We start from the raw sequence: 115343 nt of genomic DNA, 5'->3' as shown, positions 1-115343 counted from the left end.
CCAGCAGCACCGCCAGGGCGAGCCGGACGGTGGCCGTCTTGCCCTCGATGACCTGCTCGATGTTGGCCACGATGGCCTCGCTGGCGGCGCGGAACTCGTCGTGCGGCAGCAGACCGCCCACCTCGTCCCAGGTCTGTTGTGTCACGGGCCTCCTCCTCGTCGCCGGACGGCAGCTCTGTATAGAGCACCTGGACCCGCCGTTGGGTTCGCGACGCCGAGCCTCTTCTGCCGCAAAAATCTCACTGGTCTCTCAGGCTAACCATGTTTCTCGTTGTCGCCGACCCCCGCAGGCCGTCGGCCGGTTACGCCCGGAATATTCGCCGGACCGGGGGACGTGTGGCCGGCTCGCACACGGGTAGCCCGGTCCCGGTTCCTGTGCCAAGGGCGGCGGGGAGGTGGGCCGGTGCGGCGGGATCGGAACATCTACGGCGACACCGGTGACGGCGGGGTCCGGCTGGGCGGCGGGGCGGCCCGCTGGCACCTGTACGACGACCACGTGCACCTCACGCCCCACCACACCGCCTGCCGGGCGGCGATCCCGGGCGGTACGGGCGGTGGAGGCGGCCCGACGCCACCGCGACGTCGAGCCCCGAATACTGCAAGGAGGCGGTGATCTTCAACGCCAAGCAGTGCTGGGGGTTCGTCACCGACACCGAGCGGTTCGCCCGGCCCGATCCGTACCCGCCGGCGTGACCCCGCCGCACCGCGCCGTCCCACCTGCCGGCAACGGGCGCGAGGCGCGGCCGGCCGGCGGGGTACACTGCCGGTCATGGCCGGAGTCTTCCTGCTTCTTACCGAGCCGTGCTGATGCGCTGAGCGCGCGACAGCACGGCGGCCCCTCCTGCGCGAGGGGCTTTTTTGTGCCCGCAGCAGACCTCCCATATCCGACATGACCCGCGCCGAGGAGACACGCCATGAGTGAGGCAGCCGCACCGGCGACCGACATCCCCCCGTTCCGGTACACCGCCGCCCTGGCCGAGGAGATCGAGCACCGCTGGCAGGACGCCTGGCAGCGGGAGGGCACCTTCCACGCGCCGAACCCGGCCGGTCCGCTGGCCGACCCGGACCACCCGCGGGCGGGCGCCGAGAAGCTGTACGTGCTGGACATGTTCCCCTACCCCTCCGGTGCCGGCCTGCACGTCGGCCACCCGCTGGGCTACATCGGCACCGACTGCTACGCCCGCTACCAGCGGATGGCCGGGCGCAACGTGCTGCACGCGATGGGCTTCGACGCGTTCGGCCTGCCCGCCGAGCAGTACGCGGTGCAGACCGGCACCCACCCCCGCACCACGACCGTGGCCAACATCGAGCGGTACAAGGCGCAGCTGCGCCGGCTGGGCCTGGGCCACGACGAGCGGCGGTCCGTGGCGACCATCGACACCGACTTCTACCGCTGGACCCAGTGGATCTTCCTGCAGGTCTTCAACTCCTGGTACGACGCCGACGCGCGCCGGGCCCGCCCGATCGCCGAGCTGATCGCCGAGTTCGAGGGGGGCACCCGTCCCACCCCGGACGGCAGGCCGTGGTCCGAGCTGACCGTGGGCGAGCGGCGGAAGATCGTCGATGACCACCGGCTGGCGTACGTCTCGGAGGCGCCGGTGAACTGGTGCCCGGGCCTGGGCACGGTGCTGGCCAACGAGGAGGTCACCGCCGACGGCCGCTCCGAGCGGGGCAACTTCCCGGTCTTCAAGCGGAACCTGAAGCAGTGGATGATGCGGATCACCGCGTACGGGGACCGGCTGCTGGAGGACCTGGACACGCTGGACTGGCCCGAGCCGATCAAGCTGCAGCAGCGCAACTGGATCGGCCGGTCCACCGGCGCGCACATCGACTTCCCGACCGAGCGCGGCCCGGTCCGCGTGTTCACGACCCGGCCGGACACCGTCTTCGGCGCCACCTACATGGTGCTGGCCCCCGAGCACGAGATGGTCGACGTGCTGGTGCCGGCCGCGTGGCCGGCCGGGACGAAGGACGCCTGGACCGGCGGGCACGCCAGCCCGCGGGCCGCCGTCGAGGCGTACCGGAAGGCCGCCGCGGCCAAGACGGACGTGGAGCGGCAGGCGGAGACCAAGGAGAAGACCGGCGTCTTCGTCGGCGCCTGGGCGACCAACCCGGTCACCGGCGGGCAGGTCCCGATCTTCATCGCCGACTACGTGCTGGCCGGCTACGGCACCGGCGCGATCATGGCGGTGCCGGCCCAGGACGAGCGCGACTGGGAGTTCGCCGAGGTCTTCGACCTGCCGATCGTGCGCACCGTGCAGCCGGCGGAGGGCTTCGCCGGCAAGGCGTGGACCGGTGACGGCCCGGCGATCAACAGCGCCGCCCCCGACCGCGGCCTGGACCTGAACGGCCTGGGGGTGGCCGACGCCAAGGCGCGGATCATCGAGTGGCTGGAGGCCACCGGGCACGGCGCCGGCGCGGTCACCTGGCGGCTGCGGGACTGGCTGTTCTCCCGGCAGCGCTACTGGGGCGAGCCCTTCCCGATCGTCTACGACGAGACCGGGGCGCCGATCGCGCTGCCCGAGTCGATGCTGCCGGTCGAGCTGCCCGAGGTCGACGACTTCTCCCCGAAGACGTTCGACCCGGAGGACGCCGACAGCAACCCGGAGACCCCGCTGTCCCGGCGGCGCGACTGGGTGGAGGTGGAGCTGGACCTGGGTGACGGGCCGAAGCGCTACACCCGGGAGACCAACGTGATGCCGCAGTGGGCCGGCTCCTGCTGGTACGAGCTGCGCTACCTGGACCCGACCGACTCGCGGCGCTTCGCCGAGCCGGAGAACGAGGCGTACTGGATGGGGCCGCGCGGCGCGGGCGACTGCGGCGGCACCGACCTGTACGTCGGCGGCGCCGAGCACGCCGTGCTGCACCTGCTGTACGCGCGCTTCTGGCACAAGGTGCTGTACGACCTGGGCCACGTCTCGTCCTTCGAGCCGTTCCGCCGGCTGTTCAACCAGGGCTACATCCAGGCGTACGCGTTCACCGACCCGCGCGGCGCCTACGTGCCGGCCGAGGAGGTCGTCGAGGTCGACGGCCGCTACTTCCACGGCGAGACGGAGGTCAAGCGCGAGTACGGCAAGATGGGCAAGTCCCTGAAGAACGTCGTCACCCCGGACGACATGTGCGCGGCGTACGGCGCGGACACCTTCCGGGTGTACGAGATGTCGATGGGCCCGCTGGAGGTGTCCCGCCCGTGGGAGACCCGGGCGGTGGTCGGTTCCTACCGGTTCCTGCAGCGGGTCTGGCGCGCGGTGGTCGACGAGCAGACCGGCGCGGTGCGGGTCACCGACGCGCCGGCCGACGAGGCCACCCGGCGGCTGCTGCACAAGGTGATCGACGGGGTCCGCGGCGACATGGAGGCGATCCGGTTCAACACGGCCATCGCCAAGCTGATCGAGCTGACCAACGGGCTGACCCGGCTGGCGGAGACCCCGCGCGAGGTGGCCGAGCCGCTGGTGCTGATGGTGGCGCCGTTCGCCCCGCACGTCGCCGAGGAGCTGTGGCGGCGGCTGGGCCACGACACCTCGCTGGCGTACGCGGACTTCCCGGCCGCCGACCCGGCGCTGCTGGTCGCCGAGACGGTGACGTACCCGGTGCAGGTCAACGGCAAGGTCCGGGGCCGGGTCGAGGTGGCCGCCGACGCGTCCGAGGACGACGTCCGCGCGGCCGCGCTGGAGGCCGTGGCCGGCGCGCTGGCCGGCAAGGAGCCGCGCAAGGTCATCGTGGTGCAGGGCCGGATGGTCTCGGTCGTCGCCTGACCCGTGGGGTCCATCGGAGGCGCGTCCCGCGTTCGGGGCGCGCCTCCGGCGTGTTCCACGGTCAACCGGTCCGGAGCGCCGTCTCGACCGTCGGGCGGTGCCGGAGCAGCCAGTCGTGCCAGCCGCGTACCGCGTCGACCGCGCCCGCCGAGCGGAGCCGGCGCATGCCGGGCTCGTCCCGGTCGGCGCCGGCGTCGATGCCCCGCCACGTGCCGTCGAGCTGGTCGAGCATGACGGCGACCAGCTCGCCCCGGGGCAGGGCCACCCCGGGGGCCGCCGCCTCGTAGGCGTCGCACAGCAGCCGGCAGCGCCGGGCCAGCTCGGCCGGGTCGGCGTCGCCGCCCAGCGCGGCCCAGTGCCAGCCGGCGAAGGCCACGTCCTCGATCCGCCGGCCCGGCCCGGCCAGGTCCCAGTCCAGGAACGCCACCGGAAGCGGCCCGGCCGGCGCGTCCCGGTAGACGGTGTTCTTCGGCGACAGGTCGCGGTGGCAGACCGTCTCCGCGTCGCCGGCCAGCGGGCTGCCGGCGCAGGCGTCGTGCAGCGCCCGGATCAGCTCGGCCAGCCGGGTCAGCGCGGCGTCGGAGAAGAAGGATGCGTCCTCCCGGTCCCGCCAGGGCACCAGCCCGTCGAGGTGGGTCAGCACCTGCCGGCCCTGCTCGTCCACCCCGAGGTACGCGGGCGCGAGCCCGGGCGCCGTGGCGGCCAGGCGGCGCAGCAGGGCGGCCACGAAGTCGGCTCGGGCCGGGGGAGTGCGGCGCACCGTGTCGCCGATCCGGACCACGGCGGTGACGAAGCCCCCGGGCAGCCGTTCCTCGCCCACGGTCAGCTCAGCTCGGGCCGAGCCGGCGCTGCCGCTCCGCGCGCCACCAGCGGTGGATGATGAGCACGCTGGCGATCAGGCCGAGGCTGGCCGGGGCGGCGGCGTACCAGTTGATCGAGCCGGGGGAGCTGACCGCCGCGCCGATGGCCGCGTAGCCGATCGCGGTGGGGGCCGCGGCGATCACGCTGCCGGCCAGGAACGGCAGCGCCCGCGCCCCGGTGGTGCCGTAGCCGTAGCTGACCAGCCCGAACCCGGCGATCGGCAGCAGCCGGACGGTCATCACGCCGAACACGCTCTGCCGGGCGAACCAGCCGTCCAGCCGGGCCAGCCGGCCACGGACCCGCTCGGCGACGAACTGTCGGCCCAGCAGGCGGCCGACCGCGAAGCCGACGGCCGCCGCGAGCAATGCCGCGCCGAGGGCGTAGGCGGCACCCTGCACCGGGCCGAAGATCGCCCCGGCGGCCAGCGTGACGAAGGTACGCGGGACCAGTGCCACGAGCAGCAGCGCGCCGCCCACCACGGCGGCGACCGGCGCGTACCCGCCGAGGGAGTGGGCCAGCCGGGGCAGGTCGCCCGGGTCCGGGCGGGGGACCAGCAGCAGCGTGACGCCGCACCCGGCCAGCAGCAGGAGCAGCACTGCGAACCGGCGCGCCGACGGCTGCCGGAGCAACCGGACGAACCGGCTGGTTCGTCGCCGCCACGGTCGGGCGGCCCCGATCATGCCCTCGCGGCGGCGGCCACCGCGGCGCGGCGCTCGGACCGGAGCCGGTCGGCCCAGGTGTCGTCGAGCGGGGGGAGCTGGTGGACGCCGGTGGCCCAGCGCAGCAGCAGGTCGGCCAGGTGGGGGTTGCGGGCCAGCGCCGGGCCGTGCGAATAGGTGCCGAGCAGCTTGCCGCGCCAGGCGCCCTCGGTGGTGCCGTCGTTGCCGACCCCGGCGGTCACCCGGGCCAGCGGCGAGACGCCGGGGCCGAGGTGGGTCCGCCCGCCGTGGTTCTCGAACCCGGTCAGGTAGGGGATGCCGAGGCGCGGGTCGACCTCGCCGGCCAGCTCGCCGACCGCCCGGGTGGGACCCCGGTCGGAGGAGAGGTCCAGCAGCTCCAGCCCGGTGCAGCGGGTGCCCTTGGCGAAGAAGGAGGTGCCCAGCAGCTGGTAGCCGGCGCAGACGCCGAACACCACCGAGCCCTGCGCCACCGCCCGGTGCAGGCCGCCGTCGGCGATGAGCCGCTGCGCGCCCAGCGCCTGCGGGCCGTCCTCGCCGCCGCCGATGAGGTAGATGTCGGCGGTGGCGGGCAGCCGCTGGTCGGAGCGGACCTCCAGCACCTCGACCGGCATGCCGCGCAGCTGGGCCCGGCGGGCCAGGATCAGCGCGTTGCCCCGGTCGCCGTAGGTGGACAGCAGGTCGGGATAGATCCAGACGATGCGCAGGCTCTCAGTTGACACGGTCCAGCTCCGCTCGGATGTCCTGGAAGGCGGTGTAGTTGGCGATGACCTCCAGCCGGCCCGGCGGCACCGCCCGGACCGCGTCGTCGAAGGTCCGGACGTGCTGGAACGGCACGCCGTTGACGTCGAGCCGGACCGCCAGGTCGTACGCCCGGTCGCCGGTGATCAGCACCTGCCGGCCGCCCAGCGGCGAGAAGTCGACGTCGAAGAGCCAGGAGGTGTCCATCCCGTCGGGGTCGCGGGCGTTGATGGAGAGCAGTGTCGGCGCGACGTCGGCCATGTCGAACGCCTCCAGCCAGCTGGCCGGGTTCTTGGCGAGCAGCAGCCGGATGTTGCGCCCGTCCCGGTCGACCTGGGCGTAGCGGCCGGCCACCGAGGTGACCACCCCGAGCCGGGAGACCGCGTCCACGGGGCGTACGCCGAACTCGGCGGCGACCGCCAGGGCGGTGGCCGCGTTGCCGAGGTTGACCTTGCCGGGTAGCTGGAGCTGCACCTTGTGCCAGGCGCCGGTGGGGTCGAGCACGCCGTCGTCCTCGACGGTCCACTGCGGCTGGGGGCGGCGCAGCGGGCAGCCGGTGCACCACCACTGCTCGCCGGAGCGCTGGATGGTGGAGCCGCACTCGGGGCACACCCAGGAGTCGTCGTGCCAGCGCTGGCCGGCGCTGAACCAGGTGACGTGCGGCGGGACGTGGCCCTGTGCCGGGTCGGCCGGCGGGGTGGCGGCCCACACGACCATCGGGTCGTCGGCGTTGGCGACCACCCGCACGTCGGTGTGCCGGACCAGCGCGGCGCGCCAGAGCTGCGCCATCATGGCGACCTCCTTGGCCCGGTCGAGCTGGTCGCGGGAGAGGTTGAGCAGCGCCACGACGTGCGGCTCGGTGGCCTCCAGCACCTGGGCGAGGTAGTGCTCGTCCACCTCCAGCACCGCGTAGGGGGTGCTGCCGGCCTTGGCCAGCGCCGAGGTGTGCCCGGTGGGCATGTTGGCGCCGAAGGAGTTGGTGGCGACCCGGCCCAGCACGCCGACGGCGGCGGTGGTGAGCCGCGTGGTGGTGGTCTTGCCGTTGGTGCCGGACACCAGGGCGATGGCCCGCCCGGCCGAGAGGTGGGCGAGCAGGTCCGGGTCGATCTTGAGGCCGATCCACCCGCCGATGACCGAGCCGTCGCCACGGCCCGCGGCCCGCGACAGCGCCGCGGCGGTCCGCGACACGGAGCTGGCCACCTTTGCCCGCAGGGGCATCTTCGCGTCCGTCACCCGAGCGAGGTTACCGGACCACCGGGCCCCCCAGATCGCCGCCGACGGCGATCCGTTCGGCCGGGGACGTCCGGCGGACGGCCACCGGGTGCTCCGCCGGACGGAGTCGATCAATGTCGGGAAGCGGACCGCCCTCGGGGCGCGCCGCGCCCCTCCACTCCGCCCCACCCCCGTTGACGTGCTGTTTTGCGCGCGCAAACGACGCGCCACGCGGGCGTTTCTGGTTGCGGGTGGAGGGAAGTGGAGTAGAGTGGGGCGCGATGGTGAGGCCGGGAGGGCCACACCGGCCCGGGGGGTCAGCGGCGCCGCGAACGCCGCTCAGGGCGAGGGGGTTGGGCCGATGTTCCTCGGCACCCACACTCCGCGCCTGGACGACAAAGGCCGGTTGATCCTTCCGGCGAAGTTCCGGGACGAGCTGGCGGGGGGTGTCGTGATCACCAAAGGGCAGGAGCGCTGCCTCTACGTCTTCCCGATGCCCGAGTTCCAGCGGATCGCCGACCAGTTGCGCGCGCAGCCGATGACGAGCAAGGCGGCCCGGGCCTACAGCCGGGTCTTCTTCGCCAGCGCGCACGACGAGGTGCCGGACAAGCAGGGACGGGTCACCATCCCCGGGCACCTCCGGTCGTACGCCGCGCTCGACCGCGACCTGGTCGTGATCGGCGCGAGCACCCGGGTGGAGATCTGGGACAGGGCGGCCTGGGAGGCCTACCTCGCGGAGAGCGAAGACGACTTCGCCGACATCGAGGAGGGGGTGCTGCCCGGCGGTCTGTAGGGCGTGACGGCGCCCGACGTACTGCGAGATCTCCACCCGCTTTCGAGTTCCTGGCACCCCTTCCCCGGTGCCAGGCGCACGATCCGATACGGAGGGCCGCGGCCTCCGGCGGGCGGGAGCGGATGGGGATCTGGCGGTATGGCGAGGCGCCGTGACGACGACGGACGCAGGGACGGAAGCGGGTTTCAACCAGTGGGGGTCGAGATGGGGGAGCTACGCGGCACGCACGTGCCGGTGCTGCTCGAGCGGTGTCTCGAGTTGCTGGCCCCCGCGCTGGGCCGGCCCGGCCGCACCGTGCACGTCGACGCCACGCTCGGCCTGGCCGGGCACGCCGAGGCGGTGCTCGAGGCGCACCCGGACACGGTGCTGATCGGCCTGGACCGGGACACCGAGGCCCTCGCCCACGCGCGGGTCCGGCTGGCCCGGTTCGCCGACCGGATCCACCTGGAGCACGCCGTCTACGACGAGTTGCCCGACGTGCTCGACCGGCTGGGCTACCCGGCGATCGACGGGATCCTGTTCGACCTCGGCGTCTCGTCCCTGCAACTGGACGCGCCCGACCGCGGGTTCGCGTACGCGCAGGACGCGCCGCTGGACATGCGGATGGACCAGACCCGGGGGGTGACCGCCGAGGAGGTGGTCAACACCTACTCCCACCCGGACCTGGCCCGGGTGCTGCGGGTGTACGGCGAGGAGAAGTTCGCCGGGCGGATCGCCTCGGCGATCATCCGGGAGCGCGAGCGGGCGCCGATCACCTCGTCGGCGCGGCTGGCCGAGCTGGTCCGGGAGAGCATTCCGGCACCAGCCCGACGAACCGGGGGACACCCGGCAAAGAGAACGTTTCAGGCTTTACGGATCGAGGTAAACAGGGAACTGGCAGCGCTGGAGACGGCGCTGCCGGCCGCTCTGGACAAGCTCACCGTGGGCGGCCGCATGGTGGTCCTGTCCTACCACTCGCTGGAGGACCGGCTCACCAAGCAGGCGCTCGCCGACCGGGTCCGCAGCAAGGGCCCGGTCGACCTCCCGGTCGAACTGCCCGGGTCGGGTCCGACGTTCCGGCTGCTGAGCCGGGGCGCGGAGCTGCCCGGGGAGGCCGAGGTCGCGGCGAACCCGCGTGCCGCCTCGGTGCGGCTGCGGGCCGCGGAACGGCTCGACCCGGAGGCGGCCCGGCAGGGGCGTACCGACCGCGAACGGTACCGCCGCCGGGTGAAGGCGATGCACCAACCGGGGACGGGGTCACCGGGGTCCGGAACGGACCCCCGGTCGGCGCCGGGGGACGGGAACGGGACGGACGAAGAGGGGGAGGGGACATGAACGTCAACCAGCGCGACGGCCGGGACACCGGCATCGGGCAGCGCGCACCGCGGTCGGGGGGCCGGACCGCGGCGCAGCGTGCCCCGCGCACCACGTCGACGGTGGCGGCCGACCGGCCCGACCGCCGGGGGGAGACTCGCGCCCGGGGGGCGCGCGAGTTCCCCACCCAGGGCAGCGCCGCGCTGCGGCCGGCCGAGCGCACGAAGGCCACCGGCACGACCTCGCCGCGGCTGCGGGTCGCCCCGCCGCCGCCGGTCCGCGTGCCGCGGGCGCCGTTCGTCGGGCTGATCCTGGTGCTCGTGGTCGGCGGGGTGCTCGGCATCCTGGCGGTCAACACCAAGATCAACGAGAACGCCTTCAAGCTGGAGAAGCTTCAGCAGCAGCAGGCCAAGCTCGACGTCGACCAGCAGCAGCTGGAGAAGGAGATCGCCGACCAGAAGGCGCCCGGCAACCTGACCGCCAACGCCCGCAAGCTGGGCCTTGTCGACTCCGACGAGCTGGCCTACATCCGGCTGCCGGACGGGAAGGTGATCGGCGTCCCGCACCCGGTGGAGGGCGCGCCGGCGATCACCAGCCAGCAGGGCAACGGAGGCTGAGCAGTGCCGCCGAGATCGGATGAACCGCGCCGGGACGCCACGGGCTCCCGGCGCGGCTCGTCGCGGGGCGCGGAGCACCGGGAGCCGGGCGTCAACGGCATCTCCGACGCCCGGGCGTACACCCCGCGCGGCCGGACCATCCGGGAGGGTGGCGGCGCGGCCCGCACCGGTGGTGGCGCCGAGCAACGGCGTACCCCGCGCAGCAGCCGCTCCGGCGACCCGTTCCGCCCGGCGTTGCAGGTGCTCGACGGCGGCCGGACCGGGGCGACCCGCGCCGGCCGCCGGGAGACCGCGGCCGGTGGCCGGGCCGGTGTGGTGCGGACCGTCTCCGGCCGGCCGGTGCACGAGCCGTTCGACGACGACGACCTGCCGGCGCCGCGGCGCCGGTCCGGGCCCCGGCGTCCCGCGCGACCGGCCGCCGCCCGGCGGCCGGTCCGCAAGCCGCGCCGCCCGCCCAAGCTCGCCGACCCGCGTCGCCGGCTGCGGCTCGGCACCCTGCTCGTGCTCGCGCTCTTCACCACCATCGGCATCCGGCTGGTCTACCTCCAGACCGTCAGCACCCCGGCGTACGCCGACGGCGGGCTCGCCAGCCGGCTCGCCGTGGTGGAGCTGCCGGCCCCGCGCGGGGCGATCTACGACCGCACGGGCGCCCCGCTGGCGCACAGCGTCGAGGCGCGGTACGTCTTCGCCGACCCCACCCAGGTCAAGGACCGGGCCGCCACCGCCCGGCTGCTGTCCCCGCTGCTGGGCGTGCCCGCCTCGGAGCTGGCCGGGAAGATGAAGCCCCGCAAGCTGCCCGGTGGCGGCTGGTCGCAGTTCGAATACCTGGCGCGCGGCGTCGACATCGACCGGGCCAAGCAGATCGTGGCGTTGGACCTGGCCGGCATCGGCGTGCACCGCGACGAGCGGCGCGAGGTGCCCGGTGGCGATCTGGCCGCCAACCTGCTCGGCTTCGTCAGCCAGGACATGAACGGCCTCGAAGGGCTCGAGGCGAAGTACGACGACGTCCTCGAGGGCAAGCCCGGCAGGAAGCGGTACGAGGTGGGGCAGGGCGACCTCGCCGCGCCGATCCCGGGCGGCTACAGCCAGACCACCCCGGCCCAGCCGGGCAGCTCGCTGGAGCTCACGATCGATCGCGACGTCCAGTTCCGGACGCAGCGGATCCTGTCCGAGGGGATGGCGCAGACCCGCAACAGCGTCGGCGCCGCGGTGGTCATGGAGGTCGGCACCGGCGACGTGCTGGCCCAGGCGAGCTTCCCCACCTACAACGCCGCCGATCCGACCAAGGTCAATTCCCCGTCCGACCGCGAGGACGCGGCCACCAGCTTCATCGTCGACCCGGGCTCGATCCACAAGGCGATCACCTACGGCGCGGCCCTCCAGGAGGGCGTGATCACCCCGGACACCACCTTTCCGGTGGCCAACAGCATCAACAGGGGCGGCGTGCCCTTCACGGACACCCACCCGGCCAACGGGCGGACCATGAGCATCCCGGGCATGCTCGCCTTCTCCTCCAACGTCGCGACCATCGAGATCGCCGACCGGCTGGGCAAGGACCGCCTGATCGACTACCAGAAGCGGTTCGGGCTGGGGCAGCCCACCGGCGAGGGCATGCCCGGGGAGGCCTCCGGCCGGTTGCTCCCCGCCGGCGAGTGGAGCGGCTCGTCGTACGGGTCGGTGCCGATCGGGCACAGCGTGGACGCCACCCCGTTGCAGATGGCCGCCGCGTACGCCGCCATCGCCAACGGCGGCACCTACGTCCAGCCGCACCTGATCAAGAACGTGATCGGCCCGGACGGTAGGAAGAAGCCCGGCGCCGCCCCGGTCACCCGCTCGGTGCTCAGCCCGGCCAACGCGGCCGCGCTGCGCCGGATGCTGGAGGCGGTCACCACGGTCGACGGCCCGGACGGGCGGGCCACCGGCCTGGCCGCCGCGGTGCCCGGCTACCGGGTGGCCGGCAAGACCGGCACCGGCCTGCGCTACGAGGGCGGCAAGCGCCAGCCCGGCGAGGTGGCCTCGTTCATCGGGATGGCCCCGGCGGAGAATCCCCGGTACGTGGTGGCGGTCTTCGTCTGGAGCCCGGGCGGTGAGGGCGGTCAGGTGGCCGCGCCGGCCTTCCGGGAGATGATGTCCTTCACTCTCCGGCACTACCGGGTGCCGCCCTCGGCGACCAACAAGTCCCCGAAGTTCGAGGTCTTTCCGCACTGAGCCGGGAGGGCGGGACATCATCGGTGAGTGGCGACGAACCACCGGGGCGGCTGTGCGGTCGGAACCGGACGACCGGGTAGGGTCTGACGCCGTGCCCGGCAATCCACGTCCCGCGACCGTGAATCCCGTCCGGCTCGGCGACCTCGCCGCACGGCTGGCCGTCGCGCCGCCGGAGGGGGCCGCCGAGGTGGCCGTCACCGGGGTGACCCACGCCAGCCAGGAGGTCCGCCCCGGCGACCTGTACGCGGCCCTGCCCGGCGCCCGCCGGCACGGCGCGGAGTTCGCCGCCGGCGCGGCCGCGGCGGGCGCGGTGGCCCTGCTGACCGACCCGGCCGGTGTCGCGCTGGCCGCCGGCGCGGGCCTGCCCGTGCTGGTCGTCGACGACCCCCGGGCGGTGCTCGGCGAGATCGCCGCCACCGTCTACGGCGACCCGACCGCCGGGCTCACGATGATCGGCGTGACCGGCACGGCCGGCAAGACCTCGACGAGCTACCTCATCGAGTCCGGGCTGCGCGCCGCCGGGCACACCACCGGCCTGATCGGCACGGTGGAGACCCGGCTCGGTGACCTGGTGATCGACAGCGTCCGGACCACCCCCGAGGCGACCGACCTGCACGCCATGCTGGCGGTGGCCCGCGAACGCGGGGTGGACACCGTGGTCATGGAGGTCTCCAGCCACGCCCTGGCCATGGGCCGGGTCGGCGGGGTCCGGTTCGACGTCGGCGGCTACACCAACTTCGGCTCCGACCACCTGGACTTCCACGCCGACGAGGCGGACTACTTCGCCGCCAAGGCGAAGCTCTTCGACGGGCGCTGCCGCGTCGAGGTGCTCAACCACGACGACCCGGCGCTGCGGCCGCTGCTCAAGCCGGCGACCGTGACCTACTCGGCGGCCGGCGACCCGACCGCCACCTGGTGGGCCGACGGGATCGGCGGCGAGGGCTACGCGCAGCGCTTCACCGTGCACGGCCCCGACGGGCTCGCCCTGCCCACCGGGGTGGCCCTGCCCGGCCGGCACAACGTGGCCAACGCGCTGCTGGCCGTCGCCATCCTGGTGGCCGCCGGGGTCGACCCGGCGACCGCGACCCGCGGCGTGGCCGCCTGCGGCGGGGTCCCCGGCCGGCTGGAACTGGTCAGCGGGGACGCCCCGGTCCGCGGGGTCGTCGACTACGCGCACAAGGCGAACGCCATCGAGGCGGTCCTCGTGGCGCTGCGCGACCTGACCGACGGCCGGCTGATCTGCGTGCTCGGCGCCGGCGGCGACCGGGACCGGGGCAAGCGGCCGGTGATGGGGGCCACCGCCGCGCGGGGCGCCGACGTGGTGCTGGTGACCGACGACAACCCGCGCACGGAGGACCCGGTCGCGATCCGGGCCGAGGTGCTGGCCGGCGCGTACGCGGCGGGCACCGGCGCGCGGATCATCGAGGCGCCCGGCCGGCGGGCCGCGATCGAGGAGGCGGTCCGGGTGGCCGAACCGGGGGACATCGTGGCGCTGCTGGGCAAGGGGCAGGAGCGCGGCCAGGAGATCAACGGCGAGGTGCTGCCGTTCGACGACCGGGTGGAGCTGGCGGAGGCGCTGCGCGCCCGCTTCGGCGACCTGGTGGGGCAGCCGTGATCCCGCTGACCCTGGCCGAGGTGGCCGCCGCGGTCGACGGCCGCCTCGTCGCCGCCGACCCGGACGCCCGGGTGACCGGCTCGGTGGAGTTCGACTCCCGCAAGGTCACCCCCGGCGGCCTCTTCGTCGCCTTCCCGGGCGAGAAGGTGGACGGGCACGACTACGCGGCCGGCGCCGTCTCCTCCGGCGCGGTGGCCGTGCTCGGCACCCGCGAGGTCCCCGGCGTGCCGATGGTGCTGGTCGGCGACGCGCTCGACGCGATGGGGCGGCTGGCCCGCGCGGTGGTCGACCGGCTGCCCGGCCTGACCGTCATCGGGCTGACCGGTTCGTCCGGCAAGACCACCACCAAGGACCTGATCGCCCAGCTCGCCGTCCGGCTCGGCCCGACCGTGGCGCCGCCCGGCTCGTTCAACAACGAGCTGGGGCACCCGTACACGGCGTTGCAGGCCGGCCCGGAAACCCGCTACCTGGTGATGGAGAAGGGCGCCCGGGGGGTGGGGCACGTCCGTTACCTGTGCGAGGTGGTGCCGCCGCGGATCTCCGTGGTGCTCAACGTCGGGGTGGCGCACATCGGCGAGTTCGGCTCGGTGGAGACGATCGCGCTCGCCAAGGGGGAGCTGGTCGAGGCGCTGCCCGCCGACGGGCTGGCCGTGCTCAACGCCGACGACCCGCGGGTCGACGCCATGGCGTCGCGCACGCGGGCCCGGGTGGTCCGCTACGGCGAGTCCGAGCGGGCCGACGTGCGCGCGGTGGACGTGACGGTGGACGGGCGGGGCCGTGCCTCGTACACCCTCGTGACGCCGGAGGGGAGCGCGCCGGTGCGGCTCGGGCTGACCGGCCGGCACCAGGTGTCCAACTCGCTGGCCGCCGCGGCGGTCGCCCGCGAGCTGGGCCTGCCCCTGACCGACCTGGCGGTGGCCCTCGGCGAGCTGGGCCTGGTCTCCACCCGCCGGATGGACGTGCTGGAACGCCCCGACGGGGTGATCCTCATCGACGACTCGTACAACGCCAACCCGGCCTCCACCGGCGTGGCGCTGCGGGCGCTGGCCAGCATGCGGGGTACGGGGCGTACCGTCGCGGTGCTCGGCTACATGGCCGAGTTGGGCGACTTCGAACGGGAGGGGCACCAGCAGGTCGGCCGGCTCGCGGCCGAACTGGGTGTCGACCGGCTCCTCGTGGTGGGCGAGCCGGCGGCGCCGATCCACGAAGGCGCGACAGCGGTAAGCAACTGGGGAGGAGAGTCGGTGCTGCTCACCGATCAGGCGGCGGCCGTCGAGGTGCTGCGGAGCGAGCTACGTCCGGGTGACGTGGTGCTGGTGAAGGGCTCCCGGTACCGCACCTGGGAGGTGGCGGACGCGCTGCGCGCGGACGCCGAGAAGGGGTCTGCTGCATGAGGGCGGTGATCGTCGCCATCGGGGTCGCCTTCCTCATCTCGCTCTTCTGCACCCCGATCGCGATCAAGGTGTTCACCCGGCTCAAGGCCGGCCAGCCGATCCGGGCCGAGGGCCCGGCCATGCACCAGGGCAAGAAGGGCACGCCGACCATGGGCGGCGTGGTCTTCATCCTGGCCACGGTGATCGCGTACGTCGCCGGCCACCTGGCCCTGACCACCCTGCCGGACGCGCAGATCGCCCAGGTCGAGCCGACCATCACGGCGCTGGTGCTGCTGGGGCTCATGGTGTTCTCCGGTGCGGTCGGTTTCATCGACGACTTCCTGAAGGTCCGCAAGCGGCACAGCGGCGGCCTCAACAAGCGCGGCAAGCTCGCCGGCCAGATCCTGGTCGGCGCGATCTTCGGCGTGGTGGCGCTCTACTTCCCGAGCAGCATGACCGACGTCCGCGGCAACGCCACCAACACCGAGACCGTCGGCAGCACCATGCTGAGCTTCATCCGGGACATCCCGGCCCTGGAGATCGGCAAGATCGGGGCGATCATCGTGATCATCCTGGTCGTGATGGCGGCGACCAACGGGGTGAACCTCACCGACGGTCTCGACGGCCTGGCCACCGGCGCCTCGGTGATGGTCCTCGCCGCGTACGCGCTGATCGCCTTCTGGCAGTACCGGCACTGGTGCGCCGACCCGAACTACACCGAGGCGTACTGCTACTCGGTCCGGGACCCGCTGGAGATCGCGTTGATCGCGGGCGCGGCGGCCGGGGCCTGCGTCGGCTTCCTCTGGTGGAACACCTCGCCGGCCCGGATCTTCATGGGCGACACCGGCGCGCTCGGCCTGGGCGGGCTGATCGCCGGCATGGCGATGTCGACCCGGACCATCCTGCTGCTGCCGATCATCGGCGGCCTCTTCGTGATCATCACGATGTCCGTGGTGATCCAGATCATCTCGTTCCGCACCACCGGCAAGCGGGTGTTCCGCATGTCGCCGCTCCAGCACCACTTCGAGCTGGCCGGCTGGAGCGAGGTCAACATCGTGGTCCGCTTCTGGATCATCGCCGGCATCGGTGTGGCCATCGCGCTGGGCCTGTTCTACAGCGAGTTCCTCGCCGCAGTGAGCTGACCGGCTGCCGCTGCGTCACGGCGGGATCCCTGGGTGTTACCAGGGATCCCGCCGTTTCGCGTTCCGACACGCCGACCGGGCGGTTGCGCCACGGACGGGCGGGTCGAGCCGCCATGATGGGCGGGTGGGGGAGGCGAGAGACACCGAGGGCGCGACCGACACGCAGGCCCGCCGGCCGCCCGCGGCGACCCGCCCGGCCGACCCGCCCGGGCCGCTGCTCGGGCTGGACGCGGCCGGCGGGCTGGCCGCGCTGCGTGGCCTGCTGGCCCGGCCGCTGGCCTCCTACTACCTGCTGCTCTCCAGCGCCGGCCTGCTGCTGCTGATCGGCCTCACCATGGTCTTCTCGGCCACCAGCGTGAAGGACTACGCCGAGGAGGGGAACGCCACGGCGTCCCTGGTCAAGCAGACGATCTTCGCGGTGATCGGGATCGTCGCCTTCTGGGCCTGCCAACGGCTGCCCGGCCGGACGTTCCGGGCGGTGTCGCGGCCCTTCCTCGGGGTGGCCGTGGTGCTCCTGCTGGTCCTCAACCTGCTGGTCGCGCTGGAGGCGCTGTTCCGCGTCAAGTCGCTCGGCCCGCTCAAGGCCCAGCTGCTCTGGCTCTACGTCGGCCCGATCTCGGTGCAGCCGGTCGAGGTGGCGAAGTTCGCGCTGGTGCTCTGGGGCGCGCACGTGCTGGCCCGCAAGGGCGCCGCGCTCGGCTGGTGGAAGGAGCTGGCCACCCCGCTGTTCCCGGTGGTCGGCCTGCTCTTCGTGCTGGTCGGCTACAACGACCTGGGCAGCATGCTCTGCCTGCTCGCCCTGGTGGTCGGGATGCTCTGGGCGGCCGGGGTGCGGCTGCGGGTGTTCGCCGCCCTCTCCGCGGTCGGCCTGGCCGGCGTGGGCCTGCTGGTCGCCGCCGCGTCGCTCGGCGCCGGCTCCGGATCCCGGGACGCCGACAACTACCGGCTCGGGCGGCTCACCTCGTTCCTCGACCCACCCGACCCGAAGACCTGCTTCGACGAGCAGCTGCCGAACTGCTACCAGCTCGTCCAGGCCCGCTTCGCGCTGGAGAACGGCGGCTGGTTCGGCGTCGGGCTCGGCAAGAGCAGCGCCAAGTTCGGCTGGCTGCCCGAGGCGCACAACGACTTCATCTTCGCGGTGATCGCCGAGGAGCTGGGGGTGGTCGGCTGCACGGTGGTGCTGGTGCTCTTCGCCGTGCTGGCCTATTCCGGGCTGCGGATCGCCCGCCGGGTGGAGGACCCGTTCCGCCGGCTCGCCGCCGCCGGGGTCACCGCCTGGCTGGTCGGCCAGGCCGTCATCAACATCGGCGGGGTCACCGGGCTGCTGCCGCTCACCGGCGTACCCCTGCCCTTCATCTCCGACGGCGGCAGCGCCCTCGTGGTGACCCTGGCCGCCGTCGGGATGCTCGCCTCCTTCGCCCGCGCCGAGCCGGACGCGGCCCGGGCCCTGCATGCCCGTCCGCCGGCCCGGTGGGTCCGACTAGTGTGGGCCCCGTTGCCGCCGCTTCCCGGCCGGCGCCGCCGACCGGCGCCGCCACCGGCGGACCGAGGGTCCGTGCCCCGGTCCCGCCCGCGGCGGCAGGACGACCAGGCCGCGGCCCGCGGCGCCCGGTCCGACCGGGCGCGCGCCGGCACGGCGAGCGAGAGGAGACGCTGATGGGTCCGCTGCGTTCGGTGGTGCTCTGCGGAGGCGGCACGGGTGGGCACATCTATCCGTTGCTCGCCTTCGCCGACTGCCTGCGCCGACACGACCCGAGCGTCCGGATCACCTGCCTCGGCACACCCAAGGGGCTGGAGAACGAGCTGATCCCGCCGGCCGGCTACGACCTGCGCCAGATCCCGGCCTACCAGCTGCCCCGCTCGGTCAACATGAGCCTGGTCCGCACCCCGGACCGGATGTGGAAGGCGTCCCGCGCGGCGGGCAAGGTGCTCGACGAGGTGCGGGCCGACGTCGTGATCGGCTTCGGCGGGTACGTCTCGGTCCCCGGTTACCTGGCCGCGTGGCGGCGCGAGCTGCCCATCGTCATCCACGAGGTGAACGTGCCGCCGGGCGTGGCCAACCGGCTCGGCATGAAGTTCACCAAGAACGTCGCGGTCGGCTTCCCGCACCAGCCGGCACAGGCCGAGTCGCTGCGCGACGCCCGGGTGGTCGGGGTGCCGCTGCGCCGGGGCATCGCCGGGCTGGACCGGGCCGCCGTGCGCAACGCCGCCCGCGCCCACTTCGGGCTGCGTCCCGACCTGCCGGTGCTCTTCGTGGCCGGCGGCTCGCAGGGCGCCCGCTCGATCAACCTGGCGGTCTCCGGGGCGGCCAAGGAGCTGGCCCGCAACGGCGTGCAGGTGCTGCACGTGATCGGCGCCCGCAACGAGCCGGTCTCGGTCCCCACCGACCTGCCGGTGCCCTACGTGACCCTGCCCTACCTGTCCGAGATGGAGCTGGGCTACGCGGCCGCCGACCTGATGCTGGGCCGCGGCGGCGCCATGACCTGCGCCGAGGTGGCCGCCATCGGGCTGCCCACCATCTACGTGCCCTACCCGCACAGCAACCAGGAGCAGAAGCGCAACGCGCTGCCCGTGGTGGAGGCGGGCGGCGGGCTGCTCGTCGACGACGCCGAGGTGACCCCGGCCTGGGTGGAGCGCACCGTGATCCCGCTGGTCCGGGACCCGCAGCGGCTCGCCGCGATGGGCGCGGCCGCGGCCGCGTACGGCCGGCGCGACGGCGACGTGGCCCTGCTGAACTTCGTCTACGAGGCGGTGAGCCGGTGAGCGCGAGGAGTGAGCCGGCGAGCCCCGCAGTCGCGAACAACGGTGGCGCAGTGATGGCCGCCGCGACCGGAAGGTACGTCTCATGAACACCGCGCAGTTCACCCCCGCCGGCACGATGACCGCGGAGGACCTGGGCCGGATCCACCTGATCGGCGTGGGCGGCGTCGGCATGAGCGGCCTGGCCCGGCTCTTCCTCACCCGGGGCCTGCCGGTCTCCGGCAGCGAGCTGCGGGAGTGGCCCTCCCTGGCCGGGCTGCGGGCGCTGGGCGGCACCATCCACATGAGCCACGAGGCGACCAACCTCGACGGCGTGGACACGGTCGTCTACTCCTCGGCCATCCCGCAGGACCACCTGGAGATGGTGGAGGCGCGCCGGCGCGGGCTGCGGGTGCTGCACCGCTCCGAGGCCCTCGCCGCCGCCATGACCGGCCGCGCGACCGTGGCGGTCGCCGGCACCCACGGCAAGACCACCACGACCTCGATGGTCACCATGGTGCTCCAGCAGGCCGGCGCCGACCCGTCCTTCGTGATCGGCGGCGAGATCTCCGAGGTCGGCTCGGGCGCGCACCACGGCACGGGCGAATACTTCGTGGTCGAGGCGGACGAGAGCGACCGCTCGTTCCTCATCTACCGCCCGTACGTGTCGATCATCACGAACATCGAGGCCGACCACCTCAACACCTATGGCGACCTGGCCAACCTGGAGGCGACCTTCGCCGAGTTCGCCCGGCTCACCGACCCGGAGGGCTTCATCGTCACCTGCGCCGACGACCCGGGCGGGCGGCGGCTGGCCGAGACGCTGCGGGCCGAGGGGCGCCGGGTCTGGACGTACGGCGAGTCCGCCGACGCCGACCTGAGGCTGAGCGGGATGGCCTCCTCCGCGCAGGGGGTGCGCTACCTGGCCGAGATCGAGGGCCGGTCGCTGGGCGAGATCCGGCTCCCGGTGCCGGGGCGGCACATGGGGCTCAACAGCGCCTCGGCGGTGCTCGCCGCGTACCTGCTGGAGCTGCCGATCACGGCGGCGGAGGCCGCGCTCGGCGCGTTCCCCGGCGTGCGGCGGCGCTTCGAGCGCAAGGGCGTCGCGGACGGCGTGCTGGTCTACGACGAGTACGCCTACCACCCGACCTCGATGACGCTGGCGCTGCAGACGCTCCGCGAGGTGGCCGGCGAGGGCCGGCTGATCGTGGTGTTCCAGCCCTACCGGCTCTACCGGACCCGCGACCTCCAGGCGGAGATCGCCGCCGCCCTCGGCATCGCCGACGAGCTGGTGCTGCTGGAGGTCTTCGGGCCGGGCGAGCTGCGGCAGCCCGGCGAGGGCTCGGCCGCGCTGCTGTCGGTGGTGCCGCTGCCTCCGGACCGGAAGGTCTTCGTCGAGGCGTGGGACGACGTGCCGGCCGAGGTGGCCCGCCGGGCGCGGCCGGGTGACGTGGTGGTCACCATGGGCGCGCCGCCGATCTCGCTGATGGGCGACCAGCTGCTCGACGCCCTGCTGGCCCGGACCGGTGGCGCCGCGGCGATCGGCAGCGGCGTCGACCCGGACGGCGCGGCGGCCACGGCCGGATGAGCCCCGGCCCGGCCCGCGGCCGCACTCCCGGCCAGGACGGCGGGGCCGGTCGGCGCAGCCCGGCCCGGCGGTGGCAGCTGGTCCGGGCGGGCGCGGACGCCGTACCCCCGTCCACCCGGCGTTTCATGGCCCGGGCCCGGCAGCGGCGGATGCGCGCGGCGCTGCCCTGGGCGGTCACGGTCGCCGTGCTGGCGGTCGCCGGGCTGGTCGCCTGGACCGTGCTGGGCACCGGCCTGTTCGGTGTCCGGGAGGTACGGGTGGTCGGCGCGACGCTGGTGACCCCGGTCGAGGTGCGCGACGCGGCGGCCGTGCCGGACGACGCTCCGCTGGCCCGGGTGGACCTGGCCGCGACCGCCCGCCGGGTCGGCACGCTCGCCGCGGTGGAGCGGGCCACGGTGGAGCGGGACTGGCCGGGCGCCCTGGTGATCCGGGTGGTCGAGCGGACCCCGGTGGCCGCCGTGCCGCAGGGCGAGCGCTGGGCTGTCGTGGACCGGGCCGGTGTGGTCTTCCAGAGCCTGGACCAGGCCCCCGCCGGGCTGCCGGTCGTCCGGGTGGGCAGCCCGGCCCCCGACGATCCCGGCACCCGCGCCGGGCTGGACGTGCTCGCGGCGCTCAGCCCGAAGCTGCGCGCGGAGCTGGTCGCGGTGGACGTGGCCGGGCTGGCCCGGATCACCCTGCTGCTGCGCGACGACCGGAAGGTGGTCTGGGGCGACGCGACCCGCAGCCCGGACAAGTCCAAGGTGGCCACCGCCCTGCTCGGTCGGAAGGCCGACACGATCGACGTCAGCGCGCCGGACGTGGTCACCTTCCAGTGATCCGCCGGTCAGCCGGGGTGAGCCGGCCCGCTCCATGGGCGACACGCCGGAAAGGTCCTTGGCTCAGCGCGCGGCGGCGCATACGTTGCCCCGAAGAGATCAGTGGTTGACATCGCTCTAAGCCTCTAGTAGAGGGTGAGGGTTTCAGCCGTCGGAACAGCTGGGAAATGCTCCGCCGCTGGTCTGGCCAAGCCGTGTGGGGTCGGCCCATGCCAATCTCGAAGGGAAAGGACCGGAGATGACACCTCCGCACAACTACCTGGCGGTCATCAAGGTCGTCGGCATCGGGGGTGGCGGCGTGAACGCCGTCAACCGGATGATCGAGGTTGGGCTCAAGGGCGTCGAGTTCATCGCGATCAACACCGACGCGCAGGCGCTGCTCATGAGTGACGCCGACGTCAAGCTCGACGTCGGCCGGGAGCTGACCCGTGGGCTGGGGGCCGGCGCCAATCCGGACGTCGGCAAGAACGCCGCCGAGGACCACCGCGACGAGATCGAGGAGGTGCTCAAGGGCGCCGACATGGTCTTCGTGACCTGCGGCGAGGGCGGCGGCACCGGCACCGGCGGCGCGCCGGTCGTGGCCAACATCGCCCGCAAGCTCGGCGCGCTCACCATCGGCGTGGTCACCCGGCCGTTCTCCTTCGAGGGCAAGCGCCGCCAGGTGCAGGCCGAGTCGGGCATCGAGGAGCTGCGCAACCAGTGCGACACGCTCATCGTGATCCCGAACGACCGGCTGCTCGCGCTCGGTGACCGCAACATCTCCATGATGGACGCCTTCCGCACCGCGGACCAGGTGCTCCTCTCCGGTGTCCAGGGCATCACCGACCTGATCACCACGCCGGGTCTGATCAACCTGGACTTCGCCGACGTGAAGAGCGTGATGAGCGGCGCGGGCAGCGCGCTCATGGGCATCGGCAGCGCCCGCGGCGAGAACCGCGCCGTGGAGGCGGCCGAGGCGGCCATCTCCAGCCCGCTGCTGGAGCAGAGCATGGACGGCGCGCGGGGCGTGCTGCTCTCCATCGCCGGCGGTTCCGACCTGGGCCTCTTCGAGATCAACGACGCCGCCCAGCTGGTCACCGACGCGGCCCACCCGGACGCCAACATCATCTTCGGCGCGGTCATCGACGACGCGCTGGGCGACGAGGTGCGGGTGACCGTGATCGCGGCGGGCTTCGACGGCGGCGCGCCGGCCTACAAGGCGGTCGAGCCGTCCCGCAAGACCAACCAGAACCCGCCGACCCAGGCGAACGCGCCGGTGAGCCCGCCGGCCACCATGCCGGCCCCGCAGCAGTCGCCGCGCCGGGTGCTCTTCGACGACGTCGACGTGCCGGACTTCCTCAAGAACGGGTCCTGAGCCGCACCGATGACCGATTCACGGACCACGGTGCGACCTGACCGTCGCGCCGAGCTCGCGGCCGGCCTCGCCCGGGTCCGGGGCCGCATCGCCGACGCCTGCGCGGCGGCCGGGCGGGACCGGGGCGAGGTCACCCTGGTCGCGGTGACCAAGACGTACCCGGCCGCCGACGTGGTCGCGCTGGCCGGGCTCGGGGTGACCGACGTGGGGGAGAACCGCGACCAGGAGGCCGCCCCGAAGGCCGCCGAGGCGGCCGCCGCCGGGGCGGCGCCACGCTGGCACTTCATCGGCCAGCTCCAGCGCAACAAGGCCCGCTCGGTGGTCCGCTACGCCGACGTGGTCCAGTCGGTCGACAGCGTGCGGCTGGCCGCCGCCCTGGACGGCGCCGCGGCCGCCGCCCGGGACCGGCCACTCGACGTGCTCGTGCAGGTGAGCGTCGACGGCGACCCCGCCCGCGGCGGGGCGCTGCCGGACGCGGCCGACCCGGACCGGGGGCTCGGTCCGGTGGCCGCCGCGGTGGCCGGGGCCGGCGGGCTGCGGCTCGCCGGCCTGATGGCGGTCGCCCCGCTGGGCTGGGAGCCGGACCGGGCGTTCGCCCGGCTCGCCGAGGTGGCGGCGCGATTCCGCGCCGACCATCCCGGTGCGACGGTGCTCTCGGCGGGCATGAGCGGTGATCTGGAAATTGCGATCGGATATGGCGCGACACATGTCCGCGTCGGCAGCGCGTTGCTCGGAATGCGCCCCACGCTGCGGTAGCCTGACCGCGAAAGAAGCAAATTACAGCAGTGTTGTTAGGAACGGCGTTCCCGTAGCCGGGGGCCGTGGGGGGCGGACCGCGAATCGCTCGCCAGGGGATTGCCGATCCGGTCCGGTGGGCATCGTTGTCCACTCGTGATCAAGCGACACGGCACGGGGGCGCGTGCCGCACGGCGGACGGAAGGGCGCGGGGATGGGTGCACTGCGCAAGGCGGGGGTCTGGCTCGGTCTCGTCGAGGAGGACGAGGAGCGGGCGTACGAGGACGGTGGCTACGACAAGGGTGGCTACCGCGAGTCGCGCTACCGGTCGAGCCGCTACTCGGAGGAGTTCGCCGACGACGAGGACGACGAGTCCGAGGAGCCGCCGGCGAGCCGGGGCCGGGTCGGCGACCGGGGCCGGTTGACCGAGCGCGCGTCGAGCCGCGCCGTCGAGAACGATCGTGCCGAGATGGAGCGGCCGGAGCGGACCGAGCGGTCCAGCGTCCGGTCGATCACCCGCTCCGGCGCGGGCGAGACCTCCGGCGCGCTGACCTACCACACCCGCGACAACCTCGCCCTGGCGCCGCAGGCCCAGCCGCGCGAGCGGGCCGTGGTGGAGGACGAGCAGCGCTACCAGATCACGACCCTGCACCCGACCACGTACCGGGAGGCGCGCACCATCGGTGAGCACTTCCGCGACGGCGTACCCGTGATCATCAACCTCACCGAGATGGACGAGGCGGATGCCCGCCGGCTGGTCGACTTCGCTGCCGGGCTGGCGTTCGGCCTGCGCGGTACGATCGAGCGCGTGACCAACCGGGTGTTCCTGCTCTCACCGGCCAACGTCCAGGTCACCGCGGAGGACAAGGCCAAGATCGCTGAGGGCGGCTTTTTCAGCCTGAGCTAGCCCGCACGACCGAGGGACGTCGCCTGCCGTGTTGTCGATCCTGTTCCAGGTGCTCTATCTGCTCCTGTATTTCTTCCTGCTTGTGCTGTTGGCCCGATTTGTCCTCGGCGCCGTTCTGGCCTATGGTCGCCGCTGGCAACCGGGTCGTGGAGCATCCGCGGGACTCGAAGTCGTGTGGAGCGTCACTGATCCGCCCCTGCGCGCGTTGAGGCGTGTGATCCCACCACTGCGAATTGGTACCGTGAGCATCGACCTGGCCTCCCTTGTGCTCCTGGTTATCCTGTTCGTGCTGATGGAGTTCGTGTTTAGGCGCCTGATCCTGGCCTTTGCCTGACCAGAGCGCTTTCGCGGCCGCAACTGACCCGAGGAGTTTCGATGCCGCTGACCCCGGCCGACGTCCACAACGTCGCCTTCAAAAAGCCGCCGATCGGCAAGCGGGGCTATGACGAGGAGGAGGTCGACGCCTTCCTGGACGAGGTTGAGCGCGAGCTCGCCCGTCTGATCGAGGAGAACAACGAGCTGCGCGCCCAGGTGGAGCGCGGCGGTCGGGGTGGCGCTCCCGCCGGTCCCGGCGGCGACGCCCGCCTCGCGGCCGAGCTCAACGACGTGAAGGCCCAGCTCGACCGGGTGCAGCGCGACAAGGCGGCCGCCGAGCAGGCGGCCCGGGCGATGCAGGCCGAGCTGGAGCAGGTCCGCGCCCAGGGTGGCCCGGCGGCCTCCGCCGCCGACGGCGAGCAGCAGGCGCTGCGGGTGCTCATGATGGCCCAGCGCACCGCCGACGACCACGTGTCCGACGCCCGGCGCGAGGCCGACCAGCTGCTCTCCGAGGCCCGTTCCAAGGCCGAGGAGGTCACCCGCGAGGCCCGCGCCAAGGCCGACGCCCTGGAGCGGGACGCCCGCCAGCGGCACCAGGAGGCCATGGGCGGCCTGGACGCCAAGCGCACCGCGCTGCAGAAGCACATCGAGGAGCTCAAGCAGTTCGAGCGCGAGTACCGCACCCGCCTCAAGGCGTACCTGGAGAGCCAGCTGCGCGACCTCGACGGTCGCGGCCAGGGCCTCGAGGTCGAGATGAACCGCTCCGAGGGCGCCCGCGCCGCCGGCGGCGGCAGCAACGGCCTCGCCACCGCCGGCCTCGCCGGCTCCTACGGCGGCGGTCGCACGGGCTCGCTGGAGTCCGGCCGCTGATCCCGGCGTCGGTGGCCGTCCCCGCGGCGGCCACCGGCAACGCAGCAGACCGACACGACGCGGCCGGGGGTGAGCCGTGATAGCCGCCAGCATCCTGCTCATCCTCGTCGCGGTCGTGCTCCTGGTGGCCGGGCTGGCCGGTGGGTCCAGCCCGCTGCTGATCACCTCGATCGCGGCCAGCCTGCTGGCCGCCGTCGCTCTCGTCGCGTTCGCCCGCCAGGCGGCCGCGGCCCGGGCCACGGCGGGCCGGGAGACCGGGCCGCGCCGCAGGACCGCACCGTCGCGCCTGTCCCAGGACGAGCCGGAGGTCCCGGTCCCGCACAGCACGTCGCCGGTCGGCACCGGTGGACCCGGGAGGCGGCAACCGCCCGGGCCACCGGTGGCCGACCCGGCCGACCCGCCGGCCGCCGCGTACAGCCCGCCGGTCGATCCGTTCGAGCCCGGGCCGTTCGAGCCCGGCCCGTTCGACCCGCCGGCCGAGCCCTACTCGCCGCCCGCCCCGCGCGGCCCGTCCCGCGCCGAGACGGCCTCCGACGCGCCGACGCCCACGTCGCCGGCGCCGGACGGCCCGTTCGAGGGTGATCCGCCGGCCGAGTTCCTCACCGCCGGGGAGGTCGCCCAGCTGGTCCGGCTAGACGGCGAGGTCCGGGTGGTCGACGGCCACCCCCGCTTCCACCTGCCCGGCTGCCACCAGCTGGTGGGCCGGGCCGACGAGCCGCTGCCGGTCGCCGAGGCGGTCGGGCTGGGCTTCACCCCGTGCGGCCGGTGCGCGCCGGCCACCACGCTGCTCGCCGAATCCCGGCCGCACTGATCATGGTGGCCATGGACGACACGCTCACGGTCGCCGTACGCGTGAAGCCCGGCGCCTCGCGGGCCCGGGTCGGCGGCCGGTTCGACGGGCCGCACGGTCCCGCCCTGGTCGTCGCGGTGAACGCGCCCCCGGTGGACGGCCGGGCCACCGAGGCGGCCCGCCGCGCCCTGGCCGACGCGCTCGGCGTCCGGCCGGCGGCGGTCTCCCTGCGCGCCGGCGCGGCCAGCCGGGACAAGCTCTTCCTGGTCGAGCACCCGGCCCCCGGGCTGCCCGACCTGCTCCGGCGGCTCCGCGACGGATCGGCCGGGTGACGCGCCCGCGGACCGGCCGCGAATGACGCCGGGGCTCGACGTCGCGCTGCTGGTCGGCGCCGCCGTCCTGCTGGTCGCGGTGGGCGCGGTGCGGTTCTCCACCCGGCTCGGCGTGCCCAGCCTCCTGGCCTACCTGGCGCTCGGGGTGGCCATCGGCGAGGCCGGCCTGGGCATCCGGTTCGACGACGTCGAGCTGACCCGGGTGCTCGGCTTCTGCGCGCTCATCGTGATCATCGCGGAGGGCGGGTTGAGCGCCCGGTGGAGCACCCTGCGGCCGGTGCTCGGTCTGGCCGCCGCGCTCTCCACGGTCGGCGTGCTGGTCAGCATCCTGGTCGTGGGCGTCGTGGTGCACCTGCTGCTCGGCCTGGACTGGCGGCTGGCGCTGCTCTACGGCGCGGTGCTCTCCTCCACCGACGCGGCGGCCGTCTTCGCCACCCTGCGCCGGCTGCGCCTGCCGCCCCGCCTGGTGGCGACCCTGGAGGCCGAGTCCGGGATCAACGACGCGCCGGTCGTCATCCTGGTGCTGCTGCTGTCCCGGGCCGGGGTGGAGGCCGCCCACCCGTGGTGGTACGAGGTGCTCCTGGTCGGCTACGAGCTGGGCGTCGGCGCGGCGGTCGGGGTGGCCGCCGGGATCACCGGCCGGTACGCGTTGCGCCGGGCCGCCCTGCCGTCCAGCGGCCTCTACCCGATCGCGGTGGTCGGCTTCACGGTGCTGGCGTACGCGGCCGGCTCGGTGCTGCACGCCTCGGGCTTCCTGGCCGTCTACGTGGCCGGCGTGCTGCTCGGCAACGCGCGGCTGCCGCACCGGCAGGCCATCCTGGGCTTCGCCGACGGCCTGGCCTGGCTGGCCCAGATCGGCCTGTTCGTGCTGCTCGGCCTGCTGGTCTCGCCGGGCCGGCTGGACGCGGCGGTGCTGCCGGCGGTGGTCACCGGGCTGGCTCTGCTGCTGCTGGCCCGGCCGCTGTCGGTGGCGGTGTCCGCGCTGCCGTTCCGGTTCGGGCTGCGCGAGCAGCTCTTCCTCTCCTGGGCCGGGCTGCGCGGCGCGGTGCCGATCGTGCTGGCCACCATCCCGCTCTCGCTGCGGGTGCCGGGCGCCGACCGGCTCTTCGACGCGGTCTTCGTGCTGGTGGTGATCTTCACGTTGCTCCAGGCCGGGACCCTGGCGCCGGCCGCCCGCCGGCTCGGGGTGACCGCGCCGGCCGAGGCCGCGGAGATCCTGCTGGAGACGGCCCCGCTGGAGCGGATGCGGGCCGACCTGCTCCAGCTGGAGGTGCCGCCGGGCTCCCGGCTGGGCGGGGTGCACGTGGACGAGCTGCGGCTGCCGGTGGGCGCCTCGGTGACGCTGGTGCTGCGCGACGGGGTGGGCTTCGTGCCCGGCCCGGACACCCGGTTGAAGGTCGGCGACAGCCTGCTCATCGTGGCGACCGCCGAGGTGCGGGATGAGGCGGAGCGGCGGCTGCGCGCGGTGAGCCGGCGAGGCCGGTTGGCCCGGTGGTTTGGCGAGTACGGCGAGGACCGGACCGGCTGATCTGCTAGCGTTCCCTTTGTCCCGATTGGTGGCTGTTCGGGGCTGAAACGCGGTGCGACGGTGCGGCACGTTGTCGGACGCCTGTACGTTCCGTATTCTTGCCACCCTCCGGAGTGCACGGCCTTGTCGCCGTGCGCCCGTTCCGTACATGGGGGACGCCCGCTGCCGGCGACCCCCGCCCAGGCACGCTGACCGCCGCGGCACGCGGCTGAGGGAGCTGACGATGGCGAAGCCAGCCGACACCAGGACCGCCGGCCGCAAGCCGGTGGCGAAGGCCACCCGCAGCGCCGCGGAGACCGAGAAGATCCGGGCCGCCCTGGCGGCACGGCGGGACGAGCTCAACGCCGAGTACGATCAGACGCTGAGCGAGATCACCGAGCTGCAGCGCGACCGGCTGACCGACTCGGCCGGGGACGACCAGGCCGACACCGGCACCAAGACGTTCGAGCGCGAGCAGGAGATCTCACTCGCCAACAGCATCAAGGAGCGGATCACGCAGGTCGAGCGCGCGCTGGAGCGTCTCGACGAGGGTGGCTACGGCTGGTGTGAGCGGTGCGGCACCCCGATCCCGGTGGAGCGGCTCGCCGCCTTCCCGTCGGCCACCCTCTGCGTGAGCTGCAAGCAGCTGGAGGAACGGCGCTGACGTCCGTTCCCCGGCGGCCGAACGGCAGACGGTGACCGCCACCGTCGCGAGCGTCGATGGGGAGCAGATGACCGCAGCACCGCCCGCCGGGTCCGGCACCGCCGAGTCGGGCACCGGCACGCCCCGCCGCAAGGCGGCCGGCCTGCTGCTCGGGGTGGCCCTGACCTCCCTCGTCGCCGACCTGGTCACCAAGCAGCTCGCGCTCTCGGAGCTCACCGGGCGCGGCCCGGTGTCGCTGCTCGGCGGGGCGGTCTACCTGAGCCTGACCCGCAACAGCGGCGCCGCGTGGAGCATCGGCTCCGACCACACCTGGGTCTTCCCGCTGATCACCATCGGCGTGATCGCCTGGATCGCCTGGATGGCGCTGCGGCTGCGGTCGCTGCCCTGGGCCGTGTCGCTCGGGCTGGTGCTGGGCGGGGCGCTGGGCAACCTCACCGACCGGGTCTTCCGGGCCCCCGGGCACTTCGTCGGCCACGTGGTCGACATGGTCAGCCTCTTCGACCCGTACGGGCAGGTCTGGCCCGTGTTCAACCTGGCCGACAGCTCGCTGGTCTGCGGCGTGCTGCTGGCGGTGTTCCTGGAGCTGACCGGCCGGCAGCGGGACGGCTCCCGGGCCACCGCCGGTCGTTCCGGCGACGAGACCCCCGCCGCACAGCGGGAGCGCGCGTGACCTCCGCCTTCGCCGCCGGCGGCGACCACCGCTCCCTGCCCGTCCCGGACGGGCTCGACGGCATGCGCCTGGACCAGGCCGTCTCCCGGCTCTTCGGGCTGTCCCGGACGGCCGCGGCCACGCTGGTCGACGCCGGTGACGCGCTGGTCGACGGCGCGGCCCGGCCCAACTCGCACAAGGTCAAGGCGGGCTCCTGGCTGGAGGTCACGCTGCCCGCGCCGGCCGCCCCGCCGACCGTGGTGCCGCAGGCGGTGCCCGGCCTCACCGTCGTCTACGCCGACGACGACATCGTGGTGGTGGACAAGCCGGTCGGGGTGGCCGCCCACCCCAGCCCGGGCTGGACCGGCCCGACCGTGATCGGCGGGCTGGCCGGGATCGGCCACCGGATCTCCACCAGCGGCGCCGCCGAGCGGCAGGGCGTGGTGCACCGGCTCGACGTGGGCACCACCGGCGTCATGGTGGTGGCCAAGAGCGAGCAGGCGTACACCGTGTTGAAGCGGGCGTTCAAGGTCCGCGAGGTGGAGAAGCGCTACCACGCCGTGGTGCAGGGCCATCCGGACCCGCTGCGCGGCACCATCGACGCGCCGATCGACCGGCACCCGCACCACGACTACCGCTGGGCGGTGGTCTCCGGCGGCAAGCCGAGCATCACCCACTACGACACCCTCGAGGCGTTCCCCGCGGCCAGCCTGCTCGACGTGCGGCTGGAGACCGGGCGTACGCACCAGATCCGGGTGCACTTCTCCACGCTGCGGCACCCCTGCGTGGGCGACCTCACCTACGGCGCCGACCCGACCCTGTCGGCCCGGCTCGAGCTGAGCCGGCAGTGGCTGCACGCCCGCTCGCTGAGCTTCGCGCACCCGCGCACCGGCGACGAGGTCACCTTCGTGAGCGACTACCCGGACGACCTGGCCCGGGCGCTGGAGATCCTGCGCGACTGACCGATGAGCACCGACACCGTGCCGCCGCGGCGGTCGCGCTCCGCCGCGCTCACCTGGCTGGCCCTGGCCTGCGCGCTGGTGGTGCTGGTGGTCGCCGTCGCGCAGCGGCGGGACGAGCCCGTGGGGGACCGCACGGTGGGTGAGGTGACCCGGGTCGGGGTGGCCGACGGGGACTCCGTGCCGGCCTACCTGCGCGCCGCCGCCGACGAACTCGCCCGGCTCGACGCCCCGGCGCCCGGCGGCTACGCCCTGGTGTCGTTCGCCGCGTACCTGACGCCGGCGCAGGTGGCCACCGCGCTGGGCGGCGCCCCGGTCTCCGCCGTGCTGGCCCGGGTGCCCGTGCCCGGGCGGCAGACCGAGATCGTGCGGATCGCCGCGTTGCGCGTCCCGGACGACGTGGTCGCCGGGATGGTCGAGGTGGCCGTGCGCAAGGACCGGGAGGCCGCCGACTACCGGGCCCGCGCCGCCGCCCCGGCGGCCACCGCCGATTCCGAGCTGCGCCGGGTGTACGACACCGGGGCCGTCGTGGCGGCGCGGGAGGCGGCCGGCTATCGGGCGGCCTGCGCCTGCGTCTACGCCGCCGTGGTGCGGGACGCCCCGGCCGCCCTGCGGGCGCTGGCCGCCCGGTCCGGGGTCCGCGCGGTCGACCCGGCCCCGGAGGTGAGCCGGTTGGACCGCACGGTGTTCACCGCGCCGCTGCCGGAGCAGCGGGACGTGGTCCGGCCGCCGGCCGACACCGGGCTGGCACCGGGCGCCGCTATGGCCGATTCGTCGGAATCCGCACCGACGGTGACCGGATCCTCACCGGCCGCCGGCCGGCCCGCCACCGGGCCGGGACCGCCGAATCCCGCTCCCACCTCCTGAGACGTGCAGGTGGGCGGGCCCGTGGCCGGTGGGGCGGTGAGGAGAGCCACCGGGGGATGTGCGCACCGGGGTGTGGTCCGAATAGGGTTTCGTTCGTAGCCTGTCAGGCGGAGATCGATGGGCTGGGGGAGGGGCGAGGCCTTGGATGGCAGCGAAACCGGTTGGGGTCGGCAGGCTGAGCCGGCACCACGGTGGCGGGCGCTGCTCGACCGGGCCCGGCTCGGCGGTCGCGGCGCGGAGCACCCCGACGCCGACCACCGCCCCGACGAACCCCCGCCGCCGACCCAGGACCCGCTGCCCCGGCGGGCCGCCGGCACCGGCTGGACGGGCCGGGCGCAGGCCGTCGCCCGCCCCGCCGACGCGTCGTTCGACGCCGAGCCGGCCTACCGCGTCGAGGCGACCTACCGGGTGGAGCCGGCCTACCGGGTCGACCCGCGCCACGGCGGCGAGCCGGCCTACCGGGCGGAGCCCGCGTACCGCGCCGAGCCGGAGCCGCGCGCGGAGCCGTCCTGGCGGGCCGAGCCGGTCCACCCGCCGGAGCCGGGCTATCCCGAGCCGCAGGCGCGGGGCCGGGGCACCGCCTCGGTCGAGTCCCGGTACGCCCTGCTCGACACCGGCTACCAGCCCGACCCGGCCCCGGTGGAGTCCCGCTACGCGCTGCTCGACCGGGGTCGCTACCGGCCGGAGACCCACCCCGCCCCCGAGCCGCCCCCACCCGCCCCCGCCCCCGCCTATCCGGCCCGGCCCGAGGGTTACCCGGCCCGGATCGAGCCGGCACGGGTGGAGTGGCGCGCGCAGGGGCCGGACAGCGAGCTGGAGCGGGCGACCGGGGTCCTCCGCCGCGAGCTGGGCGGGCCCCGGGTGCTCGCCTTCGCCAATCCCAAGGGCGGGGTGCACAAGACCACGGCCACCGTGCTCGCCGCGGCCACCGTGGGCAGCGTCCGCGGGCGCGGGGTGCTGGCCTGGGACGACAACGAGCTGCGGGGCACCCTCGGGCTGCGCGCCGGCAGCGCCCGGCACGCCCGCACCATCCGGCACATGGTCCACGACCTCGCGCAGATCGAGATCCTGGAGGGCGCCACCCTCCTGGAGCACCTCGACGACTATCTGCGGCACGCCTCCGACGGCTCCTACGACGTGCTGGCCGGCGAGGAGAGCCCGCGCTTCGCCCAGCGGCTGGACCAGTTCACCGTCAAGCGCGTGCTGGAGCTGCTGCGCCGCACCCACGACGTGGTCTGCGTGGACACCGGCAACAACGTGGAGAGCCCCAACTGGCGCACGGTCATGCAGGCCGCCGACCAGCTCGTGGTGACCACCGTGCCCCGGGAGGACGCCGCGTTCAGCGCGGACTGGATGCTCGACCTGCTGCACGAGGAGGGCATGGGCGAGCTGGCCGACAACGCGGTCACCCTGATCTCCTGCCCCACCCCCGGTCGCACCTCGCTCCAGGACGACCTGGAACGGCACTTCGCCACCCGGACCCGGGCGGTGGCCGTGGTGCCCTACGATCCGGCGCTGGAGACCGGCTCCTCGATCGAATACCACCAGCTCCAGGCGGAGACGCGGCAGGGCTGGCTCAAGGCCGCCTCGGTGATGCTGGAGCCGTTCGCCCGCTGACCGCCACCGCCGCCCCGCGCCGCCCCGCCGCCTGAGAGGATCACCGGGTGAGTCCGGACACCCCTGATTCCGAGCGGGCCGCCGGCGGTCCCGGCGCGCCCGGCGACGCCGCCCGCCCGCCCGCCGGTGCGGCCAGCTCCCCGCGCCCCGACCGGCCCACCGACTCCGTCCCGCCCGACGGGTCCCCGGGTGCGGCACAGACGCCCGGCCGGTCTCCGGACGAAGGAGCCGCGCCCGGCCGGCCCCCGGGCCAGGGCGAGGTGCCCGCGTGGCCCGGCGGCCTGCCGGTGCCTGCCGGCACCCCGGTCACCGCGCCCGGCGCGGACCCGCTCGCCGGCTACCCGGGCGTCGTCGGGGCCGTGCCCGGTGCGCCGGTTGCCACCCGGCGGGCCGGTGGCCGGGCCGCCGCGGTCGCCCTCGGCGCGGCGGTGCTGCTGACCGTGCTCGGCGCGCCCCTGGGCCTGCTCTGGGCGCTGGTGGCCCCCGGCACGCCGGTGCGGATGACCGACGACGGCGCCGTCTACGCCACCCCGCAGCCGGAGCAGCCGATCGCCGCGGACGGCTGGTTCAGCCTGCTCGGGCTCGGCTTCGGCGTGCTCGCCGCGATCACCCTGTGGGTGGTGCTGCGCCGCCGGCGTGGGCCCGCCGGCCTGGTCGCCGGGGTGCTCGGCGGGCTCGGCGCCGCGGTCGTGGCCTGGCAGGTCGGCCGCCGGATCGGGCTCGGCACCTACCAGCGGCTGCTGGACACCGCGCCGCCCGGGACCGACTTCACCAAGCCCGCCGACCTGCGTGCCGGCGGGATCGACTGGTACGGGCCGCTGCCCGTCCCGCACGGCAACCTGCTGCTGGCGGCGTTCGGCGCGGCCGTGACGTACACCCTGCTGGCCGGCTGGTCGCGGTGGCCCTCGCTGCGGCCGGAGCCGGCGTGGGACGGCGGGTGGGCGCCCGGCGGGCCGGGGATCAGTTCGGAACCGGGGGACCAGCCAGCTCGCTGAGCGGCACCGGGACGGCCCGGACCTGGCGCAGCAGGGTGGTCTCCCGGTTGAGCAGCCGCAGCTCGGCCCGGAGCCGCCCGGCGGTGTCGTCGATGGCGAGCAGCCGCTGCCGGTCGTCGACGGTCAGCGCCGCGGTCGCGGCGACCAGGTGCGACAGGACCGTCGGATCCTCCGGCAGCTGCTCGGAGATCTCCTGCGGGTCCGGCCGGACCAGGCCCAGATATTGCCGGAAGACCGAGATGACGCGGGCGGCCAGCAGGTCGGCGACCTCGTCCGCGCCGGACGGCTCGGGCAGCCACTCCACCTCGGCGGTCAGGTAGGGCGCGGCCGCGTCGTCGACCTCGGCGACGCGGAACCGCCGCCGCCCCACGGTGACGATGTCGAACCCGCCGTCGGCCAGCTCGGTGACCTGCCGCAGCTCGGCGGTGCAGCCCACCTCGTGCAGGGTGACCTCGCCGCCCGGTGCCGACCGGCCCGGCGGCCCGGCCGCCGCGACCTCCCAGCCGCTCTGGATCGCCACCACCCCGAACTCGCGGGCCGCGCCCTCGGGCAGCCCGACGAGGTGGCGCACCAGCGCCCGGTAACGCTCCTCGAAGATGTGCAGCGGGAGGACCAGCCCCGGGAACAGGACCGTCCCGAGCGGAAAAACCGGCAGCCGTGCGGTCACGTGATCGAGGGTATCCCGATCGCGTCCCGGCGGCGTGTCCCGGCTCACCGTCCCGGCGTACGGGCGGCTCCGGTCGGCGCGCGGGCCGGCGGCCTAGACTCGCAAGGGTGTTGAACCGGATCGACCTGCGCGGCGGGTCCCGTGACCCGCGCCGCCTGCTGCCCCGTGCCCAACTCGACGTCTCCGTGGCCGTCGAGCGCATCCGCCCCCTCGTGGAGGCGGTCCGGGAGCATGGATACCCGGCGATCCGCGAGGCGAGCGAGCGGTTCGACGGCATCTCCCCGGAGCGCCTGCGGGTGCCGGTCGACGTGATCCGCGCGGCCGAGGACAGCCTCGACCCGCAGGTCCGGGCCGCGCTGCTGGAGTCGATCACCCGGGCCCGCAAGGTCCACGCCGACCAGCGCCGCACCGACCACACCACGCAGGTGGTGCCGGGCGGCACGGTGACCGAGCGCTGGGTGCCGGTCGACCGGGTGGGGCTCTACGTCCCCGGCGGCCTGGCCATGTACCCGTCGACCGTGGTCATGAACGTGGTCCCCGCCCAGGCGGCCGGGGTCCGCTCGCTGGTGGTGGTGAGCCCGCCGCAGAAGGAGAACGGCGGCCTGCCCGACCAGCGGGTCCTCGCCGCGTGCGCGCTGCTCGGCGTCGACGAGGTCTACGCCGTCGGCGGCGCCCAGGCCGTGGCCATGCTGGCGTACGGCGCCACCGTCGACCCCGAGGGGGCCGAGCGCTGCGACCCGGTCGACATGATCACCGGCCCCGGCAACATCTGGGTCACCGCCGCCAAGCGGCTGCTGCGCGGCGTGGTCGGCATCGACGCCGAGGCCGGGCCCACCGAGATCGCCATCCTGGCCGACGACACCGCCGACCCGGCGCACGTCGCCGCCGACCTGATCAGCCAGGCCGAGCACGACCCGCTCGCGGCCAGCGTGCTGGTCACCCCGTCGACGGCCCTCGCCGAGGCGGTCGACGCCGAGCTGGCCCGGCAGGTGCCGGCCGCCAAGCACGCCGACCGGATCGGCACCGCGCTGCGCGGCGAGCAGAGCGGCGTGGTCCTCGTCGACGACCTGGAGGCCGGGCTGCGGGTGGTCGACGCGTACGCGGCCGAGCACCTGGAGATCCAGACCGCCGACGCCCGCGAGTGGGCGCTGCGGGTGCGCAACGCCGGCGCGATCTTCGTCGGCGCCTGGTCGCCGGTGTCGCTCGGCGACTACTGCGCCGGCTCCAACCACGTGCTGCCCACCGGCGGCTGCGCCCGGCACTCCTCCGGCCTGTCGGTGCAGTCCTTCCTGCGCGGCGTCCACCTCGTGGAATACACGCGGGAGGCGCTGCGCGAGGTGGCCCCGCACGTGGTCACCCTGGCCGGCGTCGAGGACCTGCCGGCACACGGCCAGGCGGTCAGCGCGCGCTTCCCGGGGGAGACCCCGTGAGCGCGAGGAGTGAGCCGGGTCTGCGAGCCCCGCAGTCGCGAACTGAGGTGGCGCCGTGACGACCCTGGACGACCTGCCGATCCGCGACGACCTGCGGGGCCTGAAGCCCTACGGGGCGCCGCAGCTCGACGTGCCGGTGCGGTTGAACACCAACGAGAACTCCTACCCGGTGCCCGAGCCGGTGGCGGAGGCGATCGGCAAGGCCCTCGCGGCCGAGCTGCGCGACCTGAACCGCTACCCCGACCGGGACGCCGTGGCGCTGCGCGCCGATCTCGCGGACTACCTCGGGCACGGGCTCACCGTCGACCACCTGTGGGCCGCCAACGGCTCCAACGAGATCCAGCAGCAGCTGCTCCAGGCGTTCGGCGGCCCCGGGCGCACCGCGCTCGGCTTCACCCCGGCGTACTCGATGCACCCGCTGCTGGCGCTCGGCACCGGCACCGGCTGGATCCCCGCCGCCCGCGACGCGGACTTCGGGCTGACCGTGGCCGACGCGGTCGCCCAGGTCCGGGCCCACCGGCCCGACGTGGTCTTCCTCTGCTCGCCGAACAACCCGACCGGCACGGCGCTCGACCCGGCCGTGGTCGCCGCCGTGCTCGCCGAGGCACCCGGCATGGTGGTCGTGGACGAGGCGTACGCCGAGTTCGCCCGGCCCGGCACGGTCAGCGCGCTCGCCGTGCTGCCCGGGCACCCCCGGCTGGTGGTCACCCGGACCATGAGCAAGGCGTTCGGCTTCGCCGGCGGCCGGCTCGGCTACCTGGCCGCCGACCCGGCCGTGGTGCAGGCGGTGCAGCTGGTCCGGCTGCCGTACCACCTCTCCGCGCTCACCCAGGCCGCCGCCCGTGCGGCGCTGGCCCACCGCGACGCCCTGCTCGGCACGGTGGCCGCGATCATGCGGCAGCGCGACCGGATCGTCGCCGAGCTGCGCGCCCGCGGGCACCGGGTGGCCGACAGCGACGCCAACTTCGTGCTCTTCGAGGTCGGCGGCGACCGACAACTCCGGCTCGGCGCGTCTGACGCCGCGCCCCGACCCGCAGCCGTCGACCGACAACTCCGGCTCGGCGCGTCGGACGCCGCGCCCCGACCCGGAGCCGTCGACCAGGCCACCGCCTGGCGCACGCTGCTCGCCGCCGGCGTGCTGGTCCGTGACGTCGGCCTGCCCGGCTGGCTGCGGGTCACCGCCGGCACCCCCGCCGAGACCGACGCCTTTTTGTCTGCGATGGAGAAGCTGTCATGAGCCGGACCGCCCGGGTGGAGCGGATCACCAAGGAGACCAAGGTTCTCGTCGAGATCGACCTCGATGGCACCGGCAAGGCCGACATCGAGACCGGCGTCGGTTTCTACGACCACATGCTGCACCAGATCGCCCGGCACGGCGGCTTCGACCTGACCGTGCACACCGTCGGCGACCTGGAGATCGACGCCCACCACACCATGGAGGACACCGCGCTCGCCCTGGGCGCCGCGTTCGACCAGGCGCTGGGGGACAAGGCCGGCATCCGGCGGTACGGCTCGGCCACCGTCCCCATGGACGAGGTGCTGGTCCGCGCCGCCGTCGACCTCTCCGGCCGGCCGTACGTGGTGCACGACGAGCCGGTGCTCGCGCCGTACATCGGGCCGGTCTACCCGACCAGCATGACCCGGCACATCTGGGAGTCGTTCGGCCAGGCCGCCCGGGTCACCCTGCACGTGGACGTGCTGCGCGCGGCCCGTCCGGGCGGGAACCCGGACGCCCACCACGTGGTCGAGGCCCAGTTCAAGGCGGTCTCCCGCGCGCTGCGCGAGGCCACCTCGATCGACCCGCACGCCGCGGGCGCGATCCCCAGCACGAAGGGCGCGCTCTGATGAGCGCGAGGAACGCAGCGCAGCGGAGTACCGCAGTCGCGAATGGAAGGTGGCTCTGATGCGGGTGCTGCCGACGTTGCTGCTGATCCTGGCCGGGGTGCTGGTGGGCGGCACCTGGTCGCTCTACAAGCAGGGCGCCGCCCGCCCCGCCGTGGTGATCACCGGCCTGCTGGCCGTGCTGGCCACCGCCGGCGGGCTGCTGTGGCTGCTGCCGGGGGAGAGCTGATGGGCAGGCGGGTCGTGGTGCTCGACTACGGGTCGGGCAACCTGCGGTCGGCCGAGCGCGCCCTGGCGCGGGCCGGGGCGGACGTCACCGTGACCGCCGACCTGGCCGCCGCCGCCGAGGCCGAGGGCCTCGTGGTCCCGGGCGTCGGCGCGTTCGCCGCGTGCATGGCCGGCATCGAGGAACTGGGCGCCGGGCCGGTCATCGCCGAGCGGGTCGCCGCCGGCCGCCCGGTGCTCGGCATCTGCGTGGGGATGCAGGTGCTCTTCGAGCACGGCGACGAGCACGGCGTGGTCACCAAGGGGCTCGGGCTGCTGCCCGGCGGGGTGACCCGGCTGCCCGCGCCGCGGCTGCCGCACATGGGCTGGAACACCGTGCAGGCCCCGGCGGGTTCGGTGCTCTTCGCCGGCCTGCCGGCCGACGCCCGGTTCTACTTCGTCCACTCCTACGGGGTGACCGCGCCGGCCGCGCTGGCCGCCGCCGGGGCCACCGTCACCACCGCCCACCACGGCACGGACTTCGTCGCCGGGGTCGAGCGGGGCGCCCTGTCGGCGGCCCAGTTCCACCCCGAGAAGTCGGCCGACACGGGGGCTGCTCTGCTGCGCAACTGGCTCGGCACACTTGAGTAAGGAGCGGGCCAAGCGGCGGGAGGCGCGCCAGGCCGAGCTGGAGCGGGAACGCGCCGCGCGCGCCCGCAGGGTGGCGCGCCGGGAGCGGCGGCGTGCCGTCGTACGCCGGTTGACGCCCGCGGTGCGGCGCGGCCGCACCGGCCGGCTGCGCCGGCACAGTCGTGGCGAGCGGGCGGCGATCGTGCTGCTCACCGGCGCGGCCGTGGCCGGCATCTGGAGTTTCGTCGACGACCTGGCGCTGCGGCTGGCGTTGGTCGTGTTGTTGCTGCTGGTCCTGCCCGCGGTCGTGGTGATCGCGCTGGACCGACGTTGAAGATGCGAGGAGAAATTCGTTGAGCCTCACCCTGTTGCCCGCCGTGGACGTCGCCGACGGGCAGGCCGTCCGGCTCGTCCAGGGCGCCGCCGGCAGCGAGACCACGTACGGCGACCCGCTGGAGGCCGCCCTCGCCTGGCAGGCCGACGGGGCGGAGTGGATCCACCTGGTCGACCTCGACGCGGCGTTCGGGCGGGGCACCAACGCCCACCTGCTCGCCGAGGTGGTCCGCCGGCTCGACGTGAAGGTCGAACTCTCCGGCGGCATCCGGGACGACGAGTCGTTGCAGGCCGCCCTGGGCACCGGCGCGGCGCGGGTGAACATCGGCACCGCGGCGCTGGAGGACCCGGAGTGGTGCGACCGGGTCTGCGGCGAGTACGGCGACCGGGTGGCCATCGGGCTGGACGTGCGCGGCCGTACCCTCTCCGCGCGCGGCTGGACCCGCGACGGCGGTGACCTCTACGAGGTGCTGGCCCGGCTGGACAAGGCCGGTGCGGCCCGTTACGTGGTCACCGACATCACGAAGGACGGCACGATGCGCGGGCCCAACCTGGACCTGCTGCGCGAGGTCTGCGCCCGGACGGACGCCCCGGTGGTCGCCTCCGGCGGCGTGTCCACCCTGGACGACCTGCGCGCGCTGGCGACCCTGGAGCCGGTGGGGGTGGAGGGCGTGATCACCGGCAAGGCGCTCTACGCCGGCGCGTTCACCGTCGCCGAGGCGCTCGCCACCCTGCGGGCCGCGGCGTGACCGCCGTCGCGGGCGAGGGTTCCCGCGCCGTGCCGGAGCCGCCGGGCGACGCCGCCGTCATCCGGCTCGGGTCGGGCGGCCCCTGGGAGGCGCTCTACGGCTACAGCCGGGTGGTCCGGGCCGGGCAGTCGGCGATCACGGCGGGCTGCACCTCCACGGTGGACGGCCGGGTGGCCCACGTCGGGGACGCCGCGGCGCAGACCGCCCAGGCGATCCGGATCGGCCTGGACGCGCTCGCCGAGGTCGGCGCCGGGCCGGCCGACGTGGTGCGCACCCGGATGTACGTGACCGACCGGATGTACGCCGACGAGGTGGGCCGGGCGCACAACGCGGTGTTCGGCGCGGTCCGTCCGGTGGCCACGATGGTGGTGGTGGCCGGGCTCATCGACCCGGATCACCTGGTCGAGGTCGAGTTGGAGGCCTGGCTCGGCGACCGCTGACGCCGTCCCCCCGGTGTGGGGGCGGTCACCTCGTACCCGGATCGGTTGTGCACAACTCAATTGGACGCTACGTTTTCCGGGTGACCGATGATCTGGTGCTGCGCCGGCAGGTGTGCTTCGCGCTCTACGCGGCGTCGCGCGCCCTCACCGACGTCTACCGGCCCATCCTCGACGAGCACGGCCTGACCTACCCGCAGTACCTCGTGCTGCTGGTGCTCTGGGAGCGCGGCGACGACGCCCCCACCGTCTCCGAACTCGGCGCGCGCCTCCGGCTCGACTCCGGCACGCTCTCCCCGCTGCTCAAGCGGCTGGAGGCGGCCGGCCTGGTGGTGCGCACCCGCTCGGCGACCGACGAGCGCCGGGTCGAGGTGGGCCTCACGGCCCAGGGCCGGGCCCTGCGGGAGCGGATGAACGAGGTGCCGCGGCAGGTGGCCTGCGCCACCGGCCTCACCGAGGCCGAGCTGGTCGCCCTGCGCGACACCCTCACCCGGGTCACCGAGACGATCCACCGACAGAAGGAGCAGTGACCACCATGCAGGTGCTCTACACCGCGTCCGCGCAGGCCACCGGCGACGGCCGGGACGGCCACGTCCGCACCTCCGACGGCGGCCTCGACCTGGACCTGGCCGTGCCGAAGGAGATGGGCGGCGTTGGCGGCGCGACCAACCCGGAGCAGCTCTTCGCGGCCGGCTACGCGGCCTGCTTCCACTCGGCCCTGCGCCTGGTCGCCCGCAAGGCCCGCGCCGACGTCTCGAACTCGGTCGTCGAGGCCGAGGTCGGCATCGGCCCGAACGGCGGCGGCGGCTTCGGCCTCGCGGTCACCCTGGTGGTCGACCTGCCCGGCGTCGAGCGATCCGCCGCGCAGCAGCTCGTCGAGACCGCCCACCAGGTCTGCCCCTACTCCAACGCGACCCGGGGCAACATCGACGTCACCCTGACCGTCCGGGACGCCGCATGACGGCCAACCGGGAGATCCACCTGGCGTCCCGCCCGCAGGGCTGGCCGACCGCCGACAACTTCCGGCTGGTCACCACCGACGTCCCCACCCCGGGGCCGGGCCAGCTCGTGGTCCGCAACCAGTTCATGTCGGTCGACCCGTACATGCGCGGGCGGATGAACGACGTCAAGTCGTACGTGCCGCCGTTCCGGCTCGACGCCCCGCTCGACGGCGGCGCGGTCGGCGAGGTGGTGGCCAGCGAGGCCGAGGGCTTCGCGCCCGGCGACGTCGTGCTCCACGGCCTGGGCTGGCGGGAGTACGCGCTGGTCGACGCCAAGGGCGCGCGGAAGGTCGACCCGGGCCTGGCCCCGGTCACCGCCTACCTGGGCGTGCTCGGCATGACCGGGCTGACCGCGTACGCGGGTCTGCTCGACGTGGCGGCCATGAAGCCCGGCGAGACGGTGTTCGTCTCCGGGGCGGCGGGCGCGGTCGGCAGCATGGTGGGGCAGATCGCCAAGCTGCGCGGCGCGGGCCGGGTGGTCGGCAGCGCCGGCTCGCCGGCCAAGGTGGAGCGGCTCCGGGCGCTCGGCTTCGACGCCGCGTTCGACTACCACGACGGGCCGGTCCGCGACCAGCTCCGGGCCGCCGCGCCGGACGGCGTCGACGTCTACTTCGACAACGTCGGCGGGGAGCACCTGGAGGCCGCCATCGGGGCCATGAACCTGCACGGGCGGGCCGCCATCTGCGGCATGATCGCGCAGTACAACGCCACCGAGCCGCCCGCCGCCCCGCGCAACCTGGCGCTGCTCATCGGCAAGCGGCTCACCCTGCGCGGCTTCCTGGTCGGCGACCACGGGCACCTGCGCGAGCAGTTCGTCCAGGAGATGGCCGGCTGGCTGCGGGACGGCCGGATCTCCTACGACGAGACGGTGGTCGACGGCATCGAGCGGGCCCCGGAGGCCTTCCTCGGCCTGCTGCGCGGTGAGAACCTCGGCAAGATGCTCGTCCGGGTGTGACCCAGCACTCGTTCGCGGCGGTTGGATAGGCTCGCGGCATGACGGTGGCGGTACGGGTGATCCCGTGTCTGGACGTGGACGCCGGGCGGGTGGTCAAGGGGGTCAACTTCCTCGACCTGCGCGACGCCGGGGACCCGGTCGAGCTGGCGGCCGCGTACGACCGGGCCGGCGCCGACGAGTTGACCTTCCTCGACGTCACCGCCTCCAGCAGCGACCGCGGCACCATGCTCGACGTGGTGCGGCGCACCGCCGAGTCGGTCTTCATCCCGCTCACGGTCGGCGGGGGCGTCCGCCGGGTCGCCGACGTCGACACCCTGCTGCGCGCCGGCGCGGACAAGGTCGGGGTGAACACCGCGGCCATCGCCCGCCCCGAGTTGATCGCCGAGATCGCCGACCGGTTCGGCCGCCAGGTGCTGGTGCTCTCCCTCGACGTACGCCGGGCGCCGGCCGGCACCACGCCCAGCGGCTTCGAGGTGACCACCCACGGCGGGCGCCGGGGCGCCGGCCTCGACGCGGTCGAGTGGGCGGCGCGCGGCGCCGAACTGGGTGCGGGCGAGATCCTGCTCAACTCGATGGACGCCGACGGCACCAAGGCCGGTTTCGACCTGCCGCTGATCGAGGCGGTCCGCGCGGTCGTCGACGTGCCGGTGATCGCCAGCGGCGGGGCCGGCCGGGTGGCCCACTTCCCGCCGGCCATCGGCGCGGGCGCCGACGCGGTGCTCGCGGCCAGCGTCTTCCACTTCGGCGAGCTGACCGTCGCCGAGGTCAAGGACGCCCTGCGCGGGGCCGGTCACCCGGTCCGCTGACCCCGCCCGTCCCCGGGCGCCGGCAGCGGCGGTCAGGGGCGGCCGGAGTGCCCCTCGGGGGAGCGGCGCGGCATGGGGATCGAGCGGACCACATACTCCTGCACCGCGGCGGCGTGGTCATCCTCGTCGAGGCGCCAGTCGGACTCGTCCGGGGCGGGACCGCGGCTCAGCACGCCCTGCACGGTGTCCACCGTGGTGCCCAGGCCGGCGCTGGGCCGGGTGCGCCAGAGCCGCTCGCCGTCCGGGGTCACCCGGAACCACCCGTCGCTGACGCTGACCAGGCCGGCGCTCACCAACCGGCGGACGGCGCCCTCCACCTCGTGCCGCTCGGGAATGGCCTGGTTGAGGTGGTCGGCGGTGGAGAGGACGTCGGCGAGGCGCACGCCCTCCGGGCGCCGGGTGGCGGCTGCCCGGCGGTGCCGACCGGCGCCGCTCGCGATGACCAGTGAGACGAAGATCCAGGCGTCGCTCCAACGCCAACCGTTCTCCCCCATGGACGAATGATGCCCGGCCGCGACGGCGGAGAAAACACCCGGTTTCGCTGTCGGACGTCGTCGCAGCTCAGGGGCGTCCGGGGCGTCCCAGGAGGTGGCGGTCGGCGCGGCGGAGGTGACGCTGCGTGAGCGACGGCCGGGTCAGGCGGCCTCGCCGGCCGGCCGCGGCGCGCAGGGCACCGCCGGCTCGCCGGTGGGCTCGTCGGCCGGCCGGGCCGGCACCGCGAAGATCGGGATGAACAGCTGGGCGAGCGGCCCGATGGCCAGCGCGTACGCCACGGTGCCGAGGCCCACCGTGCCGCCGAGCAGCCAGCCGAGGCTCAGCACGGTCACCTCGATGACGGTCCGGACCAGCCGGACGGAGTAGCGGGGCCGGCGGGCGGTGAAGCCGGTCATGAGGCCGTCGCGCGGCCCGGGGCCCAGCCCGGCGCCCAGGTAGAGGCCGGTGGCGGCGCCGTTGGCGACGATGCCGACGACCAGCAGGGTGGCGCGGAGCGGCAGGCCCTCGCCGGGCGGCAGCACGGCCAGGGTGGCGTCGACGACCAGCCCGATCACCACGACGTTGCTGACCGTGCCCAGGCCGGGGCGCTGCCGCAACGGGATCCAGAGCAGCAGCACCAGCGCGCCGACCGCGATGGTGACCGTGCCGAAGGAGAGGTGGGTCTGCCGGGCGAGCCCCTGGTGGAACACGTCCCACGGGTCGAGCCCGAGGCCGGACCGGATCATCAGCGCCATGCTGATCCCGTAGAGGGCGAGCCCGGCGTAGAGCTGGACGAGCCGCCGGGCCGGCCGGTACCGGAGATTGCCAATTCGTGCCATGGATGCCACCCTAGGGGCCAATCCGATCCGCGACAGAGCCAATTCAGGAGGGGTGGCCATGACGAGTCAGGTGCGCGGCGTCCAATTGGCGCGACTCCTCGGGCAGTGGCATGCCCTGCCCGGCCGCCGGCGCAGCCCGGACTACGCCGCGCTCGCCGCCGCGGTCCGCGGGCTGCTCGCCGACGGCCGGCTCCCCCTGGGGGTACGCCTGCCGGCCGAGCGGGACCTGGCCGAGGCGCTGCGGATCAGCCGGACCACGGTGACCGCCGCCTACCGGGAGCTGCGGGAGACCGGTCACCTGGCCAGCCGGCGGGGCGCCGGGAGCTGGACCATGCTGCCGGGCACCCACCGGGTGGCCAGCACCGGGCTCTGGACCCCGCTGGACGACCGGGACATGATCGACCTGGGGGTGGCCGCCCTCTCCGCCCCGGCGCAGCTCGTGCCGGCGGCCCGGGCCGCCGCCGAGGACCTGCCGCGCTACCTCGGCGGGGCCGGCTACCACCCGACCGGCATCATCGAGCTGCGCGAGGCGGTGGCCCGCGCGTACACCGAGCGGGGGCTGCCCACCAGCCCCGAGCAGATCATGGTGACCAGCGGCACCCAGCACGCGCTGGACCTGGTGCTGCGGCTGGCCCTGTCGCCCGGCGGCGGGGTGCTGGTGGAGTCGCCCACCTATCCGAACGCCCTCGCCGCGCTGTCGGCCCGGCGGGCCCGGATCACCACCCACGGGCTCGCCGCCGACGGGGACGGCTGGGACGCCGACCTGCTGCTGGGCAGCATCCGGCAGACCCGGCCGAAGCTGGCGTACGTGATCCCCGAGTTCCACAACCCGACCGGCCACCTCATGGCGACCGACCTGCGGGAGCGGCTGGTCGGCGCGGCGCACGCCGCCGGGACCGACCTGGTCGTGGACGAGTCCTTCGTGGACCTGCCGCTGGACGGCACCCCGCTGCCGCCGCCGGTGGCGACCTTCGACCGGCACTCCCGGGTGATCAGCATCGGCGGGATGAGCAAGCCGTACTGGGGTGGGCTGCGGATCGGCTGGGTCCGGGCGTCCGCGCCGCAGGTGCAGCGGCTGGCCGCCGCCCGGGTCGGCGTGGACATGGCCAGTCCCGTGCTCGACCAGCTCGTGGCCGTGCACCTGCTGGCCCAGGGGCCGGGCATCGTGGCCGACCGGCGGGTCCAGCTCGCCGCCCAGCGTGACGCCCTGGTCAAGGCGATGGCCGACCGGCTGCCCGACTGGCGGGTCACCGTGCCGCGCGGCGGCGTCACGCTCTGGGTGGAGCTGGACGGCCCGATCTCCAGCGCGCTGGCCCGGGCCGCCGAGGAGGTCGGCGTACGCCTGGCGCCCGGACCGCGGTTCGGCCTGGACGGCACCCTGGAGCGGTTCCTCCGGCTGCCCTTCACCCTGCCCGCCGCAGACCTGGAGGAGGCCGTCAGCCGGCTCGCCGCGGTCCGCTACGACCTCGACCGGGCCGGCCGCCCGCAGTGGCGGGAGCCCTCCGTCATCGCCTGACCCCGGCCGCGCCGCAGGGGTGCCCCCGTTCCGGTAGGGATCTCGTGATCGGCGCCGGCACGGGACGGGGATTGCGGAGACTGCCCGGGTGGGGAACGGCGGTGGTACCCGGTGGTCGCGCGTCGTGTGGCCCGGCGCGCCCGGCTCCCGGACCACCCGGCTGGAACTCTTCTACGACCTGGTCTTCGTCTTCGCGTTCCTCAACGTCACCACGCTGACCGCCAGCCACGCCACCCCGGTCAACCTCTACCGCTGCCTGCTGGTGCTGGCGCTGCTCTGGTGGTCGTGGACGGGCTTCGCCCGGGTGGGCAACGCGGCGCGCGCCGACCAGGGTGTGCTGCCGGTGGTCGGCTTCATCACGGTGGGCGCCACGTTCCTGCTGGTGCTGACCGTGCCCACGGCGTTCGTCGACCGCCCCGGCGGCCTGCACGGCCCGCTGGTCTTCGCGGGCTGCTACTTCGTGATCCGGATGTCCCAGCTCGCGGTCTTCGCCTGGCTGGAGCGGTCGGATCCGCCCCGCCGCCGCACACTGCTGCCCCGCGTCGCGGTGCCGACCACGGCCACCGTGCTGCTGGTGCTCGCCGGCACCGTGCCCGCGCGGCTCGCGGACCGGCCGTACGCCGTGATGCTGCAACTGGTGCTCTGGACCGTGGCGCTGCTGGTCGAGTACGTCGGCGGGGTGACCCTGGCCCGGCTCTGGTGGGTGGTGGTCTCCGCCGGGCACTGGGCGGAGCGGCACGCGCTCATGGTGCTCATCGCACTCGGCGAGTCGATCATCGCGCTGGGGCTCGGCCCGAAGACCGGACTGCCGCTCACCGGCCCGGTGGCGGTCGCCGCGCTGCTCGGCATCCTGGTGGTGGCGATGCTCTGGTGGGCGTACTTCGACACCCTGGCGTACGCGCTGGAGCAGGCGCTGCACCACGCCCGCGACCCGGACGTGCGGCGGCGGCTCAGCCGGAACATCTACACGTTCCTGCACCTGCCGCTGATCGCCGGGACCATCCTCTTCGCCCTCGGCCTCAAGGACCTGCTGGCCGACGCGGCCAGCCCGGAGACCCCCAGCTGGGGCCCGCCGCTGGGCGGCTTCTGGGTCACGGTTCTGTTCGGCGGGGTGGGCCTCTACCTGCTGAGCCTCGTCGGCTGCGCGCTGCTGGTGCTGCGGGTGGTGCACTGGCCGCTGGTGATCACGGTCGTGGTGCTCGCCGCCGTCGCCCCGGTCGTCGCCCCGATCCCGGAGCTGGCCTCGTTCATCGTGCTGGCGGTGGTCGTCTCCGTCGGGGTGGTCGTGGAGACCTTCCGGGAGGACGGCCGGCGGCGCCGGATACGGCAGCTCGCCCTGGAGGAGCAGCTCGCCTCGGAGGCGGAGCAGAGCCACTGGCGTCAGCAGCACCTCTGAGGGGCGGCGGGAACCGCGGCGGCGGCCGTGCCCCGGGACGGAGGGGCACGGCCGCCGGGCGCGGTGGGCTCGCTACAGCTCGGCGAGGCTGCCCGCGTACATCTTGTCGATCTCGTCGGCGAAGTTGGTCTCCACGCTCCGGCGCTTGATCTTCAGCGACGGGGTGACCTCGCCGTCCTCGATGGTGAGGTCCCGGGGGAGGATGGTCACCTTCTTGATTGTCTCCCAGCGGTTCAGCTTGCCGTTCAGCTCGGCCACGTAGCCCTCGACCATGGCCTGCGCCTCGGGCGAGGTGACGATCGCGGTGTAGTCGCGGCCCTCCAGCGGCGTGCCGGCCGCCCAGCCCTGGATCGCGTCCGGGTCGAGCGTGACGAGCATCGTGCAGTAGTTGCGCGCCTGCCCGATCACGACCGCCTGCGAGGTGTACGGGCAGACGGCCTTGAACATGCCCTCGATGTGCGACGGCGCGACGTACTTGCCGCCGGAGGTCTTGACCAGGTCCTTCTTCCGGTCGGTGATCCGCAGGTAGCCGTCGTCGTCGAGGGTGCCGATGTCGCCGGTGCGGAAGAAGCCGTCCTCGGTGAACGCGGCAGCGGTCTCCTCGGGGAGGTTGTGGTAGCCGCGCATGACCGGCTTGCCCCGCACCAGGATCTCGCCGTCGGTGTCGATCCGGCACTCCAGGTCGCCCATGGCCCGGCCCACGCTGCCGATCTGCAACCCGTCCGGCGGGTTCACGAACGCGCCGGCGCTGGTCTCGGTGAGCCCGTAGCCCTCGGAGATGGGCAGGTTGGCCGCGGCGAAGAAGGTGGCGATCTCCTTGCTGAGCGGCGCCGCGCCGGAGACCAGCACCCGCATCCGGCCGCCGAGCCGGGCCTGGAGCTTGCTGAACACCAGCTTCTCGGCCAGCGAGTACTTCAGCTTCAGCCCGGCCGGAACCGGCTTGCCGGCCTGCTCCAGCGCGACCTTCTCCTTGCCCACCGCGACGCCCCAGGCGAAGATCTTCGCCTTCGCGCCGCCGGCGCTCTGGGCCGTGGTGACCGCCTTGTTGTAGACCTTCTCGAAGACCCGGGGTGCGCCGCACATGAGCGTCGGCCGGATCACCCCGAGCAGCTCGACCAGCTTGTCCACCCGGCCGTCGACGTAGGTGGGCAGGCCGACGTGGGTGGCGCCGCAGAGCAGCGTCTTGCCGAACGAGTGCGACAGCGGCAGCCACAGGTACTGCAGGTCGTCGGCGTGCAGCAGGCCCAGCTCGGCCTGCGCCACGCCCTCCCAGCACCAGCCGCCGTGCAGCAGCTCCACGCCCTTGGGCCGGCCGGTGGTGCCCGAGGTGTAGATCAGGGTGGCCAGGTGGTCGGGACCGATCCCGGCGACCAGCATGTCGATCAGGTCGGGCTCGTTGGCCAGCGCCCGGGCCCCGCGCTCCTCCAGTTCGGCCAGGGTGAGCTGCGGGACGCCGGCGGCCGGGTCGGGCGCGCCGTCGAAGAGCACCACGTGGGTCAGCGCCGGCACCGCCGTGCCGGCGATCTTCGCCGCCTGGGCCGGATTTTCGGCGAAGAGTACCTTCGACCCGGAGTCGCCGACGATGTACGTGGCGTCCTCCGGCTCGGTGGTCGGGTAGACGGTGGTGGTGGCCCCGCCGGCGCACATGATCCCGAAGTCGGCGAGCACCCACTCCAGCCGGGTGTTGGCGAGGATCGCCACCGGATCCTCCAGGCCGACGCCGAGCCCGTGCAACCCGGCGGCGATCGCCTTGGCGCGCTGCCCGACCTGCTCCCACGTCAGCCAGACCGGCCCGGAGTCGTCCGGCGCGGGGTGGGCGAAGGCGTGGCGGTCGGGGGAGTCCGCCACGCGCTTGAGGAACATGTCGGGTACGGAACGGTACGGTACATCGAGAGCCATCGCTGTAGCCGCCTTCAGAGGGTGGAGGGACGTGACGGGGGTCACGCCATTCTGCGGTTACCGAAGAGTATTGCCTGGACCGGGGCAGCGGCTAGCCCTTCTGGCCTGCGGCGACCACGGTCCCGGGAGGTGGAACCCGGCTCAGGCGTACCGGGTGGCGGCGCGGGACCAGTCGTAGGTGGCCCGGATCCAGTTCCGCCGGGTGGTGAGGAAGGCCCGCACCCCCTCGTCGCCCGTCGCGGCCAGCGCCGCGTCCCGCTCCGCGTACGCCGCCAGGCCCTCGTTGAACCGGGTGGCCGCCGCGCGCAGCGCCGCCTCCTCGCCCCGCCCGGCCTCGCCGGCGATCGTGGTGACCAGGTTGTGCGCGTCCGGGCCCGTCGCCCGCTCCTTGTCGTAGGAGAAGAGGTCGTTGCACCAGCAGACCAGGTCGGCGGCGAGCGCGTCGAGGGCGGCCAGCGCCGGGTCCGCCCGCCGCTCCGGGCCGGGCAGGTCCGGGTGGGCCAGGTCGGTCAGCGTGAAGCTCGGCCGGGCGCCCCCGGTGTGCCGGCGCATCTGCACGTACTCGGCCACCCCGGGCACCCGGCGGTGCTCCCGGTTGGCCGCCTCCCAGAGCAGGGCCAGCAGGTACTCGCGCAGCTGGCTGACCAGGCGCAGCAGCAGTGCCGGCCGCCGCCGGTCCCGGACCCGCCGGCACAGGTCGTCCAGCGCCACGGCCAGCGGGCCGGCCCCGGCCGGGGTCGGCGCGGCCGGGTCGCCGTGCCGGTCGAGCACCTCCAGCAGGGCCGCCACGGTCGGCGCGAGCCGGGTGGGGCTGGCTCCGAGGCCGTCCTCGTCGCAGGCGTCGTCCATCACGAACAGCCAGCTGATCAGGTCGGCGAGCAGCCGCAGGTCGCCGACCGGCGCGTCCGGGCAGGCCCGCCCGGCCAGCTCCACGGGGTGGGCGCCGGCCAGCCGGCGCAACCCGGCCGGGGTGTCGATCAGGCCGAGGTCGACGACCCACCCGGCGCTCTCCCCGGCGACCAGCTCGACGGCGGCGTGCCGGCGCGCCGGGAAGGGGGGCTCGTGCAGTGCCGAGAGCGCGAAACCTCGCATCCGACTCCCCTTGTCCCGCCACCCCGGGGTTGGGCGGCGGGACAGGAGCGTACGGCAGCGCGGATCGGCGCCCGTCGCTGGGCCGAAGCCGGTCCCACGGTGCCCGGTGACCGGCCCGGCACGCTCCGTCAGAAACCCAGGCTGGCCGCGCGCAACCGCTCCGCCGGTGCGGTCGGGCCGTCCACCTGGACCCGGGCCACCCGCTGCCGGCCGGACATGAACAGCACCAGCTCGCCCGGTGCGCCCACCACCCGCAGCCGCTCGCCGCCGCGGCCGACGGCGCGCTCGCCGTAGCCGGGCGCCTGGATCAGCAGGTCCGCCGGGAAGCGCCGCAACGCCACCCGGGCGAGCATGGCGGCCCGCTTCCAGAGCGCGGCGTGCTGCCGGGCCGGCAGCTCGCGGGGGAGCCAGCCCGGCCGGGCCCGGCGCACGTCCTCGTGGTGGATGAAGAACTCCAGGCTGTTGACCAGCTCGTCGGTGAGCGGGTTGCTCACCGGGCTCCACCGCGGCGGGCGGCGGACCCGCTCCACCAGCTCCGCGTAGGGGCCGGCGGCCACCCGCCGGCGCACCGCCTCGCCGTAGCCCCGCAGCGGCGGCAGCAGGATGCCGCCCGCCGCGTCCGGCCGGCGCTCCCGGACCAGCAGGTGCGCCGCCAGGTCGCGGGTGGTCCACCCCTCGTTGACCGTCGGCGCGTCCGGTCCCAGCTCCAGCATCAGGTCGGCGAGCGCCTCGCGCTCCGTTCGGGCGTACCGCGGCATGGCCCGATCGTAGGCCCGGCGGGCCGGTCCGCGCGTCCGGCGCGGCGCGGCGCCGGCGTCCCCCGGCCGGGAGCCAGGCCGGCGGCCCGGGCATCCGCCCTGCTGGGCGGGGTCGGCGGGGAAGGAGTGACGGCGGACATATCGGGGCCGGGTCGGCGGAGCCGGCGTCGAGCGGTAAGGATGAGGGAGAAAACTGTGGCTTACGGCGGGGGAGAGCGTGGCGAGCAGGACAAGTCGGGACGTCCTCGGCAGAGGGCTACGGGTACTCGGCCGGGCCATCCGCGAACAGCCGCGCATCTTCGCGGTCGCGGTGGCCGGCAGCGTGCTCTTCGGCCTCATGGTGATCGCCAGCGCGTACGTGGTCGGCGCGGTGGTCGGCAAGGTGGTCGTCCCGGCGGTCGCCCGTGGCTCGGTCACCGGCGGCGCCCTGGCGCTCGCCGCCGCCGCGCTGTTCGGCATCAGCGTGCTGCGGGTGGTCGGGATCTTCGGCCGCCGGCTCGGCGCCGGCTACATGCAGTACCGCCTCCAGGCCGCCTACCGCCGCCGGGTCACCCGCCGCTACCTCGACCTGCCGCTGGCCTGGCACCACCGCAACGCCACCGGCACCCTGCTCTCCAACGCCAACTCCGACGTCGAGGCCGCCTGGTATCCCATCGCGCCGCTGCCCTTCGCCGTCGGCACCCTGGTGATGCTCGTCGGCGCGGTGGTCTCGCTCTTCCTCACCGACTGGGCCCTCGCGCTGGTCGGTCTCGCGGTCTTCCCGGCGCTGTTCGCGCTCAACGTGGTCTACTCCCGCCGGATGGCGCCCCGCCAGGCCCGCGCACAGCGGCTGCGCGCCGAGGTCAGCGGCATCGCGCACGAGAGCTTCGACGGCGCCCTGGTGGTGAAGACGATGGGCCGGGAGGCCCAGGAGACCGCCCGGTTCGCCGACCGCGCCGGCGACCTGCGCGACGCGCTGATCTCCGTCGGCAAGCTGCGCGGCGTCTTCGACCCGATGCTGGAGACCCTGCCCAGCCTCGGCACGCTCGCCGTGCTGGTGGTCGGCGCCGTCCGGCTCCGCCAGGGCGCGATCACCGTCACCGAGCTGGTCAGCGTGGCCTTCCTCTTCACGGTGCTGGCCTTCCCGGTCCGGGCCATCGGCTGGGTGCTCGCCGAGCTGCCGCGCAGCGTCGCCGGCTGGGACCGGGTGCGCCGGGTCCTCGACGCCACCGGCGAGATGCCGTACGGCGACGTGACGCTCGACCCGGCCACGCCGGCCCCGGCCACCCTCGCCTTCCACGACGTGCACTTCGGGTACGAGCCCGCCGAGGCGCACCTGCCCGGCACCGAGGTGCTCGGCGAGGTCACCTTCACCGTGCCGGCCGGGAAGACGGTCGCCCTGGTCGGGCCGACCGGCGCCGGCAAGTCCACCATCACCTCGCTGGCCGTGCGGCTGGTCGACCCGCGCACCGGCACGGTCACCCTCGACGGCGTCGACGTGCGGGAGCTGACCGCCGCCTCGCTGGCCTCGACGGTGGCCCTGGTCGCCCAGGTGCCGTTCGTCTTCGACGACACCGTGCGGGCCAACATCGCCCTGGACCGCGCCGGCATCGGCGACGACGAGGTCTGGGCGGCGCTGCGGCTGGCCGAGGCGGACGGCTTCGTGGCCGCGCTGCCCGACGGGCTGGACACCATGGTCGGCGAGCGGGGCACCTCGCTCTCCGGCGGGCAGCGGCAGCGGCTCACGCTGGCCCGCGCGATCGCCGGCCGGCCCCGGCTGCTGGTGCTCGACGACGCCACCAGCGCCGTCGACCCGCGGGTGGAGGCCGCCATCCTGGCCGGGCTGCGCGCCCCGGAGGGAGGCGGCGCGCCCGCCTCGATCCTGGTGGTCGCCTACCGGCGGGCCACCATCGCGCTCGCCGACGAGGTGATCTACGTCGAGCACGGCCGGGTGGTGGCCCGGGGCACGCACACCCACCTGCTCGCCACCGTCCCCGGCTACGCCGACCTGGTCACCGCCTACGAGCAGGCCGAACACGAACGCGAGCAGACCCGCACGTACGACGAGGTCACGCCGCTGACCTCCGGCCTGGAAGTCGAGGTTGACCGGTGAGCGCGAGGAGTGAGCCGGGTCTGCGAGCCCCGCAGTCGCGAACGAAGACCGGCACGGCGAGCGCGACCGCCGAGGCCGGTCGGCCGGCGGAGGAGACCGAGTCGACCTGGCGGACGCTGCGGCGGGGGCTGGCGCTCTCCCCGGAGCTGAAGACCGGGCTGGCCGGCACCGTGGCGCTGGCCCTGATCTACATGATCGGCCGGGTCGCCGTGCCGGTGGCCGTGCAGCGCGGCATCGACCACGGCATCGTGGGCGGCCTGGACCTGGACGTGGTCACGGTGACCGTGCTGGTCACCGCCGCCGTGCTGGTGGTCACCACCACCTGCGGCTACCTGATGATGCGCCGGCTGTTCACGGTCAGCGAGACCGCGCTGGCCGGGGTGCGCACCCGGGCGTTCCGGCACGTGCACGACCTGTCCATGCTGCACCAGCAGTCCGAGCGGCGGGGCTCGCTGGTCTCCCGGGTCACCAGCGACGTCGACCAGATCACCCAGTTCCTCCAGTGGGGCGGCGTGATCCTCATCGTCAACCTGGGCCAGCTCGTGGTGACCACGGCCGTGATGCTGGCCTACTCCTGGCAGCTGACCCTGGTGGTGCTCGTCGCGTTCGCGCCGGCGGTGCTGGTGATCCGGCAGCTCCAGCGCCGGCTCGCCGGTGCCTACGGGCTGGTCCGGCAGCGGATGGGCACCCTGCTCGGCACCATCGGGGAGAGCGTGGTGGGCGCCCCGGTGATCCGGGCGTACGGCATCTCCGGGCGCACCGCCCGGCGGCTGGACGCGGCGATCGAGGGGCAGCGGCAGGCCCAGCAGCGGGCCATCCGGATCAGCATCGTGGGCAGCTCCGTCGGTGAGCTGGCCGCCGGCCTGGCCCTGGCGGGCGTGGTGGTGGTCGGGGTCAACCTCGGCGTCGACCGCACCCTGTCCATCGGCCAGCTCACCGCGTTCCTGTTCCTGGTGACGCTCTTCATCCAGCCGGTGCAGATCGCCACCGAGGTGCTCAACGAGGCGCAGAACGCGATCGCCGGCTGGCGCCGGGTGCTCGACGTGCTGGACGTCGCGCCGGACGTGGCCGACCCGGGGGAGCAGGGCCGGGAGCTGCCGGACGGCCCGCTGGACATCCGCTTCGCCGGGGTGACCTTCGCCTACCCGGGCGGGCCGCCCGTGCTGCACGACGTGACGCTGGAGATCCCGGCGAAGAGCCGGGTGGCCGTGGTCGGCGAGACCGGCAGCGGCAAGACCACCTTCGCCAAGCTGCTCACCCGGCTCATGGACCCCACCGAGGGCGAGGTGCTGCTCTCCGGCGTCTCGCTGCGCGGGGTGCGCTTCGAGTCGCTGCGCTCGCGGGTGGTGATGGTGCCGCAGGACGGCTTCCTCTTCGACGCCACGGTCGGGGAGAACGTCCGCTTCGCCCGCCCGGAGCTGACCGACGGCCAGCTCACCGCCGCCTTCTCCGAGCTGGGCCTGGCCGACTGGCTGGACGGGCTGCCGGCCGGCCTGGACACCCCGGTGGGCGAGCGCGGCGAGGCGCTGAGTGTCGGCGAGCGGCAGCTCGTCGCGCTGGCCCGGGCGTACGTGGCCGACCCCGACCTGCTGGTGCTGGACGAGGCGACCAGCGCCGTCGACCCGGCCACCGAGGTACGCCTGCAGCGCACCCTGGACGCGGTCACCCGGGGCCGGACGACGCTGGCCATCGCGCACCGCCTGTCCACCGCCCAGGCCGCCGACGAGGTGATCGTGGTCGACCGGGGGCGGATCGTGCAGCGCGGCCCGCACGACGAGCTGCTGCGGGACCCGGAGTCGGTCTACGCCCTGCTCTACGCCTCCTGGCTGGAGCAGACCCGCTGAGCGGGTCCGGGGGGCCAGCCGGTCAGCGGGAGTAGAACTCCACCACCAGCTGCTCGTCGCAGATCACCGGCACCTCGCGCCGGGCCGGCTCGCGCAGCAGGGTGGCCCGCAGCCCGGTCAGCTCCACGGACAGGTAGGGGCGGGGGCTCTCGTCGGCGTTCGCGCCGGTGGCGGCGAGCTGGAACGGCGGCAGGGCCCGGCTGCGCTCGCGGACCTCGACCACCTGGCCGGGGCGGAGCCGGTACGAGGGCCGGTCCACCTTGCGGCCGTCGACGGTGAAGTGGCCGTGCGCGACGAGCTGGCGTGCCTGGTAGATGCTGCGGGCCAGCCCGGACCGGAGCACGACCGCGTCGAGCCGCCGCTCCAGGAGCGCGACGAGGGTGTCGCCGGTCTTCCCGACGCCCCGGGCCGCCTCGTCGAACGCGCGGCGGAGCTGGCCCTCGCTGACGTTGTACTGGTGGCGCAGCCGCTGCTTCTCCAGCAGCCGCACCTGGTAGTCGGAGGTGCCGCGCCGCGATCGGCCGTGCACGCCCGGCGGATAGGGGCGCCGCTCGAAGTACCGCACGCACTTGCGGGTCAGCGGGATGCCGAGGGAGCGGGAGAGCCGGGCCTTGGGCCGGGGATGGTTCACGTCGACGTCTCCGATCGGATGGTCTAGCCTGCTACTTAGGTAAGCCTAACCTATGAAAGGGAGGTCGGGATCATGCGGCCCAGCCCGGCGGAGATCGTGCGTACCCTGGTCGCGGGCCGGCTGCCCGCCCTCGTCCACCTGGCCCGGCGCCCCGGCCCGCACCAGGCCCGGCACGTCACCGACCCGGACGGGCGGGTCCTGCTGCTGGTGCCGGTGGTCAGCGACCTGGCCGCGGCGCTGGTCCCGCCGGACGGCGACACCGAGGTGGCCACCGTGCTGGACGTGCTCGACCTCCCGCCGGCCGCCGGGGCGCCGTCGCTCGGCCGGGCCTGGGTCTCCGGCTGGGCGGCCCGGCTCGACGGCGACGAGGCCCGCCACGCCGCGGTGGACTTCGCCACCGTGCAGCCGACCGGCGACCTGCTCGACGTGGGCACCCGCTTCCACCTGCACCGCTTCGAGGTGGTCGAGGCCCGCTGGGAACGCGCCGGCGCCACCCGCCGCATCGACCCCGACGCGTACGCCGAGGCCGAGCCCGATCCGCTGCACCCGGTCGAGGCGGAACTGCTGGCCGACCTCGCCGATCATCACGGCGACCAGGTGGGCGCCTACCTGCGCCGGCGGCTGGGCCTCACCGGGTCCGAGGCCGGTGGCCCGCCCCGGGTGGTCCGCATCGACCGGTACGGGCTGCTGGTCTCCCACGGCCGCCCCGGCGCCCGGCGCCGCACCCGGCTCGCCTTCGCCCAGCCGGTCGCCGACCCGGCCGAGCTGGCCCGGCTCCTGCACCCGATGCTCTGCCCGCGCGCCGCCGGGCGCGCCTGAGTCAGGCCAGGTCGCCGGTGAGGTAGCGCTGGACGGTCGGGCCGATGGTGGCCACCAGGGTCTCCGGATCGGCGGAGGCGACGGGTTCCAGGCGGATCACGTACCGCATCATGGCCAGGCCGGCGACCTGCGTCGCCACCAGCGCGCCCCGCAGCGGCAACTGAGCCGGGTCGACGTCGAGCTGATCGAGGACCCGCCGCAGCACCTGGGTGGCCAGGAACTCGCGCAGCAGCCGGGCGGTCCACTCGCTGCTGACCGCCGAGCGGAGCAGGGCCACGGCGGCCCCGCCGACGGGCGAGTCCCAGACGGTCAGGAACGTGCGGACCAGGCGTTCGCCCACCCTGTCCGGGTCGCCGGCCAGCACGGCCGGCACGAGCTGCGCCGGGTCGACCGGGATCGCCACGGTGGCCCGGAACAGCTCCTCCTTGGTGCCGAAGTAGTGGTGCACCAGCGCCGGGTCCACCCCCGCGGCGGCGGCGATCGACCGGATCGAGGTGGCGTCGAAGCCGCGCTCGGCGAACGCCGCCCGCGCCGCCGCGAGGATGGCCTCCCGGGTGTCCGGGTTGCCCGGCCGCCGGCCGGTGCGCCGGGCCATCACCCGCTGCGCCGCCGCAGCGTCGCGGCGGCCAGCACCAGCGCCGCCACCGCCGCCCCGGCGACGATCGCCACGTCCCGCCACATCGTCCCGGTCGGGTCGGCGTGCGCGCCGACCTCCTGGAGCGCCTCGACGGCGTACGACAGGGGCAGCACGTCGCTGATCGCCTGGAGCCAGCCGGCCATCTCGCCGCGGGGCACGAAGAGCCCGCAGAGCAGCAGCTGGGGGGCGACCACCACCGGCATGAACTGCACGGCCTGGAACTCGGTGCGGGCGAAGGCGCTGCAGAACAGCCCGAGCGCGACCGCGAGCACGGCGTTGACGGCGGCGATCATGATCACGAGCCCGATGCTGCCGGCGGTGGTCAGGTCGAACACCCAGTACGCCACGGCCGAGGCGATGGTGGCCTGGACCACGCCGGCCAGGCCGAACGCGATGCCGTAGCCGAAGAGCAGGTCGAGCTTGGCCAGCGGGGTGGTGAGCAGCCGTTCCAGCGTGCCGGTGGTGCGCTCCCGCAGCATGGCGATGCTGGTCACCAGGAACATGATGATGAACGGGAAGAAGCCCAGCATGATCAGCGCCACCCGGTCGAAGACCGTGGGCTGCCCCGGCAGGGTGGGCTGGTCGACGTACATGAAGTAGACCAGCGCGAGCAGCACCGTGGGTACGACGACGAGCAGCGCCACGGTCCGCCTGTCGTGCCGGAGCTGGCGCAGGATCCGCCCGGTGGTGGCGACCAGGATGTGCGGGTTCATGAGTCGGCCTCCTGCTCGCTTGCCTTGATCAACCGGAGGAACGCCTCTTCCAGGTCGTCCACCCCGGTGGCGGCGCGGACCGCGTCCGGGGTGTCGTCGGCGACCAGGCGGCCGTCCCGGATGAGCAGCAGGCGGTCGCACCGGCCCGCCTCGTCCATCACGTGGCTGGACACCAGCAGTGTGGTGCCGGCGGCCGCCATGGCGTGGAACCGCGCCCACAGGTCGGCCCGGAGCACCGGGTCCTGGCCCACGGTGGGCTCGTCGAGGATGACCAGCTCGGGGTCGCCGACCAGGGCGCAGGCCAGCGAGGCGCGGCTGCGCTGGCCGCCGGAGAGGTTGCCGACCAGTTGGGTGGCCGCGCCGGCCAGCCCGACGTCGGCGACCGTCTGGTCGGCGTGGGCGTGGTCCCGCCCGTGGAGGGCCGCGAAGTAGCGGGCGTTCTCCCGGACGGTCAGGTCGGCGTAGACGCTGGGCGCCTGGGTCAGGTAGCCGACGCGGCGGCGCAGCTCGGCCGCCCCGGCGGGCCGGCCCAGCACGGTGACCGTGCCCGAGCCGACCGTCTGCACCCCGACGACCGCGCGCATCAGGGTGGTCTTGCCACTGCCGCTCGGCCCGAGCAGCCCGGTGACCGCGCCGCGGGGCACCGCGCAGGAGATGCCCTGGAGCACCCGCCGCCCGCCCCGCTCGACCACCAGGTCACGGACCGACACCGCGTCGTCCACGCCCGCCTCCCAAAAACTCATCAACCGTTGAACTCAACGCTAGATGAGTTGTGCGGTTCGGCGCAAGGTTGACTTCGAGTGCGCTCGAACTGGAAGCCTGGGTGCGTGGACATCAGCACGCGGGAAATGAGCCTCACCGTCGGTGAGGCGGCGGAACGGGTCGGCCTGACCACCTACACGCTGCGCTGGTACGAGCAGGAGGGCCTGGTCGCCCCGGTCGGCCGGGACTCCGCCGGCCGCCGGCGCTACACCGAGTCCGACGTCAACTGGCTGTTCCTGCTCACCCGGCTGCGGCGCACCGGGATGCCCGTTCGGGACATGCGGCGCTACGCCGAACTGGCCCGGCAGGGTGACCGCACCCTCGGCGCCCGGCGGGCGCTGTTCGAGGCGCACCGGGGCCGGGTGCTGGCCCGGATGGCCGAGCTGGAGGAGGACCTCAAGGTCCTCGACCACAAGATCGACGCGTACCGCCGGGCGGAGGAGGAACTGGCATGATCAAGCGACGGATGGGCGCCACCGGCCCGGAGGTCTCGGCCATCGGGCTGGGCTGCATGGGCATGAGCTTCGCCTACGGCGGCGCCGACGACGCCGAGTCGACCCGGACCCTGCACCGGGCCCTCGACCTCGGGGTCAACCACCTCGACACCGCCGACATGTACGGCTTCGGGGCGAACGAGCGGCTGCTCGGCCCGGTGGTCCGGGCCCGGCGGGACGAGGTGTTCCTGGCCACCAAGTTCGGCAACCGCAGCAGCGGCGACAGCTTCGGCGGCACCGGCAGCCCGGGCGCCTACGTGGACAGCAGCGCCGCCTGGGCCAGGCAGGCCTGCGACGCCTCGCTGGCCCGGCTCGGCATCGACACCATCGATCTCTACTACCTGCACCGGCGCAACCCGGACACCCCGATCGAGGAGACCGTCGGCGCGCTGGCCGAGCTGGTCCAGGCCGGCAAGGTGCGGCTGATCGGCCTCTCCGAGGTCAGCCCGGCGACCCTGCGGGCGGCGCACGCGGTCCACCCGATCTCGGCCGTCCAGATGGAGTACTCGCTGTTCACCCGGGACGTCGAGGGGGAGATGCTGGCCACCTGCCGGGAGCTGGGCGTGTCCCTGGTGGCCTACTCGCCGGTCGGGCGGGGGCTGCTCACCGGCGCCATCACCAGCCGCGAACAGCTCGCCGAGGACGACTGGCGGCGCAGCGTGCCCCGGTTCGCCGACGGCAACCTCGACGCCAACCTGAAGCTCGCCGAGGCGGTCCGCGCGGTGGCCGGCGAACTGGGCTGCACCCCCGCCCAGGCGGCGCTGGCCTGGCTGCTCGCCCAGGGCGAGGACGTCCTGCCGATCCCCGGCACCAAGCGGGTCCGCTACCTGGAGGAGAACGCCGCCGCGGCGGACGTGCGGCTCACGCCGGAGCAGCGGGACCGGCTGGGCGGGGCGGTGCCCGCCGGCGCCGTCGCCGGGGAAAGGTACACGCCGGCAGGAATGCGAACGGTCGGGCACTAGCCCCCAGCAGCGGACACCGGGTCCGGCATCGGTCATTGCGCCAAGATCGGACGTCCGGCACCATGACGCCGTGGTTCCCGCTCCGTTGCCCGAGACCGGCGGCTCCAGGTCGCAGCGCGGCGCCGGACGCGCCGAGCTGGAGTTGCCGGAATTCCTCGACGACTGGGCCGCCCGCCTCCGGCAGGCCGCCGACCGTCCCGTCGTCGGGATCATGCTGCGTGGCAGCCACGCGCGGCGCGCCGCCACCGAGCACAGCGACGTCGACGTCGACGTGCTGGTCGCCGGCGACGACGAGCGGACCGGCCCCGCCGCCCCGGAAACGAGGGCGGCGGGGCGGGCCGCCAACGGCATCCCCTACGCGGCCCGGCGGGCGTACCTCGCCGAGCTCGGCGGCCGGCTCGTGCACGTCTCGGTGGCCGCCCGGGACGTCCGCTCCTGGGTGAGCCGGCTGGGCCAGCCCGCCGACTGGGCGTTCGGGCTGCCGGTCGCCGCGCCGGCCCGGCTGCTCTGGGCGGCCCCGGAGTGGCGGCGCCGGATCGACCTGCCGGTGCTCTGCCAGCCCGCCGACGAGCCGCGCCTCGAGGAGCTGATCGCCACCCTGGGCAAGGTGGCCGGCGCCCGGTGGGCGGGCGACCCGGTGGGCGTCCGGCTCGCCGCCGCCGACCTGGCGCGGCTGTGCCCGTCGGTGCTGCGGCTGGCCAACCCGTCGGTCCGGGTGGTGTCCCGCCGGGCCGCGCTGGCCGCCGCGCTGGACCTGCCGGTCGCGCCCGCCGGCTACCGCGACGACATGCTGCGCTGCCTCGGGCTGCGCCCCGGCGGCACCGCCGAGGTCGCCGCCGCCGCCGGCCGGCTGGTCACCAGGATCGTCCCGCTGATCCGCCCGTACGCCGGGGAGATCGCCGCGGTCGGCGGCGCGGACCTGGCCGCGGCCCTGGTCGACGGCCGGCTGGACCGCTACCTCGGCCAGCTCACCCGGGCGTTGGACCGCCCCGCGCCCGTCCCCCGGGACACGTCGGCGGTGCCGGTGCCCCGTGCGGGAGAATGGTCAACCGTGCCCGCCTCTGACGCGCCGGTGACCGGCGCACCCGCCAGCTCCGGCGCCCCCGCGGCCCCCGGCCCGGCCCGCCCCTCCCGGCTTGACCCGGCCATCGCGGCCCGGCTGCGCCGTACCCCCGACGGCCTGGTGGCCGCGGTGGTCCGCGCCCACGACTCGGGCGAGGTGCTGATGGTCGCCTGGATGGACGACGAGGCGCTGCACCGCACCCTGACCACCGGCCGGGCCACCTACTGGTCGCGCAGCCGCCAGGAGTACTGGGTCAAGGGCGCCACCTCCGGCCACCACCAGTACGTCCGCTCGGTCGCCCTGGACTGCGACGGCGACGCGCTGCTGGTCAGCGTCGAGCAGGTCGGCGCGGCCTGCCACACCGGGCACCGCACCTGCTTCTTCACGGAGCTGCCGGTCAGCTCGCCGGAGGCGACCTCATGACCGACGGCACGGTCAGCCCGGACCAGGCCGCCTTCGCCGGCCTGGCGGCCCGCTGGCGGGTCGTGCCCGTCACCCGGCGGCTGCTGGCCGACGCGGAGACCCCGGTCGGCGTCTACCGCAAGCTCGCCGGCGGCCCCGGCACGTTCCTGCTGGAATCCGCCGAGCAGGGCGTCGGCTCCGCCGGGATGGCCTGGTCGCGCTACTCCTTCATCGGGGTGCGCAGCAGCGCCACGCTGACCGAGCGGGACGGCGCGGCGGTCTGGGCCGGCGAGCCGCCCGCCGGGGTGCCGACCACCGGCGACCCGGTGGCCGCGCTCCGGGAGACCGTCGCCGCGCTGGCCGGCCCGGCCTGGGACCCGTCCAGCGGCATGCCGCCGCTCACCGGCGGCATGGTCGGCTACCTCGGGTACGACCTGGTCCGCCGCTTCGAACGGCTGCCCGAGCTGACCGAGGACGAACTCGACGTGCCCGAGCTGGGCATGATGCTCGCCACCGACCTCGTGGTGCTCGACCACTACGACGGCTCGGCGATCCTGGTCGCCAACGCGGTGCTGCCGCCGCTCGACGCACCCGACCGGGAGTCGCTGGTGGCGGCCGCGTACCACCACGCGGTGGGGCGGCTGGACGCCATGACCACCGCGCTGTCCCGACCGATTCCGCCCATGATCTCGACGGTCGCCCGGCCCGGCGTCGGCGAGGTGGTCAGCCGCACGCCGGAGGGCGGCTACCCGAAGGCGGTGGAGGCGGCCAAGGAGGCGATCCGGGCCGGCGAGTGCTTCCAGATCGTGCTCAGCCAGCGCTTCGAGCGCCCCACCCACGCCGACCCGCTCGACGTCTACCGGGTGCTGCGCACCACCAACCCCAGCCCGTACATGTACCTGCTGCGCTTCGACGGCTTCGACATCGTCGGCTCCTCGCCCGAGGCGCACCTGAAGGTGAGCACCGGCGCGGACGGGGGGCGGCGGGCGCTGCTGCACCCGATCGCCGGCACCCGGCCGCGGGGCGGCTCACCCGAGGCGGACGCCCGGCTCGCCGCCGAGCTGCTCGCCGACCCGAAAGAGCGCGCCGAGCACGTCATGCTGGTCGACCTGGGCCGCAACGACCTGGGCCGGGTCTGCCGGCCGGGCACGGTCGAGGTGCCGGAGTTCGCCACCATCGAGCGGTACAGCCACGTCATGCACATCGTCTCCACGGTCGTCGGCGAGCTGCGCGAGGACCGCACGGCCTTCGACGCGCTCGCCGCGACCTTCCCCGCGGGCACCCTCTCCGGCGCGCCCAAGGTCCGGGCCATGGAGATCATCGAGGAGCTGGAACCGGTCCGGCGCGGCGTCTACGGCGGCACCGTCGGCTACTTCGGCTTCGGCGGCGACCTGGACATGGCCATCGCCATCCGCACCGCGCTGATCCGCGCGGGCCGGGCCTACGTGCAGGCCGGTGCGGGCGTGGTGGCCGATTCCGATCCCGCCGCCGAGGACCAGGAGACCCGGAACAAGGCCGCGGCCGTGCTCGCCGCGATCGCCGCCGCCGAGACCCTGCGGCCCGCGCGATGAGCGCGTCGACGGGCGCGCCCGCCGCGCGGGGCCGGCGCGAGCTGACGTACGCCGTGCTGCTCTGCCTGGCCGGCGCGGGCCTGGCGTTCTGGGCGGTGACCCGGACCTGGTCGGTCGAGTTGACCCCGCGCGGCTCACTGCCGCCCGGCCGGCACGCCCGCACCGGGGCGGAGCTGCTGCCCTGGGTGTCGGCGCTGGCCCTGGTCGGGCTGGCCGGCGGCGGCGCGGTGCTGGCCACCCGGGGTCGGGTCCGGCGGCTGCTGGGCGGCCTGCTGGCCCTGCTCGGGCTGGGCGTGGCGGCCGGTGGCGGCTACGGGCTGACCGGGTCCGGGGTGAGCCGGCAGTGGCCGGCGCTGGTGCTGGCGGGCGGGCTGGTCCTGGTGGCCGGCGGGCTGCTCACGGCGCTGCGCGGCGGCGGCTGGCCCGCGATGGGCGCCCGCTACGAGCGGCGCGCGGGGGGTCCGGCGGAGCCCGCCGGCGAGGACCGGCCGGCGGTCGAGCGCGGCACCCGGGACGCCTGGGACGCGCTGGACCGGGGCGAGGACCCGACGGTGCGCTGACCGTCCGGTCGCCGTCCGCCGGGTCAGCTCACCGGCTGGGTGTCGCGGGCGTCCCGGCGCTCGCGGGCCGCGGCGCGGGCGGCGGCCAGTTCGGCCACCAGGCGGTCCAGTTCCCGGCGCTGCGCGGCGCGCGCCCGGTCGGCGCAGACGGCCTCCCAGGCGTTGCCCCGGGCGGTGCGCATCCGGCCGTCGCCGGCCATGGCGCGTTCCAGGGTGTGCACCACGCCGACGGCGAGCGACGCGACGCTCCGGGAGATGGTGGTGAAATCGAGGCTCTGGTTCGGCCCGTTGGCGCTCATGGTCACCCCGCACGAGATCGTTGGCGACGGTCGGCAGCCGCCTCATCGAGTCTGCCCGAGGAAGATGCTGCCGGACTCACGTTTCGCCGCCGTGAAACGCAGGTCAACTGTGCGGCAACCGGCGCGACCTGGGCAGAGCCGTTCGGCCTTGAGCTTGCTCACAGCATCGACGGCTGTCGCTCCGCTGCGCACGGCGGGCCGCCATGGTGAGATAGGTCATGGGCGGCGATCGATGTGTCGGCCGGAGGCGCGGGACGCGCCCGGGTGACGCCGGTCGATGGGCGCGGTGGCGCTGCGTGACACCGTGTTCACCGGAAGTCGGTCATCATGCCACAGCCCATTTCGTGAGGAGCGCCATACCCCCGGGCACTTGCTTCCAGGTGGCGCCCCCTAGCATCGGCCCATGACACCCGGAGAGGGGAGTCCGTTGGTGACTGCTGAGCATGCGCACGCGGAGGGGGACGAGGCCGGATCGGCGGCGTCCGCAAGCGTGCTCGACGAGATCCTGGCCGGCGTGCGTGAGGACGTGGCCCGGCGACAGGAGCAGGTTCCGCTGGAGCGGATCCGCGAGCTGGCCGCCGCCGCGCCGCCGCCGCTGGACGCGTACGCGGCGCTGCGCCGGCCCGGCGTGGCCGTGATCGCCGAGGTGAAGCGCTCGTCGCCGTCCAAGGGGCGGCTGGCCGAGATCGCCGACCCGGCCGACCTGGCCGGCGACTACGCCGCGGGTGGCGCCCGGGCGATCAGCGTGCTCACCGAGGGCCGCTGGTTCGGCGGGTCGCTGGACGACCTGGCCGCGGTCCGTGCCGCGGTCAACGTGCCGGTGCTGCGCAAGGACTTCGTGGTCTCCAGCTACCAGGTGCACGAGGCCCGCGCGCACGGCGCCGACCTGGTGCTGCTGATCGTCGCCGCGCTGGAGCAGAACGTCCTGGTCGGGCTGCTGGAGCGCATCGAGTCGCTGGGCATGTGCGCGCTCGTCGAGGTGCACAACGAGGAGGAGGCCGACCGCGCCATGGAGGCCGGCGCGCAGGTGATCGGCGTCAACGCCCGTGACCTGCGTACCCTTGAGGTCGACCGCTCGGTGTTCGAGCGGATCGCGCCCGGCCTGCCGAGCAGCGTCGTCAAGATCGCCGAGTCCGGCGTGCGCGGCCCGCACGACCTCATCCGGTACGCCTCGGCGGGCGCCGACGCGGTCCTGGTCGGCGAGGGCCTGGTCACCCAGAAGAGCCCTCGCGAGGCGGTCGCCGAGCTGGTCAACGCCGGCAACCACCCGGCCACGCCCCGCCCGGTGCGCTGACCCGCGCCGGGCCCAGAGACGCAGCGAGAGGACTCCCGCGATGAGCACTGACGCCGCGGCCCCGGCCGGCCAGCTCCCCGACGCCGCCGGCCACTTCGGCCGGTTCGGTGGCCGCTTCGTCCCCGAGGCCCTGGTCGCCGCCCTCGACGAGCTGGACGCGGCGTACCGGAAGGCGATGACCGACGAGAGCTTCCTCGCCCAGTTCGACGCCCTGCTGCGCGACTACGCCGGCACCCCCTCGCTGCTGTACGAGGCCCGGCGGCTCTCCGCGCAGATCGGCGCCCGGGTCCTGCTCAAGCGCGAGGACCTCAACCACACCGGCGCGCACAAGGTCCGCAACGTGCTCGGCCAGGCGCTGCTCACGAAGCGGATGGGCAAGCAGCGGGTGATCGCGGAGACCGGCGCCGGCCAGCACGGCGTGGCCACCGCCACCGCCGCCGCCCTGTTCGACCTCGAGTGCGTGGTCTACATGGGCGAGGTGGACACCGAGCGGCAGGCGCTCAACGTGGCCCGGATGCGGATGCTCGGCGCCACCGTCGTCCCCGTCACCACGGGCTCGCGCACGCTCAAGGACGCGATGAACGAGGCGATGCGGGACTGGGTCGCCAACGTCGACAGCACGCACTACCTGATCGGCACCGCCGCGGGCCCGCACCCGTTCCCCGAGATGGTCCGCGACTTCGTCCGCGGCATCGGCGTCGAGGCCCGCCAGCAGTGCCTCGACCTCACCGGCGCGCTGCCGGACGCCGTCGCGGCCTGCGTGGGCGGCGGCTCCAACGCGCTCGGCATCTTCCACGCCTTCGTGCCCGACACCGGCGTGCGCCTCTACGGCTTCGAGGCCGGCGGCGAGGGCGTGGCGACCGGCCGGCACGCGGCCAGCATCACCGGCGGCTCGGCGGGCGTGCTGCACGGCACCCGGACGTACGTGCTGCAGAACTCCGACGGCCAGACGATCGAGTCGCACTCGATCTCGGCCGGCCTGGACTACCCGGGCGTCGGGCCGGAGCACGCCTGGCTGCACGACAGCGGCCGGGCCACCTACCTGCCCGTCGACGACGACGAGGCGATGGCCGCCTTCGAGCTGCTCTGCCGCACCGAGGGCATCATCCCGGCGATCGAGAGCTCGCACGCGCTCGCCGGCGCCCGGAAGATCGCGCCGCAGCTCGCCGCCGAGCTGGGCCGGGAGCCGGTCATCGTGGTCAACCTCTCCGGCCGGGGCGACAAGGACGTGCACACCGCCGGCGCATACTTCGGCATCCTCGACAAGGAGTGAGAGCGTGAGCCGGATCGGGGTCGCCTTCGACAAGGCGCGGGCCGACGGGCGGGCGGTGCTGGTGGGCTGCATGCCGGCCGGCTTCCCGACCGTCGAGGGCAGCATCGCCGCGATGACCGCCATGGTCGAGGCCGGCGTCGACGTCATCGAGGTGGAGATCCCCTACTCCGACCCGGTGATGGACGGCCCGGTCATCCAGAAGGCCAGCGACATCGCCCTGGCCGGCGGCGTACGCACCGCCGACACGCTGCGCATCGTCGACGCGGTGGCCGCGACCGGCGCGCCGGTGGTCACGATGACCTACTGGAACCCGGTCGAGCAGTACGGCGTCGACGCGTTCGCCCGCGACCTGGCCGCGGCCGGGGGCACCGGCCTGATCACGCCGGACCTGATTCCCGAGGAGGCCGGCGAGTGGCTGGCCGCCTCCGAGGCGCACGGCGTGGACCGGACGTTCCTGGTCTCCCCGTCCTCCACCGACGCCCGGCTGAGGATGACCGCCGAGCACTGCCGCGGCTTCGTCTACGCCACCGCCATCATGGGCGTCACCGGGGCCCGGTCGCAGACCTCCGAGGCGGCCCCGGTCCTGGTCTCCCGGCTGCGTGAGGTCACCGACCTGCCGGTCGGCGTCGGGCTGGGCGTGGGCACCGGCGCCCAGGCCGCCACGGTGGCCGGATACGCCGACGCGGTGATCGTGGGCAGCGCGCTGGTCCGCTGCGTGCTCGACGCCCCCGACCAGGCGGCCGGCCTGGCCGCCCTGCGCACCCTGAGCGCCGAACTCGCCGAGGGCGTCCGCAACCCGGCCCGCTGACGGCCGGCCCGTCCGGGCCCCGAGCCACCGCCTCGGGTCGGTCAGCGCCGGGTGGTGCCCAGCTCGCCCCCGGACCGCTGCTCGGGTGGGGCCGCCGCCTCATTGGCCGGACCGGCGTCGCCCGGCGTCGTCTCCCGCAGGACGCCGGAGCGGCCGGCCAGGGCGTCGGCGACGGCCGCGCGGGTGGTCGGGGTGAGCGCCCCGGGCAGCGCGTCCGGCGGGTGCCAGTCCAGGTGGCAGCCGCCCGCCGGGGCGCCGGCCGGCGTGGCGGCGAGCGTCCGGGCCCGGAACACGTGCACCAGCACGTCGGGCAGGGCGCCGCAGTGGCCCGCAGCAGGCGGGGGAGCGGCGGGGTCGCCGAGCCGGTAGAGGCCGACCAGGTCGACCAGCTCGACCTCCCAGCCGGTCTCGGCGCGGATCTCCCGGCGCGCGGCGGCCGGCGGGCTCTCGTCGCGGCGCAGCCGCCCGCCGGGCAGGGCCCACCGCCGGCCGCCCCCGGACTGCCGGCAGAGCAGCACCCGGCCGGAGGGGTCGGTGACGACCGCGGCGACCGCCCAGGTGAGCGCGCTCATGGACAAAGAGCCTACGGCCGCGCAAACCAGAAGTCATTCGACCCGCGAACCCGGCCGGACCGGGGTGCCGCGAGTACGGTCCGCACCGGTACCGTGTGCACCCGTGACCCTCGCCCCGATGACCCCACTGGCGGCCCTGCCCAGCCCCGGCACCGCCGTCTGGCAGCTCGGACCGGTTCCGATCCGGGCGTACGCGCTCTGCATCATCGTCGGCATCGTGGTGGCCTGCGTGGTCACCGAGTACCGGCTGCGTCGCCGCGGCGTCGCCCCGGGCGCCGTGCTCGACATCGCCGTCTGGGCGGTGCCCGCGGGCATCATCGGCGCCCGGATCTACCACGTGATCACCTCGCCCGAGAAATACTTCGGCGCCGACGGCCAGCCGCTCAAGGCGTTCGCCATCTGGGAGGGCGGCCTCGGCATCTGGGGCGCGGTCGCCGGTGGCGCGGTCGGCGCCTGGTTCGCCGCCCGACAGCTGGGCATCCCGTTCGCCGTGGTGGCCGACGCGCTGGCGCCGGGGCTGCCGCTGGCCCAGGCGATCGGCCGCTTCGGCAACTGGTTCAACAACGAGCTCTACGGCGGGCGCACCAGCCTCCCGTGGGGTCTCGAGGTCCACGTGATGGACCCGGACAACCCGGGGCACGCGCTGCGCGACGACGCCGGCAACCCGGTCCTCCAGCCGGGGCTCTACCACCCGACCTTCCTCTACGAGGCGCTCTGGAACATCGGCGTCGCCGCGCTGGTCGTGATCCTCGACCGGAAGCTGCGGCTGGGCCGGGGCCGGGCCTTCGCCCTCTACGTGATGGGCTACACGGCGGGCCGGTTCTGGATCGAGCTGATGCGCACCGACGAGGCCAACCACATCCTCGGCCTGCGGCTCAACGTGTGGACCGCGGCGCTGGTCTTCCTCGGCGCGCTGGTGTATTTCGTGCGGGTGCGCGGGCCGCGCCAGTACCTGATCCCGGTCGCCGGGCCGGCAGCCCCGGTCCCGCCCGCGGGCGGCGACGTCTCCCAGGTCGACCTCTCGGCGCGGGAGGCCGGGGCGCGGCCGGTCGCGCCGGAGGGCTACCGGGTGGTGACCGAGGAGCAGTTCCGCACGTACCGGGAGACCGGCGAGGTCCCCACCGAGGAGCCGGCGGCCACCGACGAGGCCGACCGCGACGGGGTCGCGGGCGACGCGGAGCGCGAGCCGGCGGGCGCGCGGCCCGACCCGGACGAGGAGCGGGCCGACGAGGACCGGGCCGGCGCCGGCGGCGCCCGCCCCGCCGACCGGGACAGCTGAGCGGGGGAGTCATGCGGAGCGCGGTGGTGGTCGGCGCCGGCCTCGGCGGGCTGGCGACGGCCGGAGCGCTGGCCCGGTCCGGCTGGCGGGTCACCCTTCTCGAACGGGCCGACCGGGTCCGTCCGGAGACGACCGCCGTGGTGCTCTGGCCCAACGGGGTACGCGCGCTGCGCGCCCTCGGCCTCGGCGCCGGGCTGGACGCGATCGCCACCCCGCTGCCCGACGGCGGCGTGCGCCGCCCCGACGGGCACTGGCTGGTGCAGCCCCGCCCCACACCGGCCGAGCGGATGCCGGTGGTGGTGCACCGGGAGGACCTGCACGACGCGCTGATCGCCGGCCTCGGCGACCAGGTGGAGCTGCGCACCGGGGTGAGCGTGCGGACGGTGCGGGCGGCGCCCGGCGAGCGTCCCGCGGTCGGCGACGGCCGGCACACCGTCGAGGCGGACCTGGTGGTCGCGGCCGACGGCACCGACAGCGAGATCCGCCGGCAGCTCGCACCGGAGACGGGCGTCGTGAGCTCCGGCTGCGCCGCGTGGCGGGCCGTCATCCCCTGGTACCGGGCCCCGCAACTTCCCGACGACCAGCCGGTGCACGGCGAGACGCTGGGCGCCGGCTACCGCTTCGTGGCCGCCTCGCTCGGCGACCGGGGCACCGCGGGCGCGTCCCGCCGGGGCGGCATCTACTGGGTGGCCACCGCCGCCGGGGCGCCCCGCCCCGAGCCGCCGGAGACCCAGCTCGCCCTGCTCAAGCGCTGGTACGCGGGCTGGCCCGCGCCGATCGCCACGCTGCTCGACGCGACCGACCCGGCGGACCTGGTGCAGCAGGAGATCCGGGAGCTGCGCCCGCTGCCCCGGGCGTACGGGTTCCCGGCCGGGCCGGGCGGCGTGGTGCTGCTCGGCGACGCGGCGCACGCCATGCCGCCGCACCTCGGGCAGGGCGCCTGCCTCGCCTTCGAGGACGCGGCCACCCTGTCGGCGCTGCTGCGCGAGTCCCGGCTCCCCGACGCGGTGGCCGGCTACGACCGGCTGCGGCGACCCCGCGCCGCCACCATGGTGCGGCAGACCCGCCGGATGTCGGCGGTGCTCCAGACCCGGGGCCGGCTGGCGCTGCGCGCCCGCGACGCCGCGCTGGGCACGATCAGCCCGCGGCTGCGCAACACGGCGGCGACCGCCGCCGCCTCCTGGCACCCGCCGGCCTGACCAGGGTCAGCCGATCACGGCGGTCGGCTCGGCGATGCAGGCCGTGCCGACGCGGCGGAAGCCGACCCGCAGGTAGACCCGGGCGATCTCCTCGCTGCCGGCGGAGAGGAAGACCAGGTCGGTGCCGGCGGCGCGCAGCCGGTGGGCCAGGGTGGCGGTCACGGCCGCGCCCAGGCCACGCCGGCGGGCCGCCGGCAGCGTGGCCACGCCGGCGATCTCCGCCACGTCGCCGACCCGCATGGCCATCCCGCTGGCCAGCGGCCCGTCGTCCGGGGTTGCGGCGAGCACCGAGATGCGCCGGCCGTCGACGATGCGGACCGCCTCCTCGTCGAGGGCGGCCACGTCCAGCCGGGAGACCGCGGCGTCCCGCTCGGCCGGGCCGGCCTCGCCGCGCGCGGTGCCGCCGTGCGAGAAGCCCACCGCGGCGACGGCCCGGCGCAGCGCCACGTCCGCCGCGAAGCCCGGCTCGGCCGGGTCGAGCACCCGCACCGGTACGTCGCTGAGCGTCGCCGGGTCGGGCAGGCGGTCGGGATCCAGCACCATGAGCGGCGCCTCCAGCACGCTGAGCCCGGCCGAGCGGGCCACCGCCAGCAGGTCCGGCGTGACCTCGTGCACCCACTCGAACGCCTCCGGCAGGCCCAGTTCCCGCTGCCGGGCCCGGACGGCGGTCACGTCGGCGAGCGCGGGCGGCGCGGTGGCGTCCGGCCGGGGGCGGGCGTAGAACGGCCAACCGGTGCCGTCCCGGACGAACAGCACGAGGGCGCCGTGTTCCTCCGTCCGGGCCCCGTCCCGGGGCACGGCGTCGTAGAAACGCTCCAACCGGTCGAGCACGTCAGTGCGTACGACATCCACCGCGCGAGACTACATGTCCCAGATGCTGGAAGTGTGATCAATCTGAACTGGCCTTGCGCCGGACGCCCTAACGTAGACTCAATAAAACCCCCGAGGGCCGACGTCGTCCCCACCATGTTCCAACCTGAGTGACGACAGGAGGCCCGGTGGCCTTTCCGTACCCTCTCAGCCCCCAGCCGGCCCCGCGGACCACGGGGCTCTACGACCCCGCGCACGAGCACGACGCCTGTGGTGTGGCCTTCGTGGCCGACCTGCACGGCCGCCGCTCGCACGGGGTCGTCGCGAACGGTCTCGGGGCGCTCTGCCGGCTGGACCACCGGGGCGCCCGGGGCGCGGAGCACAACACCGGTGACGGCGCGGGCATCATGATCCAGGTGCCGGACGCGTTCCTGCGTGCGGTCGTCGACTTCCCGCTGCCGCCCGCCGGCCAGTACGCCACCGGCCTGGTCTTCCTGCCCGACGACGACGTGGCCGAGGCCCGGGCCCGCCAGGTGGTGGAGAAGTACGCGCTGGTCGAGGGCGCCGACATCCTGGGCTGGCGGGACGTGCCCACCGACCCGTCCGGCCTCGGCGAGACCGCCCTCGCGGCGATGCCCCGGGTCCGGCAGCTCTTCCTGGCCGCGCACCGGCTCACCGACGCGCCCGCCGGCCCGGCCGGCTCCCCGCTGACCGGCCTCGACCTGGACCGGGTGGCGTTCTGCCTGCGCAAGCAGGTCGAGCGGGAGACCGCCGAGCGGGGCGTGCCGGCCTACTTCCCGTCGCTGTCCGGGCGGACCATGGTGTGGAAGGGGATGCTCACCCCGGACCAGCTCCCGGCGTTCTACCCGGAGCTGACCGACGAGCGGGTCATCAGCGCGATCGCGCTGGTGCACTCGCGGTTCTCCACCAACACGTTCCCGTCCTGGCCGCTGGCCCACCCGTACCGGTTCATCGCGCACAACGGCGAGATCAACACGATCCGTGGCAACCGGAACTGGATGCAGGCGCGCGAGGCGCTGCTGCGCAGCCCGGACCTGCCCGGCAACATCCGCCGGATCTTCCCGGTCTGCACCCCGGCGGCCTCCGACTCGGCCAACTTCGACGAGGTCCTCGAACTGCTGCACCTGGCCGGGCGCAGCCTGCCGCACGCGGTGCTCATGATGATCCCCGAGGCCTGGGAGAACGACCCGGAGATGCGCGCCGACAAGCGCGCCTTCTACCGGTTCCACGCCAGCCTCATGGAGCCGTGGGACGGCCCGGCCTCGGTGGCCTTCACCGACGGCGAGATCGTCGGCGCGGTGCTGGACCGCAACGGGCTGCGCCCGGGCCGCTGGTGGCGGACCGCCGACGGCCTGGTGGTGCTGGGCAGCGAGGCGGGCGTGCTCGACCTCGACCCGGCCACCGTGGTCGCCAAGGGCCGGCTCCAGCCCGGCCGGATGTTCCTGGTCGACACGGTCAACGGCCGGATCGTGCAGGACGACGAGATCAAGACCGAGCTGGCCGCCGCCCGCCCGTACGGGGAGTGGCTGCACGCCGGCATCATCGAGCTGGACGAGCTGCCCCCGCGCGAGCACATCGTCTACACCCACGACTCGGTACGCCGCCGGCAGCAGACCTTCGGCTACACCGAGGAGGAGCTCAAGATCCTGCTCGCCCCGATGGCCCGCAACGGCGCGGAGCCGATCGGCTCGATGGGCACGGACACCCCGATCGCGCCGCTGTCCACCCGGCCGCGGCTGCTCTACGACTACTTCCACCAGCTCTTCGCCCAGGTCACCAACCCGCCGCTGGACGCCATCCGGGAGGAGCTGGTGACCAGCCTGGCGTCCACCATCGGCCCGGAGGGCAACCTGCTCGACCCGGGCCCGGCGAGCTGCCGGCAGATCGTGCTGCCGTACCCGGTGATCGACAACGACGAGCTGGCCAAGATCCTCTCCATCGACGAGGACGGCGACCTGCCCGGCTTCAAGGCGGTCCGGGTCTCCGGGCTGTACCGGATCCGCGACGGCGGCGCCGGCATCAAGGCCCGGCTCACCGAGATCTGCCGGCACGTCTCCGAGGCCATCGAGGACGGCGTACGCATCCTGGTGCTCTCCGACCGGGACTCCAACGCCGACCTGGCTCCGATCCCGTCGCTGCTGCTCACCGCCGCGGTGCACCAGCACCTCGTGCGGGAGCAGACCCGCACCCAGGTGGCGCTGATCGTCGAGTCGGGCGACTGCCGGGAGGTGCACCACGCGGCCGTGCTGATCGGCTACGGCGCGGCGGCGGTCAACCCGTACCTGGCCTTCGAGTCGGTCGAGGACATGATCTCCACGGGCGCGCTCGTCGGCACGGAACCGGGCACGGCCATCCGCAACTACGTCAAGGCGCTCGGCAAGGGCGTCCTGAAGATCATGTCGAAGATGGGCATCTCGACGGTCTCGTCGTACTGCGGGGCGCAGGTCTTCGAGGCGGTCGGCCTGGACACCCGGCTGGTCCAGCGCTATTTCCGGGGCACCCCGAGCACGATCAGCGGCATCGGGCTCGCCGAGATCCACGCCGAGGTGGCCGCCCGGCACGCGCTGGCCTGGCCGCCCGCGGGCGCCCGGGCGAGCGACCGGCTGGACGTCGGCGGCGAGTACCAGTGGCGCCGCGAGGGTGAGCTGCACCTGTTCAACCCGGAGACCGTCTTCCTGCTCCAGCACGCCACCCGCAGCCGCCAGTACGACGTCTTCCGGCAGTACACCGCCAAGGTGGACGAGCTGGCCGCCCAGGCGGGCTCACTTCGCGGGCTGTTCACCCTGCGTACCGGGGCGCGCCCGCCGGTGCCGCTGGAGGAGGTGGAGCCGGCCGGCGAGATCGTCAAGCGGTTCGCCACCGGCGCCATGTCGTACGGGTCGATCTCGGCGGAGGCGCACGAGACCCTGGCCGTCGCCATGAACCGTCTCGGCGGCAAGTCGAACACCGGCGAGGGCGGCGAGGACGTCGAGCGGCTGCACGACCCGCGGCGCCGCTCGGCGGTCAAGCAGATCGCCAGCGGCCGGTTCGGCGTCACGAGCGAATACCTCGTCAACGCCGACGACCTCCAGATCAAGATGGCCCAGGGCGCGAAGCCCGGCGAGGGCGGCCAACTGCCCGGCAACAAGGTCTGGCCGTGGATCGCGCGCACCCGGCACGCCACCCCGGGCGTCGGCCTGATCTCGCCGCCGCCGCACCACGACATCTACTCCATCGAGGACCTGGCCCAGCTCGTCCACGACCTGAAGTGCGTCAACCCGGCCGCCCGGGTGCACGTGAAGCTGGTCAGCGAGGTCGGGGTGGGCACCGTGGCGGCCGGCGTGGCCAAGCTCAAGGCCGACGTCATCCTGATCTCCGGTCACGACGGCGGCACCGGCGCCTCCCCGCTCAACTCGCTCAAGCACGCCGGCACCCCCTGGGAGCTGGGCCTGGCCGAGGCGCAGCAGACGCTGCTGCTCAACAAGCTCCGCGACCGGGTCACCGTGCAGGTCGACGGCCAGCTCAAGACCGGCCGGGACGTGCTGGTCGCGGCGCTGCTGGGCGCCGAGGAGTTCGGCTTCGCCACCGCCCCGCTGATCGTCGAGGGCTGCGTGATGATGCGGGTCTGCCACCTGGACACCTGCCCGGTCGGCATCGCCACCCAGAACCCGGTGCTGCGCGAGCGCTTCACCGGCCGGCCCGAGTTCGTGGAGAACTTCTTCCTCTTCCTCGCCGAGGAGGTCCGCGGCTACCTGGCCGAGCTGGGCTTCCGCAGCGTCGCCGAGGCGATCGGGCACACCGAGCTGCTCGACGTCACCGGCGCGATCGACCACTGGAAGGGCCACGGGCTCGACCTCAGCCGGGTGCTGCACCTGCCCGAGCTGCCCGAGGGCGCGGCCCGGCGCGGGATCCGGGCCCAGGACCACGGCCTGGAGCTGGCGCTGGACAACCAGCTCATCGCCCTGGCCGAGCCGGCGCTGCGCGACGGCACCCCGGTCCGGGTCGAGGTGGCCGTGCGCAACGAGCACCGCAGCGTGGGCGCGATGCTCGGCGGCGAGGTGACGCGCCGCTTCGGTGGCGCCGGGCTGCCCGACGACACCGTCGAGTTCCTGCTGCGCGGCACCGCCGGCCAGTCGTTCGGCGCGTTCCTGCCGCGCGGGGTCACCCTGCGGCTGCACGGCGACGCCAACGACTACGTCGGCAAGGGCCTCTCCGGCGGGCGGCTCGTCGTCCGCCCGGACGCCGCCGCGCCGTTCGCCGGCGCGGACGCCGACCCCGGCGGGCGCGCCGAGGACCAGATCATCGCCGGCAACACGATCCTCTACGGCGCCACCGGCGGCGAGGTCTTCCTGCGCGGCCGGGTCGGCGAGCGGTTCGCGGTGCGCAACTCCGGCGCGGTGGCCGTCGTCGAGGGCGTCGGCGACCACGGCTGCGAGTACATGACCGGCGGCACGGTGGTGGTGCTCGGGCCGACCGGGCGCAACTTCGCCGCCGGCATGTCCGGCGGCACGGCCTTCGTGCACGGGCTCGACCGGCGCCTGGTCAACGCCGAGCTGGTCGACCTGTCGCCGCTGGGCGAGGACGAGCGGGAGCGGCTGCACGATCTGGTCCAGCGGCACTTCGCCGAGACCGACTCGGCGGTCGCCGAGGAGCTGCTGAAGCGCTGGCCGGAGGCGGTGGAGGAGTTCACCGCCGTGGTGCCCCGGGACTACCGCCGGGTGCTGGAGATCATGCGGGCCGCCGAAGCCGCCGGCCACGACGTCGACGACGCGGTGATGAGCGCACTGGCGGCGACAGCCGCCGCAGGGGCGCCGCCGGCGGCCTCCGCCGCGTCCCTGCCGCCCGCGACCCGGGCGGTCGCCCAGGAGGTGGCTCGTGCCTGACCCGAACGGTTTCCTGCGCTACGACCGGCGGCTGCCCGCCCGCCGCCCGGTCCCGGTGCGGATCATGGACTGGCGCGAGGTCTACCCGCCGGCCGGCGAGGAGTTGATCCGCGAGCAGGCCACCCGGTGCATGGACTGCGGCATCCCGTTCTGCCACGATGGCTGCCCGCTCGGCAACCGCATCCCGGACTGGAACGACCTGGTCCGCACCGGTGGCTGGGACGCCGCGGTGGAGTCGCTGCACGCCACCAACAACTTCCCCGAGTTCACCGGCCGGCTCTGCCCGGCGCCCTGTGAGGCGGCCTGCGTGCTCGGCCTGGGCGGCCAGCAGCCGGTCACCATCAAGCAGGTCGAGGTGGAGATCGCCGACGCCGCGGTGGCCCGCGGTGGGCTGCGCCCGCAGCCCGTGCCGGCCCCGACCGGGAAGTCGGTCGCCGTGGTCGGGTCCGGCCCCGCCGGGCTCGCCGCCGCGCAGCAGCTCGCCCGCTCCGGTCACGCCGTCACGGTGTACGAGCGGGACGACGCGCTCGGCGGCCTGCTCCGCTACGGCATCCCCGACTTCAAGCTGGAGAAGCGGCACGTCGACCGGCGGCTGGCCCAGCTCGCCGCCGAGGGGGTGCGCTTCCGCACCGGGGTGGACGTCGGCGTCGACGTCACCGCCGAGCAGTTGCGCGCCGAGCACGACGCCGTGCTGCTGGCCTGCGGGGCGCTCCAGGGCCGGGACACCCCGGAGACGCCGGGGCGGGCGCTGCGCGGCGTACACCAGGCCATGACGCACCTGGTGGCCGCGAACCGGGTGGTGGCCGCGGCGGGTGACGGACGGCCCGCCCTGGCCACGCTCCCGGACGGTACGCCGATCGACGCGGCCGGCAGGCACGTGGTGATCATCGGTGGTGGCGACACGGCGGCCGACTGCCTGGGCGTGGCCCACCGGCAGGGCGCGGCCGGCGTGCACCAGCTCGACCTCTACCCGGAGCCGCCGGCCGACCGGGACGCCGCGCGCGACCCGTGGCCCACCTGGCCGTGGGTGCTGCGCAGCTACCCGGCGCACGAGGAGGGCGGCGAGCGGGTCTTCGCCGTGGCGGTGCAGGAGTTCGTCGACGACGGCACCGGCCAGGTCCGCGCGGTCCGGGTCGCCGAGGTGACCGTCGAGAAGGTGGACGGCCGGCGGATCGTCACGGCGCTGCCCGGCTCGGAGCGGGAGATCCCGGCCGACCTGGTGCTGCTCGCCATCGGTTTCGAGGGCACCGAGGAGCAGCCGCTGCTCGGCCAGCTCGGGGTGGCCCGCAACGGCCGGGGCGCGGTCGACGCCCGCCCCGACTGGCAGACCGACGCCGACGGCGTGTTCGTCGCCGGGGACATGCACCGGGGCGCCTCGCTGATCGTCTGGGCCATCGCCGAGGGCCGGGCCGCCGCCGCGGCCATCCACGCCTACCTGGGCGGGCCCGGCACGCTGCCCGCGCCGGTCGACCCGGCCCGGCAGCCGCTCGCCGCCCGCTGACCCGGCGCGTCACCGGCACCCCGGTCCGGGCCGGACCGGGGTGCCGTGGCGTCCGGCTCCGGTTCGTGCCCGGCCGCCCGATCTCCCTGGTGAACCGTCTCACCAACTGTCGTCGGGAGGTTTGAGCGCGGCCAGACTTGTTCGCTGGCCGGACCCGCGGGGGTCCGGCTTCGTCGTGTCACCGTCTGGACGGGGAAATACTCATGGCCCTCGGCGCCACGTTCGCCGCGCTGCGCCACCGCAACTACCGGATCTGGGCTGCCGCCGGATTCGTGTCGGTCATCGGGACCTGGATGCAGGTCCTCGGCGTCAACTGGTACGTGCTGGCGAAGACCGGGTCGGCCACCTCGATGGGGTTCACCGTCCTGCTCCAGGCGCTGCCCACCCTGGTGCTGAGCGTCTGGGGCGGCGCGCTGGCCGACCGGCTGCCCGCCAAGCCGCTGCTGATCGGCGCCCAGGGCGCGCACGCGCTGCTCGCCGCCGGGCTGGCCGTGGTGGCCGTCACCGGCGTCGGCGGCCTCCCGGCGATCTTCGCGATCTCGCTGGCCACCGGCGCGGTGTCGGCCATCGAGGGGCCGGTGATGGGCCGCTGGGCCTCCAGCCTCGTGGACCGGGAGAGCCTCGGCAACGCCCTGGCGCTCGGCTCGCTCACCAACTCCGCCGGCCGGATCCTCGGCATGAGCCTCGGCGCCGTCGTGGTCGCCGCCGTCGGCCCGGCGCTGCTCTTCGCCGCGAACTCGGTCAGCTTCGTCGCGGTCGTCGTGGCGCTGTTCGCCGTACGCGAGGGGGAGCGGCACGCCGGTCAGCCGGCGGCGGCCGACGCGGCCCCGGCCGACGGGGGCATCCGGGCGGGGTTCCGCTACCTGCTCCGCCAGCCGGTGGTGCTGGTGGCCCTGGCGCTGTCCTTCGTGCTCGGCAGCCTGGGCCGCAACTACCAGGTCACCATGGCCGCGATGAGCGACGGGCCGCTGCACGGCGGCGCGTCCGGCTACGGCCTGCTGTCCACCGTCTTCGCCGTCGGCACGGTGCTCGGCGCCCTGTTCGCGGCGCGCCGCGCCGAGCTCGGCTACGCGGTGCTGGTCGGGGCCGGCCTGCTCGCCAGCGGGCTGCAGATCGTCGCCGGGCTGGCCCCGGGCACGCTGAGCTTCGCCGCCGTGATCCTGCCGGTGGCCGCCGCCGCGGTGGTCATCGACACCACGGTCGGCGCCCGGGCCCAGCTCGACACCGACTACGCCATGCGCGGCCGGGTGCTGGCCGCCCTGGCCGTCACCGGCTCGGTCTCCGCCGCCGTGGGCGCGCCGCTGCTCGGCTGGCTCAGCGAGCACGCCGGCCCCCGGCAGACCCTGGTGCTGGCCGGCATGATCACCGCCGTCGCCACCGCGGCGGCCGGGGTGGCCCTGGACCGGCTCCGCGAGCGCCGGCTGGCGCACCGGCTCACCCGGGTGCTGGCCGCGCCCGCCGCCCGCCCGGCCCGCCGGGTCGCCGCCACCGCCGCCCGCGTGGTCCGCCCGGCCGGTGCGGGGCTCGCCGCCGCCACCGCCGCTACCGCCCGGGTCGTCCGCCCGGCCGGTGCGGGGCTCGCCGCCCTCCCCGCCGTGGCGGCGCCGCGGCCGACGGTGCTGGCCGGCGCCTCCCCGGTCGCGCTTCCCGGCGCCACGGCCGCGGCGCGTCCGGGCGCCGGCCGGCTCCGGTCGAGCCGGGCCGCCCGCGCGGCCCAGGACTGCGCGGCCTGCGCGCCCCACCGGGGCCGGCGCCGCTCCCGCTGGAGCGCCCTGCGGTCGCCGTACGCGCACCGCGACGGCTGCCCCGCCGCCTGACCCGGGTCGCCCGGCCCGGTGAGCGAGGTCATGCCGCCACCGGGCCGCGCGGGACCCGGCGGCGCGAAGATCGTCACTACGCTGCCGGTATGGACGTCGAGGTACGCCTGCGGCGAATCCGCCGGTGGCTCTGGGTCGTGGTGGTGGGTCTGTTCCTCAGCGGGGTGACCGCGTTCCCGCTGGAGCTGGAGGTGCGCTGGCTGCTCCGGGCGCTGGACCCGCTCGCCGGCCAGTTCCCGGCGCTGGTGGGCTGGATCGAGCGGGTCCACACCGGCCTGGTCGAGACCGGCGAGCGCTACCCGTTCATGCTCTACGGCACCGACTGGCTCGCCTTCGCGCACCTGGTGCTCGCGGTGGCGTTCTGGGGGCCGCTGCGCGACCCGGTGCGCAACGTCTGGGTGGTGCAGGTCGGCATGATCGCCTGCGCCGGGATCGTGCCGCTCGCGCTGATCTGTGGGCCGGTGCGGGACATCCCCTGGTTCTGGACGCTTGTCGACCTCTCCTTCGCGGTCGGCGCGTTCCCGCCGCTCTGGTTCACCTACCGGCACATCCGGGCGATCGAGGCGGCGGCACCGGCCAGGGCCGCGCCCGTGCCGGCCTGACCGGCGGGGGACCGCCCCCCGGAACGGAGCGGGCCCCCGCCGGCGTCGCTCAGTGCTTGAGCAGCCGGTGGGCCTCCCGGATCTTCGCCCACGACTTCGGCTGCGCCGGTGCGGCGAGCGCGCCGCGTGCGGCGGCGGCCGGCGCGGGGCGCCCGGCGGTGAACAGCCAGGTCGTGAAGACGGTGTCGAGGTCCTGGCCGGAGATCCGCTCGGCGAGCGCCTGGAACTGGGCGATGGTGCCGTTGCCGTAGCGGTGCTCGGCGGTCCAGGCCGGCAGGATCCGGAAGAACGCCGCGTCGCCGACGGCCAGCCGGAGCTGGTGCAGGGCCATGGCGCCGCGGTCGTAGACGGCGTCGGCGAAGATGTCGCCGGCTCCCGGGTCACCGGGAAGGACCTGCCAGAACTCCGAGTCGGCCGGGTAGGTGGCGTAGGTGAAGTCGAAGAGCTCCTGGGCGGTGCCCTCGCCCTGCTCCTCCGACCAGAGCCACTCGGCGTACGAGGCGAAGCCCTCGTTCAGCCAGATGTTGCGCCAGTCCGCGACCGCGACCGAGTCGCCGAACCACTGGTGGGCGTTCTCGTGCACCACCACGGACGTGTTGGCGCCGCGCCGCCAGAAGCTGGGGCCGTAGACGGGTCGGCTCTGTGTCTCCAGGGCGAAGCCGATGCCGTCGACCGGGCCGGCCACGCCGCCCTGCGCCTCGAACGGGTACGGCCCGAACACGCCGCTCTCCCAGTCGACGATCTCGGCGGTGCGTTCGATGCTGGCCCGGGCGGCCGGCCCGCGCTCGCCCAGCGTGGTGCTGTACGCGTTGACCACCGGCTGCCCGTTCGGCGCGGTGTCGGTGACGATGTCGTACTGCCCGATGGCCAGGAACGCCTGGTAGGTGGCGCCCGGCTTGACGCTGCGCCAGCTCCACCGGGTGCGGTTGCCGGCCTCGGGCAGCGGGTCGCGTGGCTGCACGCCGTTGCTGATCACCTCGACGCCGGTCGGCACCGAGACGGAGATGTCCCAGGTGGCCTTGTCCTTGGGGTGGTCGTTGCTGGGGAACCACCACCAGGCCGACTCGGGCTCGTTGACGGCGAGGGCCCCGTCGGCGACCCGGGTCCAGCCCGTGTAGCCCTGGACCAGCGTCTCGGACGGGATGCCGGCGTATTTCACCACGACGGTGAGCTGCTGTCCCTTGAGGATCGGCCGGGGCGCGGTGACCACCAGCTCGTGGACGCCCTCCCGGGCGAAGCCGGCCGACCAGCCGTTGACCCGGACCGACTCGACGCCCAGGAGGAAGTCGAGGTTGAACCGGGACAGGTCCTGGGTGGCGGTGGCCAGGATCGTGGTGGTGCCGCTGAGCCGGTCGGTGGCCGGTTCGTAGCGCAGCCGGATGTCGTAGTGGCCGACGTCGTAGCCGCCGTTGCCGTAGTCGGGGAAGTAGCTGTCGCCCAGCCCGGGGCTGCCCGGGGTCGGGGTGGCCGCCGCGGGCTTCGGCCGGCCCCAGCCCGGTAGGGCGGCCTGGCCGGGGGTGCCGGTCACGACGGTGCCGGCGGTGGTGACGGTCAGGGCGGCGATGGCCGCCGTGAGAGCGCGTCGCACGGGTGGGCTCCCTCCATCAGGGTGTACGCACCGCCAACCTAATCGACGGTTGTGAACGCGTCTGCCCTCGAAGGCGTGCGAGCGCTATTCAATTTATGGCAATGTTTCGATAGCATTACCGACTAGTAACAAGCACCGACTCCCCTGGCCACGCGCGCGGTCAACGGGCTCCACCACCCCTGTCCCGTGGAGGTCCTGTCATGTCCCGTCGCGTCCGCACCGCCCTGGCCGCCCTGCTCGCGGCCGTCCTCGGCGCCGTGCTCGTCCCCGGTGTCGCCCGGGCGGCCACCGTCAACTACGTCGCCCTCGGCGACTCCTACTCCTCCGGTGTCGGGGCCGGCCCCTACGACCTGTCCACCTGCCTGCGCAGCCAGAAGTCGTACGCCCCGCTGTGGGCCGCCGCGCACGCGGTCACCAGCTTCAAGTTCCCGGCCTGCGGCGGCGCGGTCACCGCCGACGTCATCGGCAGCCAGGTGAACTCGCTGAGCACCGCCACCACCCTGGTCACCGTCACCATCGGCGGCAACGACGCCGGCTTCGCCGACGTCATCACCAGCTGCCGCTTCGGCAGCACGTCGAGCTGCGAGAACGCCGTCAACGACAGCCGGGCCTTCGCCACCACCACCCTGCCCGGCCGGCTCGACAGCACGTACGCCGCCATCCGGAACCGGGCGCCCAACGCCCGGCTCGTGGTGCTCGGCTACCCGCGGCTGTTCGAGACGGGCTGGTGCGGCCTGCTGGCCATGAGCACCTACAAGCGGACCATCCTCAACAACGCCGCCGACCTGCTCGCCACGGTGATCGCCGACCGGGCCCGGGCGGCCGGTGCCACCTTCGTCGACGCCCGGCCGTTCTTCGCCGGCCACGGCGTCTGCGCCTCTGACCCGTGGATCAACGACGTGAGCGGGCTCATCGAGGCCTACCACCCGGACGCCGACGGCTACCGGTACGGCTACCTGGCCGCGCTGACCGCCGCCATCGGCTGACCCGACGCGACGGCGGCCGGCGGTCCGTCACGGACCGCCGGCCGCCCCCGGTGTGCGGGATGGTGTCAGGCCCGATCAGCGCGCCGGCACTAGTTCGCCGGTCAGCTCCGGCTCGGTGCTCCGCGCCGGCGGCCGGCCGTGCCGCGCCCGCGCCTCCCGCCGGCCGGACGGGACGGCCAGGGCGGCCACCGCGGCGGCGAGGGAGATGCCGGTCAGCAGCAGGAAGCCCATCGTGAAGCCGGCCTCCCGGGGCAGCCCGCTCGCCTGCGGGTGGGCGGTGATGACGCTGCTGGCCACCGCGGCGCCGATGGCGCCGCCGATGGTGCGGATGTTGGCGTTCATGCCGGTCGCCACGCCGGTCTGGCGCGCCGGCACGCTGGCCACGATGAGGTTGGCCATCGAGGCGAAGGCCAGCCCGATGCCGAGCCCCACCAGGCCGCCGGCCACGCCGATCTCCCAGCGGGTGTCGTGCGCGACGGTCAGCATGGCCGCGGCGAGCACGTTGAACACGGCGCCGGTGGAGAGCTGCGCCTTGGCGCTGAACCGGGACGCCAGTCGGCCGGCGACGAGGCCGGCCACGAACATGCCGACCAGCATGGGCAGCATGAGCAGCCCGGCCTGGGTGATGCTCGCGCCGAAGCCGTACCCGGCGCTGGTGGGGATCTGCACGAACTGCGGCAGGAAGGCGTAGACGGAGAACATCGACGCGCCGTAGAGCAGGGCGACCAGGTTGGTCGTCCAGACCGCGGGCAGGCGCATCATCCGCATGTCGATGAGCGGGTTCGCCGAGCGGGTCTCGGCCACCAGCCAGCCGGCCAGGAGCGCGCCGGCGAGCGCCAGCAGGCCGAGCACCCGGCCGGAGGCCCAGCCCCAGGTGGCGCCCTTGCTCACGGGCAGCAGCAGCGCCACGAGCCAGCCGGAGAGCAGCAGGGTGGCCGGCCAGCTGATCCGGCCCGGGGTGCGGACCGGCGACTCGGGCACGAACCGGTGCGCCGCGAGCGCGGTGAGGCCGACGACGACCATGGGGATCCAGAACAGCCAGCGGTAGCCCAGGGTGGCGACGATGGGTCCGGCCAGCACGACGCCGAGGCCGCCGCCGGCGGCGACGATCGCCGAGATCGCCGCGACGGCCGAGCTCACCCGGGCGGCGGGGAACTCGTCGCGGATGATGCCGAAGGAGAGCGGGAAGACCGCGCCACCGATGCCCTGGACGACCCGGGCGACGATGAGCATCCCGATGTTGGGCGCGACGGCCGCCAGCAGGCAGCCGAGCGCGAGCGCGGCGAGGGAGACGACCAGGGTCCGTTCCTTGCCGACCATGTCGCCGATCCGGCCGAGGACCGGCGTGAAGATCGACGCGGACAGCAGGTAGGCGGTCAGCACCCAGGTCACGGTGTTCTGCGAGGTGTGCAGGTCGTGCTGGATGGTGGGCAGCACCGGCGTGATCAGCGACTGGAGCATCGCGAAGAAGCCGGCGCCGGCGGCGAGGACGAGGAAGGTCAACCGGCGCGAGTCGCGCCGGACGGTGTCGATCACGGAAATGGCTCCCGTTCGCATGACGTGGGAAGGGTGTTCCGAGTGCCGCTCGCGCGGATCAGCGACGGTGGCGGCCTCGGCGGGCTGAGGTGTCTCAGCGGGTTGCGAGCATGGTGGGACCTCCCGGGTCCGATGTCTGGTTCGCCGGCCACGGCGGGTGGGCTCGGCGGGGAAAGCCGGAGTAAGCTATCCGGAGGCAAGGCTCCGGTCAGTTCCGGAGGGGTGCCTCCACTAACGTAGCGGAGGGGTGCCTCCGGTTGCAAGGGGAGAGGGGTGACGCCCGTCATGGCCAGCGCAGACCAGCTGGGCGAGGTCTTCGCCCGGCGCCCGAAGCGGGCCGACGCCCGGCGGAACTACGACGCGCTCATCGCCGCCGCCCAAGAGGTGTTCGGCGAGTGCGGCGCCGGCGCGTCCCTGGAGGAGATCGCCCGTCGGGCCGGTGTCGGCATCGGCACGCTCTACCGGAACTTCCCGAAGCGACTCGACCTGTTCGAGGCGGTCTACGTCGAGGAGGTCCGCGCGCTCAGCGCCTCCGCCGCCGACCTGGCCGACCGCCCCCCGTGGGACGCCCTCGTCGCCTGGCTGCACCGGTTCGTCGCCTACGTCGGCACCAAGCGGGCCCTCGCCGAGGAGCTGGTGCACGACTCCGAGGTGTTCCGCAGCTGCCGCACCGAGATCTACGCCGCCGGCGAGCCGTTGCTGCGCCGGGCCCAGGAGGCCGGGGCGGCCCGGCCGGACGCCACCTTCGACGACGTGGTCCGGCTGGTCAGCGGCATCATGGCGTACCAGTTCCCCGAGCCGGCCCAGCGCGACCGCGTGCTCGCCATCGCCCTGGACGGCCTGCGCCACCCGGCCGCGCAGCGCTGACGCGGACGGTCCACGAGGGACGCACGGGTTCCCCCGCGTTGCGTCGGGTGTCGACAATGGTGCGACACCCGTCGTGGCCCGGAGGTGACGATGCGCGACCCGGCGACCCGGCACCGGCCCGCCCGGGAGAAGCTCCCCGCGGGCGGCCTCGAACTGCTCTCCCTGCTGGCCCGGCTGCTCCGGCGACCTCGCCGCGGCGACCGCCGGCTGCCCCTGCTCTGGCTGGTCCGGCCGGCGGGCGACGGCGTCGTGGGCGCCCTGCTGCGCCGCTTCGTGGGCCGGGGCAACCGGCGCCGCGTGCCGCACGCCGTGCTGGACCTGGCCGCCCGGCCGGGGCCCGACGACATCGCGGGAGTGCTGCGCGAGCTGCACCGGCAGCTCTCCGTGGAGGCGTTCGGGGCGGCCCGGCTGCGGTTCCGGCACTACCCCCTCGCCGACTGGCTGATGCACCAGACCCTGGCCGTCGGCGTGGACGCCGCAGACAGCGGCCGGGCCGCGCTGGTCCACCGGCTGCGCGACTGGCGGGGCCGGCGGGCCGGCGACGACCCCCAGGTGGGCGGCGGGTCCGCCGTCGGCACCGCGCTCCAGGTGCTGCTCTGGCTGCTGCGCCGGGCCATGCCGAGCGTGCTCTTCCGCATCGCCGTCTCCGGCCGCGTGCCGGTGTTCGGGCGGCAGTACCGCTGGTTCATGCGCCAGCAGTACCTGGCGCCCCGGCAGTCCGTGACGTTCCTCGGCTTCGCCGAGCGGCTCACCGCCGGCTGGCGCGACGGCGAGCACCCGGCCCAGGTGCAGAAGTTGCTGCTGCACGCCTTCCTGGAGGACCTGCGGCAGGCGTACCGGAGGCGGTTCTGGCGGCCGGGTGACTGGCGGCGCACCGCGTACCCGGTCCTGCTGCTCGACGGGGTGCGCCCGGACAACGTCGGGCACACCCTGGTCCGGCTGTTCGACGAGGTGCGCAACGAGACCGGCCGCAACGACCCGTTGCTGGTGGTGGCGGTCGCCGCCGGCCCGCCGCCCGAGCGGGCCGCGACCCGGCCGGTGGCCCAGGCCGAGGAGGCGTACGAGGAGTGGGCCGAGGCGCTGCCGGAGATCCGGCGGCTGCGGCGCGCCGGCGCCTGGCTCGTGGTGCTGCGGATCGACGCCGACGACGTCGGCGCACCGATGGGCGTGGCCCCGCCGGGGCTGGTGGCGCCGGAACCGCCCTGGTGGTCGCGGCGGTTCCTGCCGGCCGCGGTGGTCCTGGTGCTGCTGGCCGGGGTGGCGGTGTGGGCCGACGGGCGGTGGGCTCCGGACTGCCGCCCGTGGCCGACCGACCGGGTGAGCGTGCGGCTGGTCGGCGGCGAGTGCGTCGGCTACAGCGACACCGCCGGCCAGGTCTTCAACAGCGAGCCCGGGCAGGACCGGCTCCGCGCGGTGCAGCGGCGGATCTTCGCGCAGAACCGGGCCGCCGAGGAGGTGTGGCGGCGCAGCGACCACCGCCGGCCCTACCTCACCCTGGTCTACCTGGGCAGCCTCACCGGCAACCGCACCCGCGCCGACGAGGAGTCGTACGTCTCCGAACGCGAGGAACTGGAGGGCATGGCGACCGCCCAGTACGCGCTGCTCAAGGAGTCGGCGGCGGCCGACGACGCGGCGCTGCTGCACATCGTGGTGGCCAACGCCGGCCGGCAGATGCGGCACGCCGGCGACGCGGTACGGCTGCTGGAGGGGCTGGCCCGGGACGACCCCACGGTTCTCGGCGTGGTCGGGCTGGTCGACAGCCGCACCAGCACGGCGTCGGCGCTGCGCGAACTCAACCGGGTCGGCCTGCCGGTGCTCGCGCCCACCCTGTCGGCCGACCGGATGGACGCCAACTCCAGCCTCTACCTGGCCATGTCGGCGCCCAACCGCGAGCAGGTCCGGATGGTCGAGGCGTACGCCCGGCAGGTGCTGCGGGTGGGGGAGGCGCACGTCTACTGGACCACCGGCGAGGGCAGCTCCCTGGATGAGGACCTCTACGTCGCCACCCTGGTCGACGGGTTGCGGGAGCGGTTCGGCAGCCGGCTCACCCGGCTCGACGAGTGGCGCAGCGGGCGGCGGATGACCCAGGAGTGCGGCTACTCCGGGATGCTCTTCTTCGCCGGGCGCTGGTCGGAGTTCGACGGGTTCCTGCGGGCGCTCAAGGAGTGCGGCGCGGACCCGCCCCGCCACCTGGTCGCCGACGACTCGGTGAACCGCTACATGGCCAATCCGGGGCTGCGGGCCAGCGCCCCGGGCAACCTGCCGGTCACGTACGTGTCGAAGGCCGCCCTGGCGACCTGTGCCGCGCTGCGGGCCGCGCAGGCCCGGCGCGACGACGCCCGGGGCAGCTTCCTCACCTGGATCGGCGCGGACGACCTGCTCGACCCGCCGCGCTGCCGCGACGGCGTCAACGCGCCCGTCGGCGAGCGGGTCAGCCTCGCCTACGACGCCTCGATGATGGTGGTGCGCGCGCTGGAGAGCCTCGCCGCCCGGCTGCGGCACGCCGACACCGGCCGGCGCTGGGATCCCCGCGCGGTCAACCCGGTGGGGGTGCACGCCGAGGTGCTGCGGCAGAACGCCGCCGGCGGCTACCCGGGGGTGGGCGGGCTGATCCGGTACGCCCCGGACTCCGGCGAGCCGGTCGCCAAGCGGTTGGCGCTGCTCACCGTCGCCCGGGTGCCCGACGTGGCCGCCCCGCCGGTCGAGGTGTACGCCTGCGGGGTGGTCGACGGAGGCCCCGACCCGGGCTGCCGCCCCGGCTGACGCCGCGACGGCCGGCGGCCCCCAGGGGCGCCGCCGGCCGTCACCGTCCGATCAGGACTTGCCGTGGTTGGCGTTGCTCGGCCGGCCCCACGGGCCGGTGATGGCGAAGACGTATCCCGGGGACTGGATGTTGGCGAACAGGATCTTCCCGTCCGCGCTGAACGTCGGGCCGGTGAACTCGCTGTCGTTGAGCTCGTTGCGCGCCAGCGGGTACGCCTTGCCCTGCTCGGTCACGCCGACCAGGTGCGACACGCCCTCGCCGTCCTCGGCCAGGATGACGCCGCCGTAGGGGGAGACGGTGATGTTGTCCGGCCCGTCGAAGTTGCCGTTGTCCGCCTCCGGGTCGGTGTTCACCCCGAAGATGGTCTTCAGCGTCACCGTCTCGGTGCGCGGGTCGTAGAACCAGACCTGGCCGTCGTGCTCGTTGACGCTGCCGTCGTCGTGCCGGGCGAAGCTGGCCACGAAGTACGCGCCGCCGTCGGCCCACCAGGCGCCCTCCAGCTTGCGGCTGCGGGTCACCTCGGCGTCGGTGAACTGCTTGCGCACCGAGACGGTCCGGGCATCCCGGTCCGGCACGTCCACCCAGCGCACCTTGTAGCGGGTGCCCGGCGTGGTGGCCTCCGACAGGTCGGCCACGTGCTGGCTGCCCCGGGAGCAGCTCATCGCCGCGAGGCGGCCGGCGGTGTCGCCGTCCGGGCGCTGGGCGAGCGCGCGCAGCGCGCCCTTGCCGGCGCGGAAGCCGGCCGGCGGGGTCCAGCGGAAGTAGAGGCCGTTGGGGCCGCCCGCGTCCTCGGTCAGGTAGATCGCGTGGGTGTACGGGTCCACCGCCACGGCCTCGTGCGCGTAGCGGCCCAGGAACTTCAGCGCCACCGGGTTCTGGTTCGCGGCCCGGTCGTGCGGGTCGACCTCGAACACGTACCCGTGGTCCTTCAGGTACTGCCCGCCGGCCCGCTGCTCGGTCTCCTCGCAGGTCAGCCAGGTGCCCCACGGGGTGATGCCGCCGGCGCAGTTGTTGTGGGTGCCGGCCACGCTGACGTACTCGCGCAGCCGCCGGCCGCGCCCGTCCACCTCGATGGTGGTGGTGCCGCCCCGGGCGCCCGGGTCGTAGGTCAGCCCGGCCAGCGCCGGCACCGGGTAGGGCTCGTCGCCGCCGATCTCGTGGTTGTTCACCAGCACCGAGCCGTTCGGGCCGCGGAAGCAGCCGGTGCCGTCCGCGTCGCTCGGGGTGGCCTGACCGGACTCCAGCAGGGTCGCGCCCGCCTGGGCGACGATGGTGTACGAGAAGCCCGGAGGCAGCGCCAGCAGGCCGGCCGGGTCCGGCACGAGGTCGCCGTAGCCGACCGCCGGGCGGCACGCGGCCCGGGCCGCCGCCGGGCCGGCGATGGCGTCCAGGCTGCCGGCCACCACGATGCCGAGGCCGGCGGCCGCGCCACCGTGCAGCACGGCCCGGCGGGAGATGGGGGAGGAGGTCACGTCGTCGCCTTCCTGTTCACAGCGTTGCTTCGGGACAGAGGCAAGTCGGGCCGGTGGAACGGCGCCCGGCGGGGACCGCCACCGGCGGATGAACAGTGGACCAACGTCGGGTGCGGGCCGCGTACTGTGCCGGGCCGCCGCGCGTCCGTTAGGGTTCCCCTCGATCGGCTACGGCGGCGTCGGAGGGCGGACGGTGGGCAGGCTCGCGACGGCGTACCGGCAGGCGGTCGCCCTGCACCGGCAGGCCCTGCGCCGGTGGGAGGCCGCCCGGCGGGCCCTCGCCGCCGCCGGCCCCGCGCCCGTCGGCAGCCCCGAGCTGGTCGCCCGGCTGGCCCGGCTCGGCGGCGAGCTGGCCGGCCCCGTGCCCGGCACCGCCCGCGCCGCCACCCACCCCGTTCCGGTACGCCTCGGCGAGGCGACCACCGTGGACGGCGGTTTCCCCGTACTGGTGCCGCTGGGCGCGGGCGCCCACCTCGCCGTCGACACCGACGCCCGGGACCCGCGGGTCGGCGAGCTGCTGCGGGCCGTCGTGGTGCGGCTGCTCGCCGCCGCGCCGGCCGGCACGGTCCGCGTGGCCGGCATCGACCCGGCCGCGTTCGGCGCCGCGTTCCTGCCGCTGCGCCCCCTGCTCGACGCGGGCGTGATCGGCCCGGCCGCCACCACCATGGCGGAGACGACCGCCCTGCTGGACGCGGCTGAACGGCACGCCCGCACCGCCCTGGGAGCCGCCCCCGAGGACCGGGAGCTGCTACTGGTCGTCGCCGCCTCCGCCCCGCCGCCGCGCGAGCTGGCCCGGCTCGCCGCGCTCACCCACGCCGGGCCCGCCGCGGCGGTCTGCGTGCTGCTGGCCGGCCACCCGGCGGCCGGCGCGGCGGAGGCCCCGCCGCTCGGCGCCACCACCCACCTGCGACTCAACGAGCGGTACGCCCTGGTCGGCGACCCGCCCGGCCGCCCGTTCAGCGCCGACGGCAGCGGCCTGGCCGCCCCGGTGCTGCTCGACGGGGACCCGTCCCACGCGACCGTGACCGGGCTGGCCCGGCGGCTCGCCGAGGCCGTCCGGCGGGCCACCGAGGTCAGCTTCGCCGACCTGCTGCCGGCCCGGCGCTGGGCCGAGTCGTCCGCCACCGGCCTGCGTACCGTGCTCGGCCGCGCCCGGGAACCCGTCACCGTGGCCTTCGACGACGCCACCCCGCACTGGCTCGTCGGCGGGCGCACCGGCGCCGGCAAGACGGTGTTCCTGCTCGACGTGCTCTACGGGCTGGCCGCCCGCTACTCCCCGGCCGAACTCCAGCTCTTCCTGCTCGACTTCAAGGAGGGCGTCAGCTTCACCGAGTTCGTGCCCACCGAGCGGGACCCGTCCTGGCTGCCGCACGCCCGCGCCGTGGGCATCGAGTCCGACCGCGAATACGGCCTGGCCGTGCTGCGCGAGCTGCGCGCCGAGCTGACCCGCCGGGCCGACCTGCTCAAGCGGCACGGCGTCAGCAAGCTCGCCGACCTGCCGCCGAACGCCCGGCCGGCCCGGATCGTCATCGTGGTCGACGAGTTCCAGGTGCTGTTCGCCGGCAACGACCCCCTCGCCCGGCAGGCCGTCGACCTCGTCGAGGAACTGGCCCGCAAGGGCCGCTCGTACGGCCTGCATCTGGTGCTGGCCAGCCAGAGCACCACCGGCATCGAGGCCCTCTACGGCCGGGCCGAGGCGATCTTCGGCCAGTTCCCGCTCCGGGTCGCCCTGCCCGGCGGGGGCGGGGTGCTCGACCCGCTCAACGACGCCGCGAAGACGCTGGCCCTCGGCACGGCCGTGGTCAACACCGCCGGGGGCACGGCCGGCGCGGACACCGAGGTCCACTTCCCCGACGCGCACGCCGCCGCGGCCGACCTCGCCGCCCTGCGGCACGAGCTGTTCGCCGCCCGGCCCACCGGCGCCCGCCCACCCGCCGTCTTCCGCGGCTACGAGACCCCCCGGCTCGCCGACGACCCCGCCTGGGCGGCCCTGGCTCCCGGCGCCGAGCCGCCGCTCGCCCTGGTCGGCCGCACCGTCGACGTGGCCGGCAGCCCGGCCGGGTTCCGCCTCGACGCCAGCCCCGGCCGGCACCTGGCCGTGGTGGGCACGGCCGCGACCGGCATGGACGTGCTCCGGTCGGCCGCCCTCAGCCTGGCCCGGCAGCACGCCCCCGGCACGGCCCGCTTCCTGTTCGTCCCCCTGGCGCCCGGCACCACCGGCACCGCCGACGACCTGGCCATGACCCTGGCCGCCGCCGGCCACCCGGTCCGCCGCCTCGACGCGGCCGCCCTCCGCACCCACCTCGCCGAGCTGGCCGCCCCGCCCGCCCCGCCCTCCGCGCGGACCTACCTGGTGGTGTTCGGAATGGACGCCGCGGCCGGTGCGCTCGCCGCGACCGACCCGGAGACGTTCCGCTCCGGGCACGACGACCTGCGTGCGGTGCTGCGCCAGGGCCCCGCGCACGGGGTGCACCTGCTCGGCTGGTGGCGCGGGCTGCGCCGGCTCGCCGAGGACCTCGGCGGCAGCCAGAACCGCGACGACGTGGCCTGCCTCGTCGCGCTGAACGTGCCCGCCGCCGACCTGGGGCTGCACCTGGGCGCGCACGACCTCGGCTACGCCCCGCGCGACGGCCGGGCCCTGCTGGTCGACCGGCACGAGCACGGCACCGCCCTGGTCGTGCCCTTCGTCGGCGACGGAGACGAGTCGTGACCGGGTTCGACGAGTACGCGGCCCTGATCCGCGAGCTCTCCACCCGGCAGCGAGGTGGCGAGCGGGCGGTCGCCGCCGAGGGCGAACGCCGGCGCGCCCTCCAGTCCACCGTCGACCAGCTCGGCCGGCGGCTCGCCGCCCAGGGGCAGCGCCTCGACCAGCTCGGCCAGGCCATCGACCTGCCGATGCGCGCGGTACCGGCCGAGGCCACGGACGCGCCGGCGGTCCCGGTCGGCGCCCCGCCGGGAGCGGGATCCGCCGGGCACTCCACGGGCCCGGCCGGGACTGCTGCGGGGTCTGTCGCGCCGGGCTCGGGGCCGGCTGCATCTTCTGCGGGATCGGTCACCCGTGGGTCCGGATCGGCTGGGCCTGCCGGGGGATCGGTCGGGCCGGCGGCGCCGGTGCCGGCCGGCGCGGGGGCACCCGGAACCGGGGACGGGGCGACCGGCGGCGCAGCCGCCGCGCCGGGGCGGCCGGGGGTCGGGGCGTATCCCGAGGGAACGTTGCCCGGTCCGCGCGCGGGTGACCCGGCGACGGAGCTGGCCGCGGCCGCGCAGCTGGCCGACGAGGCCGACCGGCACGGGGCGCAGGCCGAGGTCCTGGCGCGGCGGCCCGTGCTGCTGCCCACCTGGTCGGCGCCGGCCCGGGCGGTCGCCGTCTACGCGGCCTGCGCGCTGGCCGGCTCCCTGCTCATGCTGGTGGCGCTGGTCGGCTCGCCGCTGCCGGCCACCGGGCTGGACCTGGTGGCCGCCGTCTCGTGCGCCGGTGTCCCGCTGCTGTCCTTCCTGGCCGGACACCTGGTGCTCGGGCGCTGGGGTCGCCCGGTGATCGGGGGCGACACGCCGCCGGGGCGGTACGTGCCGCTCGGCTTCGTGATCTGCGCGCTGGTCGCCCCGTCGCTGTTCTGTCTCTACCTGGTGGTGTTCCGGCTGTTGAGCTGATCAGGAGGCGGCGCGGACGCGCGCGTGGCGGACCAGTTGGGCGAAGCGCACCTCCGAGCACGGGTATTCCTCGCCGCAGCCGCAGAGCCAGCGGGTCACCTTCCGGGGCGGATGCGCGAAGAGGACATCGTCGGCGTCCTCCAGATCCTGTCGCGACACGAAGGCCTGCGGGCCGTCGCGGCCCGCCGGGCCCGTGGGTGGAACGCCATGGAGGTCATCCGGGTCGTTTGACCTCCATGGCGTTCCACCGACCGGCGGATCCTCGGCGTGGGGGACGTCGTCCAAGGTGGTCTCCTTGCCGGGTCGGGGAGAGGGCAGGCCGGCGGGGGCCTGCCGGCAGGCCAACGGCACGCCCGGCCGTCCAGGGGGACCGGCCGACCGGGCGCTCTGCGCGGTGGGAACGACCAGCCCGGGTTGCAGACCTGGGAGCCGGTCAGGGGGAGCGTATATAACAGGTCATGCATGCGCAAGCACCCTCCGCACATTGCTTGCTATAATAAGCTTGAGCGTGATCGAATGGCGGTGCAGACCTGGGAGACATCAATGCCCGCCAAAGCCAAGTGGGCGCAGATCGCCGACGGCATCCGCGCGCAGATCGAGTCCGGCGACCTCGCGCCGGGCGACAAGTTGCCGTCCACATCCGAACTCTGTCGCCAGCACGGCGTTTCTGCGATCGTGGTGCGGCAGGCGATCAACGCACTCAAAATCGAGGGCCTGGTGGAAGGTGTGGGTGGCGTAGGCGTCTTCGTGGCGGAGCGCTGACCGCCGATCGATCCGGCGATGTGGGGAGGGCGCGTGAGCGCAGCGGACATCATCGCGAGGCTGGCGGCGGCGGCCCAGAAGCTGGATGAGGCGAAGGCCAGGACGGCCGCCGCGGCCCAGGACGCCGCCGAGGCCCGGGCGCTGGTAGCCGGCGCGCTGGAGGGTGTGGCGGCCGGGCCGTTGCTCAACATGATCGACGCCTACCGGCAGGCGCTCGGCCAGGCGGCCCAGGGCGGCGAGCCGGCCCGCCAGCACGTCCAGGAGACGATCGCCAAGGTCCAGGCGCTGGGCAGCTGAGCCCTCGGCTCGCGGGTCGAGCCGGGTTCGCCCCGGACCGGCGCCAGTTCGTCAGGGATCGGTGAGGACGAGCCACTCGTCGTCGCGCCGCTCGACGGTGGTGTCCGGCGGCCAGACGTGGGTCACCGACGTCGACGCGCGGGCCTGGTCGACCAGCGCCCGGCGGGCCAGTGTCGCCCCCTCGAAGCGGGCCCGGCCGTGGAACACGGCCCGGCCGAAGTTGGCGGCCCCCTCGAAGCGGGCCCCCTCGAACCACGCCTCCTCGCCGAACTCGGTCCAGCGGAACAGCGCCAGGTCGGCGAACCGCGCCCGGCGGAAGCCCGCGTACGCCTCGAAGGTGGCGTGCTCCATGGACAGTCCGGCCAGGAAGACCGCCTCCCGGAAGCTGGCGCTGTCCGCGAACCGGGCCCGGTCGAAGCTGCTGGGCTGCCGCAGCGTGGCGCCGCGGAACGAGACCGGTCCGAAGCTCGTCCCGTTGCAGGACAGCGTGCCGCCGAGGTCGGCCCGGTCGAAGCTCACCCGGCCCGCGAAGCGGGCGCCGTCCAGCACGAGTTCCGCGTCGCCGGTGAGATCCTCGAACACGGCGTCGGCGAACTCGGCGCTCAGCAGGAGCCGTCCGCGCACGACCGCCCCGGCGAAGCTGGTGGTGCCGGTGCAGACCGCTCCGGTGAGGTCCAGGTCCACGAGGGTGCAGCCGGCGGCGTCGAAGTCGTGCAGCCGGGCGCCGGTGAGGTCCAGCGCGATGCCGGGCCACCAGCCCTCGCCGTCCGCGCGGAGGTGCCGGGTGAGCATCCGCTGCGCGGTGCGGCGCACCTCGGTCTCGCGCGGGTCGTCGGGCGCCGGCATCCGGAGGTACGCGCAGAGCACCGCCACGATCGTCGGCCGCTGCCCCGGGTTGTCCTGACCGAGCCGTTCCAGGGCGTGCAGGCCGCCGAGGCGTACCGCGGGGTTGTCGCTGCCGACCAGCTCGATGGCCCGGACGTACAGCTCGGTGAGCCGCCGCTCGGCGGCGTCGTGCTCGACGGCGGTGGCCTGCCGCTCCTGGTGCCGCTGCCCGGCGTCGGCGACCGTCTCGGCGTGTGCCTGCACCCGGTCGCGGTGCGCCTGGTCGCGTTCGGCCACGGCCTCCTGGTGCCGCTGCCCGCGTTCGTTGATCCACTGTCGACGGGCGGCGAGCAGCAGCGCCAGCCCGCCGCCGGTGCCGGCGACCACCGTGAGGCCGGTGCGGATGGCGTCGACGCGCAGCGTGGCCCGGGTGTCCGGCTGGGCGGCCCGATCCGCCTCGGCGAGCAGCAGGTCCAGCACCAGCCAGCCGAGTCCGACGGCGAGCAGAAGCCCGAGCAGCGCCAACCACCAGGGCATCACCCGGAGCGGCTTCTCCGGCGTCGGTGGGGCGGACACGGCTTTCAGCATGCCATCCGTGCCGGTCGGCCGGGGGACCGCTCGACGCCGGATACGCCGCTTTGTGCCCCCTGCGGAACAACGGGTTACCAGCGCGTAACTTTCCATTGACGTGTGTGAAATCGGACACGCATCATCGTTTCCACGATCGATCGGATCCCCCCACCCGTCCCTCCCGGAACATCGGGGCCTCCCACCGGAGGTGCAGCCCATGCTGCTCCGAACGATCCTGGCCGCCACCACCGCCGCCACCGCCCTGCTCGTCCCGGCCACCGCCGCCTTCGCCGAGCCCACGACGACCGCAGCAGCCACCACCACCGCCACCTCGACCGGCAGCGCCGAAGCCGGCACGGCCGAGGCCGTCCAGTCCGCTGCCGCCGCCGGCGCCGACCCGGTCATCGTGGTCGGCGGCCTGATCGGAATCTCCATCGCCTACGAGCCGATCGCCGCCCGGCTGCGCGCCGACGGCTACCGGGTCTCCATCTACCAGTTGCCGAACCTCGGTTTCGGCGACATCCGCGAGTCCGCCCGGGCCCTGTCGTCCTATGTCGACCAGGTCCGCTCCGCCACCGGGGCGGCCAAGGTGGATCTGGTCACCCACTCCGAGGGTGGCCTGGTCTCCCGCTGGTACGTCAAGTTCCTCGGTGGCGCCGCCAAGGTCGACCAGTACGTCAGCCTGGGCAGCCCGCAGCAGGGCACCTACGTCGCCAACATCATCAACTTCCTGGGGCTGGGCAGCTGCGCGGGCATCGTCGCCTGCCAGCAGATGTCCATCGGGTCCAGCTTCCTGGCCGACTTGAACGGCGGCGACGACACCCCGGGCGCGGTCCGCTGGACCACCGTCCGCACCTGGCAGGACGAGCTGGTGCGCCCGGTCGACAACGCCTCCCTCGCCGACGGCGCCACCAACGTCCTGGTGCAGGCGTGGTGCCCGCTGCGGATCGTCGGCCACCTCGGCCTGGTCCTCGACGGCACCACCTACAGCGTCGTGCGGCAGGTGCTCGCCGGCGCCGCGATCCGCCCCAACTGTTTCGCGCTCTGAGATCGGATCCGGGCTCGACGGTCGCCGCGCCGGCGGCCGTCGAGCCCTCGCTCACCCGGCGGCCGGGTCGAGGATGAGGTCGGCCGCCCGCCAGGCCAGCGCGGTCACCGGCGCGCTGGTCCAGCCGGACACCATGACGGGCAGCACCGACGCGTCGACCACCCGCAGCCCGCTCACCCCGCGCACCCGGAGCCGGGGGTCGACCACGTGCTCGTCGTCCGCGCCCATGGCGCAGGTGCCGATGGCGTGGTAGCCGCAGTAGCCGTGCGCCCGCCCGGCCTCGATGATCTCCTCGTCGGTCTGGACCGCCGGCCCGGGCAGGGTCTCCGCCGCGATCCGCTTGGCGATCGGCCCGGTGGCGAACAGGTCCCGCACGAGGCGCACCGCGTCCACGGCGACCCGGCGGTCGTGCGCGGTGGCGAAGTAGTTCGCCACGATCGCCGGCGGCGTGCGGGGGTCGGGGTCGGTGATCGCCAGGCGGCCCTCGCTGTCGGGGCGGGTCACCGTGCCCAGGCACAGCAGGCCCGGCTCCCGCTCCAGCTCCAGGGCCCGGCCGGGGCGCGGCGGCGCCGCGGAGAAGGGCGCCATGAGCAGGTGCACGTCCGGGCGGTCCAGCTCCGGACGGGACCGGACGTGGGCCGCGACGTCCATCACCGGCAGGGCGAGCGGGCCACCGCGGGTGGCCAGGTAGCGCAGGGCGGCGCGGGCCTGGCCCAGCGGTGTGCCCAGCCGGGCGTTGTAGCCGCCGGCCTCGGCCAGCCGGTACTGCACGGGGATCGGCCGGTGCTCCCGCAGGCCCGCGCCCACCCGGGGCCGGTCGAGCAGCACCGGGACGCCCGCGGCGCGCAGGGTGTCGGCCGGCCCGATGCCGGAGACCTGCAACAGGTGCGGGGTGGCGAGGGCGCCCGCGGCGAGGATCACCTCGGCGGCCGCCCGGTGGTCGACCTCCCGGCCGCGGTGCGCGACCCGTACGCCGACCGCCCGGCCGCCCTCCACCAGCACGCGCAGGGCGACGGTGTCGACCGCGACGGTCAGGTTCGGCCGCTGCCGGACCGGATGCAGGAAGGCGTCGGCGGCGGTGACCCGGCGCCCGGCGCGGATGGTGGCCGTGACGTAGCTGATCCGCTCGCCGTCGCCGGCGTCGAGGTCGTCGACCCGGCGCCAGCCCAGCTCCGCCCCGGTCTCCAGCATCTCCTCGCAGAGCGGGTCGGTGCCGGTGGCGACGGACAGGCGCACCGGGCCGCCGCCGCGCGACGGGTGGTCCGCCAACCTCTCGAAGATCGGCCGCATGGCCGACCAGCCCCAGCCGAGGGGCGCCAGCGCGTCCCAGTCCGCCGCCGCGCCGCGGCTCCAGATCATGCCGTTGATGGCCGTCGAACCGCCGATCAGCCGGCCGCGCTGCCAGGTCTCGCGCCGCCCCGGCGCGACGGTCGCCGGATAGTGCCAGGCCGTGCGCGGGCCGTCCATGAGCCGGGCGAACGCCTTGGGTACGCGCACGAAGGGGCTGCGGTCCCAGCCGCCCGCCTCGATCAGCAGCACCCGGGTGCCCGGGTCCTCGCTGAGCCGGTTGGCCAGCACGCACCCGGCCGCCCCGGCACCGACGATCACGTAGTCGAAACCGTCCACTCCGGACCCCCGCTCGTCCCGGGCGTGAGAATCCTTCTGACGGTAGCGGCTCGATCACGCTTCGGAAAGGGGCTCGTCAGGCGGCCTTGGCGAGCGCCTCGAACTCCTCGTCGCTGAGCCGCACCTCGGCCGCGGCCACGTTCTCCTCCAGGTGCGCCACGGACGACGTACCCGGAATGGGGAGCACGACCGGCGACCGGCGCAACAGCCAGGCGAGGGCGAGCTGCGCGGGCGTCGCGCCGTGGTCGGTGGAGATCGCGTCCAGCGGGCCGCCCGGCCGGGCCAGGTTGCCGGTGGCGATCGGGAACCACGGGATGAACGCCAGGTCGTTGCGCTCGCAGTGGTCCAGCACGTCCTCGGCGCTGCGGTCGGCGAGGTTGTAGAGGTTCTGCACCGACACCACCGGGGTGATCTTCCGGGCCGCCTCGATCTGCTCCACGCTCACCTCGGAGAGCCCGATGTGCCGCACCTTTCCCTCCTGCTGGAGCAGCGCCAGCTCGCCGAGCTGGTCCTCCAGCGGCACCTTCGCGTCGATCCGGTGCAGCTGGTAGAGCGGGATGCAGTCCAGGCCCAGGTGGCGCAGGCTCAGCTCGCACTGCTGGCGCAGGTACTCGGGGCGGCCCACCGGCCGCCAGTCGCCCGGGCCGGAGCGGGTCAGCCCGGCCTTGGTCGCGATGACCAGGTCCTCGGCGTACGGGTGCAGCGCCTCCTTGATCAGCAGCTCGCTCACGAAGGGGCCGTAGGAGTCGGCCGTGTCGATGAACGTCACGCCCAGCTCGTACGCGCGGCGCAGCACCCGCACCGCCTCGGCCGGGTCCTTCGGATCGCCCCAGACCCCGGGGCCGGTGAGCTGCATGGCCCCGTAGCCGAGCCGGTCGACCTGGAGGTCGCCGCCGATCCGGTAGGTGCCCGAGGCCTTCGCGGGCCCGGTGCTGGTCGCCATGGCGGTCCTCCTGCGCGTCGTCGTCGGCGGCGGTCGCCGCCCCGACCGGAAGTCTTTCCCGCGAATCGCCGCCGTCAACGTCCGGGCGTGGGTGTTTCCGCCAGTTGCGGCGAGCGACCCCGGGGGCGGGGACCGCCGTGCGACGCTGGGCGGAACGGTGGTCTGGAGGTGCGCATGGCCGCGACGCCACGGCTCGACTTCGCGCTCGACACGTACGAGTGCATCGTGCTCTACCCGGGGCCGTCGGGCCGGGCCCTGCCGGAGGAGACCGTGCAACGGCTCCAGGCCGAGCACATCCAGCACATCCGGGCGCTGCAACGGCGGGGCATCGTCCTGGTCGACGGCTCGGTCGACGGCCCGGCCCGCGAGCCGGACCCGCCGATCGGCTTCGGCCTGGCCCGCACCGGCTCGGTCGACGACGTCCGCAGCGTGATGGAGGCCGACCCGGCGGTGCAGGCCGGGCTCTACCGCGTCGAGGTGCTCACGTTCCTCTGCCCGGCCGGCTCGCTGGAGTTCCCGCTCGCCAAGACGCAGAGCTGACCGTCTCCCGGGCGGCCGCGGGGTCCCCCCGCGTCCCCGCGCCCCGCCACGACCCGCGGCGCCCGTCGATCTCCGGGAGCGCTCCGACGAGGGCGGAACGCGAGCGGGTACGATTTCCGCCGCGCGGTCGCCGATGCCCGCGACACACGACGCCCCCGTGCGGTGCAGCACCGCCCGCCGGCGCGGGTATCGCGCGTCGTCTGGACAACTGTTCCGCAGTCCGAAAGGGGCCGGCCGGCAGGTCGACCCGGAGGAGAGACTAGCCTGATGGGCGTGACACGCCGCGCGAAAATCGTCTGCACCCTCGGCCCCGCCACCTCGTCCCCCGAGCGCATCCGGGGCCTGGTAGAGGCGGGCATGAACGTGGCGAGGCTGAACTTCAGCCACGGCAGTCACGAGGACCACGAGTCCGTCTACCGGCTGGTCCGCGAGGCGGCCGAGGCGTCCGGGCAGCCGGTCGCCGTGCTCGCCGACCTCCAGGGTCCCAAGATCCGCCTCGGCAGGTTCGCCGACGGCCCCCACGAGTGGCGCACCGGCGACTCGGTCGTCATCACCGGCGACGAGATCCTCGGCACCAAGGACCGGGTCTCCTGCACCTACCGCAAGCTGCCGCAGGAGGTGAAGCCGGGCGACCGGCTGCTGATCGACGACGGCCGGGTCGCGGTCGAGGTCAGCGACGTGAGCGGCAACGACATCCGCGTCCTGGTCACCGAGGGCGGCCCGGTCTCCAACAACAAGGGCGTCTCCCTGCCGAACGTGGCGGTCAGCGTGCCCGCCATGTCGGAAAAGGACGCCGAGGACCTGCGCTTCGCCCTCCGCCTGGGCGTCGACCTGATCGCGCTCTCCTTCGTCCGCTCGCCCGAGGACATCAAGCTCGTCCACTCGATCATGGCCGAGGAAGGCGTCCAACGCCCGGTGCTGGCCAAGGTCGAGAAGCCCGAGGCGGTCGACCACCTGGAGGCGATCGTGCTCGCCTTCGACGGCGTCATGGTGGCCCGCGGCGACCTCGGCGTCGAGCTGCCGCTGGACCAGGTGCCGCTGGTGCAGAAGCGGGCCGTGCAGCTCTGCCGGGAGAACGCCAAGCCGGTCATCGTGGCCACCCAGATGCTCGACTCCATGATCGAGAATTCGCGCCCCACCCGCGCCGAGGCCTCGGACGTGGCCAACGCGGTGCTCGACGGCGCGGACGCGGTGATGCTCTCCGGCGAGACCAGCGTCGGCAAGTACCCGGTGCTCACGGTCAGCACCATGGCGAAGATCGTCACCACCACCGAGGCCGGCTCGATCGGCGTGCCGCGGCTGCAGCACGACCCGCGTACCCACGGTGGCGCGCTCACCGTGGCCGCCTCCTCGATCGCCCGGGCCATCGGCGCGAAGGCCATGGTCGCCTTCTCGCAGACCGGCGACACCGTCAAGCGGCTCGCCCGGCTGCACTGCGACCTGCCGCTGCTGGCCTTCACCCCGGTGCCGGAGGTGCGCAACCAGCTCGCGCTCTCCTGGGGCGTGGAGACGTTCCTCATGCCGTTCGTCGAGCACACCGACGACATGTTCCGCCAGGTCGACCAGGCGCTGCTCGGGCTCAACCGGGCCAACCCCGGCGACTACGTGGTGATCGTGGCGGGCAGCCCGCCCGGCACCCCCGGCTCCACCAACACCCTGCGCGTGCACCAGCTCGGCTCGCTGGTGGACGCCGCCTCGGCCCGGGCGCTTCAGTGAGCGCGAGGACCGAGCTGGCTTGGCGAGCCCCGCAGCCGCGAACGGAGACGCCTCAGTGAGCGAGAGTCCGGTGGCGACCGGTCAGGCCGCGGTCGACCAGCTCCTGGAGGTGCTGGACCTCGACCAGACCGGCGGGATGACCTTCCGCGGGATCAGCCCGCCGGTGGGCCCGCAGCGGGTCTACGGCGGCCAGGTCGCCGGCCAGGCCCTGGTCGCCGCCGGACGCACCGTCGACGCGGAGCGCTTCGTGCACTCCCTGCACGGCTACTTCGTCCGCCCCGGCGACCCCGTCGAGCCGATCGAATACCAGGTGGAGAACGTCCGGGACGGGCGGTCCTTCTCGGTGCGCCGCTCCGTGGCGCTCCAGCACGACAAGCCGATCTTCTTCATGTCGGCCTCGTTCCAGCGGCAGGAGGAGGGGCTGGACCACCACGCGCCGGTCCCGCCCGACGTGCCCGCCCCGGACGACGTCCCGACCATGACCGACCGGCTCTCCCGCTACCCGGAGCGCCTGGGCATCTGGGGCCAGATCCCCCGCCCGATCGACGTCCGCTACGTCGGCGAGCCCGGCTGGGTACGCCCCGGCGACCGCCCCGCCGAACCCCACCAGCGGGTCTGGATGCGCCTCGACGGCAAGCTCCCCGACGACCCGCTGCTGCACGCCTGCGCCCTCACCTACGCCTCCGACCTGACCCTGCTCGACTCGGTCCTGTCGGTGCACGGGGAGGTGTGGGGACCCGGGGGAGTGGTGGGCGCGAGCCTCGACCACGCGCTCTGGTTCCACCGGTCGTTCCGCGCCGACGAGTGGTTCCTCTACGACTGCTGGAGCCCGTCGGCGTCCGGCGCCCGGGGCCTGGCCACCGGCCGGATGTTCACCACCGACGGCCGGCACATCGCCAGCGCCGTGCAGGAGGGGCTGCTGCGCCGGGTCGGCGCCTGACCGCCGAATCCGTGACCGTTCGGCCGAGGGTCGGGAAACCGGGCGGCTGACCAGGCGACTAACCTTGCCGGCATGCGCCTCTCCGCTCGGGTCGACTATGCCCTCCGCGCGGCCGCCGAGCTGGCCTCGGTCGCCGACGGCGCGGCCGCCGGGCGGACCCGGCCGGTGACCGCCGAGCAGATCGCCCGCGCCCAGGAGATCCCGCCGAAGTTCCTGGAGAGCATCCTGCTCCAGCTGCGCCGCAGCGGCATCGTGCACGCCCAGCGCGGCCCCGAGGGCGGCTACTGGCTGGCCCGGCCCGCGGCGGAGATCTCCCTCGCCGAGGTGATCCGGGTGATTGACGGCCCGCTGGCGAACGTCCGCGGCCAGCGCCCGGAGCAGCTCGGCTACCAGGGTGCGGCGCGTGCCCTGCAGGACGTGTGGATCGCCCTGCGGGCCAGCGAGCGGGAGATCCTCGAACTGGTCACCATCGCCGACGTGGCCAGCGGCAGCCTGCCCGGCCGGATCAACGACCTCGCCGCCGACCCCCGCGCCTGGAGCTGACGCTCCGACCCGGCGACCGGCGACCGGCGACCTGCGACCCGGCGACCCGGTGGCGCCGTCCCGCGCGGCCGTCGCGCCGTCCGGCGCGTCCCCATTAACCGGATGGAGGACTTGACCGGAGCGCCCCCGTGCCGCATTGTCGACCAAGTCGATAGGAGATACCGAAAAGTCAGGGGGCGCTCGTGCGCAAGCTGCTGGTCCTCGCCCTCGTCGGGCTCGCCGCGCAACTGGTCGACGGCGCGCTCGGCATGGCGTACGGGCTGACCTCCTCGACCCTGCTCCTCTTCGCCGGGGTGGCCCCGGCCGCAGCCTCCGCCTCGGTGCACCTGGCCGAGATCGGCACCACCCTGGCCGCCGGCGTCTCGCACTGGCGGTTCGGCAACGTGGACTGGCGCGTGGTCGGCCGGATCGCGCTGCCCGGCGCCGTCGGCGCGTTCGCGGGCGCCACCTTCCTCAGCTCCATCTCCACCGAGTCCGCGGCGCCCTGGATGGCCGCCATCCTGTTCACCCTCGGCGCCTACCTGCTGGTCCGCTTCTCCCGGCCGCTGCGCGCCAACCGGGCCGCCGGGCGGCTCCGCAGCCGCTTCCTGGCCCCGCTCGGCCTGGTCGCCGGCTTCGTCGACGCCACCGGCGGGGGCGGCTGGGGCCCGGTCGCCACCCCGGCGCTGCTGGTGTCCGGCCGGATGGAACCCCGCAAGGTGATCGGCTCCGTCGACACCTCCGAGTTCCTGGTGGCCGGCGCGGCCAGTGCCGGCTTCCTGATCGGCCTCGGCTCCGAGGGCTTCCTGCTGCCCACCGTGGCCGCGCTGCTGATCGGCGGCCTGATCGCCGCGCCGATCGCCGCCTGGCTGGTCCGCATCGTCCCCGCGCAGCTGCTCGGCGCCGTCATCGGCGGGGTGATCGTGCTGACCAACACCCGCACCCTGCTGCGCGCCGGTGAGCTGGGCGGCCCGGTCCCCGCCCTGGCCTACACGGTGCTCGGCGCCGGCTGGCTCGTCGCCCTGGTGCTGGCCGTGCGGGCGCTGCGGCGCACCCGCCGGGCCCGCGCCACCGTCGAGGCCGCCCTCGCCGCCCAGCCCGCCGCGCCGGTCGCCGAGCCGGCCACCCCGGCCGCCGAATCGGTCCACGCCACCGAGGCCGCCGCCACCGAGCCGGAGGAAACCCGCCGGCTCGCCGCCGCCGTCGAGGGCTGACCGCCCCGGCCCGGCCCCGGCCGGGCGGATGTGGTTGTGCGGTGGGAAAGCGTTGTCCTACCCTGACTTGGCGCGGAGCCAGTCACCGACGTCGATCTCGTCACGTCAGCGCGGCGTACCTCTCTCCGCCGGCCCGGGCAGGCCGGCGCGTCCGTCGCGTGCCTGACCTCCGCGAAAGGCATTCTCGTGCACCTCCGCACCCCGCGCCGCCGCACCGCGCTGCTCGCCGCGGCCTCGGCGGCCACCCTCCTGGCCGGCGCCCTCGGCACGGTGACCGCCGCCGCGGCGGCCACCGGCTGCCGCGTCGACTACCGGATCACCAACCAGTGGGGCGGCGGCTTCGGCGCCGACGTCACCGTCACCAACCTCGGCGATCCGCTGAACGGCTGGACGCTCACCTGGGCCTTCGCCGCCGGCCAGCAGGTCGCCCAGAGCTGGAACGCCACGGTGAGCCAGTCCGGCGCCCAGGTCACGGCCCGTGACGCCGGTTACAACGCCGCCATCGGCACCGGCGGCACCGCGAACTTCGGCTTCAACGGCTCCTGGAACGACGCCGGCAATCCCGCCCCGACCGGCTTCGCGCTCAACGGCGTCACCTGCATGGGCGCGACCGGCCCGACCAGCGCGCCGCCGCCGACCTCGGCGAGCCCGACGCCCACCCCGACCCCGACGCCCACCACCCCGCCCGCCGGCGCGAAGCAGATGGAGAAGCTCGACCGGGGGCTGGTCAGCGTCCGCTCGGGCAGCGGGAACCTGGTCTCGTGGCGGCTGCTCGGCACCGAGACCTCCGGCGTGTCGTTCAACCTCTACCGCGGCGCCACCAAGGTCAACAGCACCCCGATCACCGGCGCCACCAGCTGGCTCGACAGCGGCGCGGCCGCCGGGTCCGCGTACACCGTGCGGGCCGTGGTGAACGGCGCCGAGCAGGCCGCCTCCGCCCCGGCGCTGCAGTTCGCGGCCGGCTACCTGGACGTGCCGATCCAGGCCCCGCCCGGCGGCACCACCCCGACCGGGGAGGCGTACACCTACTCCGCGAACGACGCCAGTGTGGGCGACCTCGACGGCGACGGCCGCTACGAGTTCGTGCTCAAGTGGGATCCCTCCAACAGCAAGGACAACTCCCAGTCCGGCTACACCGGCAACGTCTACCTCGACGCCTACACCCTCACCGGCGCCCGGCTGTGGCGCGTCGACCTGGGGCGCAACATCCGCGCCGGCGCCCACTACACCCAGTTCCAGGTCTACGACTACGACGGCGACGGGGACGCCGAGGTGGCCGCGAAGACCGCCGACGGCACCCGCTCCGGCACCGGCCAGGTCATCGGCTCCTCGTCGGCCGACCACCGCAACTCCAGCGGCTACGTCCTCGCCGGGCCCGAGTACCTGACCATGTTCGACGGCCGCACCGGCGCCGCCCTCTCCACCGTCGACTACGACCCGCCGCGCGGCACCGTCTCCTCCTGGGGCGACTCCTACGGCAACCGCGTCGACCGGTTCCTCGCCGCCACCGCCTACCTCGACGGGCAGCGCCCGTCGCTGATCATGGCCCGCGGCTACTACACCCGCGCGGTGATCGCCGCCTGGGACTTCCGCGACGGCACCCTGCGCAGGCGGTGGACCTTCGACTCCAACGCCAGCGGCAACGGCGCCGCCGCCGGCCAGGGCAACCACAACCTGTCGGTGGCCGACGTCGACGGCGACGGCCGCCAGGAGATCGTGTACGGCGCGGCCGCCATCGACGACAACGGCCGGCTGCTCTGGTCCACCGGCACCGGGCACGGCGACGCCCTGCACGTCGGCGACCTCGATCCGGCCCGCGCCGGCCTGGAGGTCTTCAAGGTCGACGAGGACGGCAGCAAACCCAGCTCCTGGCTGGCCGACGCCCGCACCGGCCAACTGCTCTGGCAGACCGCGCCGAACGGCGACAACGGCCGCGGCGTCTCCGACGACGTCTGGGCCGGCAGCCCCGGCGCCGAGTCCTGGTCCTCCGCGGTCGACGGGCTGCTCGACACCCGGGGGCGCAACGTCGGCCGCAAGCCGTCCTCGGCGAACTTCCTCGCCTGGTGGGACGGCGACCCGGTGCGCGAACTCCTCGACGGCACCCGGATCGACAAGTACGGCACCGGCGGCGACACCCGGCTGCTCACCGGCAGCGGCGTCGCGGCGAACAACGGCACCAAGTCCACCCCGGCGCTCTCCGGCGACATCCTCGGGGACTGGCGCGAGGAGGTGGTCTGGCGGACCGCCGACAGCACGGCGCTGCGCGTCTACAGCACGCCCGTCACGACCGGCCTGCGCCTGCCGACGCTGGCGCACGACCCGCAGTATCGCGTCGCGCTCGCCTGGCAGAACACCGCCTACAACCAGCCGCCGCACCCGGGCTTCCACCTCGGCGACGGCATGAGCACCCCGCCCGCGCCGAACATCTACCTGCGCTGAACGAGAAGGCACCGGGCCGCCGGCCGCGGAATCCGCTTCGCCGGCGACCCGGTGCACCACACCGCAGCACTCCCGACCCGTCCCGACCGGAAATGCCGTACCACCACCGGCTACAAAGTTAGGCGGCCCGCGCGACGGTGGGGTGACGTGGCTATGAAGAGCGTGTTTCAGCCCTTCCGGTGCAGGCCTCCGGCCACCTTCTCGGCGATCAGCTCGAACGAGCGCACGCGGTCGGCCACGTCGTAGACCATCGTGGTCAGCATCAGCTCGTCCGCGCCGGTGCGCTCCAGCAGCGCGCCGAGCTGCCGGGCCACCGTCTCCGGCGAACCGGTCGCCTGGCCCTCCCGGCGCTGCACCACGAACTCCCGCTCGAACTCCGAGTACGGGTAGGCCGCCGCCTCCTCCGGGCTGACCAGCGGCTCCGGCCGCCCCGACCGCAGCTTCAGGAAGGACAACCCGGCCGGGCCGGCCAGCCACTCCGCCCGCTCGTCGGTCTCCGCGCAGACCGCGTTGACCGCCACCATCGCGTACGGCTGCTCCAGCCACTGCGACGGCCGGAAGCTCTGCCGGTAGAGCTGGAGCGCGGGGATGGTGTTCTGCGCGCTGAAGTGGTGCGCGAACGAGAACGGCAGCCCGAGCAGCCCGGCCAGCTGGGCGCTGAACCCGCTCGACCCGAGCAGCCACACCTCCGGCGACTGCCCCCGGCCCGGCGTCGCGGTGATCGGCCCCGGCTCCGCGCCGCTGAAGTAGTTCATGAGGTCGGCCAGCTCACGGGGGAAGTGCTCCGCCGACAGGCCCTCCATGGTCCGGCGCAACGCCAGAGCGGTCACCTGGTCGGTGCCCGGCGCGCGGCCGATGCCCAGGTCGATCCGGCCCGGGTGCAGCGCCTCCAGGGTGCCGAACTGCTCGGCCACCACCAGCGGCGCGTGGTTGGGCAGCATCACCCCGCCGGAGCCCAGCCGGATCGTCGAGGTGTGCGCCCCCAGGTGCGCCAGCAGCACCGCCGGCGCGGAGCTGGCGATGGCCGGCATGTTGTGGTGCTCGGCCACCCAGAACCGGCGGTAGCCCAGCTCCTCGGTGCGCCGGGCCAGCTCGGTGGTGTGCCGCAGGGCCTCACCGGCGCTGCCGCTGGCGGCCACCGGGGCAAGATCAAGAACAGACAAGGGTACGTCGATCACAGCACCCTCAACCGGCCGTGCGCCGGATTTGTTCCGTACCGTCGATCGGCGGGCAACCGCTTCCGCACGGCCCGGGTGCGGTTTGTCGGTTATCGGCCGTCCCGGTCGGTTCTGCTGGCTGCCCGGTACGAGCCGGCCCCGGCGACGAACGGACCGGTCCACCGGCCGTCTCCTGTGGACGTAACTCCGGTGATTGCCTTTGCCGAAGCGGGTTAGAGTCCTCGTCGCCGTCCGACCCCACCCGGGAGCCCCCTTGCCGCTGGACCTCGACCACATCTATGTGCCGATCAAGTTCGACCTCGGAGGGGTCATCGACGACGTCTGGCAGGCGATGCCGGTCCTCCAGGAGTTCGGGGAGGTCTCCGTCGACGCCGTCGACGACCGGGACGCCCGCTCCTACAACATCTCCTACCTGGCCACGCACCCGCCGACCGTGACGATCCGGCTGCCCGACTCCGAGGTACGCCTGCGCGACGTCACCTGGCAGGTCCGCACCGACCTCGTCGTGTACTCGGCGCTGGGCCTGGTCTCGGTCGACCTCCGACTGGCCGGGCCGTCCCGGCCGCTGACCGACGACGACCTGCGGCGCTTCTACGACGACCAGGTGGCCGCCAACAACGTGGACTACTTCGCCTACCTCGACGACATCGGCGTGCTCTCGGCGAACCTCGCCTCCTACCGGCAGTCCGCGCAGGCCAACAGCAGCACCCACGCCGGTTGGCTGGCCGCCCCGTACGTCACCCGGCTGCGCCAGGCGCTGCTGGACTGCCCGGCGTTCCGGCCGCGGGAACGCTGCTACCCGTTCCAGAACATGCGCCAGTTCTTCGTCCTGCGGCAGACCGCCGGCGACACCGGCGACCCGCACCTGGTCGACGCCCTGCTCGGCCTCACCGCGCGGACCCCCCGGTCTACCGACGGGGCCGCCACGCCCTCCTGGCCGGCGCTGCGCATCGAGGACGTGATCGTGCACTCCAGCGGCTGGTCGACCGTGGCCGTCCTCGACGGGCAGGCGACGCGCGACGCGCTGGGCATCGTGCAGGAGATGTACGGACAGATCCATGCGCAGTGGTTCTTCTGCCAGCTCTGGATCGGTGTCGACCCCGCCGATCACGAGGACGAACGGCTGATCACCAGCCCGGCCGAGGCCACCGATCACCGGGTCGCGCAGCTGGCGCGGGTGCAGATCGAACTGGCGCACGGGCTGGCCGAGATCGGCAACGTGGACCTGATGTTCCGTGACCCGGCGCGGGTGGCGGTCGCCCGCTTCCTCATCCAGGCGCTGCGCGTCGAGGGGCACGCCGAGGCGGCCCAGCGGCGGCTGGAGCAGCTCAGGGCCATCCTCGAACAGGTCTCGAACCTGCGCACCTCGTACTTCCAGCGGCGCCTGCAACTGCTGTTCGCCATCACCGCCATCGCCGGGGTCGTCGGACTGTATCCGGCCGCGCACGACCTCAACACGACCTGGCGCGCGTGGACCGTGATCCTCTTCGGTTCGCTGGCGCTGATGTGCTGGCTCGCGATCCGGTCGATGAGCCGCGCCGAAGCGGAGTCCCGACGCGGGCGCGGCGCGTGGCGACGCCGCACCGGCGGCGCCGGCCCCCGCCCCGCGCGCCGGTGACAGCGGCGTGATCGGTCCACCTAGCCCATGCCGCGGGCCTGCTCGAAGATCAGACTCGTCTGGGTGTGCTGCACCGCCGGATCCACCGCCAGATGGTCCAGCACGAAGTCCCGCAGCGCGTCCCCGGACGCCGCCCGCACGTGCAGCACGTAGTCCTCCGCGCCCGCCACGTGGAACACCGCCACCACCCCCGGCAGGCGCACCGACCGGGCCCGGAACGCGTCCACGGCCGCCCGCTCGTGCGCCGCCAGGCGCACCGACACCAGCGCCTGCAACGGCAACCCCACGGCCGCCGGGTCCACCTCCGCGTGGAACCCCCGGATCGCCCCGCACTCGCGCAGCGCCCGGGTCCGCGTCAGGCACGTCGACGGCGCCACCCCCACCCGCTCGGCCAGGGCGTTGTTCGGCAACCGGCCGTCCGCCGCCAGCTCGGCCAGGATCGCGCGGTCCACGTCGTCCAGCGCCGCGAACGGCCGTACATCATTCGGTGCGACAGGCATGTGAACATCCTTCCCCGAACTTCCCTCCCTCGGAAGGGCTCCGAGCAGAATCTTGTTCGCTCCTCTTGCCTGATGACGGCCTCATGTTCGACGCTTCCGCCATGACAGCCGTGGACACCGCAGCCGTGCACGCCGGGCGTGAGGACCTCGCCGGACTCGGCGTCCACGTGCCACCCATCGACTTCTCCACCACCAACCCGCTGCCCTCCGTGACCGGCGGCGGCGACGACTACGAGACCCTCGCCACCGGCGGCACCCTCCCCGCCGGCGGCAGCGCCGTCTACCAGCGGCTCTGGAACCCCACCGTCGCCCGCTTCGAGACCGCCCTCGCCCACCTCGAAGGCACCGCCGAAGCCGTCGCCTTCGCCAGCGGCATGGCCGCCCTCACCGCCACCCTCCTCGCCGCCACCCGCGACGGGAAACGGCACGTCGTCGCCGTCCGCCCCCTCTACGGCGGCACCGACCACGTGCTCGCCACCGGCCTGCTCGGCACCGAGGTCACCTGGGCGCGGCCCCACGAGGTCGCCGCCGCGATCCGCCCCGACACCGCCCTGGTCGTCGTCGAGACCCCGGCCAACCCCACCCTCGACCTCGTCGACATCGCCGCCCTCGCCACCGCCGCCGGGGACGTCCCGCTGCTTGTCGACAACACCGTCGCCACCCCGGTGCTCCAGCGACCCGCCCGGCACGGCGCCGCCCTCGTGCTGCACAGCGCCACCAAGAGCATCGGCGGCCACGGCGACGTGCTCGCCGGCGTCGTCGCCTGCGCCCCCGAATGGGCCACCCGGCTGCGCCAGGTCCGCGCCGTCACCGGCGCCGTCCTGCACCCGCTCGGCGCCTACCTCCTGCACCGCGGCCTGCAGACCCTGCCGCTGCGGGTCCGCGCCCAGCAGGCCGGCGCCGAGAAACTCGCCGCCTGGCTCTCCGACCACCCCGCCGTCGCCCGCGTGCACCACCCCAGCGTCACGGACCCGGCCGGGCTGGTCGGCCGCCAGATGGCCGGCCCCGGCAGCCTGCTCGCCTTCGAGGTACGCGGCGGCGCCCCCGACGCGGCGGCCGTCGCCGGGGCGTGCCGGCTGATCACCCACGCCGTGTCGCTCGGCGGTGTGGACACGCTGATCCAGCACCCGGCCTCGCTCACCCACCGGCCGGTCGAGGACGACGCCAAGCCGTGCGGCGGGCTGCTGCGCCTCTCGGTCGGGCTGGAGGACCCGGAGGACCTGCGCGCCGACCTGGCGCAGGCGCTGTCCGTGCTCTGACCGGGTCAGGACTTCGGGCCGACGTGGCGGTCCAGCGCCGCCACGGCGTCCCGCCGCGCCACCGACAGCGAGTTGCGGCGGTTCATCCGCCAGGCGATGCCCAGCAGGTCGAGGCCCCACTGGCAGAGGCCCATGATGTCGGCCGACTCGTTGGTGAACATGTAGCGGGGATAGACGTACTCCTTGCCGCGCACCATGACCCGGTTGGCGAAGCGGCAGCCGTCGGAATGGAACAGGCCGCGCAGGAAGTCGCCCGGCTGCGCCTCGACGATGGTGCGCTGCCAGTCGGCCAGGACGATCGGGCGCTCGTGCTTCTTGCCGGGCCCGTGTTGCGGGAAGAGACACGGCCAGTGCTTGCCGTAGCTCTGGACATTGACGCAGCCCTGTTGCGGGACGCGCTGCACCTTCTCCGCCAGCACCGACCGCATGGCGTCATCGCAGGCACTGATCAGGCCGGGCCAGCTGTTACTACAGGAGATCCGGAGCACCGGCACTCGCGCGGTGGTCACCAGATGCCCGTCGCCCAGGTAGAGGCCGAGCAGGTAGGCGTAGGCGGCGGGATCTGTCGGAACACGGACATCCTCACGACAGCGGAAACATCGCAGCGCGGTGCCCTGGACGGCAGGCGTGGGGCGGTCCCGGCACCAGTGCCACACCGTGCGGTAGTTGAGGCCGACGCTGCGGGCCGCTTCGGCGACGGTGGCCCCGGACAGGAAGACCTGCCGTGCTCGAGCGCGAATCTCGGGTGGATGCACGAGACCATCTTCGAACGCCCGTACGACAATTTCGTGTCCCCGGTGGGATTCGAACCCACACTGTCGGAGGTTTGAGCTCCGTTTCTCTACCGGTTGGAATACGGGGACAGGCTCGCGCGACGCTCTCGCGTCGTGGCATAGGTTACCCACTACGCTATGGGCGACGACACCCGGCACGGCGGTGTCGGGCTTGAACTGGTGGGAGTGGCTCGTGGCCGAGATGCAGGCGGATGCCGAGCGCAAGCGCGTTCTGATCGCCGAGGACGAGGCGCTCATCCGGCTGGACCTGGCCGAGATGCTCGTGGAAGAGGGCTACGAGGTGGTCGGCGAGGCCGGTGACGGCGAGACCGCCGTCAAGCTCGCCGAGGAGCTGAAGCCGGACCTCGTCATCCTCGACATCAAGATGCCGATCATGGATGGGCTGGCCGCCGCCGAGCGGATCGCCGGCGCCCGGATCGCCCCGGTGATCATCCTGACCGCGTTCAGCCAGCGCGACCTCGTGGAGCGGGCGCGCGCGGCGGGCGCGATGGCCTACCTGGTCAAGCCGTTCCAGAAGAGCGACCTGGTGCCGGCCGTGGAGATCGCGCTGTCGCGCTACTCGGAGATCGCGGCGCTGGAGGCGGAGGTCGCCGGCCTCACCGACCGGCTGGAGATCCGCAAGACCGTCGAGCGGGCCAAGGGCGCGCTCATGACGACGTACGGGATGACCGAGCCGCAGGCGTTCAAGTGGATCCAGCGCACCGCGATGGACCACCGGATGACCATGCGGGAGGTCGCCGAGCGGATCCTCGCCGAGACCGCCGGCGGCGAGGTGGCGCAGCCGGCCTCCTGAGTCCCGCCCGACGACCCGGCGCGCCCCCGCTGACCGGGGCGGGCGCGTTCGGCGGGTTCCCCGTGTCGGGGCCGGTCGATACGATCGCCGCCATGCGGCGTCCGCTGGCGGTGCTCGGCCTGCTCGTGGTGCTGCTCGCTGCCTGCCGTTCGCCCGGCCGGGCCGAGCCCGAGCCCGAGCCCGCGCCGCTGCGGCCCGCCTGGCAGCCGGTCGCCCTCCCGGTCCCGTCCGGCCTGTCCGGCCGGCTGGCGCTGCGGGACGCGGCCGCCTGTGGGGGCCGCTGGTTCGTGGTGGGCGCCGTGGTGGACGCGGCGGGAATGACGCACCCGGCGGCCTGGTCGAGCGCCGACGCGGCCACGTGGACGGCGCTGCGTCCGGTGCCCCGCAGCCCCTACGGCGAGGAGAACGTGCTGACCGCGGCGGGTTGCCGGGACGGCCGGCTGGCGGCGGTGGGCGGCAAGAGCGGCGGGGTGCACGGCAATCCGCGGATCAGCACCTGGCGGCAGGTGGCGGACGGTTCGCTGGTCGAGGTGCCGGCCGAGTTCGAGGTGTTCGGGGGCGCGGACGCGGTGAACGCGGGCCGAATCGCGGGCGGGCCGCGTGGCTGGCTGATCTCCGGCAACCGGGCGACCGGCGCGGCGGCGTGGGTGTCGCCGGACGGGTCGGACTTCCGGTTGGTGAGCGCCGTGCCGGGGTTGGCGAGGGACGCGAGCGGCCGGCCGTGGGCGGCGGACGGCACGGCGACGGCGTCGGGGTGGCTCATGGTGGGCTCGGTGCTGTCGTCGGGGCGTACCGGATCGTCGGCGGTGGTGTGGACCTCCGCGGACGGGTCGGCCTGGCGGCGCGCGGTGCTGCCGGGTGCGGAGGAGGACCTGCAGCGGGTGGTGCGGGCGGGGGAGCGGACGGTGGCGGTGGGCCGCCGCGGCGGCGGCCTGGGCGCCTGGCTGGGGGAGGGTGACGCGTGGCGGCCGGGCGGGGGCCTGGGTGGCGCGGGCACGGATTCGCCGGGCCTGGTGTGGGGGCTGGCGGCGCGCGGCGACGGTGTGTGGGCGGTGGTGGCCGGGTCCGCGGCGGGTGCGGGGTGGTTCTCGGCGGACGGCGGGCGGTGGTCGCCGGTGGCGCTGCCGGTGGCGGTGCCGGTGGGCAGTGACCGGACGGTGGCGGTGGCCGCGGCGGGTGACGTGGCGTTGCTGCTGGTCGATGACGGCGGGCGGGCGGCGGTGTGGTCGGCGCGGGGTTCGTGGCGCCCCGCGTGAGCCTCTCACCTGCGGGTTTCCGGTCAGTGTCGGATGTCCGATTTTCCCACCCTGCGGGCTCGTGTGTTACAGCACATCTGTGAATCCGGCCACTCAACGTAACGGTTAGGTCAACCCGGCTCCTCAGGTCTACCTTCACGACCCGCTGGTGGGATAACGTCCCGCCCCAGACCGGGATCGCGGTCGGTCCGGCCAACCCCTGCAAGGTCCAATTCGCGGTGGGTGGTTTCCGGGCCTTCGGACGGAGGAGGGTACGAGCCGTGAGGCAGAAGCTCGCACGGGTGCTGGGTGGCGTGGCCATCGGTGCGCTCGTTTTCAGTGGCGCGGCCTGCAAGGCTGACAGTGGTAGCGATGCGGGTGGCAGCAAGGCCGCCTGCGACCTGAAGATCGGCTTCTTCGGCCCGCTGACCGGTGACGCCGCGGGTCTCGGTATCCACATGCGCAACGGCACCAAGCTGGCCATCGACCAGTACAACAAGGACAACGCGGACTGCAAGGTCCAGATCGCCGAGTACGACTCGCAGGGTGACCCGGCCAAGGCGCCGGCCCTGGCGCAGCAGGCGGTCGGCGACGCCAAGGTCGTCGGCATCATCGGCCCGGCGTTCTCGGGTGAGTCCGAGGTGGGCAACCCGATCTTCGACGAGGCCGGCCTGCCGGCCATCACCCCGTCGGCGACGCGCCCGAGCCTGAGCACCAAGAACTGGAAGATCTTCCACCGGGGCGTCGGTAACGACACCTCGCAGGGCCCGGCCGCCGGCCGGTACATCAAGAACGTCCTGAAGGCCGAGAAGGTCTACGTGGTGGACGACCAGTCGGCGTACGGCGCCGGCCTGGTGGACGAGGTGAAGAAGGTCATCGGCTCGACCGCGGGCGAGGACAAGATCCAGGTCAAGCAGACCAACTTCTCCGCCGTGGTCACCAAGATCCAGAGCAGCGGTGCCAACGTCCTCTTCTTCGGTGGCTACTACACCGAGGCCGGCCTGCTGCTCAAGCAGCTCAAGGGCGCGGGCTGGAAGGGCACGATGGTCGCCGGTGACGGTGTCAACGACGCCAACTTCATCAAGGTCGCCGGCGAGCAGGTCGCCGAGGGCACGATCCTGACCTGCCCGTGCGCCCCGGCCACCGCGGCCAAGGGCTCCTTCGTGACCGACTACAAGGCGGCCTTCGACAACGCCGAGCCGGGCACCTACGCCGACGTGTCGTACGACATCACGAAGATCATGCTGGAGGGCATCAAGGCCGGCAAGGGCACCCGTGCCGACCTGCTGAGCTTCATCAACTCCTACAACGGCACCGGCGGCGCGACCGGCGTCACCTACAAGTTCGAGTCCACCGGCGAGCTGGACCCGGCCCAGGTGAAGGTCTGGGCGTTCAAGGTGAACGCGGGCAAGGTCGTCCCCGACATCGAGATCCCCAAGGCCTGACCGGTTCGTCCGGTCCCGGCACGGGACACCAGGCGTGCGGCCGGGAGTGACTTTCTCCCGGCCGCACCGCTTGGCCGCACAGTTGGAGCCCCCACTTGAACTTCGATGAGCTGTTCGGGAACTTCCCGGCGCTGACCATCACCGGCCTGGAGCAGGGCGCCATCTACGCGCTCATCGCCCTCGGCTACACCCTGGTGTACGGCGTTCTGCGCCTGATCAACTTTGCTCACTCCGAGGTCTTCATGGTCGGTACCTTCACCGCCATGTGGACCTGGCAGGCCCTCGGCTACGACCAGAACGCGGCCGCCCC

General features: G+C 74.6%; 105 protein-coding genes, 1 tRNA gene and 1 pseudogene (2 of these 107 cut by a window edge). 78 read left to right on the top strand and 29 right to left on the bottom strand.

Annotated features, from left to right (window positions below; translation table 11 throughout):
• Positions 1–145 carry the beginning of an AAA family ATPase gene (locus ACQP12_RS24550; RefSeq protein ID WP_357939877.1) on the bottom strand. It extends 905 nt beyond the left edge of the window, so only the first 145 of its 1050 coding nucleotides appear in the window; its start codon is at positions 143–145; the stop codon falls past the left edge of the window.
• Between the two features lie 769 nt (positions 146–914).
• On the opposite strand from ACQP12_RS24550, the gene leuS reads away from it, so the two are divergent.
• Complete coding sequence (gene leuS / locus ACQP12_RS24545; protein WP_433282348.1) at positions 915–3755, top strand: leucine--tRNA ligase; 2841 nt, start codon at positions 915–917, stop codon at positions 3753–3755.
• A 61-nt stretch (positions 3756–3816) separates the two neighbouring features.
• Here the strand turns inward: leuS and ACQP12_RS24540 are convergent, their stop codons facing one another.
• From ACQP12_RS24540 to ACQP12_RS24525, 4 genes are read right to left on the bottom strand one after another with little or no spacing between them, the layout of a single operon-like run.
• A complete protein-coding gene (locus ACQP12_RS24540) occupies positions 3817–4575 on the bottom strand; it encodes a phosphotransferase (RefSeq protein WP_433282346.1) in 759 nt (252 codons plus the stop codon).
• Between the two features lie 7 nt (positions 4576–4582).
• Positions 4583–5296, bottom strand: coding sequence for a TVP38/TMEM64 family protein (locus tag ACQP12_RS24535; RefSeq protein ID WP_433282344.1), 714 nt, complete (start codon positions 5294–5296; stop codon positions 4583–4585).
• Positions 5293–6015: a type 1 glutamine amidotransferase gene (locus tag ACQP12_RS24530; RefSeq protein ID WP_357939887.1), complete on the bottom strand. Its 723-nt coding sequence runs from the start codon at positions 6013–6015 to the stop codon at positions 5293–5295. The genes ACQP12_RS24535 and ACQP12_RS24530 overlap by 4 nt, the downstream gene beginning before the upstream one ends.
• Positions 6005–7252, bottom strand: coding sequence for a MurT ligase domain-containing protein (locus tag ACQP12_RS24525; RefSeq protein ID WP_357940077.1), 1248 nt, complete (start codon positions 7250–7252; stop codon positions 6005–6007). Before ACQP12_RS24525 ends, ACQP12_RS24530 begins: the two co-directional genes overlap by 11 nt.
• 355 nt (positions 7253–7607) lie before the next feature.
• Between ACQP12_RS24525 and mraZ the strand changes: the two genes are divergently transcribed.
• The 25 genes from mraZ (at position 7608) to ACQP12_RS24400 (ending at position 33990) form a co-directional block, all read left to right on the top strand.
• Entirely contained in the window at positions 7608–8039 is a 432-nt protein-coding gene (gene mraZ, locus ACQP12_RS24520) for a division/cell wall cluster transcriptional repressor MraZ (protein WP_073831045.1), read from the top strand.
• A 204-nt stretch (positions 8040–8243) separates the two neighbouring features.
• Positions 8244–9353, top strand: a complete 1110-nt coding sequence (gene rsmH / locus ACQP12_RS24515) for a 16S rRNA (cytosine(1402)-N(4))-methyltransferase RsmH (RefSeq protein ID WP_357939889.1) — start codon at positions 8244–8246, stop codon at positions 9351–9353.
• Positions 9350–9949, top strand: coding sequence for a hypothetical protein (locus ACQP12_RS24510; RefSeq protein ID WP_254338328.1), 600 nt, complete (start codon positions 9350–9352; stop codon positions 9947–9949). Before rsmH ends, ACQP12_RS24510 begins: the two co-directional genes overlap by 4 nt.
• A 3-nt stretch (positions 9950–9952) precedes the next feature.
• Positions 9953–12157 carry a peptidoglycan D,D-transpeptidase FtsI family protein gene (locus ACQP12_RS24505; RefSeq protein ID WP_433282341.1) on the top strand — a complete coding sequence of 735 codons (2205 nt, stop codon included), beginning with the start codon at positions 9953–9955 and terminating at the stop codon, positions 12155–12157.
• A gap of 52 nt (positions 12158–12209) precedes the next feature.
• Positions 12210–13772: a UDP-N-acetylmuramoyl-L-alanyl-D-glutamate--2,6-diaminopimelate ligase gene (locus ACQP12_RS24500; protein WP_357939896.1), complete on the top strand. Its 1563-nt coding sequence runs from the start codon at positions 12210–12212 to the stop codon at positions 13770–13772.
• Positions 13769–15166: a UDP-N-acetylmuramoyl-tripeptide--D-alanyl-D-alanine ligase gene (locus tag ACQP12_RS24495; RefSeq protein WP_433282339.1), complete on the top strand. Its 1398-nt coding sequence runs from the start codon at positions 13769–13771 to the stop codon at positions 15164–15166. Before ACQP12_RS24500 ends, ACQP12_RS24495 begins: the two co-directional genes overlap by 4 nt.
• Positions 15163–16287, top strand: coding sequence for a phospho-N-acetylmuramoyl-pentapeptide-transferase (gene mraY, locus ACQP12_RS24490; RefSeq protein ID WP_357939900.1), 1125 nt, complete (start codon positions 15163–15165; stop codon positions 16285–16287). Before ACQP12_RS24495 ends, mraY begins: the two co-directional genes overlap by 4 nt.
• 214 nt (positions 16288–16501) lie before the next feature.
• Positions 16502–17944, top strand: a complete 1443-nt coding sequence (locus tag ACQP12_RS24485) for an FtsW/RodA/SpoVE family cell cycle protein (protein WP_357940079.1) — start codon at positions 16502–16504, stop codon at positions 17942–17944.
• On the top strand, positions 17944–19050 hold the full coding sequence (murG, locus tag ACQP12_RS24480; RefSeq protein ID WP_357939903.1) for an undecaprenyldiphospho-muramoylpentapeptide beta-N-acetylglucosaminyltransferase: 1107 nt from the start codon (positions 17944–17946) through the stop codon (positions 19048–19050). Before ACQP12_RS24485 ends, murG begins: the two co-directional genes overlap by 1 nt.
• An 82-nt stretch (positions 19051–19132) precedes the next feature.
• Complete coding sequence (murC, locus tag ACQP12_RS24475) at positions 19133–20614, top strand: UDP-N-acetylmuramate--L-alanine ligase (RefSeq protein WP_433282336.1); 1482 nt, start codon at positions 19133–19135, stop codon at positions 20612–20614.
• Complete coding sequence (locus ACQP12_RS24470) at positions 20611–21429, top strand: cell division protein FtsQ/DivIB (protein ID WP_357939907.1); 819 nt, start codon at positions 20611–20613, stop codon at positions 21427–21429. The genes murC and ACQP12_RS24470 overlap by 4 nt, the downstream gene beginning before the upstream one ends.
• A 238-nt stretch (positions 21430–21667) precedes the next feature.
• The gene (ftsZ, locus tag ACQP12_RS24465; protein WP_151464449.1) at positions 21668–22783 is read left to right on the top strand and encodes a cell division protein FtsZ; all 1116 of its coding nucleotides are present in this window, start codon (positions 21668–21670) and stop codon (positions 22781–22783) included.
• A 9-nt stretch (positions 22784–22792) separates the two neighbouring features.
• Positions 22793–23539, top strand: coding sequence for a YggS family pyridoxal phosphate-dependent enzyme (locus tag ACQP12_RS24460; protein ID WP_357939910.1), 747 nt, complete (start codon positions 22793–22795; stop codon positions 23537–23539).
• 193 nt (positions 23540–23732) lie between these two features.
• Entirely contained in the window at positions 23733–24425 is a 693-nt protein-coding gene (locus ACQP12_RS24455) for a cell division protein SepF (protein ID WP_433282333.1), read from the top strand.
• 28 nt (positions 24426–24453) lie between these two features.
• On the top strand, positions 24454–24759 hold the full coding sequence (locus tag ACQP12_RS24450) for a YggT family protein (protein WP_091268049.1): 306 nt from the start codon (positions 24454–24456) through the stop codon (positions 24757–24759).
• Positions 24760–24800: 41 nt separating this feature from the next.
• A complete protein-coding gene (locus tag ACQP12_RS24445) occupies positions 24801–25610 on the top strand; it encodes a DivIVA domain-containing protein (RefSeq protein ID WP_433282331.1) in 810 nt (269 codons plus the stop codon).
• A 76-nt stretch (positions 25611–25686) separates the two neighbouring features.
• A complete protein-coding gene (locus ACQP12_RS24440; protein ID WP_433282329.1) occupies positions 25687–26421 on the top strand; it encodes a hypothetical protein in 735 nt (244 codons plus the stop codon).
• Positions 26422–26423: 2 nt separating this feature from the next.
• Complete coding sequence (locus ACQP12_RS24435) at positions 26424–26732, top strand: DUF167 domain-containing protein (RefSeq protein ID WP_357939919.1); 309 nt, start codon at positions 26424–26426, stop codon at positions 26730–26732.
• A gap of 22 nt (positions 26733–26754) precedes the next feature.
• On the top strand, positions 26755–28260 hold the full coding sequence (locus tag ACQP12_RS24430) for a potassium/proton antiporter (protein WP_357939921.1): 1506 nt from the start codon (positions 26755–26757) through the stop codon (positions 28258–28260).
• Between the two features lie 223 nt (positions 28261–28483).
• The gene (locus ACQP12_RS24425; protein WP_357939924.1) at positions 28484–28903 is read left to right on the top strand and encodes a TraR/DksA family transcriptional regulator; all 420 of its coding nucleotides are present in this window, start codon (positions 28484–28486) and stop codon (positions 28901–28903) included.
• 67 nt (positions 28904–28970) lie between these two features.
• Positions 28971–29573: a signal peptidase II gene (lspA, locus tag ACQP12_RS24420; RefSeq protein WP_433282325.1), complete on the top strand. Its 603-nt coding sequence runs from the start codon at positions 28971–28973 to the stop codon at positions 29571–29573.
• Positions 29570–30514: an RluA family pseudouridine synthase gene (locus ACQP12_RS24415; protein ID WP_357939928.1), complete on the top strand. Its 945-nt coding sequence runs from the start codon at positions 29570–29572 to the stop codon at positions 30512–30514. The genes lspA and ACQP12_RS24415 overlap by 4 nt, the downstream gene beginning before the upstream one ends.
• A gap of 3 nt (positions 30515–30517) precedes the next feature.
• Positions 30518–31378, top strand: a complete 861-nt coding sequence (locus ACQP12_RS24410) for a hypothetical protein (RefSeq protein WP_433282323.1) — start codon at positions 30518–30520, stop codon at positions 31376–31378.
• 141 nt (positions 31379–31519) lie between these two features.
• Positions 31520–32995 (top strand): AAA family ATPase, encoded by a 1476-nt coding sequence (locus ACQP12_RS24405; protein WP_433282321.1) that lies wholly within the window; start codon positions 31520–31522, stop codon positions 32993–32995.
• Between the two features lie 260 nt (positions 32996–33255).
• Positions 33256–33990: a DUF2567 domain-containing protein gene (locus ACQP12_RS24400; RefSeq protein ID WP_433289419.1), complete on the top strand. Its 735-nt coding sequence runs from the start codon at positions 33256–33258 to the stop codon at positions 33988–33990.
• Here the strand turns inward: ACQP12_RS24400 and ACQP12_RS24395 are convergent.
• Positions 33956–34657 (bottom strand): LON peptidase substrate-binding domain-containing protein, encoded by a 702-nt coding sequence (locus tag ACQP12_RS24395; protein ID WP_357939936.1) that lies wholly within the window; start codon positions 34655–34657, stop codon positions 33956–33958. The two genes, ACQP12_RS24400 and ACQP12_RS24395, sit on opposite strands and share 35 nt — an antisense overlap.
• Positions 34658–34764: 107 nt before the next feature.
• Here ACQP12_RS24395 and hisD point away from each other — a divergent pair, with 107 nt between their 5' ends.
• From hisD to hisF, 12 genes are all read left to right on the top strand, one after another.
• Positions 34765–36087, top strand: coding sequence for a histidinol dehydrogenase (gene hisD, locus ACQP12_RS24390; protein ID WP_433282319.1), 1323 nt, complete (start codon positions 34765–34767; stop codon positions 36085–36087).
• A 55-nt stretch (positions 36088–36142) separates the two neighbouring features.
• Complete coding sequence (locus tag ACQP12_RS24385) at positions 36143–37324, top strand: histidinol-phosphate transaminase (RefSeq protein ID WP_433282317.1); 1182 nt, start codon at positions 36143–36145, stop codon at positions 37322–37324.
• Positions 37321–37932: an imidazoleglycerol-phosphate dehydratase HisB gene (hisB, locus tag ACQP12_RS24380; protein ID WP_433282315.1), complete on the top strand. Its 612-nt coding sequence runs from the start codon at positions 37321–37323 to the stop codon at positions 37930–37932. Before ACQP12_RS24385 ends, hisB begins: the two co-directional genes overlap by 4 nt.
• Before the next feature lie 58 nt (positions 37933–37990).
• Positions 37991–38158 (top strand): hypothetical protein, encoded by a 168-nt coding sequence (locus ACQP12_RS24375; protein WP_192580018.1) that lies wholly within the window; start codon positions 37991–37993, stop codon positions 38156–38158.
• Positions 38158–38784 carry an imidazole glycerol phosphate synthase subunit HisH gene (gene hisH, locus ACQP12_RS24370; protein ID WP_357939944.1) on the top strand — a complete coding sequence of 209 codons (627 nt, stop codon included), beginning with the start codon at positions 38158–38160 and terminating at the stop codon, positions 38782–38784. The genes ACQP12_RS24375 and hisH overlap by 1 nt, the downstream gene beginning before the upstream one ends.
• Positions 38777–39097, top strand: a complete 321-nt coding sequence (locus ACQP12_RS24365) for a hypothetical protein (protein WP_433282312.1) — start codon at positions 38777–38779, stop codon at positions 39095–39097. Before hisH ends, ACQP12_RS24365 begins: the two co-directional genes overlap by 8 nt.
• 19 nt (positions 39098–39116) lie before the next feature.
• Complete coding sequence (gene priA, locus ACQP12_RS24360) at positions 39117–39845, top strand: bifunctional 1-(5-phosphoribosyl)-5-((5-phosphoribosylamino)methylideneamino)imidazole-4-carboxamide isomerase/phosphoribosylanthranilate isomerase PriA (protein WP_433282310.1); 729 nt, start codon at positions 39117–39119, stop codon at positions 39843–39845.
• Positions 39842–40285: a Rid family hydrolase gene (locus ACQP12_RS24355; RefSeq protein ID WP_433282308.1), complete on the top strand. Its 444-nt coding sequence runs from the start codon at positions 39842–39844 to the stop codon at positions 40283–40285. Before priA ends, ACQP12_RS24355 begins: the two co-directional genes overlap by 4 nt.
• An 80-nt stretch (positions 40286–40365) precedes the next feature.
• Positions 40366–40812, top strand: coding sequence for a MarR family winged helix-turn-helix transcriptional regulator (locus tag ACQP12_RS24350; RefSeq protein ID WP_357939952.1), 447 nt, complete (start codon positions 40366–40368; stop codon positions 40810–40812).
• 5 nt (positions 40813–40817) lie between these two features.
• Positions 40818–41243: an organic hydroperoxide resistance protein gene (locus tag ACQP12_RS24345; protein WP_433289417.1), complete on the top strand. Its 426-nt coding sequence runs from the start codon at positions 40818–40820 to the stop codon at positions 41241–41243.
• A complete protein-coding gene (locus ACQP12_RS24340; protein WP_433282306.1) occupies positions 41240–42238 on the top strand; it encodes an NADP-dependent oxidoreductase in 999 nt (332 codons plus the stop codon). Before ACQP12_RS24345 ends, ACQP12_RS24340 begins: the two co-directional genes overlap by 4 nt.
• Before the next feature lie 38 nt (positions 42239–42276).
• Positions 42277–43044, top strand: coding sequence for an imidazole glycerol phosphate synthase subunit HisF (gene hisF, locus ACQP12_RS24335; protein WP_357939956.1), 768 nt, complete (start codon positions 42277–42279; stop codon positions 43042–43044).
• Positions 43045–43076: 32 nt separating this feature from the next.
• On the opposite strand, the gene ACQP12_RS24330 is transcribed toward hisF, so the two are convergent.
• Complete coding sequence (locus ACQP12_RS24330; protein ID WP_433282304.1) at positions 43077–43538, bottom strand: hypothetical protein; 462 nt, start codon at positions 43536–43538, stop codon at positions 43077–43079.
• 141 nt (positions 43539–43679) lie between these two features.
• Complete coding sequence (locus tag ACQP12_RS24325; protein ID WP_433282302.1) at positions 43680–44357, bottom strand: YczE/YyaS/YitT family protein; 678 nt, start codon at positions 44355–44357, stop codon at positions 43680–43682.
• Positions 44358–44415: 58 nt separating this feature from the next.
• Here ACQP12_RS24325 and ACQP12_RS24320 point away from each other — a divergent pair, with 58 nt between their 5' ends.
• Positions 44416–45873: a PLP-dependent aminotransferase family protein gene (locus tag ACQP12_RS24320; protein ID WP_357939962.1), complete on the top strand. Its 1458-nt coding sequence runs from the start codon at positions 44416–44418 to the stop codon at positions 45871–45873.
• A gap of 124 nt (positions 45874–45997) precedes the next feature.
• Complete coding sequence (locus ACQP12_RS24315) at positions 45998–47269, top strand: low temperature requirement protein A (protein ID WP_433282300.1); 1272 nt, start codon at positions 45998–46000, stop codon at positions 47267–47269.
• 72 nt (positions 47270–47341) lie between these two features.
• Here the strand turns inward: ACQP12_RS24315 and ACQP12_RS24310 are convergent, their stop codons facing one another.
• The 3 genes from ACQP12_RS24310 to ACQP12_RS24300 form a co-directional block, all read right to left on the bottom strand.
• Positions 47342–49168, bottom strand: coding sequence for an AMP-dependent synthetase/ligase (locus tag ACQP12_RS24310; RefSeq protein WP_357939966.1), 1827 nt, complete (start codon positions 49166–49168; stop codon positions 47342–47344).
• 141 nt (positions 49169–49309) lie between these two features.
• Entirely contained in the window at positions 49310–50260 is a 951-nt protein-coding gene (locus tag ACQP12_RS24305) for a terpene synthase family protein (RefSeq protein ID WP_433282298.1), read from the bottom strand.
• Between the two features lie 128 nt (positions 50261–50388).
• Positions 50389–51018, bottom strand: coding sequence for a TIGR03085 family metal-binding protein (locus tag ACQP12_RS24300; RefSeq protein ID WP_357939970.1), 630 nt, complete (start codon positions 51016–51018; stop codon positions 50389–50391).
• A 217-nt stretch (positions 51019–51235) separates the two neighbouring features.
• Between ACQP12_RS24300 and ACQP12_RS24295 the strand changes: the two genes are divergently transcribed.
• Positions 51236–53110 (top strand): ABC transporter ATP-binding protein, encoded by a 1875-nt coding sequence (locus tag ACQP12_RS24295; protein ID WP_357939972.1) that lies wholly within the window; start codon positions 51236–51238, stop codon positions 53108–53110.
• A 116-nt stretch (positions 53111–53226) separates the two neighbouring features.
• Positions 53227–54954: an ABC transporter ATP-binding protein gene (locus tag ACQP12_RS24290; RefSeq protein ID WP_433289415.1), complete on the top strand. Its 1728-nt coding sequence runs from the start codon at positions 53227–53229 to the stop codon at positions 54952–54954.
• A gap of 22 nt (positions 54955–54976) precedes the next feature.
• On the opposite strand, the gene rpsD is transcribed toward ACQP12_RS24290, so the two are convergent.
• Positions 54977–55585 (bottom strand): 30S ribosomal protein S4, encoded by a 609-nt coding sequence (rpsD, locus tag ACQP12_RS24285; RefSeq protein ID WP_433282295.1) that lies wholly within the window; start codon positions 55583–55585, stop codon positions 54977–54979.
• Positions 55586–55657: 72 nt separating this feature from the next.
• Here rpsD and ACQP12_RS24280 point away from each other — a divergent pair, with 72 nt between their 5' ends.
• Positions 55658–56404: a DUF2470 domain-containing protein gene (locus tag ACQP12_RS24280; protein WP_433282293.1), complete on the top strand. Its 747-nt coding sequence runs from the start codon at positions 55658–55660 to the stop codon at positions 56402–56404.
• A 1-nt stretch (position 56405) separates the two neighbouring features.
• Here ACQP12_RS24280 and ACQP12_RS24275 read toward each other — a convergent pair whose 3' ends face one another.
• Genes ACQP12_RS24275 through ACQP12_RS24265 form a run of 3 tightly spaced genes read right to left on the bottom strand, consistent with a single transcriptional unit; the run spans position 56406 to position 58476 of the window.
• Positions 56406–56999 (bottom strand): TetR family transcriptional regulator, encoded by a 594-nt coding sequence (locus ACQP12_RS24275; protein WP_357939978.1) that lies wholly within the window; start codon positions 56997–56999, stop codon positions 56406–56408.
• Positions 56999–57754 (bottom strand): ABC transporter permease, encoded by a 756-nt coding sequence (locus ACQP12_RS24270; RefSeq protein ID WP_357939980.1) that lies wholly within the window; start codon positions 57752–57754, stop codon positions 56999–57001. The genes ACQP12_RS24275 and ACQP12_RS24270 overlap by 1 nt, the downstream gene beginning before the upstream one ends.
• Entirely contained in the window at positions 57751–58476 is a 726-nt protein-coding gene (locus ACQP12_RS24265; RefSeq protein WP_433282290.1) for an ABC transporter ATP-binding protein, read from the bottom strand. Before ACQP12_RS24265 ends, ACQP12_RS24270 begins: the two co-directional genes overlap by 4 nt.
• Before the next feature lie 105 nt (positions 58477–58581).
• On the opposite strand from ACQP12_RS24265, the gene ACQP12_RS24260 reads away from it, so the two are divergent.
• From ACQP12_RS24260 to ACQP12_RS24235, 6 genes and pseudogenes are all read left to right on the top strand, one after another.
• A complete protein-coding gene (locus ACQP12_RS24260; protein ID WP_357939984.1) occupies positions 58582–58971 on the top strand; it encodes a MerR family transcriptional regulator in 390 nt (129 codons plus the stop codon).
• Positions 58968–59972 (top strand): aldo/keto reductase, encoded by a 1005-nt coding sequence (locus ACQP12_RS24255; RefSeq protein ID WP_433282288.1) that lies wholly within the window; start codon positions 58968–58970, stop codon positions 59970–59972. The genes ACQP12_RS24260 and ACQP12_RS24255 overlap by 4 nt, the downstream gene beginning before the upstream one ends.
• A 211-nt stretch (positions 59973–60183) precedes the next feature.
• Positions 60184–60795: pseudogene (locus ACQP12_RS24250) on the top strand (phosphoribosyl-AMP cyclohydrolase); the annotation flags it as partial.
• Positions 60796–61023: 228 nt separating this feature from the next.
• The gene (gene hisI, locus ACQP12_RS24245) at positions 61024–61458 is read left to right on the top strand and encodes a phosphoribosyl-AMP cyclohydrolase (RefSeq protein WP_433289413.1); all 435 of its coding nucleotides are present in this window, start codon (positions 61024–61026) and stop codon (positions 61456–61458) included.
• A complete protein-coding gene (locus ACQP12_RS24240; protein ID WP_433282286.1) occupies positions 61455–63008 on the top strand; it encodes an anthranilate synthase component I in 1554 nt (517 codons plus the stop codon). The genes hisI and ACQP12_RS24240 overlap by 4 nt, the downstream gene beginning before the upstream one ends.
• Positions 63005–63568, top strand: coding sequence for a Trp biosynthesis-associated membrane protein (locus tag ACQP12_RS24235; RefSeq protein ID WP_433282284.1), 564 nt, complete (start codon positions 63005–63007; stop codon positions 63566–63568). Before ACQP12_RS24240 ends, ACQP12_RS24235 begins: the two co-directional genes overlap by 4 nt.
• Before the next feature lie 23 nt (positions 63569–63591).
• On the opposite strand, the gene ACQP12_RS24230 is transcribed toward ACQP12_RS24235, so the two are convergent.
• Positions 63592–63867 (bottom strand): hypothetical protein, encoded by a 276-nt coding sequence (locus ACQP12_RS24230; protein WP_357939992.1) that lies wholly within the window; start codon positions 63865–63867, stop codon positions 63592–63594.
• 490 nt (positions 63868–64357) lie between these two features.
• On the opposite strand from ACQP12_RS24230, the gene trpC reads away from it, so the two are divergent.
• From trpC to trpA, 3 genes are read left to right on the top strand one after another with little or no spacing between them, the layout of a single operon-like run.
• Positions 64358–65161 (top strand): indole-3-glycerol phosphate synthase TrpC, encoded by an 804-nt coding sequence (trpC, locus tag ACQP12_RS24225; RefSeq protein WP_192579804.1) that lies wholly within the window; start codon positions 64358–64360, stop codon positions 65159–65161.
• A 40-nt stretch (positions 65162–65201) separates the two neighbouring features.
• Positions 65202–66434 carry a tryptophan synthase subunit beta gene (trpB, locus tag ACQP12_RS24220; protein WP_433282282.1) on the top strand — a complete coding sequence of 411 codons (1233 nt, stop codon included), beginning with the start codon at positions 65202–65204 and terminating at the stop codon, positions 66432–66434.
• Between the two features lie 4 nt (positions 66435–66438).
• Positions 66439–67242, top strand: coding sequence for a tryptophan synthase subunit alpha (gene trpA, locus ACQP12_RS24215; protein ID WP_433282280.1), 804 nt, complete (start codon positions 66439–66441; stop codon positions 67240–67242).
• Between the two features lie 41 nt (positions 67243–67283).
• On the opposite strand, the gene ACQP12_RS24210 is transcribed toward trpA, so the two are convergent.
• Positions 67284–67814 (bottom strand): NUDIX hydrolase, encoded by a 531-nt coding sequence (locus ACQP12_RS24210; RefSeq protein ID WP_357939998.1) that lies wholly within the window; start codon positions 67812–67814, stop codon positions 67284–67286.
• Positions 67815–67917: 103 nt separating this feature from the next.
• Between ACQP12_RS24210 and lgt the strand changes: the two genes are divergently transcribed.
• Positions 67918–69093, top strand: a complete 1176-nt coding sequence (gene lgt, locus ACQP12_RS24205) for a prolipoprotein diacylglyceryl transferase (RefSeq protein WP_433282277.1) — start codon at positions 67918–67920, stop codon at positions 69091–69093.
• 11 nt (positions 69094–69104) lie between these two features.
• Positions 69105–70292 (top strand): FAD-dependent oxidoreductase, encoded by a 1188-nt coding sequence (locus ACQP12_RS24200; protein WP_433282274.1) that lies wholly within the window; start codon positions 69105–69107, stop codon positions 70290–70292.
• Between the two features lie 6 nt (positions 70293–70298).
• On the opposite strand, the gene ACQP12_RS24195 is transcribed toward ACQP12_RS24200, so the two are convergent.
• Positions 70299–71144, bottom strand: a complete 846-nt coding sequence (locus tag ACQP12_RS24195) for a GNAT family N-acetyltransferase (protein WP_433282272.1) — start codon at positions 71142–71144, stop codon at positions 70299–70301.
• A 146-nt stretch (positions 71145–71290) separates the two neighbouring features.
• Between ACQP12_RS24195 and gltB the strand changes: the two genes are divergently transcribed.
• The 4 genes from gltB to ACQP12_RS24175 all read left to right on the top strand — a co-directional run bounded on the left by gltB (position 71291) and on the right by ACQP12_RS24175 (position 79905).
• Positions 71291–75985, top strand: coding sequence for a glutamate synthase large subunit (gene gltB / locus ACQP12_RS24190; RefSeq protein WP_433282270.1), 4695 nt, complete (start codon positions 71291–71293; stop codon positions 75983–75985).
• On the top strand, positions 75978–77486 hold the full coding sequence (locus tag ACQP12_RS24185; RefSeq protein ID WP_433282268.1) for a glutamate synthase subunit beta: 1509 nt from the start codon (positions 75978–75980) through the stop codon (positions 77484–77486). The genes gltB and ACQP12_RS24185 overlap by 8 nt, the downstream gene beginning before the upstream one ends.
• Before the next feature lie 203 nt (positions 77487–77689).
• Positions 77690–79303 carry an MFS transporter gene (locus tag ACQP12_RS24180; RefSeq protein WP_433282266.1) on the top strand — a complete coding sequence of 538 codons (1614 nt, stop codon included), beginning with the start codon at positions 77690–77692 and terminating at the stop codon, positions 79301–79303.
• Positions 79304–79392: 89 nt separating this feature from the next.
• On the top strand, positions 79393–79905 hold the full coding sequence (locus ACQP12_RS24175; protein ID WP_433282264.1) for a hypothetical protein: 513 nt from the start codon (positions 79393–79395) through the stop codon (positions 79903–79905).
• Between the two features lie 49 nt (positions 79906–79954).
• On the opposite strand, the gene ACQP12_RS24170 is transcribed toward ACQP12_RS24175, so the two are convergent.
• Complete coding sequence (locus ACQP12_RS24170) at positions 79955–81493, bottom strand: M1 family metallopeptidase (RefSeq protein ID WP_433282261.1); 1539 nt, start codon at positions 81491–81493, stop codon at positions 79955–79957.
• Between the two features lie 200 nt (positions 81494–81693).
• On the opposite strand from ACQP12_RS24170, the gene ACQP12_RS24165 reads away from it, so the two are divergent.
• Positions 81694–82479: an SGNH/GDSL hydrolase family protein gene (locus ACQP12_RS24165; RefSeq protein WP_433282259.1), complete on the top strand. Its 786-nt coding sequence runs from the start codon at positions 81694–81696 to the stop codon at positions 82477–82479.
• 75 nt (positions 82480–82554) lie between these two features.
• On the opposite strand, the gene ACQP12_RS24160 is transcribed toward ACQP12_RS24165, so the two are convergent.
• Entirely contained in the window at positions 82555–84015 is a 1461-nt protein-coding gene (locus tag ACQP12_RS24160) for an MFS transporter (protein WP_433282256.1), read from the bottom strand.
• A 285-nt stretch (positions 84016–84300) separates the two neighbouring features.
• Here ACQP12_RS24160 and ACQP12_RS24155 point away from each other — a divergent pair, with 285 nt between their 5' ends.
• Positions 84301–84882, top strand: coding sequence for a TetR/AcrR family transcriptional regulator (locus ACQP12_RS24155; RefSeq protein WP_357950108.1), 582 nt, complete (start codon positions 84301–84303; stop codon positions 84880–84882).
• A gap of 90 nt (positions 84883–84972) precedes the next feature.
• Positions 84973–87645, top strand: coding sequence for a hypothetical protein (locus ACQP12_RS24150; protein ID WP_433282254.1), 2673 nt, complete (start codon positions 84973–84975; stop codon positions 87643–87645).
• 51 nt (positions 87646–87696) lie between these two features.
• Here the strand turns inward: ACQP12_RS24150 and ACQP12_RS24145 are convergent, their stop codons facing one another.
• Positions 87697–89118 carry an alkaline phosphatase PhoX gene (locus tag ACQP12_RS24145; RefSeq protein ID WP_433282252.1) on the bottom strand — a complete coding sequence of 474 codons (1422 nt, stop codon included), beginning with the start codon at positions 89116–89118 and terminating at the stop codon, positions 87697–87699.
• Between the two features lie 193 nt (positions 89119–89311).
• Between ACQP12_RS24145 and ACQP12_RS24140 the strand changes: the two genes are divergently transcribed.
• Positions 89312–91828: an FtsK/SpoIIIE domain-containing protein gene (locus ACQP12_RS24140; protein WP_433282250.1), complete on the top strand. Its 2517-nt coding sequence runs from the start codon at positions 89312–89314 to the stop codon at positions 91826–91828.
• Positions 91825–92769 (top strand): hypothetical protein, encoded by a 945-nt coding sequence (locus ACQP12_RS24135; protein ID WP_433282248.1) that lies wholly within the window; start codon positions 91825–91827, stop codon positions 92767–92769. The genes ACQP12_RS24140 and ACQP12_RS24135 overlap by 4 nt, the downstream gene beginning before the upstream one ends.
• Here ACQP12_RS24135 and ACQP12_RS24130 read toward each other — a convergent pair whose 3' ends face one another.
• Positions 92770–93054: a hypothetical protein gene (locus tag ACQP12_RS24130; RefSeq protein ID WP_357950095.1), complete on the bottom strand. Its 285-nt coding sequence runs from the start codon at positions 93052–93054 to the stop codon at positions 92770–92772.
• 231 nt (positions 93055–93285) lie between these two features.
• Between ACQP12_RS24130 and ACQP12_RS24125 the strand changes: the two genes are divergently transcribed.
• Together ACQP12_RS24125 and ACQP12_RS24120 are read left to right on the top strand one after the other, a co-directional pair.
• Positions 93286–93531: a winged helix-turn-helix domain-containing protein gene (locus tag ACQP12_RS24125; RefSeq protein WP_433282246.1), complete on the top strand. Its 246-nt coding sequence runs from the start codon at positions 93286–93288 to the stop codon at positions 93529–93531.
• Positions 93532–93564: 33 nt separating this feature from the next.
• Positions 93565–93828: a DUF6244 family protein gene (locus tag ACQP12_RS24120; protein WP_357950089.1), complete on the top strand. Its 264-nt coding sequence runs from the start codon at positions 93565–93567 to the stop codon at positions 93826–93828.
• Positions 93829–93879: 51 nt separating this feature from the next.
• Here the strand turns inward: ACQP12_RS24120 and ACQP12_RS24115 are convergent, their stop codons facing one another.
• Positions 93880–95229, bottom strand: a complete 1350-nt coding sequence (locus ACQP12_RS24115) for a pentapeptide repeat-containing protein (RefSeq protein ID WP_433282243.1) — start codon at positions 95227–95229, stop codon at positions 93880–93882.
• 211 nt (positions 95230–95440) lie between these two features.
• Here ACQP12_RS24115 and ACQP12_RS24110 point away from each other — a divergent pair, with 211 nt between their 5' ends.
• Positions 95441–96271 carry an esterase/lipase family protein gene (locus ACQP12_RS24110; protein ID WP_433282240.1) on the top strand — a complete coding sequence of 277 codons (831 nt, stop codon included), beginning with the start codon at positions 95441–95443 and terminating at the stop codon, positions 96269–96271.
• Between the two features lie 51 nt (positions 96272–96322).
• Here ACQP12_RS24110 and ACQP12_RS24105 read toward each other — a convergent pair whose 3' ends face one another.
• Positions 96323–97897, bottom strand: a complete 1575-nt coding sequence (locus ACQP12_RS24105; RefSeq protein ID WP_433282239.1) for a GMC family oxidoreductase — start codon at positions 97895–97897, stop codon at positions 96323–96325.
• A gap of 76 nt (positions 97898–97973) precedes the next feature.
• Positions 97974–98840 (bottom strand): aldo/keto reductase, encoded by an 867-nt coding sequence (locus tag ACQP12_RS24100; RefSeq protein ID WP_357950078.1) that lies wholly within the window; start codon positions 98838–98840, stop codon positions 97974–97976.
• Between the two features lie 174 nt (positions 98841–99014).
• On the opposite strand from ACQP12_RS24100, the gene ACQP12_RS24095 reads away from it, so the two are divergent.
• From ACQP12_RS24095 to ACQP12_RS24070, 6 genes are all read left to right on the top strand, one after another.
• Positions 99015–99380, top strand: a complete 366-nt coding sequence (locus ACQP12_RS24095; protein WP_151462389.1) for a YciI family protein — start codon at positions 99015–99017, stop codon at positions 99378–99380.
• A gap of 267 nt (positions 99381–99647) precedes the next feature.
• The gene (pyk, locus tag ACQP12_RS24090; protein WP_433282236.1) at positions 99648–101096 is read left to right on the top strand and encodes a pyruvate kinase; all 1449 of its coding nucleotides are present in this window, start codon (positions 99648–99650) and stop codon (positions 101094–101096) included.
• 55 nt (positions 101097–101151) lie between these two features.
• Positions 101152–102036 (top strand): acyl-CoA thioesterase, encoded by an 885-nt coding sequence (locus ACQP12_RS24085; protein ID WP_357950073.1) that lies wholly within the window; start codon positions 101152–101154, stop codon positions 102034–102036.
• Between the two features lie 72 nt (positions 102037–102108).
• On the top strand, positions 102109–102579 hold the full coding sequence (locus ACQP12_RS24080; RefSeq protein WP_357950070.1) for an RrF2 family transcriptional regulator: 471 nt from the start codon (positions 102109–102111) through the stop codon (positions 102577–102579).
• Positions 102580–102761: 182 nt separating this feature from the next.
• Entirely contained in the window at positions 102762–103772 is a 1011-nt protein-coding gene (locus ACQP12_RS24075) for a sulfite exporter TauE/SafE family protein (RefSeq protein ID WP_433282233.1), read from the top strand.
• Between the two features lie 186 nt (positions 103773–103958).
• On the top strand, positions 103959–106211 hold the full coding sequence (locus ACQP12_RS24070) for a cellulose binding domain-containing protein (protein ID WP_433282231.1): 2253 nt from the start codon (positions 103959–103961) through the stop codon (positions 106209–106211).
• 167 nt (positions 106212–106378) lie between these two features.
• Here the strand turns inward: ACQP12_RS24070 and ACQP12_RS24065 are convergent, their stop codons facing one another.
• Positions 106379–107389 (bottom strand): LLM class flavin-dependent oxidoreductase, encoded by a 1011-nt coding sequence (locus ACQP12_RS24065; RefSeq protein ID WP_357950063.1) that lies wholly within the window; start codon positions 107387–107389, stop codon positions 106379–106381.
• A gap of 253 nt (positions 107390–107642) precedes the next feature.
• Between ACQP12_RS24065 and ACQP12_RS24060 the strand changes: the two genes are divergently transcribed.
• A complete protein-coding gene (locus ACQP12_RS24060) occupies positions 107643–109007 on the top strand; it encodes a hypothetical protein (RefSeq protein ID WP_433282228.1) in 1365 nt (454 codons plus the stop codon).
• 20 nt (positions 109008–109027) lie between these two features.
• On the opposite strand, the gene ACQP12_RS24055 is transcribed toward ACQP12_RS24060, so the two are convergent.
• Entirely contained in the window at positions 109028–109507 is a 480-nt protein-coding gene (locus ACQP12_RS24055; protein ID WP_357950058.1) for an Lrp/AsnC family transcriptional regulator, read from the bottom strand.
• Between the two features lie 83 nt (positions 109508–109590).
• Between ACQP12_RS24055 and ACQP12_RS24050 the strand changes: the two genes are divergently transcribed.
• Positions 109591–110766, top strand: a complete 1176-nt coding sequence (locus ACQP12_RS24050) for a trans-sulfuration enzyme family protein (protein WP_433282226.1) — start codon at positions 109591–109593, stop codon at positions 110764–110766.
• Positions 110767–110771: 5 nt separating this feature from the next.
• On the opposite strand, the gene ACQP12_RS24045 is transcribed toward ACQP12_RS24050, so the two are convergent.
• Together ACQP12_RS24045 and ACQP12_RS24040 are read right to left on the bottom strand one after the other, a co-directional pair.
• Positions 110772–111521 (bottom strand): terminase gpP N-terminus-related DNA-binding protein, encoded by a 750-nt coding sequence (locus tag ACQP12_RS24045; protein WP_433282224.1) that lies wholly within the window; start codon positions 111519–111521, stop codon positions 110772–110774.
• 34 nt (positions 111522–111555) lie between these two features.
• Positions 111556–111629: transfer RNA gene (locus tag ACQP12_RS24040), tRNA-Leu, on the bottom strand.
• Positions 111630–111732: 103 nt separating this feature from the next.
• Here ACQP12_RS24040 and ACQP12_RS24035 point away from each other — a divergent pair.
• The 4 genes from ACQP12_RS24035 to ACQP12_RS24020 form a co-directional block, all read left to right on the top strand.
• Positions 111733–112353: an ANTAR domain-containing response regulator gene (locus ACQP12_RS24035; protein ID WP_357950049.1), complete on the top strand. Its 621-nt coding sequence runs from the start codon at positions 111733–111735 to the stop codon at positions 112351–112353.
• Positions 112354–112445: 92 nt separating this feature from the next.
• A complete protein-coding gene (locus ACQP12_RS24030) occupies positions 112446–113609 on the top strand; it encodes a hypothetical protein (RefSeq protein WP_433282222.1) in 1164 nt (387 codons plus the stop codon).
• A gap of 260 nt (positions 113610–113869) precedes the next feature.
• Positions 113870–115033: a branched-chain amino acid ABC transporter substrate-binding protein gene (locus ACQP12_RS24025; RefSeq protein ID WP_433282219.1), complete on the top strand. Its 1164-nt coding sequence runs from the start codon at positions 113870–113872 to the stop codon at positions 115031–115033.
• Positions 115034–115128: 95 nt separating this feature from the next.
• A protein-coding gene (locus ACQP12_RS24020) for a branched-chain amino acid ABC transporter permease (RefSeq protein ID WP_433282217.1) crosses the window boundary here: on the top strand, positions 115129–115343 show its start. Its footprint extends 736 nt past the window's final position; the window shows 215 of its 951 coding nt (coding positions 1–215); it begins with the start codon at positions 115129–115131; its stop codon lies beyond the right edge, outside the window.

Source organism: Micromonospora sp. CA-244673, assembly GCF_050948395.1.
Classification (GTDB): domain Bacteria; phylum Actinomycetota; class Actinomycetes; order Mycobacteriales; family Micromonosporaceae; genus Micromonospora.
Note: the sequence above shows the minus strand (reverse complement) of the source record. Positions and strands in the feature narration are given on the sequence as shown.

Bases quoted from the DNA above. Each gene is read 5' to 3' on its own strand.
- ACQP12_RS24460 (WP_357939910.1), top strand. From the start codon at position 22,793: ATGACCGATTCACGGACCACGGTGCGACCTGACCGTCGCGCCGAGCTC.
- ACQP12_RS24375 (WP_192580018.1), top strand. From the start codon at position 37,991: ATGCGGGTGCTGCCGACGTTGCTGCTGATCCTGGCCGGGGTGCTGGTG.
- ACQP12_RS24235 (WP_433282284.1), top strand. From the start codon at position 63,005: ATGAGCGCGTCGACGGGCGCGCCCGCCGCGCGGGGCCGGCGCGAGCTG.
- ACQP12_RS24255 (WP_433282288.1), top strand. From the start codon at position 58,968: ATGATCAAGCGACGGATGGGCGCCACCGGCCCGGAGGTCTCGGCCATC.
- ACQP12_RS24125 (WP_433282246.1), top strand. From the start codon at position 93,286: ATGGCGGTGCAGACCTGGGAGACATCAATGCCCGCCAAAGCCAAGTGG.
- mraY (WP_357939900.1), top strand. From the start codon at position 15,163: ATGAGGGCGGTGATCGTCGCCATCGGGGTCGCCTTCCTCATCTCGCTC.
- ACQP12_RS24345 (WP_433289417.1), top strand. From the start codon at position 40,818: ATGCAGGTGCTCTACACCGCGTCCGCGCAGGCCACCGGCGACGGCCGG.
- ACQP12_RS24280 (WP_433282293.1), top strand. From the start codon at position 55,658: ATGCGGCCCAGCCCGGCGGAGATCGTGCGTACCCTGGTCGCGGGCCGG.
- hisF (WP_357939956.1), top strand. From the start codon at position 42,277: ATGACGGTGGCGGTACGGGTGATCCCGTGTCTGGACGTGGACGCCGGG.
- ACQP12_RS24240 (WP_433282286.1), top strand. From the start codon at position 61,455: ATGACCGACGGCACGGTCAGCCCGGACCAGGCCGCCTTCGCCGGCCTG.
- ACQP12_RS24200 (WP_433282274.1), top strand. From the start codon at position 69,105: ATGCGGAGCGCGGTGGTGGTCGGCGCCGGCCTCGGCGGGCTGGCGACG.
- ACQP12_RS24080 (WP_357950070.1), top strand. From the start codon at position 102,109: ATGCGCCTCTCCGCTCGGGTCGACTATGCCCTCCGCGCGGCCGCCGAG.
- ACQP12_RS24470 (WP_357939907.1), top strand. From the start codon at position 20,611: ATGAGCCCCGGCCCGGCCCGCGGCCGCACTCCCGGCCAGGACGGCGGG.
- ACQP12_RS24300 (WP_357939970.1), bottom strand. From the start codon at position 51,018: ATGCCGCGGTACGCCCGAACGGAGCGCGAGGCGCTCGCCGACCTGATG.
- ACQP12_RS24410 (WP_433282323.1), top strand. From the start codon at position 30,518: ATGAGCACCGACACCGTGCCGCCGCGGCGGTCGCGCTCCGCCGCGCTC.
- ACQP12_RS24305 (WP_433282298.1), bottom strand. From the start codon at position 50,260: ATGCGAGGTTTCGCGCTCTCGGCACTGCACGAGCCCCCCTTCCCGGCG.
- ftsZ (WP_151464449.1), top strand. From the start codon at position 21,668: ATGACACCTCCGCACAACTACCTGGCGGTCATCAAGGTCGTCGGCATC.
- trpB (WP_433282282.1), top strand. From the start codon at position 65,202: ATGAGCACTGACGCCGCGGCCCCGGCCGGCCAGCTCCCCGACGCCGCC.
- ACQP12_RS24050 (WP_433282226.1), top strand. From the start codon at position 109,591: ATGTTCGACGCTTCCGCCATGACAGCCGTGGACACCGCAGCCGTGCAC.
- pyk (WP_433282236.1), top strand. From the start codon at position 99,648: ATGGGCGTGACACGCCGCGCGAAAATCGTCTGCACCCTCGGCCCCGCC.
- ACQP12_RS24230 (WP_357939992.1), bottom strand. From the start codon at position 63,867: ATGAGCGCCAACGGGCCGAACCAGAGCCTCGATTTCACCACCATCTCC.
- ACQP12_RS24180 (WP_433282266.1), top strand. From the start codon at position 77,690: ATGGCCCTCGGCGCCACGTTCGCCGCGCTGCGCCACCGCAACTACCGG.
- lspA (WP_433282325.1), top strand. From the start codon at position 28,971: ATGACCGCAGCACCGCCCGCCGGGTCCGGCACCGCCGAGTCGGGCACC.
- leuS (WP_433282348.1), top strand. From the start codon at position 915: ATGAGTGAGGCAGCCGCACCGGCGACCGACATCCCCCCGTTCCGGTAC.
- ACQP12_RS24095 (WP_151462389.1), top strand. From the start codon at position 99,015: ATGGCCGCGACGCCACGGCTCGACTTCGCGCTCGACACGTACGAGTGC.
- ACQP12_RS24100 (WP_357950078.1), bottom strand. From the start codon at position 98,840: ATGGCGACCAGCACCGGGCCCGCGAAGGCCTCGGGCACCTACCGGATC.
- ACQP12_RS24270 (WP_357939980.1), bottom strand. From the start codon at position 57,754: ATGAACCCGCACATCCTGGTCGCCACCACCGGGCGGATCCTGCGCCAG.
- ACQP12_RS24110 (WP_433282240.1), top strand. From the start codon at position 95,441: ATGCTGCTCCGAACGATCCTGGCCGCCACCACCGCCGCCACCGCCCTG.
- ACQP12_RS24455 (WP_433282333.1), top strand. From the start codon at position 23,733: ATGGGTGCACTGCGCAAGGCGGGGGTCTGGCTCGGTCTCGTCGAGGAG.
- ACQP12_RS24310 (WP_357939966.1), bottom strand. From the start codon at position 49,168: ATGGCTCTCGATGTACCGTACCGTTCCGTACCCGACATGTTCCTCAAG.
- ACQP12_RS24325 (WP_433282302.1), bottom strand. From the start codon at position 44,357: ATGGCACGAATTGGCAATCTCCGGTACCGGCCGGCCCGGCGGCTCGTC.
- ACQP12_RS24175 (WP_433282264.1), top strand. From the start codon at position 79,393: ATGGACGTCGAGGTACGCCTGCGGCGAATCCGCCGGTGGCTCTGGGTC.
- murG (WP_357939903.1), top strand. From the start codon at position 17,944: ATGGGTCCGCTGCGTTCGGTGGTGCTCTGCGGAGGCGGCACGGGTGGG.
- ACQP12_RS24435 (WP_357939919.1), top strand. From the start codon at position 26,424: ATGGTGGCCATGGACGACACGCTCACGGTCGCCGTACGCGTGAAGCCC.
- ACQP12_RS24150 (WP_433282254.1), top strand. From the start codon at position 84,973: ATGCGCGACCCGGCGACCCGGCACCGGCCCGCCCGGGAGAAGCTCCCC.
- ACQP12_RS24030 (WP_433282222.1), top strand. From the start codon at position 112,446: ATGCGGCGTCCGCTGGCGGTGCTCGGCCTGCTCGTGGTGCTGCTCGCT.
- rsmH (WP_357939889.1), top strand. From the start codon at position 8,244: ATGGGGGAGCTACGCGGCACGCACGTGCCGGTGCTGCTCGAGCGGTGT.
- ACQP12_RS24330 (WP_433282304.1), bottom strand. From the start codon at position 43,538: ATGGGGGAGAACGGTTGGCGTTGGAGCGACGCCTGGATCTTCGTCTCA.
- ACQP12_RS24165 (WP_433282259.1), top strand. From the start codon at position 81,694: ATGTCCCGTCGCGTCCGCACCGCCCTGGCCGCCCTGCTCGCGGCCGTC.
- ACQP12_RS24210 (WP_357939998.1), bottom strand. From the start codon at position 67,814: ATGAGCGCGCTCACCTGGGCGGTCGCCGCGGTCGTCACCGACCCCTCC.
- hisB (WP_433282315.1), top strand. From the start codon at position 37,321: ATGAGCCGGACCGCCCGGGTGGAGCGGATCACCAAGGAGACCAAGGTT.
- ACQP12_RS24445 (WP_433282331.1), top strand. From the start codon at position 24,801: ATGCCGCTGACCCCGGCCGACGTCCACAACGTCGCCTTCAAAAAGCCG.
- ACQP12_RS24510 (WP_254338328.1), top strand. From the start codon at position 9,350: ATGAACGTCAACCAGCGCGACGGCCGGGACACCGGCATCGGGCAGCGC.
- ACQP12_RS24340 (WP_433282306.1), top strand. From the start codon at position 41,240: ATGACGGCCAACCGGGAGATCCACCTGGCGTCCCGCCCGCAGGGCTGG.
- ACQP12_RS24430 (WP_357939921.1), top strand. From the start codon at position 26,755: ATGACGCCGGGGCTCGACGTCGCGCTGCTGGTCGGCGCCGCCGTCCTG.
- ACQP12_RS24535 (WP_433282344.1), bottom strand. From the start codon at position 5,296: ATGATCGGGGCCGCCCGACCGTGGCGGCGACGAACCAGCCGGTTCGTC.
- ACQP12_RS24525 (WP_357940077.1), bottom strand. From the start codon at position 7,252: ATGCCCCTGCGGGCAAAGGTGGCCAGCTCCGTGTCGCGGACCGCCGCG.
- ACQP12_RS24055 (WP_357950058.1), bottom strand. From the start codon at position 109,507: ATGCCTGTCGCACCGAATGATGTACGGCCGTTCGCGGCGCTGGACGAC.
- mraZ (WP_073831045.1), top strand. From the start codon at position 7,608: ATGTTCCTCGGCACCCACACTCCGCGCCTGGACGACAAAGGCCGGTTG.
- ACQP12_RS24155 (WP_357950108.1), top strand. From the start codon at position 84,301: ATGGCCAGCGCAGACCAGCTGGGCGAGGTCTTCGCCCGGCGCCCGAAG.
- hisH (WP_357939944.1), top strand. From the start codon at position 38,158: ATGGGCAGGCGGGTCGTGGTGCTCGACTACGGGTCGGGCAACCTGCGG.
- ACQP12_RS24320 (WP_357939962.1), top strand. From the start codon at position 44,416: ATGACGAGTCAGGTGCGCGGCGTCCAATTGGCGCGACTCCTCGGGCAG.
- ACQP12_RS24275 (WP_357939978.1), bottom strand. From the start codon at position 56,999: ATGGCCCGGCGCACCGGCCGGCGGCCGGGCAACCCGGACACCCGGGAG.
- murC (WP_433282336.1), top strand. From the start codon at position 19,133: ATGAACACCGCGCAGTTCACCCCCGCCGGCACGATGACCGCGGAGGAC.
- ACQP12_RS24425 (WP_357939924.1), top strand. From the start codon at position 28,484: ATGGCGAAGCCAGCCGACACCAGGACCGCCGGCCGCAAGCCGGTGGCG.